The sequence below is a fragment of the Streptomyces sp. OZ13 genome (assembly GCF_052068155.1).
Classification (GTDB): domain Bacteria; phylum Actinomycetota; class Actinomycetes; order Streptomycetales; family Streptomycetaceae; genus Streptomyces.
In genome coordinates this window covers 739269-825853 of the sequence record NZ_JBQHCZ010000001.1, presented here as the reverse complement: position 1 = coordinate 825853, position 86585 = coordinate 739269, and the positions used below count along the sequence as shown (strand labels likewise).

The 86585-nt window shown below is 70.5% G+C and carries 78 protein-coding genes and 2 pseudogenes (1 of these 80 only partly in view); 39 read left to right on the top strand and 41 right to left on the bottom strand.

Annotated features, from left to right (window positions below; genetic code table 11):
* Positions 1–95: 95 nt before the first annotated feature.
* Both ACTMTU_RS03685 and ACTMTU_RS03680 read right to left on the bottom strand, forming a co-directional pair.
* Complete coding sequence (locus ACTMTU_RS03685) at positions 96–629, bottom strand: TrmH family RNA methyltransferase (RefSeq protein ID WP_307709584.1); 534 nt, start codon at positions 627–629, stop codon at positions 96–98.
* A 117-nt stretch (positions 630–746) separates the two neighbouring features.
* The gene (locus tag ACTMTU_RS03680; protein WP_441261948.1) at positions 747–1772 is read right to left on the bottom strand and encodes an oxidoreductase; all 1026 of its coding nucleotides are present in this window, start codon (positions 1770–1772) and stop codon (positions 747–749) included.
* 63 nt (positions 1773–1835) lie between these two features.
* Between ACTMTU_RS03680 and ACTMTU_RS03675 the strand changes: the two genes are divergently transcribed.
* Positions 1836–2795, top strand: coding sequence for an FAD-dependent oxidoreductase (locus tag ACTMTU_RS03675; RefSeq protein ID WP_441261947.1), 960 nt, complete (start codon positions 1836–1838; stop codon positions 2793–2795).
* Positions 2796–3419: 624 nt separating this feature from the next.
* Here ACTMTU_RS03675 and ACTMTU_RS03670 read toward each other — a convergent pair.
* The 6 genes from ACTMTU_RS03670 to ACTMTU_RS03645 are packed head-to-tail and all read right to left on the bottom strand — an operon-like array spanning position 3420 to position 9993.
* Entirely contained in the window at positions 3420–4271 is an 852-nt protein-coding gene (locus tag ACTMTU_RS03670) for an ABC transporter ATP-binding protein (RefSeq protein ID WP_441261946.1), read from the bottom strand.
* On the bottom strand, positions 4268–5323 hold the full coding sequence (locus ACTMTU_RS03665) for an ABC transporter ATP-binding protein (protein WP_441261945.1): 1056 nt from the start codon (positions 5321–5323) through the stop codon (positions 4268–4270). The genes ACTMTU_RS03670 and ACTMTU_RS03665 overlap by 4 nt, the downstream gene beginning before the upstream one ends.
* Positions 5324–5330: 7 nt before the next feature.
* Entirely contained in the window at positions 5331–6182 is an 852-nt protein-coding gene (locus ACTMTU_RS03660; protein ID WP_441261944.1) for an ABC transporter permease, read from the bottom strand.
* Positions 6179–7132 (bottom strand): ABC transporter permease, encoded by a 954-nt coding sequence (locus ACTMTU_RS03655; RefSeq protein WP_441261943.1) that lies wholly within the window; start codon positions 7130–7132, stop codon positions 6179–6181. The genes ACTMTU_RS03660 and ACTMTU_RS03655 overlap by 4 nt, the downstream gene beginning before the upstream one ends.
* 11 nt (positions 7133–7143) lie before the next feature.
* On the bottom strand, positions 7144–8784 hold the full coding sequence (locus ACTMTU_RS03650; RefSeq protein WP_441261942.1) for an ABC transporter substrate-binding protein: 1641 nt from the start codon (positions 8782–8784) through the stop codon (positions 7144–7146).
* A 42-nt stretch (positions 8785–8826) separates the two neighbouring features.
* Positions 8827–9993 (bottom strand): C45 family autoproteolytic acyltransferase/hydolase, encoded by a 1167-nt coding sequence (locus tag ACTMTU_RS03645; RefSeq protein ID WP_441261941.1) that lies wholly within the window; start codon positions 9991–9993, stop codon positions 8827–8829.
* A gap of 113 nt (positions 9994–10106) precedes the next feature.
* Between ACTMTU_RS03645 and ACTMTU_RS03640 the strand changes: the two genes are divergently transcribed.
* Positions 10107–11021 (top strand): MurR/RpiR family transcriptional regulator, encoded by a 915-nt coding sequence (locus tag ACTMTU_RS03640; RefSeq protein ID WP_364590954.1) that lies wholly within the window; start codon positions 10107–10109, stop codon positions 11019–11021.
* Between the two features lie 172 nt (positions 11022–11193).
* Here ACTMTU_RS03640 and ACTMTU_RS03635 read toward each other — a convergent pair whose 3' ends face one another.
* Together ACTMTU_RS03635 and ACTMTU_RS03630 are read right to left on the bottom strand one after the other, a co-directional pair.
* Positions 11194–12960: a BCCT family transporter gene (locus ACTMTU_RS03635; RefSeq protein ID WP_441261982.1), complete on the bottom strand. Its 1767-nt coding sequence runs from the start codon at positions 12958–12960 to the stop codon at positions 11194–11196.
* A gap of 112 nt (positions 12961–13072) precedes the next feature.
* Complete coding sequence (locus tag ACTMTU_RS03630) at positions 13073–14359, bottom strand: M14 family zinc carboxypeptidase (protein ID WP_441261940.1); 1287 nt, start codon at positions 14357–14359, stop codon at positions 13073–13075.
* A gap of 360 nt (positions 14360–14719) precedes the next feature.
* On the opposite strand from ACTMTU_RS03630, the gene ACTMTU_RS03625 reads away from it, so the two are divergent.
* Positions 14720–15745, top strand: a complete 1026-nt coding sequence (locus tag ACTMTU_RS03625) for a LacI family DNA-binding transcriptional regulator (RefSeq protein ID WP_441261939.1) — start codon at positions 14720–14722, stop codon at positions 15743–15745.
* Positions 15746–15782: 37 nt separating this feature from the next.
* On the opposite strand, the gene ACTMTU_RS03620 is transcribed toward ACTMTU_RS03625, so the two are convergent.
* A complete protein-coding gene (locus tag ACTMTU_RS03620; RefSeq protein ID WP_441261938.1) occupies positions 15783–18560 on the bottom strand; it encodes a glycosyl hydrolase in 2778 nt (925 codons plus the stop codon).
* A 241-nt stretch (positions 18561–18801) separates the two neighbouring features.
* Here ACTMTU_RS03620 and ACTMTU_RS03615 point away from each other — a divergent pair, with 241 nt between their 5' ends.
* The 4 genes from ACTMTU_RS03615 (at position 18802) to ACTMTU_RS03600 (ending at position 23517) form a co-directional block, all read left to right on the top strand.
* Positions 18802–20106: an ABC transporter substrate-binding protein gene (locus tag ACTMTU_RS03615; protein WP_441261937.1), complete on the top strand. Its 1305-nt coding sequence runs from the start codon at positions 18802–18804 to the stop codon at positions 20104–20106.
* Between the two features lie 108 nt (positions 20107–20214).
* Entirely contained in the window at positions 20215–21162 is a 948-nt protein-coding gene (locus ACTMTU_RS03610; protein ID WP_441261936.1) for a carbohydrate ABC transporter permease, read from the top strand.
* On the top strand, positions 21159–22067 hold the full coding sequence (locus ACTMTU_RS03605) for a carbohydrate ABC transporter permease (protein ID WP_441261935.1): 909 nt from the start codon (positions 21159–21161) through the stop codon (positions 22065–22067). The genes ACTMTU_RS03610 and ACTMTU_RS03605 overlap by 4 nt, the downstream gene beginning before the upstream one ends.
* A gap of 49 nt (positions 22068–22116) precedes the next feature.
* The gene (locus ACTMTU_RS03600) at positions 22117–23517 is read left to right on the top strand and encodes a GH1 family beta-glucosidase (RefSeq protein WP_441261934.1); all 1401 of its coding nucleotides are present in this window, start codon (positions 22117–22119) and stop codon (positions 23515–23517) included.
* Here the strand turns inward: ACTMTU_RS03600 and ACTMTU_RS03595 are convergent.
* The 3 genes from ACTMTU_RS03595 to ACTMTU_RS03585 form a co-directional block, all read right to left on the bottom strand.
* Positions 23492–24367 carry an oxygenase MpaB family protein gene (locus tag ACTMTU_RS03595; RefSeq protein ID WP_441261933.1) on the bottom strand — a complete coding sequence of 292 codons (876 nt, stop codon included), beginning with the start codon at positions 24365–24367 and terminating at the stop codon, positions 23492–23494. The two genes, ACTMTU_RS03600 and ACTMTU_RS03595, sit on opposite strands and share 26 nt — an antisense overlap.
* Before the next feature lie 91 nt (positions 24368–24458).
* Entirely contained in the window at positions 24459–24665 is a 207-nt protein-coding gene (locus ACTMTU_RS03590; protein WP_441261932.1) for a DUF397 domain-containing protein, read from the bottom strand.
* Positions 24662–25471 carry a helix-turn-helix domain-containing protein gene (locus ACTMTU_RS03585; protein ID WP_441261931.1) on the bottom strand — a complete coding sequence of 270 codons (810 nt, stop codon included), beginning with the start codon at positions 25469–25471 and terminating at the stop codon, positions 24662–24664. The genes ACTMTU_RS03590 and ACTMTU_RS03585 overlap by 4 nt, the downstream gene beginning before the upstream one ends.
* Positions 25472–25724: 253 nt before the next feature.
* Here ACTMTU_RS03585 and ACTMTU_RS03580 point away from each other — a divergent pair, with 253 nt between their 5' ends.
* The 3 genes from ACTMTU_RS03580 (at position 25725) to ACTMTU_RS03570 (ending at position 28513) form a co-directional block, all read left to right on the top strand.
* On the top strand, positions 25725–26183 hold the full coding sequence (locus tag ACTMTU_RS03580; RefSeq protein ID WP_441261930.1) for an N-acetyltransferase family protein: 459 nt from the start codon (positions 25725–25727) through the stop codon (positions 26181–26183).
* A 120-nt stretch (positions 26184–26303) separates the two neighbouring features.
* On the top strand, positions 26304–27305 hold the full coding sequence (sph, locus tag ACTMTU_RS03575) for a sphingomyelin phosphodiesterase (protein WP_441261929.1): 1002 nt from the start codon (positions 26304–26306) through the stop codon (positions 27303–27305).
* A gap of 131 nt (positions 27306–27436) precedes the next feature.
* Positions 27437–28513, top strand: a complete 1077-nt coding sequence (locus ACTMTU_RS03570) for a S1 family peptidase (protein ID WP_441261928.1) — start codon at positions 27437–27439, stop codon at positions 28511–28513.
* Positions 28514–28660: 147 nt separating this feature from the next.
* On the opposite strand, the gene ACTMTU_RS03565 is transcribed toward ACTMTU_RS03570, so the two are convergent.
* Complete coding sequence (locus ACTMTU_RS03565; RefSeq protein ID WP_441261927.1) at positions 28661–29140, bottom strand: macro domain-containing protein; 480 nt, start codon at positions 29138–29140, stop codon at positions 28661–28663.
* Between the two features lie 240 nt (positions 29141–29380).
* On the opposite strand from ACTMTU_RS03565, the gene ACTMTU_RS03560 reads away from it, so the two are divergent.
* Entirely contained in the window at positions 29381–30289 is a 909-nt protein-coding gene (locus tag ACTMTU_RS03560; RefSeq protein ID WP_441261926.1) for an aminoglycoside phosphotransferase family protein, read from the top strand.
* Between the two features lie 80 nt (positions 30290–30369).
* Here the strand turns inward: ACTMTU_RS03560 and ACTMTU_RS03555 are convergent, their stop codons facing one another.
* A complete protein-coding gene (locus tag ACTMTU_RS03555; RefSeq protein WP_441261925.1) occupies positions 30370–30999 on the bottom strand; it encodes a class I SAM-dependent methyltransferase in 630 nt (209 codons plus the stop codon).
* A 343-nt stretch (positions 31000–31342) separates the two neighbouring features.
* Here ACTMTU_RS03555 and ACTMTU_RS03550 point away from each other — a divergent pair, with 343 nt between their 5' ends.
* The 6 genes from ACTMTU_RS03550 (at position 31343) to ACTMTU_RS03525 (ending at position 38824) form a co-directional block, all read left to right on the top strand.
* Positions 31343–32020, top strand: a complete 678-nt coding sequence (locus tag ACTMTU_RS03550; protein WP_441261924.1) for a TnsA-like heteromeric transposase endonuclease subunit — start codon at positions 31343–31345, stop codon at positions 32018–32020.
* Positions 32020–34320: a transposase gene (locus ACTMTU_RS03545; RefSeq protein ID WP_441261923.1), complete on the top strand. Its 2301-nt coding sequence runs from the start codon at positions 32020–32022 to the stop codon at positions 34318–34320. The genes ACTMTU_RS03550 and ACTMTU_RS03545 overlap by 1 nt, the downstream gene beginning before the upstream one ends.
* Positions 34317–35621 (top strand): TniB family NTP-binding protein, encoded by a 1305-nt coding sequence (locus ACTMTU_RS03540; RefSeq protein WP_441261922.1) that lies wholly within the window; start codon positions 34317–34319, stop codon positions 35619–35621. Before ACTMTU_RS03545 ends, ACTMTU_RS03540 begins: the two co-directional genes overlap by 4 nt.
* Positions 35621–37540, top strand: coding sequence for a TniQ family protein (locus ACTMTU_RS03535; protein ID WP_441261921.1), 1920 nt, complete (start codon positions 35621–35623; stop codon positions 37538–37540). The genes ACTMTU_RS03540 and ACTMTU_RS03535 overlap by 1 nt, the downstream gene beginning before the upstream one ends.
* A gap of 212 nt (positions 37541–37752) precedes the next feature.
* Positions 37753–38484, top strand: a complete 732-nt coding sequence (locus ACTMTU_RS03530) for a MerR family transcriptional regulator (RefSeq protein ID WP_441261920.1) — start codon at positions 37753–37755, stop codon at positions 38482–38484.
* 64 nt (positions 38485–38548) lie between these two features.
* Positions 38549–38824 (top strand): DUF2087 domain-containing protein, encoded by a 276-nt coding sequence (locus ACTMTU_RS03525; protein WP_441261919.1) that lies wholly within the window; start codon positions 38549–38551, stop codon positions 38822–38824.
* A gap of 18 nt (positions 38825–38842) precedes the next feature.
* On the opposite strand, the gene ACTMTU_RS03520 is transcribed toward ACTMTU_RS03525, so the two are convergent.
* The 4 genes from ACTMTU_RS03520 to ACTMTU_RS03505 are packed head-to-tail and all read right to left on the bottom strand — an operon-like array spanning position 38843 to position 44561.
* Positions 38843–41017, bottom strand: coding sequence for a 3-hydroxyacyl-CoA dehydrogenase NAD-binding domain-containing protein (locus ACTMTU_RS03520; protein ID WP_441261918.1), 2175 nt, complete (start codon positions 41015–41017; stop codon positions 38843–38845).
* 36 nt (positions 41018–41053) lie between these two features.
* Positions 41054–42268, bottom strand: coding sequence for an acetyl-CoA C-acetyltransferase (locus ACTMTU_RS03515; RefSeq protein WP_441261917.1), 1215 nt, complete (start codon positions 42266–42268; stop codon positions 41054–41056).
* 20 nt (positions 42269–42288) lie between these two features.
* Positions 42289–43431, bottom strand: coding sequence for an acyl-CoA dehydrogenase family protein (locus tag ACTMTU_RS03510; protein ID WP_441261916.1), 1143 nt, complete (start codon positions 43429–43431; stop codon positions 42289–42291).
* A complete protein-coding gene (locus ACTMTU_RS03505; RefSeq protein ID WP_441261915.1) occupies positions 43428–44561 on the bottom strand; it encodes a CaiB/BaiF CoA transferase family protein in 1134 nt (377 codons plus the stop codon). Before ACTMTU_RS03505 ends, ACTMTU_RS03510 begins: the two co-directional genes overlap by 4 nt.
* 246 nt (positions 44562–44807) lie before the next feature.
* Here ACTMTU_RS03505 and ACTMTU_RS03500 point away from each other — a divergent pair, with 246 nt between their 5' ends.
* From ACTMTU_RS03500 to ACTMTU_RS03485, 4 genes are all read left to right on the top strand, one after another.
* Positions 44808–46007, top strand: a complete 1200-nt coding sequence (locus ACTMTU_RS03500) for a saccharopine dehydrogenase family protein (RefSeq protein WP_441261914.1) — start codon at positions 44808–44810, stop codon at positions 46005–46007.
* A gap of 148 nt (positions 46008–46155) precedes the next feature.
* Positions 46156–46812 carry a hypothetical protein gene (locus ACTMTU_RS03495; protein ID WP_441261913.1) on the top strand — a complete coding sequence of 219 codons (657 nt, stop codon included), beginning with the start codon at positions 46156–46158 and terminating at the stop codon, positions 46810–46812.
* 237 nt (positions 46813–47049) lie between these two features.
* Positions 47050–48285: an epoxide hydrolase family protein gene (locus tag ACTMTU_RS03490; protein ID WP_441261912.1), complete on the top strand. Its 1236-nt coding sequence runs from the start codon at positions 47050–47052 to the stop codon at positions 48283–48285.
* Between the two features lie 204 nt (positions 48286–48489).
* Entirely contained in the window at positions 48490–48975 is a 486-nt protein-coding gene (locus ACTMTU_RS03485; RefSeq protein WP_441261911.1) for a phospholipase, read from the top strand.
* A gap of 62 nt (positions 48976–49037) precedes the next feature.
* Here ACTMTU_RS03485 and ACTMTU_RS03480 read toward each other — a convergent pair whose 3' ends face one another.
* Positions 49038–49733 (bottom strand): endonuclease V, encoded by a 696-nt coding sequence (locus ACTMTU_RS03480; protein ID WP_441261910.1) that lies wholly within the window; start codon positions 49731–49733, stop codon positions 49038–49040.
* Between the two features lie 71 nt (positions 49734–49804).
* Between ACTMTU_RS03480 and ACTMTU_RS03475 the strand changes: the two genes are divergently transcribed.
* Positions 49805–50104, top strand: a complete 300-nt coding sequence (locus ACTMTU_RS03475) for a YciI family protein (protein ID WP_441261909.1) — start codon at positions 49805–49807, stop codon at positions 50102–50104.
* An 18-nt stretch (positions 50105–50122) separates the two neighbouring features.
* On the opposite strand, the gene ACTMTU_RS03470 is transcribed toward ACTMTU_RS03475, so the two are convergent.
* Positions 50123–51226 (bottom strand): WD40/YVTN/BNR-like repeat-containing protein, encoded by a 1104-nt coding sequence (locus ACTMTU_RS03470; RefSeq protein ID WP_441261908.1) that lies wholly within the window; start codon positions 51224–51226, stop codon positions 50123–50125.
* Positions 51227–51437: 211 nt separating this feature from the next.
* On the opposite strand from ACTMTU_RS03470, the gene ACTMTU_RS03465 reads away from it, so the two are divergent.
* The 4 genes from ACTMTU_RS03465 (at position 51438) to ACTMTU_RS03450 (ending at position 56319) form a co-directional block, all read left to right on the top strand.
* Positions 51438–51854: an SsgA family sporulation/cell division regulator gene (locus tag ACTMTU_RS03465; RefSeq protein WP_441261907.1), complete on the top strand. Its 417-nt coding sequence runs from the start codon at positions 51438–51440 to the stop codon at positions 51852–51854.
* 365 nt (positions 51855–52219) lie between these two features.
* Complete coding sequence (locus ACTMTU_RS03460) at positions 52220–53863, top strand: ABC-F family ATP-binding cassette domain-containing protein (protein WP_441261906.1); 1644 nt, start codon at positions 52220–52222, stop codon at positions 53861–53863.
* Positions 53864–54240: 377 nt separating this feature from the next.
* Positions 54241–55215, top strand: a complete 975-nt coding sequence (locus ACTMTU_RS03455; RefSeq protein ID WP_441261905.1) for an acyl-ACP desaturase — start codon at positions 54241–54243, stop codon at positions 55213–55215.
* A 192-nt stretch (positions 55216–55407) separates the two neighbouring features.
* Positions 55408–56319, top strand: coding sequence for a chitosanase (locus ACTMTU_RS03450; RefSeq protein ID WP_441261981.1), 912 nt, complete (start codon positions 55408–55410; stop codon positions 56317–56319).
* A 119-nt stretch (positions 56320–56438) separates the two neighbouring features.
* On the opposite strand, the gene ACTMTU_RS03445 is transcribed toward ACTMTU_RS03450, so the two are convergent.
* The 5 genes from ACTMTU_RS03445 to ACTMTU_RS03425 all read right to left on the bottom strand — a co-directional run bounded on the left by ACTMTU_RS03445 (position 56439) and on the right by ACTMTU_RS03425 (position 61351).
* On the bottom strand, positions 56439–56690 hold the full coding sequence (locus tag ACTMTU_RS03445; RefSeq protein ID WP_005309080.1) for a WhiB family transcriptional regulator: 252 nt from the start codon (positions 56688–56690) through the stop codon (positions 56439–56441).
* A gap of 78 nt (positions 56691–56768) precedes the next feature.
* Positions 56769–57566 (bottom strand): VOC family protein, encoded by a 798-nt coding sequence (locus ACTMTU_RS03440; protein WP_441261904.1) that lies wholly within the window; start codon positions 57564–57566, stop codon positions 56769–56771.
* A gap of 225 nt (positions 57567–57791) precedes the next feature.
* A complete protein-coding gene (locus ACTMTU_RS03435; RefSeq protein ID WP_441261903.1) occupies positions 57792–58601 on the bottom strand; it encodes an alpha/beta fold hydrolase in 810 nt (269 codons plus the stop codon).
* 180 nt (positions 58602–58781) lie between these two features.
* Positions 58782–59828, bottom strand: a complete 1047-nt coding sequence (locus ACTMTU_RS03430; protein WP_441261902.1) for a class I SAM-dependent methyltransferase — start codon at positions 59826–59828, stop codon at positions 58782–58784.
* A gap of 530 nt (positions 59829–60358) precedes the next feature.
* A complete protein-coding gene (locus ACTMTU_RS03425; RefSeq protein WP_441261901.1) occupies positions 60359–61351 on the bottom strand; it encodes a multicopper oxidase domain-containing protein in 993 nt (330 codons plus the stop codon).
* Positions 61352–61626: 275 nt separating this feature from the next.
* Here ACTMTU_RS03425 and ACTMTU_RS03420 point away from each other — a divergent pair, with 275 nt between their 5' ends.
* The 8 genes from ACTMTU_RS03420 to ACTMTU_RS03385 all read left to right on the top strand — a co-directional run bounded on the left by ACTMTU_RS03420 (position 61627) and on the right by ACTMTU_RS03385 (position 72604).
* Positions 61627–64038 carry a ThuA domain-containing protein gene (locus ACTMTU_RS03420; protein ID WP_441261900.1) on the top strand — a complete coding sequence of 804 codons (2412 nt, stop codon included), beginning with the start codon at positions 61627–61629 and terminating at the stop codon, positions 64036–64038.
* A 53-nt stretch (positions 64039–64091) separates the two neighbouring features.
* Positions 64092–66254 carry an OmpL47-type beta-barrel domain-containing protein gene (locus tag ACTMTU_RS03415; RefSeq protein ID WP_441261980.1) on the top strand — a complete coding sequence of 721 codons (2163 nt, stop codon included), beginning with the start codon at positions 64092–64094 and terminating at the stop codon, positions 66252–66254.
* A 197-nt stretch (positions 66255–66451) separates the two neighbouring features.
* Positions 66452–67138: a hypothetical protein gene (locus tag ACTMTU_RS03410; RefSeq protein WP_441261899.1), complete on the top strand. Its 687-nt coding sequence runs from the start codon at positions 66452–66454 to the stop codon at positions 67136–67138.
* A 149-nt stretch (positions 67139–67287) separates the two neighbouring features.
* On the top strand, positions 67288–68310 hold the full coding sequence (locus ACTMTU_RS03405) for a 3-oxoacyl-ACP synthase III family protein (protein ID WP_441261898.1): 1023 nt from the start codon (positions 67288–67290) through the stop codon (positions 68308–68310).
* Positions 68307–69053 carry a glycosyltransferase gene (locus ACTMTU_RS03400; protein ID WP_441261897.1) on the top strand — a complete coding sequence of 249 codons (747 nt, stop codon included), beginning with the start codon at positions 68307–68309 and terminating at the stop codon, positions 69051–69053. Before ACTMTU_RS03405 ends, ACTMTU_RS03400 begins: the two co-directional genes overlap by 4 nt.
* Before the next feature lie 55 nt (positions 69054–69108).
* Positions 69109–70584 (top strand): class I adenylate-forming enzyme family protein, encoded by a 1476-nt coding sequence (locus ACTMTU_RS03395; protein ID WP_441261896.1) that lies wholly within the window; start codon positions 69109–69111, stop codon positions 70582–70584.
* Positions 70581–71702, top strand: coding sequence for a cytochrome P450 (locus tag ACTMTU_RS03390; RefSeq protein WP_441261895.1), 1122 nt, complete (start codon positions 70581–70583; stop codon positions 71700–71702). The genes ACTMTU_RS03395 and ACTMTU_RS03390 overlap by 4 nt, the downstream gene beginning before the upstream one ends.
* Positions 71699–72604, top strand: coding sequence for an NAD-dependent epimerase/dehydratase family protein (locus tag ACTMTU_RS03385; protein ID WP_441261894.1), 906 nt, complete (start codon positions 71699–71701; stop codon positions 72602–72604). The genes ACTMTU_RS03390 and ACTMTU_RS03385 overlap by 4 nt, the downstream gene beginning before the upstream one ends.
* Positions 72605–72753: 149 nt before the next feature.
* Here the strand turns inward: ACTMTU_RS03385 and ACTMTU_RS03380 are convergent, their stop codons facing one another.
* From ACTMTU_RS03380 to ACTMTU_RS03350, 7 genes are all read right to left on the bottom strand, one after another.
* Positions 72754–72951 (bottom strand): DUF5958 family protein, encoded by a 198-nt coding sequence (locus tag ACTMTU_RS03380; RefSeq protein ID WP_441261893.1) that lies wholly within the window; start codon positions 72949–72951, stop codon positions 72754–72756.
* Positions 72952–73162: 211 nt separating this feature from the next.
* Positions 73163–73693 carry a YhjD/YihY/BrkB family envelope integrity protein gene (locus ACTMTU_RS03375; protein WP_441261892.1) on the bottom strand — a complete coding sequence of 177 codons (531 nt, stop codon included), beginning with the start codon at positions 73691–73693 and terminating at the stop codon, positions 73163–73165.
* A 385-nt stretch (positions 73694–74078) separates the two neighbouring features.
* Positions 74079–74828, bottom strand: coding sequence for a GAF domain-containing protein (locus tag ACTMTU_RS03370; protein WP_441261891.1), 750 nt, complete (start codon positions 74826–74828; stop codon positions 74079–74081).
* Between the two features lie 5 nt (positions 74829–74833).
* On the bottom strand, positions 74834–75565 hold the full coding sequence (locus ACTMTU_RS03365) for an ANTAR domain-containing protein (protein ID WP_441261890.1): 732 nt from the start codon (positions 75563–75565) through the stop codon (positions 74834–74836).
* Between the two features lie 64 nt (positions 75566–75629).
* Entirely contained in the window at positions 75630–76022 is a 393-nt protein-coding gene (locus ACTMTU_RS03360; protein WP_441261889.1) for an STAS domain-containing protein, read from the bottom strand.
* 403 nt (positions 76023–76425) lie between these two features.
* Positions 76426–76776, bottom strand: a complete 351-nt coding sequence (locus ACTMTU_RS03355; RefSeq protein WP_441261888.1) for an ANTAR domain-containing protein — start codon at positions 76774–76776, stop codon at positions 76426–76428.
* A gap of 872 nt (positions 76777–77648) precedes the next feature.
* Positions 77649–78005: a PRC-barrel domain-containing protein gene (locus ACTMTU_RS03350; protein WP_441261887.1), complete on the bottom strand. Its 357-nt coding sequence runs from the start codon at positions 78003–78005 to the stop codon at positions 77649–77651.
* 155 nt (positions 78006–78160) lie between these two features.
* On the opposite strand from ACTMTU_RS03350, the gene ACTMTU_RS03345 reads away from it, so the two are divergent.
* On the top strand, positions 78161–78982 hold the full coding sequence (locus tag ACTMTU_RS03345; RefSeq protein ID WP_441261886.1) for a ribonuclease BN: 822 nt from the start codon (positions 78161–78163) through the stop codon (positions 78980–78982).
* A gap of 235 nt (positions 78983–79217) precedes the next feature.
* Here ACTMTU_RS03345 and ACTMTU_RS03340 read toward each other — a convergent pair.
* A pseudogene (locus ACTMTU_RS03340) lies at positions 79218–79555 on the bottom strand (DUF5994 family protein); the annotation flags it as partial.
* Between ACTMTU_RS03340 and ACTMTU_RS03335 the strand changes: the two are divergent.
* From ACTMTU_RS03335 to ACTMTU_RS03325, 3 genes and pseudogenes are all read left to right on the top strand, one after another.
* Positions 79554–79712: pseudogene (locus ACTMTU_RS03335) on the top strand (DUF5994 family protein); the annotation flags it as partial. The pseudogenes ACTMTU_RS03340 and ACTMTU_RS03335 overlap by 2 nt on opposite strands.
* 237 nt (positions 79713–79949) lie before the next feature.
* Positions 79950–80492: a TetR/AcrR family transcriptional regulator gene (locus ACTMTU_RS03330; RefSeq protein ID WP_441261885.1), complete on the top strand. Its 543-nt coding sequence runs from the start codon at positions 79950–79952 to the stop codon at positions 80490–80492.
* The gene (locus ACTMTU_RS03325) at positions 80489–81076 is read left to right on the top strand and encodes a DUF2867 domain-containing protein (RefSeq protein ID WP_441261884.1); all 588 of its coding nucleotides are present in this window, start codon (positions 80489–80491) and stop codon (positions 81074–81076) included. The genes ACTMTU_RS03330 and ACTMTU_RS03325 overlap by 4 nt, the downstream gene beginning before the upstream one ends.
* 56 nt (positions 81077–81132) lie before the next feature.
* Here ACTMTU_RS03325 and ligD read toward each other — a convergent pair whose 3' ends face one another.
* A complete protein-coding gene (ligD, locus tag ACTMTU_RS03320) occupies positions 81133–82146 on the bottom strand; it encodes a non-homologous end-joining DNA ligase (RefSeq protein ID WP_441261883.1) in 1014 nt (337 codons plus the stop codon).
* 54 nt (positions 82147–82200) lie between these two features.
* On the opposite strand from ligD, the gene ACTMTU_RS03315 reads away from it, so the two are divergent.
* Entirely contained in the window at positions 82201–83271 is a 1071-nt protein-coding gene (locus tag ACTMTU_RS03315) for an ATP-dependent DNA ligase (RefSeq protein ID WP_441261882.1), read from the top strand.
* Here the strand turns inward: ACTMTU_RS03315 and ACTMTU_RS03310 are convergent.
* The 5 genes from ACTMTU_RS03310 to ACTMTU_RS03290 all read right to left on the bottom strand — a co-directional run.
* Positions 83260–84492: a lytic transglycosylase domain-containing protein gene (locus ACTMTU_RS03310; protein ID WP_441261881.1), complete on the bottom strand. Its 1233-nt coding sequence runs from the start codon at positions 84490–84492 to the stop codon at positions 83260–83262. The genes ACTMTU_RS03315 and ACTMTU_RS03310 overlap by 12 nt on opposite strands.
* Entirely contained in the window at positions 84489–85244 is a 756-nt protein-coding gene (locus ACTMTU_RS03305; protein WP_441261880.1) for a hypothetical protein, read from the bottom strand. The genes ACTMTU_RS03310 and ACTMTU_RS03305 overlap by 4 nt, the downstream gene beginning before the upstream one ends.
* A gap of 20 nt (positions 85245–85264) precedes the next feature.
* Positions 85265–85792, bottom strand: coding sequence for a hypothetical protein (locus ACTMTU_RS03300; protein WP_441261879.1), 528 nt, complete (start codon positions 85790–85792; stop codon positions 85265–85267).
* 65 nt (positions 85793–85857) lie between these two features.
* Positions 85858–86490 (bottom strand): hypothetical protein, encoded by a 633-nt coding sequence (locus ACTMTU_RS03295; RefSeq protein WP_441261878.1) that lies wholly within the window; start codon positions 86488–86490, stop codon positions 85858–85860.
* A 1-nt stretch (position 86491) separates the two neighbouring features.
* Positions 86492–86585: the 3' end of a hypothetical protein gene (locus ACTMTU_RS03290; RefSeq protein ID WP_441261877.1), read on the bottom strand. The gene runs 398 nt beyond the window's last position; only the last 94 of its 492 coding nucleotides appear in the window; its start codon lies beyond the right edge, outside the window — the gene reads right to left on this strand; the stop codon is at positions 86492–86494.

Genomic DNA, 86585 nt, shown 5'->3' with positions numbered 1-86585 from the left:
CAACCACCACCGCGGACACACCGCACTGAAAGGCCACCCACCCGCCAGCCGCGTCCCCAACCTCACGGGTCAATACACCTAGGGCTTCTTGCGGGTCAGAGGAGTCCGGCGAGTTTGTACAGGGCGAGGGAGCCGGCGACGGCCACGTTCAGGCTCGAGCCGGTGCCGATCATCGGGATCTCCACGCACTCGTCGAGCAGGTCGAGCGCCTCCGGCGGAATCCCGTGCTGCTCATGGCCGAGGACCATGACGGTCGGGCGCCTCGCCGGCGCGAGGTCGGCGAGGCGTACGGCCTCGTCGGCCAGCTCGACGCCGACGATGCGCGCTCCCCGCTCCCGCTGCCGGGCCAGCCATCCCAGCGGGTCGCCGGTCCGGTGGGTGCACACCGGTTTGCGCAGGGTGTTGCCGCGGGCCAGCGCCTCGGGCACCCACGGGAAACGCGGGACGGTGATGCATGCGCCGACCGCGTCGCAGGTGCGGGCGAGGGTGCCGAGGTTCGCGCCGTGCAGCGGCCACAGGGGCGCCGCGTAGAGATGGTCCCAGCAGGAATGGGCTCGCGGGCGCCGGCTTCGGCGGAGCTCGTCGGGGGCACGGGTGCGGAAGGCGGGTCCGCTGCTCCTCGCGCTCATGGGCGCGGGGAGGCGGACCTCCGGTTCAGGGGCGCACACGTGCGAGGCGTGTGATGTACGTGACGTGAGTGATGCATGCGGCGGCGATTCAGCGGCTCGCCCGGGCCTCTTGTGTGATCATCGCGCCACCGGCGTGACGAGCACGCCCCCCATGGTGCGCGCCACGACGAAGGATCGTCCCTTGACCGCCCTGGCGTCCAGCGGAATTCGGTGCGTCCCGGGCTGCAGCGTCCCCTCGAACAGTTCCCGGGCGTGGGTCCGGTGGAGAGCGTCGAGACGGTAGGCCACCAGCCGGACGCGACATTCGGAGGCCACCTCGACCACCGCCTCCCCGCCCTTCGCCGCGAGTCCCCGCAGGCGCCGCTGCCCGACCGGACTCCGGTCCAGGGCCAGCTCGATCTGCGCCACCAGCAGCGGGACGACCGGCGCGAGCCCGTCCACGTACTCCACCTGCGCGCCGGCGAGGGCGAACGCCTCCCGCACCGCGACCCGGTCCGCCTCCGTGACCGCCCGGCCGAAGGCGACGGCCCGGTACGCGCCGAGTTCCTCGGCCGGGACTCCCGCCGCGTCGTGGGCGATGTCTGCGCCGATGCCGATGGACCGCAGGGCGGCGGCGAGCTTGGCGAGGACCGCGACCCGCGCGCCGATCAGCAGGACCCGGCGGCGGGCTGCGGCCTCCTCCGGGCCGGGCAGCAGCTGCTCCAGCGCCGCCCGGTACTCCTCGCCGCGGAAACGGAACGGACCGATGCCGTGGTAGCCGTTGAGTTCCAGATCGGCCGTCCCGTCGGTCTGCCAGGCGAAGTCCCGCCAGACGACGTCGTCGCCGTCGCGCTCGATCACGGCCGTGACGGCCCCGCACTCGAGCCCCTCGCATTCGGGGCAGCCGTAGATCACAAACCGGCCGTCGCTCAGCGGCGCCTCCGCGTCGAGGAGCAGACGGCGGAGATGGTCGGTGAAGACGGCGGGCGGGATGTCGGAGGCCAGCGGCGAGACGGCGTCGAGGTCACTGAGCCGGTGGAGCAGCGGCCGGCCGTCGACGATGAAGTCGGTGAAGTCCCGGTGCACTTGGTAGGCACCATCGGCGAGGACTCCCCCGGTCCGCATCGCCGGCGCCAGCCCGAAGGTCGCGTACTCGGCAGACATGTCGTGAGTCTGCCCAACCGCGCGGTCTTCTGAGCATGGAACGCCATGGGTTACGGTCCCGGCATGAGCGGCGACGTACTGGTGCTGGGCGGCGGGGCGGCGGGGCTGACCACCGCCGTCGTGCTGGCGGAGAGCGGCAAGCGGGTGCGGGTGTGGTCCCGGGATCCCGCCGGCACGACCACATCGGCGGTGGCGGGCGGGCTGTGGTGGCCGTATCGAATCGAGCCGGAGAAGCTGGTCGGCGAGTGGTCCCTGGAGTCACTGCGGGTGTACGCGGCGCTGGCGGACCGGCCGGAGGAGACAGGTGTACGGCTGGTGCCCGGCGTCCATGCGGAGACCCGGCTCGTCGACCTCGGTCCCTGGGCAGCGAGGGTGGAAGGACTGCGGGAGGCGGGCCGCGACGAGCTGCCGCCGGGATTCACCGCCGGTCTGCGGGCCCGGATCCCGCTGGTCGACATGCCGGTCCATCTCGGCTGGCTGCGGCGGCGGCTGGAGGCGGCGGGCGGCACCGTGGAGGCGCGCGAGGCCGGTTCCCTCACCCGGGCGCAGTCGGAGAGCGGGGCCTCCGTGGTGGTCAACTGCACCGGTCTCGGCGCACGCGAGCTGGCGCCCGATCCGTCCGTACGGCCGGTGCGCGGGCAGTTGGTGGTGGTGGAGAACCCGGGCGTCGAGGAGTGGTTCACCGCGGTCGACCACGCGTCGAGCGCGACGACGTACCTCCTTCCGCAGCCGGGGCGGCTGCTGTTGGGCGGCACCGCCGAGGAGGACTCCTGGGACCTGGTGCCCCAAGAGGCCACCGCGGCGGCCATCGTCGAGCGGTGCGCCCGTATCCACCCGGAGGTCGGCCGGGCCAGGGTGCTCGGGCACCGGGTGGGTCTGCGGCCCGCACGGGACACCGGCGTGCGGATCGAGTCGGAGCGCCTGCCGGGCGGGGCTCTGCTGGTCCACAACTACGGCCACGGCGGCGCCGGTATCACCGTGGCCTGGGGTTGCGCACAGGCGGCGGCAGCGCTCGTCGGGTAGGCCGAGTCCCGGACATCCGGGGCGGCAAGCAGCGCGCCGAGGACCGGTGGGGACGATCAGGTGCGGAGCCGGATGACGCGGCCTCGCCGAGCGCGGGCACCCGCCCGGCAAAGAGCCCTGATTTTTTCCCTTTCACCCCTTTTTACGGCATCCGCGGAGCGTTACTCTGGAAGTGGCCTACGAGGCGAGCGAGGGAGTTCGACCGGAGTAGCCGACTTTGGCGGAGATAGCCGCCGGGGCCGACGTCGACGGTCGGGCTGAGAGGTCCGAAGGTCCAAGGACCGGAGGACGACCCCCATCACCTGATCCGGACAATGCCGGCGCAGGGAGCCCGTCTCGTAGGTTCTTGCGCGTCGCGGTCCGAGTGGCGGGCAGCCGTCCATGGTCCTTGGACCGGCTTCGGCCCGGCAGCCGCGGCAGGGAGCCGCTTCGTCATTCCGAGCGAGAGCGCCGCCCGGGTAACGGCGTAGGCCGCGCGACGCTGTGGGGAGTGGTCCCGGACGCAGGCCGCCCCGGGCAAACCGCGCACCGCGGCGGCCCGGCGCGCCCCGGGACCGGCCGTCGCTCAAGCCGCCTCCGCCTCCGCCGCCCGGGCACGGACCACGTCCGAGGGGTCCCAGGCGCTCAAGCCGCCTCCGCCGCCCGGCCCCGGGCACGGACCACGTCCGAGGGGTCCCAGTCCTGGTGCGGGACGGAGGTGAGCAACAGCCGTGTGTACGCGTGCCGCGGTGTGCGCAGCACCTGGTCCGTCGGCCCCTGTTCGACCACGGTGCCCCTGCGCATGACGACGGTCTCGTCCGTGATGTGCTGCACCACGGCCAGGTCGTGGCTGACGAAGACCAGGGCCACACCGGTGTCCTCGCGGATCTCGGCGAGGAGTTGGAGGATCTGGGCCTGGATGGACACGTCGAGCGCCGCGACCGCCTCGTCGAGCACCAGGATGCGCGGGTCGACGGCGAGGGCGCGCGCGATGGCGAGACGCTGGCGTTGTCCGCCGGAGAGTTCGTGCGGCCTGGCCTCGGCCTCGCGGGCGCCCAGGCCGACCCGGTCGAGCAGTGACCGGATGCGGTCCTCCACCGCGGGGTGCCCGTGCAGCCGCAGGGCGGTGCGCAGGCATTGGCCCGCGGTGAGCCGCGGGTCGAGGGAGACGTAGGGATCCTGGAAGACCATCTGGATCTCGCGTGCCCGGGCCAGCCGGTCGCGCCGGGAGCGGCCGCCGCGGCGCGCGGAGCGCCGGTCCCGGCCGTTCACGGTGACGGTGCCCGCGTCGGGTCTCTCGAGACCGGCCAGCATGCGGGCCACGGTGCTCTTGCCGGAGCCCGACTCGCCGACGATGCCGACGGAACCGCCCTCCGGCAGGGTGAACGAGACCTGGTCGGCCGCGGTGAGAGTGCCGCCGCCCGGCAGCCGAAAGGTCTTGCGGAGCCCTTCGACCACGAGCAGGGACGCGCCGTCCTGGGGGCTGTTGCCGTTCATGGTGTGCTCCTGACGGCCGGTGCGGCCGGTTGTACGGGGTCCTCGGCGGTGCCTGCCTCCGGCTTGCCGGACGGACCGCCCGGGGACAGGTCGCCGATCCGGCGGCAGGCGGCCGTGCCGGCGCCGGCGCCGGCGAGGGGCAGCGGCTCCGGGGTCCAGGTTTCGCACGCGGGCTCGCTGTGGGGGCAGCGTGCCGTGAAGGGGCAGCCGGGGAAGGCGTCGGCGAGTGACGGGGGCCGGCCGGGGATCGGACGGATCGCCCGTCGTGTCCCGCCCAGTTCCGGCGAGCAGTCCAGCAGGCCCCTGGTGTACGGGTGCCGGGCGTCACCGAAGAGGCGTCGCGCCTGCTGTTCCTCGACGACACGGCCCGCGTACATCACGTACACCCGGTCACAGTAGGCGGCGGCGAGATGCAGGTCGTGGGTGATGAACAGCACGCCCAGCTCCCGTTGTCCGCGCAGCTTGCGCAACAGGGCGAGGATCTCCGCCTGGGTGGTGACGTCCAGGGCGCTGGTCGCCTCGTCGGCGAGCAGCAGACGAGGCTCGGCGGCGAGCGCACCGGCGATGACGACGCGCTGCAGCATGCCTCCGGACATCTCGTGCGGCCGCTGTCTGACGCGCCGTTCGGGGTCGGGCAGGCCGACCGCGTCGAGGAGTTCGACCGCGGTGCCCAGCGCTCTGCGCCTCTCCTTCCGGGAGCCCTCACCGGGGCGGACCAGCCTTTCGGCGAGGAAGTCGCCGATCCGGCGCACGGGGTTGAGGGCGGAGCGCGGGTCCTGGTGGACCATGGCCACCGTGCGGGCACGGTGTTCGCGCAGGCGTATCCCGGTCATCGGCAGCACGTCCGCTCCGTCGACCAGCACCCTCCCTTCCGTCCGCGCGCCGTCGGGGAGGATGCTCAGCGCGGCCTTCGCGGTGGTGGACTTGCCCGAGCCGGATTCACCGACGAGGCCGACGACCTCGCCGGTGCGGACCTGGAGGGACACCTCCGCCAGCAACGGACGGGCGGCGCCCGGCAGATGGACGGTCAGGTTCTCGATGTCGAGCAGCATGGCGCGGCTACCTCCTGGATCCGAGCCGGTCGGCGGCGCGGACCCCGACGACGTTGAAGGCCACCACGACGGCAGCGATGGCGGTGCCCGGCACCAGCGCGGGCAGCAGGGCGCCCTGCACGATGGCCGACTGGCCCTCCTGCACCATCAGGCCCCAGTCGGAGCTGGGCGGCTGGGCGCCGAAGCCCAGATAGCTGAGCGTCGCGAGGCTCATGAGGGCCTCGCCGAACAGGACGACGAGGTAGCCGGCGATCGACCGTGCGAGATTCGGGACCAGGTGGCGCACACATATCCGCGCGCCTCCCATGCCCTGCACCCGGTAGGCGTCGATGTACGGCTTCGCCCGCTCGGAAAGGGCGACGCTGCGCGTGTACTTGGCGATCGTGGGGGCGAAGGCGAGCCCGAGCCCCAGCACGGACGTGGTCATACCGGCGCCGAACACGGCGATGATCAGGACGACGAACAGCAGGCCGGGGAAGGCGTACATCACATCCGTGGCACGCGACACCAGTGTGTCCACCCATCCGCCGCGCCAGGCGGCCAGGGTGCCCAGCGCGACACCGAGGACGGACGCGAACGCGAGCAGCAGGACCGGTGCTATCAGGCTCGTCCGGGCGCCGTACAGCACGCGGGAGAGCAGGTCCTGGCCGGACGCGTCGGTGCCGAGCGGATGTTCCGGGCCGGTGCCGACGAGGGAGGAAGAGAGGTCGACGGCGTCCGGCGGGTACGGGGCGAGCAGCGGGGCGAACACGGCGGCGAGGACCACCAGTCCGAGGAAGCCGGCCGCCACCGCCGCTCCGGCGGAGCGGCGGGTGCGCTTGCCGACGGGCAGCAGCCCGCCGGCGGGGACGGCGGTCATGCGGGACTCCTCACGGCCTTGAGACGGGGGTCGAGCAGCGGATGCACCAGGTCGACGACGGTGGTGACCACGACATAGCCGGTGACCATCAGCAGCAGGACCGCCTGGGCTACCGGGAAGTCATGGCTGTTGATCGCGCCGACGAGCAGCGAGCCGATGCCGCTCAGCCCGAAGACGGTCTCGATGGCGACGGTGCCGGCGAGCATTCCGGCGGTGACCAGGCCGCACATCGTGATGATCGGGCCCAGCGCGTTGCGCAGGACGTGCCGGCGGACGATGTCGCGCTCCGGGATCCCGGAGGCGCGGGCGACGGCGACATGGTCGGCCGCGCCCGCGTCCACCATGGCCTGGCGGGTGACCCGGCTGATGACGGCGAGCGCTCCGAGCGCCATGGCGACGGCGGGCAGGGTGAGGTGGTGGACCGTGCCGGCGAAGCCTTCGCCGCTGCCGGTCACCGGGAACCAGCCGAGTTGGACCCCGAACAGCGCGACGAGGGCAATGCCGCCGACGAAAGAGGGGACGGACGCGGCGAGGGTGGTGCCGCCGACGACCGCGGAGTCCACCCAGCCGCCGCGGCGGACGGCGGCGAGGATCCCCGCGCCGACGCCCAGGACCACGAAGAGGACGGTGGCATAGGCGACGAGGGCGAGGGTGGTGGGGAACCGTGCCGCCAGCAGATCGGCGACCTGGTCCCCGTACTGGAACGAGCGGCCGAGGTCGAGGTGGAGGCAGTCCCAGAGCCAGCGGCCGTACTGGACGACCAGCGGCTCGTCGAGGTGGTACTGCTCCCGGACGGCGGCCAGCCGCTCGGGGGTGAGCTTGTCGCGGCCCCCGGCCAGGAAGACGGCGGGGTCGCCGGGGGCGGCGTACACGGCGGCGAAGATCACGAAGGAGGCGGCCAGCAGTGTGGCGAACAGCCCTCCGAGCCGTCGCCCGATTGCGGCGATCATGGTCGTTCAGCTCACTTCGTACCGAGCGCCGCGGCCCAGGGGTAGTAGAGGTACGCCATGGACGCCGGCGGGCCGGTCAGCTTGTCGTCGATGACGAGGGCCGTGGGCATCTGCGCGACGGGGATCCACACCGCGGCTTCGCTGAACCGGCGCTGTACGTCGATCACGAGCGCGGCGCGCTGTTTGTCGTCCAGCGTCCGCATCGCTTCCTTGACCTTGCTGTCGTACTCCGGGCTGCGGAATCCGACCCAGTTGCTGGAGCTGTCGGAGAGGCCGTTGTCGTAGAAGCCGATGGGGTCGCTCTTGGAGATGTACCAGTCGGCGACGAGCACGTCGATGTCGGCGCGGGCCTGCTTGTCGCCGTAGAACTCGCCGTACTCGGCGGGCGGGACGGTCTTGATCTGGCCCTTCAGGCCGATTTGCTGGAGCGCGGCGCGGACGGCGTTGGCGATCACCAGGCGGCCCTGGCTGCTGTCCGTGCCGATGACGATCGGCTTGTCGGGAGCCGCCTTGGCGTTCTCCACGAGCTTCTTCGCCGCGGCGATGTCGTCGGCCGTGGGGCGGGCCGGGGCGCCCGCGAGCTGCTTCTGGGCGTCGGCGAAGGCTTCCTTCTCGTAGCCCCAGGCGCCTGATCCGACGGGGGTGGCCCACGGCTCGACGAGTCCGCCGTAGCCGGAGCGGGCGATGCCCGCGCGGTCCAGGGCGAGAGCGAGGGCCCTGCGGATGTCCGGGTCGGCGAGCCCGCCGCGTTCCGTGGGGATCAGGGCGAGGGCAGCGGTGCTCGGTCCGTAGTGCTGGTCGAGTCCCTTGGTGCCCCGTAGTGCGGCGGCCGTGCTGATGGAGTCCGCGTACGTGCCGTCGGCGGCGCCCGTCTTCAGCGCGTTCACCATGGCGCTGTCGTCGGCCCAGCGGAAGACGACCTGCTGGGTGAGGGGCTTCTCGCCCCAGTAGGTGTCGCTGCGGTTGATGACGATCGAGTCGCCGGACTTCCAGTCGGCGAGCCGGTAGGGGCCCGAGCAGGCGTCGGGCTGTCCGGGGGTGCCGAAGTCCTTGCCGGACTTCTCGACCTGCTCGCGGTTGTAGACCAGTCCGGCGTCACCGGCCAGCGCCTTGGTGAACAGCGCGTCAGGCTGCTTGAACGTGATGGTGATCTCGAGGTCGCCGCTCCTGGTCATCTCCGCGACGTTGTCGAACTCGTCGGACTGCTCCATGTCCGGCCGGGCGTGGCGCTGGAGGCTGAACAGGACGTCGTCCGCCGTCATCGCGGATCCGTCGTGGAAGAGGACGTCGTCGCGCAGGGCGAGAACGAGGGTCTTGGCGTCCGGTCGGGTGGTCTGCCGGACCAGGGAGGGCTGCACGGACATGTCGGGCCGGAGTTGGTACAGCCGCTCGCACACGTTGCTGAGGACGGTGCGGCCGGCGCTGCCGCCCTGGGTGTCCAGGTCGAGGGAGTCCGGTTCGTCCTCCAGCAGCCAGTTGACGGTGGGGACTTCGCCCTTGGCCTTCGCGGTGGTGGGTGTGAGTGTGAGCCGGGCGGCGTCGGCGGTGGCGCCGGCTCCCGCCGGGCGGGTGGTGTCCGCGCCGCTGCACGCGGTGGTGAGGGCCATCGCCCCGGCGAGGCCGGCGGCGGCGACGGTGGTTCTGAGCTTCATGCTGGGCTCCTGAGCGGGGAAGGGCGAAGAGCGGAAACAGCGTCAGTTCGGGGCGTGGGGGCCGTCGTAGAGATTCCAGGGCAGGTGTTGGTACTCGCGGTCGCAGGGCGTGCCCGCCGTGACGTGGTAGTCGCCGGTGGTGAGGTCGACGCACGAGGAGACGAGCGTCTGCCACTGCTTGACCTGTGGTCTTCGGGGGTCGATGTGGGTGCACAGCGACTCGGGGTGGCCCAGGTGGTCCGACATCGCCTGTTTGATGAGCTTCCGCGACTCGTCCGCGCCGGTGGACCCTCGTAGCAGGCGCAGGCCCTCCTCCGCGCGGGGCACCCGCACGAGGGAGTCGGCGGCCATCGGGCGGTAGCCCGCGGCGAGGGCGGCGGGGACGCCGGCCTGGTAGTGGTTGCCGTGCACCAGCAGGCCGTCGGTCGGGTACATCCAGCCGTGGCCGGCCGGCGTGGTCTCGAGGTCGATGGCGAATCCCTCGCGGCATGTCAGCAGGGCGTTGCTGGCGATGTGCGCGCGGGTGCGGCAGAGCTCGTCGAGGGCGTCGGTGATCGTGGAGCGGTCGAGGACGCTGCGCCGGATCACGGTCTGCGGGATGCCGACCGTGTCGTCGAAGCGGCCGCCGAGCCCGTTGGCGTTGAGGGCGATGCCGGCGGAGTTGGCGCCCTGGCGGCCGATCTGTCCGGCCTCCACCTGCATGACGACGGTCGGTTTCGGCGGCTGGACCACGCGGATCATGACGACGGTGTCCGCGACCCCGGCGCGCCAGTCCCAGTTCTGCCCCGCCCAGACGTGGCCGTCGCCGCTGGCGGGGCCGTACGCGGCGAACGAGGTGCAGCCGTCCGGCGGCTCCTCCTCCGGGACCCGCGCGCCAGGGCCGTCGTGCTCCCGCATCCGTGCGAACGAGTCGTCGTAGATGACCTCGCCGCGTGCGTTGAGCGCGAGGACGTCGAGCAGGCCGACGCCGGCGCCGTCGGCGATGCCCTGCATCTCCTCCAGGAGGTGGGGTGCGTAGTCACGGACGGGCTCGAGCCAGCGGGCCGCCCGGGAGGTGACCTGGTGCCAGGTGAGGCCGGAGGACGCTCCGAACGCCTCGGCGTAGTAAGCGAGAGCGGTCCCGATCTGCGGGGCGACCGCTGCTCCGTACTGGCGGCCGCGCTCGACGGGGGTCCCCGACACTTCGATGACGGGAAGGGCGTGTTTCATCGCGGGGACTCCTCGGGACACATGCGTGCTGTAATGTTCGTTCCGAGAAAATGAGATCCTGGAACGGAATACACACGAGCGTAACGGCCGTAACGTAGGAGTCAATACCTGTAATGAAGAATCCAGAATCCGGCAGCGCCGCGCCCGGCGGTCTGACCCGCCTTCGCGCCACCGTGCGCGACCAGTGGGACGAGCTGTCGGCCGCCGAGCGCACCGTCGCGCAGTACCTGGTCAGCGCGCCCGCAGAGCAGGTGATGTTCGCCAGCGCACAGGAGCTGGGGACGGCCAGCGGCACCAGCAACGCCACGGTCGTCCGCGCCCTCCAGCGCCTGGGCTACGCGGGACTTCCCGCGCTGAAGCGGGAACTGGCGGCGGACTTCACCTCGGCACTGGCTCCCGAGGTCCGGCTGAAACAGCGCATCGCGCACGTCGGCCAGGACCTGCAGACCATCTGGAACGACGTGTTCGACGAGACGCAGGACCGCATCGACCAGTGCCGGCGCCTCACCGGGACCGACGCCCTCCAGCAGGCCGTGGCCGCGCTCGCCGACGCCCGTGAGGTGTTCTGTTACGGCGTCGCCGCGTGCGAGCTCGCGGCGCGTCATCTCGCTCTGGCCCTGGGCCGCATCGGCCGCCGCGCGCGGTTCGTGGGCGCCACGGGGTTCGCGCTCGCCGACCCGCTGCTGTCACTGGCGCAGGGCGACACCGTGGTCATCTTCCAGCCCGGCCGGCCGCTGTCGGAGCTCACGGTGCTGGTGGAGCGTGCCCGGTCGGTGGGGGCGAAGGTCGTCTTCGTGACGGACGAACTGGGCGAGGCGTTCGAGGACCGGGTCGACGCGATCCTCACCGCGCCCCACACACCGACCGGCATCACCAACGAGGCCCTGACGGGACTGGTCGTCGCCGACGCGCTGCTGCTGGCCCTCACGACCCTGGACGAGACCCGCGCGGTCGAGCACTCGCACCAGCTCACGGCGCTGAGGGAACAACTGCTTCCGCCCCGCGAGCAGCGCTCCAGAAAAGCCTGACAGCGGCCAGGACGGCGCGGCGAACAGGGTGCCCGGCGGGGAGTTCGTCGGCGGCGAGGCCTTGGGGCGGGCAACCGGAAGCGCCGCGGGCCACGGGGGCGTGACCCACACCCGTGACCCACGGTCTTCCTCGTCGCCCGCGGTCACTGCCGCCCGCGCCGGTGCCTCCCGGTCAGGCCGGATTCGTCAGCCCTGGTCCGGGCGCCTTGCGTCGTTCCGGGTCCTCGTCCGATTCCGGCGGGGTCTCCTCCTCGACGGGGATCTGGCCCGCCTCCGGGCCGGTTCCCGGGCCGATGCGGATCTCGAACTCGCCCGCGTACTTCTCGTGTCCCGCGATCACCGCGGTCTCCACCGCCTCCTCGGCGATCTCGCCCCGGACGATCAGCGGGTCCTGGCGCAGGTCGCGCATGAGGGCCACGCACATACCGATCATCACCAGCACGAACGGCGCCGCGACAAGGATCGTCAAGTGCTGAAGGCCGGCGAGCGCGTCCCCCTTGCCCTCGCCGACGAGCAGCATCACGGCGGCCACCGCGCCGGTCACCACGCCCCAGAAGATGACGACGACCCGCGCCGGTTCGAAGGTGCCCTTCTGGGACAGCGTGCCCATCACGATCGACGCGGCGTCTGCGCCCGACACGAAGAAGATGCCGACGAGGATCATCACCAGGAGGCTCATCACCGAGGCGATCGGGAACTCCTGGAGCACGCCGAAGAGCTGACCCTCCGGTGTCGTCTCGTCGCCCAGCCTGCGCTGTTCCTGAAGCTTCATCGCGGTGCCGCCGAAGACGGCGAACCAGACCAGGCTGACCGTGCTCGGCACCAGGATGACGCCGCCGACGAACTGACGGATGGTGCGGCCGCGGCTGATGCGCGCGATGAACATGCCGACGAACGGCGTCCACGAGATCCACCAGGCCCAGTAGAAGACCGTCCAGCTGCTCAGCCAGTCCGCGACGTCACCGCCGCCGGTCGCCGCCTCCGTCCGGCCCGCGAGCTGCGGCAGTTCTTCGAAGTAGGAGGCGAGCGAGGTGGGAATCAGATCCAGTACGAGGATGGTGGGTCCGGCGACGAAGACGAAGAGGGCGAGCACGATCGCCAGCACCATGTTGGTGTTGGACAGCCACTGGATGCCCCGCTCCACACCCGACACGGCCGAGACCACGAAGCACACGGTCAGCACCGCGATGATGGAGATGAGCAGTCCCGTACCGGCCTTCTCCATCCAGCCGAGTTCCTGGAACCCGCTGCCGATCTGCAGGGCGCCGAGGCCCAGCGACGTCGCGGAGCCGAAGAGCGTGGCGAAGATCGCCAGGACGTCGATCACCCGGCCCGGAGCTCCCTCTGCCCGCTTCTTGCCCATCAGCGGCTCGAAGACGGCGCTGATGTTCTGCCGCCTGCGGCGCCGGAAAGTGCTGTAGGCGATGGCGAGGCCGACCACCGCGTAGATCGCCCACGGGTGCAGGGTCCAGTGGAAGAGTGTGGTCGCGAGGGCCGTCTCCATCGCGTCCGCCGAGTCGATCGGGTCGGTGCCCGGCGGCGGCGTCGTGTAGTGCGCGAGCGGTTCGCTGACTCCGTAGAACATCAGGCCGATGCCCATGCCCGCGCTGAACATCATCGCGACCCAGGAGACGGTGCGGAACTCCGGTCCCTCGTGCTCCTGTCCGAGCGGGATCCGGCCGTAGCGGCTGATGGCGAGCCAGAGGGCGAAGACCACGAAGCCCGAGGCGGCCAGGACGAACGCCCAGCCGCCGTTGTGCATCAGGCCGTTCAGCAAGGTGTCGGAGGCGCTCTCCAGCGTCTCCGTGAACACCGAGCCCCAGAACACGAAGGCGAGTGTGAGCACCGCCGTCACGCCGAACACCACCCGGTCCGTGACGGGTGCTCTGTCTTCGTGCGGATGGCGGCCCGGTAGCGCCGCCTTGACGGGATACCACAGCCGTTTGCCCGGCTTTTCTACGTCGCGCGACACGGGGCACCTTTCATGATTCCGCGGAGCCTGATTTCACTCCCCGCTACCCCCTACCACACGAGTCACACTCCTCCCGGTATCAACAGGCTTCCACCGGTTCTCCCGTGATGATGCGATAGGCCGCACGAGTGTCGAGCAGCAGCGGGACCAGGTTCCGCAGGGGCTGTCGCAGCGGTACGAGGGCGCCGTCGGCGACGGGCCTGGCGAAGACGCCGTGGAGAGCGAGTTCGTCCTTGACCTCTGCGTACCGGCCGGCGTCGAGACGGTAGGCGCACGGCGGGTCCGCGATCGTCTCGTCCGGTCCCGCCGGGTCGTTGTCGGCGCCGCCCAGGTACACCGGCCCGCGGTCCGCGAAGCCCGCGCGACGGGCCGCTGCGGTGGCGGCCTCGATCCGGCCGAGCCGCTCGGCACTGAAGGCGAACAGGCCGCTCAGAGCGGAGAGCTGGCTGCTCACCCGGCGACGGTGATTGAGCGCCGGGTCGGCCTTCTCCTGCGGGGTCAGTGCGTCGACGCGGCTCTCGATCAGCAGTCCCACCGCGTGCTTGAGACCGCCGGCGTTGCGCAGGATGCGCTCCTGTCCGTCGCCCGCGGTCTGCCGGAGGGGCTCGCCGGTGACGGGGTCCGTCCAGATGCCGTAGGTGCCGGTGGAGTGGCCCGCACGGTTCGCAGCGGGCCGGACGTAGGTCCCGGACAGGGTCCGCGCCTCATGGTGCACGGCGGCGTCGGTGTTCAGGTTCCGGGGCCACAGGTCGAAGAGGTCCTTGTCGTAGTAGGGCGGTGTGGCGCCGTACTCGTGCAGGTCGTAGAGGATGTCCGGCTGCCGGTCGCGGATGACGGCCGCGACGGCCCGCCCTTCCGCGGTCTTCAGCGCGATGTGGTCGCGGTTGACGTCGACGCCGTCCGCGTTGCCCCGGGTGCCGGCGGCACGGCCGTCGGGATTGGCGGTGGGCAGGACGAGCAGGCGTGTGCGCGACAGCAGCCGGCGGGTCGCCTCGTCGCGGGCGAACGCGAGGTCGCGGACGGTGGTCAGGCAGGCTTCGCGGCCTGCCGGCTCGTCGCCGTGCTGACTGCAGATCAGCAGCACCGTGTGCGGGGACGTCTCGTTACCGAGGTGGACGAGCCGCAGCGGACGGCCCTGTGCGGTCGTGCCGATCTGCTCGACGGACATCCGTTCAGCGGCGCGGTCGACGGCGGCGAGGAAGGCCCGTTCCTCCTCCTCACCGGTCCAGCGCGAGCCGCCGCTGTTCTCGAAGCCGGTACGGGGTGTGGTGTACGCCGCTTCGGCGGGGCCGGTGACCAGGGGCACCGCGAGCGCTGCGGCGGCTGCCGTCAGGGCGAGCGTGCGGACACGGATTCGGGTCGTCATTCGGATACTGCCTCCGGGGATCCGGTCCGGTACACGTATCGGCATGGCCCCGGAAACGTACTCCGGCCGGCTGCGCCGCGACAGGGGGCGGTCAACGACGGCTGCCCGTGGTGTGCTTGGGGCCGGCCCGTCCGTCCGGCTCACGGCAGATGTCCCGTCCGGACACAGTCTGCATGTCTTGGCACGGTGTGGCCGGCATCCACGCTCCGCCGTGCCGCCGGGCACGGCCCGGGCCGTGGACCAGGGGGTGCCGCACTGGGAGCGCTCTCAGACTGTCGGCCGGGGCGGATATCCTGTCGGCATCGGATCATGCCACCGACCGGCGTGCCGGAGCACCGGAGCAGACGAGGAGCACCCGCCTTGACCGAGCAGACCACGGGGTCCCGCCCCACCCTGGAAGCCGTCGCGGCGCGCGCTGGCGTCTCCCGTGCCACGGCCTCCCGGGTCGTCAACGGGGGTGCGGGCGTGCGCGCACCCCTGGTCGACAAGGTGCGCAGGGCGGTCGAGGAGCTCGGCTACGTACCGAACCACGCGGCGCGCACCCTGGTCACCCGGCGCAACGGCGCGGTGGCGGTGATCATCGCGGAGCCGGAGTTCCGGATCTTCTCCGACCCCTTCTTCGAGCAACAGGTCCGGGGAATCAGCCGTGAGCTCACGGCGCACGACTCCCAGCTGGTGCTGCTGTGGGTGGAGGGCCCCGGAGACCATGACCGGATCGCCCGCTACCTCGGCGGCGGGCACGTCGACGGCGCGCTCGCCTTCTCCCTCCACAACGACGACCGACTGCCCGCGCTCATCAGCAGGACGAAGATCCCCACGGTCTTCGGCGGGCGTCCTGCCGCCGGTTCCGACCTGGCCGTGCCCTACGTGGACGCCGACAACCGCGGCGGCGCCCGGGAGGCGGTGCGTCATCTGGTCTCGCTGGGCCGCAGGAACATCGCGCACATCGCCGGCCCCCGCGACCAGACCTCCGCGCTGGACCGCATAGACGGCTACCACGACGTCCTGGTGGACGCCGACCCCGGCCTCTTCTGCCAGGGCGACTTCACCGAGGAGAGCGGCGCCCGGGCGATGGCCGAGCTGCTCGACCGCCGCCCGGACGTGGACGGCGTCTTCGTCTCCAACGACCTGATGGCGTCGGGCGCGCTGCGCACCCTGCGTGAGCGCGGCGTCCGGGTACCGGAGGACGTGGCCCTGGTCGGGTTCGACGACATGGCCTCGGTCGTCGGGACGACGGAGCCGCCCATGACCACGGTGCGCCAGGACGTCGAGGGCATGGGCAGGCTGATGGTCCGGCTGCTGATGAGGCTGCTGAACGAGGCGGGCGGCGACGCCCCCGCGTCCGTCATTACCCCGACGACACTGGTGCGGCGGGCATCGGCCTGACCTCCGACGCCCGCCGCGTTCCTGTGGGGGGAGCGGTTCAGCTGTAGGGGATCACCAGCACCGACTTGTCGGTCCCGGTCTGGAGCTTGGCGGTGCCGTTGCCGATGGCGCTCCACACCTCGAGGCGCACGGTGCCGCCGTTGAGGTTGCCGAGCGTCCCGGTGGAGGCCTTGAGGCCGCGGGAGTGTGCGTACTCCTCCCAGCCGGTGACCGGGTCGGTCGCGAAGTAGTGGTACGTCTCCGTCCGTTCGAAGGTGCCGTCGCCGGTGAGGTCGTAGCTGATGCGCGCCTGCTGGCCGAGTCCGACCGTGCTGCCCGCGTCGACCTGGAGGCGGAAGGCGGTGGACGCGCCCGGGGTGACGGTGCCGTTGACGCCCCGGATCTCGTAGACGAGCGGCTGGTGCGGGGTGCCGTCGTGGTTGGCGCCGCCGGCGGAGGCGATGGTGTCGCTGCCCGCCGTGCCACCGGTGGCCGTGGTCAGCGTGCCTCCGCTGCGCAGCTGGAACGTGTTGCCGGTCGGCGGATCCGGGTCGGGGTCGGGCTCGCCGCCGCCGGTCCCGGTGCCGGTCGCGGTGGAACGGGCGGGCACGGAGAGGGTCTTGCCGTCGGAGAAGGTCACCGTGCGGGCCGTGGCGCCGTGGTTGTGCGCGGCGTAGATCCGTGTGGTGCCCTTCGTGAAGACAGCGGACGTCGGGATGTTGCCGGTCACCGTGGTGTCGGGCGCGCCCAGCCGGTCGAGGGTGGAGATCCAGTGGTACGTGTGGGCCTTGGACTCGCCCTGCTCAGGGGTGTAGCCGGCGTGGCCCGCGTCCCACTTGGCCTTGGCCGCGGCGGGATCGGCCAGCGACTGGAACTCCCAGAGGATGTCGCGCCACTCGACGGCCGGGCCGCCGTTCTCGCGCTCCATCTCTGCGATGTTGCGCCGGATCGCGGCCTTCTCCCCACCGAGGTGGAGCGAACCTCCGGTCACGGGGAGGACGTTGATGCCGTGGATCTCCTCCGGGTTGGCGGTCCACCAGGTGGCGTAGGCGGCGCCGCTGCCCCAGACCATGCCGGCCGTGTCGTGGCCGAAGGAGGACGGGAAGACCTGCTCGTCGGCGTCGAACCAGTACTGGGCGATCGACTCCGCCTCCGTGGTCAGCAGATACGTGCCGAGGTCGCGCAGCGCGGTGTCACCGGTGGCCGAACCCCACAGGACCAGGGCGGCGCTGAGGTTGGTGGACTCGGAGGAGGACTCCTGGTTGTTGCCGGCGGCGAAGCCCTGGTGGCCGGAGGCCCAGCTGTGCCCGGCGTAGATGTCGAAGCCGCGCAGGAAGGGGAAGGCCGTGTCGGTGCGGCTCGCGTTGGCGGCGTCCCGCACCAGGGTCTTGACCATCCCGCCCCAGGCGGAGTCGGCGGCCCAGGCCTGGTCGTACTGGGCGACGATCGCCGCGGCGTACACGTAGTAGCTGTAGTGGAAGTGGTGGTCGTTGAGCTCGGTGTCGCTGCCGTAGGAGGCCGGGTAGCCGGTGAGGGTCTTCCACTCCCTGTCGTAGCTGAACTCGTTCGCGCCGCCCGCGGTGAACCAGTCCTGGAGCCTGCCCTTGATCAGGCCGAGGAGCTTGTCGCGGGCACCGGTCTCACCGATCTGCTCGGCCACGGGCACGAGCTGGGCGAGACGGCCGAGCGCCTTGCCGGTCCAGTACGTGTCGGTGGCGCCTGAGAACGGGTCGGAGGCGCTCGCGACCTCGTTCAGATAGCCGCGCAACCGGGCCGTGTCGACGGCGTCCGACTTCGGCAGGGCCGGCAGCACCGGGGAGGCCTTCTGGCTGGTGGTGAAGGATGCGGACTCCCGCACCTTCATGGTGCCGCGCGGCGAGACGTAGGTGTGGGTCGTCAGCGGGTCCGTGGTGTTCAGCCACTGGTGGCGGTAGAGGGCCTGGAGTGTGCCGCGCTCGGTTCCCTCCTTGGCCTCCGTGGTGAGCGTGTACGTGGCCTTGACCGTGCCGCCGGTGTAGCTCCACGCGGCCTGGGAGCCGGTGACGAAGCTGTAGGCGTACTTCTTGTACGTCGCGAGCGCCCCCGTGGAGGGCAGGACGGCCACGGAGAAGTAGTCCTTGGAGCCGAGGCCCGCGGTGAGCGTGGATCCGGAGATGTTCCAGTCGCTGCCGGTCGGGGCGAAGAGGGCGTAGTGGTGTCCGGCGACGGTGATGCCGAGGACGTTGCCCTGGTCGGCGAAGACGGCGGGCGCGGCGGCGGTGGTGATCTGCGCGTTCCCGCCGGAGCCCTTGGCGTATACGAACGGCATGCCGTGGCCGATGGTGGTCCGCAGGGTGCGGGTGCCGTCGGACCAGTAGGGGGTGACGGTCCAGTCGGACCAGTCGTCGGCCTTGGTGTCCGGCGAGTTGAGGCCGGTCAGGCCGATGGTGAGGTCGCGCTTGTGGGCGAACTCGTACTGCCGGCCGTCGCCGACGATCGCGGGGGTGGTGGGGTAGCCCACGTCGAGCCCGCCGGCGGTGGCCTGGTAGGTGAGGGGGTGCCCGTACATGGGGGTCGAGTACGGGTTGTCGCCGTAGCGCTGGAAGGCGAGGGAGGACCACCAGTCGTTGGTGGGCACCGGCCGGCTCTTGGCCGCGGCGGTGACCTTGGGGGTGACCGGGGCTCCGGTGTTGGTGGTCGGTCCGGACGTGCCGGCGGGGCGGGTGTCGGAGTAGCTGCCGGAGCCTACGGGGACGGTGGCGGCGGCCGCGGGTGCGGCGGCCGGGCCCAGGCCGACAGCGGCCAGGGCTGAGGCCAGGACCAGCGCGGCGGCCGGCCTGGTGCGGGAGGCTGGCATGAACGGCACCTCAAGTCATCACGGGTAGGGGTGGCTGAGAGCGCTCTCAGATGGCCGAAACGTAAAACCCCCGAAACACAAGTGTCAATAGACCGAACACAGCTGGCAGTTGATACCCGAGTCCAGACCGTTATGTCTTCGAGTCTTGACGCGAAGAGTCACCTGAGGGCACGCTCCAAGCGCATATTTGAGAGCGCTCTCAAGCGTTCTCGTCCCACCCCGAAGCCAAGGGAGGCTTCCCATGCCCATAGCCAGAGCCGCCAGAAGGGCCGCCGTCCGCCTGGGTGCGGTCACGCTCGCCGGGGCCCTGCTCGCCGCCTGCGGGTCCGGCTCCTCGGACACGGCCTCCGACGGCGAGGGCGGGAAGGTCACGCTCACCGTCGACCTCTTCGGTTCCTTCGGCTACAAGGAGGCCGGCCTCTACGCGGAGTACCAGAAGCTGCACCCGAACATCACGATCAAGCAGACCGACACCGAGGACGAGGCCGACTACTGGAAGTCGTTGCAGACCCGGCTGGCCGGCGGCGGCGGTCTCGCGGACGTCCAGGGCATCGAGGTCGGCCGGATCGCGTCGGTCACCCAGCAGCAGGCCGACAAGTTCGAGGACCTGAAGAAGTACGGCGCGGACAAGCTGAAGAGCCAGTTCGCGGACGCCAAGTGGGCCGCCGCCACGACGAAGGACGGCGCCGTCCTCGGTCTCGGCACGGACGTGGGCCCCGAGGCCATGTGCTACCGCACCGACCTGTTCAAGCAGGCCGGGCTGCCCACCGACCGCGAGGAACTCGCGAAGAAGTGGTCGACCTGGGACGGCTACCTCGAGCTGGGCAAGCAGTACAAGGCCAAGGCACCCGCCAAGAGCGCCTGGCTGGACAGCGTCGGCAGCCTCTTCTCCATCATGATCGGCCAGGAGGAGGAGCGTTACTACGATGCCTCCGGAAAGCTGATCTGGGAGACCAACCCGGCCCTGAAGACCGCATGGGACACGTCCGTCAAGGCGGCCGAGAGCGACCTGAGCGCCAAGCTCGACCAGTGGTCTCCGCAGTGGAACCAGGCCTTCGCCGCCGGTTCCTTCGCCACCATCCCCTGCCCCGCCTGGATGCTCGGCTACATCAAGGGCCAGGCCGGTGACTCGGGCAAGGGCAAGTGGGACATCGCGAAGCTGCCCGGCGGCGCGGGCAACTGGGGCGGCTCCTACCTCTCCGTGCCGCGCGCGGCCAAGCACAAGAAGGAGGCGTACGAGCTGATCCAGTGGCTCACCGCCCCCGAGCAGCAGGCCAAGCTCTTCCAGAAGCAGGGCAACTTCCCCTCCTCCACCGGCGCGATCGAGAAGGTCGCCGGCGCCACCGACCCCTACTTCTCCGGCGCGCCGATCGGGCAGATCTTCGGTGACGCGGCCAAGGCGGCCCCGGTCCAGGTCCTCGGTGTGCACGACCAGAACGTCAACCAGCAGATCACCAACGCGCTGAGCGAGGTCGAACGCAAGGGCATCTCGTCCGAGAAGGCGTGGGGGAACGCGAAGAAGGGCGTCGAGAACACCATCGGCTGACGCCCGCCGAGCAGCTCCTTCGGGCCGGTCCGCATCCCGACCACTCCCCGCACCGGCCCGGCCCGAAGGCCCCCGCCCCGTACCGACTCATCCTCGAAGGGCCGCACCGTGACCCTCACCGCTTCCGCGAAGCCGGTCTCGCCGCCCCGGCCGCCGGCCGTGCGGCGCGCCTGGCGCAAGGTCTCGCCGTACGCCTACATAGCCCCGTTCTTCACGCTGTTCGCCGCCTTCGGGCTCTTCCCGCTGATCTACACGGCGTTCGTCTCGCTCTACCGGGTGGAGCTCCAGACGCCGGGCGACATGGAGTGGCGCGGGCTCGGCAACTACACCGCGCTTTTCGGCGACGAGTTCTTCTGGACCGCGCTGCGCAACACGTTCACCATCGGCGTCCTCTCCACCGTGCCGCAGCTGGTGATGGCACTGGGCCTGGCCCACCTGCTCAACTACCGGCTGCGTGGCCGTACCTTCCTGCGGACCGCGATGCTGCTGCCGTACGCCACCTCCGTGGCCGCCGCCACGCTCGTCTTCGCCCAGTTGTTCGGCCGCGACTTCGGACTCATCAACTATGTGCTGGGACTGGTCGGTTTCGGCCCGGTCGACTGGCAGACCGGCACCGTCGCCTCGCAGATCGCCGTCTCCACCATCGTCATCTGGCGCTGGACCGGTTACAACGCGCTGATCTATCTGGCGGGCATGCAGTCCATCCCGAGCGAGCTGTACGAGGCGGCGGAGGTCGACGGCGCCTCACGGTGGCGGCAGTTCTTCCACGTCACGCTCCCGGGACTGCGCCCCACGATCCTGTTCACCGTGGTCGTCTCCACGATCGGCGCGACCCAGCTCTTCGGTGAGCCGCTGCTGTTCGAGGGCTCCATCTCCGGCGGCATCTCGCACCAGTACCAGACGCTCGGTCTGTACATGTACGAGCAGGGCTGGGGCTTCTTCCACCTGGGCCGTGCCGCCGCCATCGCCTGGGTGATGTTCCTGCTGATCCTGGTGCTCGTCGGGGCCAACGCCCTGATCGCGCGCCGTCGTTCCCGCAAGGAGGCCGGCCGATGACCGCGCTCGCCGAACCGCCGACGAAGCAGCCGGCCACCGAGAAGGCGCAGGTGCCGGGGCGCCGCGGGCGGAAGTCGGGCGCGGGCCGCACGATGAAGGGCGGCAAGCTCGCCTACGCCATCCTGATCGCCGCCGTGCTGGTCTCCGCCTTCCCGTTCTACTGGACGATCGTCGCCGCCAGCCGCTCCAATGCCGACCTGGCGAAGGTCCCGCCGACGCTGCTGCCCGGCTCCAACCTGATCCGCAGCTTCGAGGCGGTGATGGAGGAGGCGGACATCGGCAAGGCGCTGATCAACTCCTTCATCGTCTCCGGCTCCATCACCGTCGGCACCGTTCTGTGCTGCACGCTCGCCGGTTTCGCCTTCGCCAAACTGCGCTTCCGCGGCCGTGGCGCACTGCTCGCGATCACGGTCGGCACCATGATGATCCCGCCGCAGCTGGGCGTCATCCCGCTGTTCATGCTGATCGCCGAACTCCAGTGGGTGAACCAGCTCCAGGCGGTGATCCTGCCCGGGCTGGTGTCCGCCTTCGGTGTCTTCTTCATGCGTCAGTACCTCGTGCAGTCGCTGCCGGACGAACTGATCGAAGCGGCCCGCGTGGACGGCGCCTCCACCGCCAGGATCTTCTGGTCGATCGTGGTGCCGATCGCGCGGCCCGGCATGGCCGTGCTCGGCATGCTGACCTTCATGGCCGCCTGGAACGACTTCTTCTGGCCGATCGTCGCGCTCTCCTCGCAGGAACCGACCGTCCAGGTGGCGCTGCGCCAGCTCGGCGGCGGCTACGTCCACGACCAGTCCGTGATCATGGCGGGCACCCTGCTGGGCACGCTCCCGGTGCTGCTGGTCTTCGGCCTGCTCGGCCGCCAGATCGTCGGCGGCATCATGCAGGGCGCGGTCAAGGGCTGACCGATCCACGCCTCCGCACCGACGTCTCACTCCTTGGGAGTTCCACCTCATGACCGCGCTCGACGCACGCCCCGACGCCACGACGACACTCCGGTTCCCCGCCGGGTTCCGCTGGGGCACCGCCACCGCCGCCTACCAGATCGAGGGCGCGGCCGCCGAGGACGGCCGCACGCCCTCCATCTGGGACACGTTCAGCCGTACCCCGGGAAAGGTCCGCAACGGCGACACCGGCGACATCGCCGCCGACCACTACCACCGGATGCACGAGGACGTCGCCCTCATGCGTCGCCTCGGTGTCACCGACTACCGGTTCTCGATCGCGTGGCCGCGGGTGCAGCCCACCGGCCGCGGTCCCGCCGTGCAGAAGGGCCTCGACTTCTACCGCCGGCTCGTCGACGAGCTGCGCGGCGCCGGCATCCGCCCGGTCGCCACGCTCTACCACTGGGACCTGCCGCAGGAGCTGGAGGACGCGGGCGGCTGGCCGCAGCGGGAGACCGCGCAGCGCTTCGGCGAGTACGCGGGGATCATGGCCGAGGCGCTCGGCGACCGGGTCGCGACCTGGACGACGCTCAACGAGCCGTGGTGCGCCGCCTTCCTCGGCTACGGCAGCGGGGAGCACGCACCCGGCCGCACCTCTCCCCTGGCGTCGCTGCGCGCGGCGCACCATCTGAACCTGGCGCACGGCTGGGCCGCGCAGGTGCTGCGCGCCGAGCTGCCGCCGTCCGCCGAGGTGTCGCTGACACTCAACCTCCATGCCGTGCGGGCGCATTCCGACTCGGCCGCAGACTTGGACGCGGCCCGCCGTATCGACGCGGTGGGCAACCGCATCTTCCTCGACCCCGTCTTCCGCGGCCGGCTGCCCGAGGACCTCGTCAGGGACACCGCGCCGGTCACCGACTGGTCGTTCGTCCTCGACGGGGACCTGGACGTGACCTCCACGCCGATCGACTCGCTGGGCATCAACTACTACTCCCCCACCGTCGTCGCCGCGGGTTCCGGCGCCGCGGCCCCCTCCCCGTGGGCGGGCGCCGAGCAGCACGTCCGTTTCCTGCCCGCGCCCGGTCCGCGCACCGCGATGGACTGGCCGGTGGACGCCGACGGGCTGCACGAGCTGCTGATCCGGCTGCGCGACGACCTGCCGGGTGTACCCCTGGTGATCACCGAGAACGGCGCCGCGTACGACGACTACGCCGACCCGTCCGGCGAGGTGAAGGACCCCGAGCGGGTGGCCTACCTGCACGCACATCTGTCGGCGGTGCACCGGGCGATCGCGGACGGCGCCGACGTGCGCGGCTACTTCCTCTGGTCGCTGCTCGACAACTTCGAGTGGGCGTACGGCTACAGCAAGCGGTTCGGCATCGTGCACGTCGACTTCGCCACCCAGCGCCGCACGTTCAAGGACAGTGCGCGCTGGTACGCGTCCGTCATCGAGCGTGGGGGCCTGGTCTGAGCCGCTCCGCCCGGCGCGCCTCGCGGGCCAGGGGCAGGTAGCGCAGCCGCTCGGGGAGTACGGGAACCACGGCCCGTACGACCCGGGCGAAGCGCCGCAGCCGGCGCTCCTGCATGTCGGTCCAGGGCAGGCCGATGGCCTCTCGGGCGTCCGGCGGCATCAGTCCGATGGTCATGAACCGGCGGAACCGGGCCAGCGGCGGGCGCAGCAGTGGCCACAGTGCGCGCAGCGCCGCTCGGACTGCCCGCGGTCCCCGGTCGGGCGGCGGGACGGGCTGGTCCACGTCCACCAGTTCCCGTACGACGACGGTGGCCTCGAGTTCGTCCGCCAGGATCTTGCGGTAGTAGGGCCAGAACTCCTCGATCGTCTGCGGCATGTCCCGGTCGTGGATGCCGAGTATCCGGCCGACCTGGAGCCATTCCGCGTACAGCTGCCGCTCCTCGGCCTCGGTGAGTTCACGCACCAGGTACCGGGCGGCGTGCCGGTACACGGGGAAGCCGGTGGCGTGGACCCAGGAGTAGTAGGCCGGACTCAGCGCGTGGTAGCGGCGGCCGTGCGCGTCGGTGCCCTGGATGGTGCGGTGCAGTTCGCGGAGCCTGCGGCCCTCCGCGGCGGCCGCCTCGCCGCCGTAGATCCACAGCTGGAGCGAGCGCAGGGACCTTTCGCCGCGGCCCCAGGGGTCGGTGCGGAAGACGGAGTGCTCGTCGACACCCGCGCCGACGGCGGGATGGGCGACCTGCATGGTGAGCGCCGCGGGCAGCATCAGCAGGGCCCGGACGTCACCGGCGAGGCCCCAGAGCACGCCTCCGGGCGGAGGCGGCAGGGGTTCGTCGCTGGTGGCGCGGCTCATCGGCTCTCCTGGGTGTGCCCGGTCGGTCACCTCCCAGTATGCGACCCGCACCGCAGGCACCCGGCCGGCGTCGGGGGTACCGCGAGGGCGCCTACGCCGCGGCGAGTGACACGAAAGCGGCCCACTTGTCCCGACCGACCCGCAGCACGGGCCCGTCATTCGTCACCTTGGAGTCCCGTACGTACACGTCGCCCGGGCGGACGGCCACCTCCACGCAGTCGCCGCCGTCGGATCCGCTGTAGCTGCTCTTGAACCAGGGGAGCCCGTCCATGCTGTCGGCCACCTGCTCCACGCTCATGTCTCTCCAACCATCCGCTCGATGAGCCGCGCAGACTCCTCCACGTTCAGGGCCTGCGACCGCAGCTTGCCATAGCGCAGACCGAAGGCGCTGACCTCGGCAGCATCTTGCACCAGGCACCCGACTCCTTGTGACTCGAAGTATCCGAAGTGCCGGTGCTCCTTCGACTCCACGACAACGAACGGGCCGTTCTTGCCCGGATGGAATCCACGGCGCGCAGGCATGACCTGTACCTCGACGTTCCTCAATGCGCCGACCTCCTGAAGCCGCTGCCACTGCCCACGCATGACTTCCGCATCGCCCACCGGATCGCGCAGCGCTTCCTCGCCGATGACGAACGACAGCTCCGCCAGCGGCACCCGTGTCAGCAGCTTCTGCCGGCTCAGCCTGGCCTCCGTGTGCTGGTCGATGATCTCCTCGCTCAGTGGCGGGCAGTGCCCCGCGAACACCGCCCGCGCGTAACCTTCCGTCTGCAGCAGGCCCGGTACCAGCAGCGGGTCGTACGAGAAGCGGCTCACCACCTCCGCCTCGATCAGCGCGAAGTTGCGGAAGAACTGCGGAAGCTTCGCCCGGTCCACCTCGTCCTGGAGCACTTCCAGCACGCCCCGCGCCTCCAGCACCCGGTCCGCCGCCGCCGTGAAGGTCACCTTCGCCGGCCGACGCCCCTGCTCGACCGAGGCCACGTGCTCCAGCGAGTAACCGATGGCCTCCCCGAGCGCCTGCTGGTTCAACCCGGCCCGCTTCCGCAAGTGCTGGAGCAGCCGCCCGTACGCCGACCACGCCCCCGGCAGGTCGCTGCTCCCCATGTTCTCCGCTGTGCGACCGTTCCGCGTGTCCCGCACCGTCCTCACGCCCTTCCGTCCCCGAGTTCACCCCGCTCGCACCCAGCGCACGCCAACCCCATTGCACTCGGCCAGGGTTCAACGGGGTCCGCGATACCCGGGACACGCCCGCCGACCCGTACAACTCCCGTACAGACCTGCCCTGCCCGCCCGGGCTCCCGCGGTGCGGCCAGGGCCGCGCCGGGTGGCGCACAGCGCCCCGGATAGCCTGCGCCACATGACGGAAATCGTGATCAGGTCCGCCGTCGCGGACGACATCCCGGCCATCGTGGCCATGCTCGCCGACGACCCGTTGGGGGCGACCCGGGAGTCCCCCGACGACATGGAGCCCTATCGGACGGCGTACGAGCGGCTCCGGAACGATCCGAACCAGTTCCTGATGGTGGCCGAGCGCGACGGGACCGTCGTCGGCACCGTCCAGCTGACCGTCGTTCCCGGCCTGTCGCGGCGCGGCAGTACCCGCTCGATCATCGAGGGCGTACGCGTCCACGGCTCGGAGCGCGGCCAGGGTCTCGGTCGGCTGCTGATGGAGTGGGCGATCGAGGAATCCCGCAAGCAGGGCTGCCGACTCGTCCAGCTGACCTCGGACGCGGCCCGCCCCGACGCCCACCGCTTCTACGAGCAACTCGGCTTCACCGGCTCGCATGTGGGCTTCAAGCTCCCGCTCGGCCCCTGACCGCCGTCCGGGAGACAGAAAGCGGGCACCTACCCATTACCAGAAGGTAACTACGGCTGCTTTGATGTGCGGCGCCGGTCCGTCGACCGGTGGAACCCCCCACCATGAACGGGAGATTCTGTGCCGCACATCGAGCTCCGCCGTGTCCCCGGCGCCGCCGTGTCCGCCGCCCTGTCCGCCGTGCTCGCCGCCACCGCACTCGCCGGCGCGGCACCCACGGCCTCGGCCGCGCCCGCCGGGGCGACACCGGGCCTGAAGGTCCTCACGTACAACGCGTTCCTGTTCAGCAAGTCCCTCTACCCGAACTGGGGCCAGGACCACCGGGCCGCTGCCATACCGGCGGCCTCCTTCTTCCGGGGCAACGACGTCGTCGTGCTCCAGGAGGCGTTCGACAACTCCTCGTCCGACGCGCTGCTGCGCAACGCCGCCGCCCAGTACCCGCACCGTACGCCGGTGATGGGCCGGAGCAAGGACGGCTGGGACGCGACCGGCGGCTCGTACTCCTCGACCACCCCGGAGGACGGTGGGGTCGCGGTCCTCAGCAAATGGCCGATCGTCCGCAAGGAGCAGTACGTCTACAAGGACGCGTGCGGCGCCGACTGGTGGTCGAACAAGGGCTTCGTCTACACGGTCCTCGATGTGAACGGCACCAGGGTGCACGTGGTGGGGACGCACGCGCAGTCCACCGACCCCGGCTGCGACGCGGGCGAGGCGGCCGAGATGCGCAGCCGTCAGTTCCGGGCGATGGACGCCTTCCTCGACGCCAAGAACATCCCGGCGTCCGAACAGGTCGTCGTGGCGGGCGACTTCAATGTGGACTCCCACTCGGCCGAGTACACCTCGATGCTTGCCGACGCCGGCCTGGCCGGGGCGGACGCGCGGACCGGACACCCGTACTCCTTCGACACCGAGGAGAACTCGATCGCGGCGGAGCGCTACCCCGACGACCCGCGGGAGGACCTCGACCATGTTCTGCACCGTGCGGGGCACGCCAGGCCCTCCGGCTGGACCAATGAGGTGATCAAGGAGGTCAGTGTGCCGTGGTCCGTCTCCAGCTGGGGCACCACGTACACGTACACGAATCTCAGCGACCACTATCCGGTGATTGCCTCCGGCCAGTAGGCGCAAGCCGCCGACGGCGGTCTTGTGTCTGTGTCAGGGCCATGCCACATTGAGTCCGCACTCCGGACTGGTCCAGTCCACTTTGCCGTCAGGCACCCCCCCCCACGGACTCGAATGAAGGAGAGGCCCCCATGAGACGCACGCTTCGCGCGCGCATCTGCCTTCCCGCCCTGCTGGTCCTGACCGCCGTCGGCCTCGGCTCCGGTACGGCCGGCGCCGCCGAGGCCGACGCCGCCGGTAACCCGAGCCCCGGCGTCGCCGCCTCACCCGCCCAGTACACCCTGCACACCTCCCTCGAACGCGACCTCGGCGACCGCACCGCCGGTTCGTACCTCGACGCCGCCAGCGGCGAACTCGTGGTGACCGTCATCGACGCCGAGGCCGCGGAGGAGGTGCGGTTCACCGGGGCCCGCGCCGAGCTCGTCACCCGGAGCATGGCTCAGCTGCGGGCCGCCATGAACACCCTGGAGTCCAAGGCGAAGATCACCGGGACCTCGTGGGGAATCGACCCGTCGACCAACAAGGTCGCGGTCGAGGCCGACAGCACCGTGTCCGCGGCCTCCATGGCGAAGCTGCGGGGGGTCGCCGCCCAGCTCGGGGACGCCGTGAGCATCAAGCGCGTCCCCGGCGTGTTCAAGAAGGAGGTGGCGGGCGGCGACGCGCTCTACGGCGGCGGCTACCGCTGCTCCGCCGCCTTCAACGTGTCGAAGTCGACGACCCGTTACTTCCTGACCGCCGGGCACTGCACCAACTCGGCGAGCAGCTGGTCCGCCACCTCCGGCGGGCCGTCGATCGGCACCCGGGAGGGCACCAGCTTCCCGACCAACGACTACGGCCTCGTCCGCTACACCGACGGCTCCCTGCCGGCGGGCAACGTCAACCTGTACAACGGCAGCCACCAGGACATCACCTCCGCGGCGGACGCGATCGTCGGCCAGTCCATCCGCAAGAGCGGCTCCACCACCCGGCTCACCAGCGGCACGGTGACCGCTGTGAACGTCACCGTGAACTACGGCGACGGGCCGGTGTACAACCTCGTGCGCACCACCGCCTGCTCCGCGGGCGGCGACAGCGGCGGCGCCCACTTCGCCGGCTCCACGGCGCTGGGCATCCACTCCGGCAGCGCGGGCTGCACCGGAACGAGCGGCTCCGCGCTGCACCAGCCGGTCAAGGAAGCGCTCAGCGCGTACGGCGTCGCCGTCTACTGACCTTCGGAGCCACGCACCAGGGCGTGCCCCGCACCGGCGGGGCACGCCCTCGCAACGTCCGGCGTGCCCGCCGACGGCCGACGGGAGGTCGCCGGACCGGCCGTCCGTGAGTCGGCGGCCGGGTCCCACCGGCGGCGGAGCGCGGCGTCAGTCGCCGTGGTCGTACACCGTGACCGCGACACCCCGGGCCGTCAGGCGCTCGGTTATCAGCGGTTCGACGCGGGACCACTTGCCGCCCGCCAGCCCGCAGCCGATCCGCGGCATATGGACGGACGCGCCGAGCTCCAGGGCCTTGTCGGCCACCTGGGCGAGTGCCCTGTCGATCGCCTCGTAGCGCACGGGGACGCCTTGACTGCCGGTGCGCATCCCCCGCTGGCCCACCATGTTGCCCACCCACACATGCGGGTCGACCTGGACGAACTGCACTGCGCCCAGCGCGAAGTCGTTGCCCGCGCGCTCCCGGTGCCAGCGGCGGTACGCCGCCTCCGGCTCAGGCCAGCGACGGGAGAGGGCCAGGACGAATCCCTTGCCCCATCCGCCCAGGTCGTTGCACACGTGCACGATCAGTTTGACGCCTTTCGCCTGCGGCGCGGTGGCGTCCCCCCGGACATATCTGATGCCTGACATGGCTCAACCGTACGGTCCGCTGTGACCGTTCGCGATAGTTGGCGGATGGTCGTGATAGTTGGCGAGCCGACGTCAGAGAGCGATCAACCTACGCAGAGTTACTGTCCGGTCGAGCTGAAGCTGTCAGAGTCTCACTCGGTCTCACCTGGCCTGGCAGATCCTCAAAGGATCGAGGTACGTACAGCGGCCGCCTTGGGAAAATGACTGGCGGCGGCGAAGCCCGGGCAGAAGGCTCTCACCGTGACACTTCATGAGAACGAGATCCGTGTGAATGAGACGGTCGTCCGGTCACTGTTGCGGGAACAGCGACCGGAGTGGGCCGACCTCCCCATCTCGCCGGCCGGTGCGGGCACGGACAACACGATGTACCGGCTCGGCGACCAACTGCTCCTGCGGTTTCCGCGCACCCCGGACAACGCGAAGGCCGTACGGAAAGAGCAGACCTGGCTGCCACGGCTGGCGCCAGATCTTCCCTGTCGCATCCCGGAGCCGGTGCACAACGGCACGCCGAGTTCCGCATTCCCGCTCGCCTGGTCGGTGTACCGCTGGATCGATGGCGAGGAAGCCGGTCCGGGATCGGTCAGAGACTGGGCCGCCTTCGGAGGTGACCTGGCGACGATCGTGCAGAGCCTGCATTCCATCCCCCTCATGGGAGCCACTCGCCAGGGCGAGCTCAGCTGGTACCGCGGAGGTGGCATGCACGCTTGTGACCGGTGGATCAGCGGGTGCTTCGACAACTGCCGAACGATCCAGGGCCTCGACCTCGACATCGCGCATCTGCAACACTTGTGGCAGAGCGCGCTCACCCTGCCCGAGCCTTCTGCCCGCCATGTGTGGCTCCACGGAGACCTCAAACCCACCAACCTTCTGGTCCAGCAGGGGAAGCTGCACGCCGTCATCGACTTCGGAGGCCTCTCAGTCGGCTTTCCCGACGCCGAGCACTCGCCTCTGTGGGATTTTCCACCTGGGGCTCGACAGGCGTACTGGGACGCCACAAGCCTCGACGACGTGACATGGCTGCGTGCCCGGGCGTGGGCCATCGCTGTCGGAGTCAGCGGGGTGTCGTACTACTGGGGCACCTATCCCCTTTTCGTCAGCGAATGCTTGTCGCGTCTCCGCGCGATCCTGGAGGCTATCGGCGAGCAGTGAACCAGTCCCGCACGTGGCGCTTCAGACGAACTTCATCCACGCGGATCTACACCACTCCGTCCCAGGCCACGGGGCACGCTCTAGGGGCGGCGGGCCAACAAATGAGCGTCGAGGAAGCCCCGCTCGGAGGCCGGGTCGTGGAGCAACCGAGCAACCGTGACGAGCCCGGCCCCGGCCAGCAACTCGGCAAACCGCTCGGCCGGCCAGCTATAGGCGGGCGTCACTTTGTGATCGAAGCGGACCGGCTCCGGTCCTTCGGTCCCGAAGAACGACACCAGGAGCAGGCCCCCTGGTGCCAGGACACGCACCTGCTCGGCGAGCAGTGCGGGCAGTTCCCCAGGCGGGGTATGGATCATCGAGTAGTGGGCCAGCACTCCGCCGAGCGCGCCGTCCTCGACCGGCAGGGCCTCCATTCGCGCTTCGTCGAACCGCAGCGCCGGATGGGCCCGCCGGGCGTGGTTGACCATGGCCGGGGAGAGGTCGAGCCCGAAGGCGTCCAGCCCCAAGTCGAGCAGCATGGCCGTCAGATGTCCGGGCCCGCACCCGACGTCGGCTGTCCGCAGGTTCCCCGTCCCACGCACGAGCTCGGCGAAGGTGCCGATCATGTTTCGCGCGAACGGCTGTGTCTCCAACCGATTAGCGAACATCGACGCATACAGCTCGACAACCCCGTCGTAGGCCGTCCTGGTCTCGCCCTGGTGTTCCAACACGGGAAGGAAACTAACACCCGTGCCGTTCGCAGCCGTTGCTCGGCCCCATACCTACCCTTCCCCTCGGGACTGATCGTTCCGTCACCTGATCAAGGGGCACCCTCAGTAGTTCGGAGAAGGGACAGTTACGAACAGCTGCGGTGATCGGTGCCGGCTGCAGGGAAGGTCGTGCTGCCCTGGATGGGTGCTCCGTACGACGTCTGTCTTGATCCGTTCCGATTCATGCGTACTTAGTGATCTGCTCACTCCGTACGTCGGCCTTGCCGAGTTCGAGACGAGGCTGGTTACTGACGACGGGTGGCCGCGTCGGTGGACAGTGACGTGGCGGGTCGGGGAGGGCAAGGTGACCTGGCCTGTTCGTGACATGGCCTCGGTGCCGGTGCTGTCGTCCAAGATGATCCGGGGGTTCACGTGGCGAGCTGACCAGGGGCACCGGCCAGGTCTGCAGTTCATGGTGTCGACGGGTCGGCTTCACGGGTTCGAGTCGCTGGAAGAGCAACAGCTTCTGCTGGCGCTGGACTACTTCGGGGTCGCTGAAGTCCTGCCGCAGCCGTTTCGCCTCGACTTTGACAGCAGCGAAGGCAAGAGGTGGCACGTCCCGGACTTTCTTGCGGTGATGCCCGACGGAGGGCTGTGGCTGTTCGATGTCCGCCCCAAGGGCCTGATCGAGGACGGCGACGCGATGAAGTTCGCGGCAACGGCACAGTCAGCGTCTGCCTGCGGCTGGCGATACTCGGTCGTGGCTGGCTGGCGGCCGCACGTCCACAGCGTGCTCGACCACCTGTCGTCGCAGCGTCGGCCGTTGGTCGATCAGCTGGGCCTCCAGCGAGAGCTTGAGGACGCTGTTGCACGCGGGGTGGACAGGTTCGGCGACCTGGTGGAGGGGACACGCCTTCCGGCCGTCGCCCGTGCTCACGCTACTCACCTGCTGTGGTGGCGGAGGCTCGGTGTTGATCTGGGCAGTCCGCTGGGGGATGGCTCGTTGATCTGGCGGGGCCGCGCGTCGGCCGGAGGGTCGTGATGGCTGCGGGACACGGCCTGCTGGACATGGAGATCGGCAGCGTGCTGCAGTTGAACGGCGTCGAGTGGACGGTGGCAGCAACGGAGCCTCAGTTCAGCCGGTTCGTCCTGACGGACGGCGAGGGCCGGGAGGAGACGAGGTCGATCCGCTGGCTGATCCACCACCCGGATGCGAGGGTCGCGGCGAACCGGCCGACGACGTTCGTCCCCGTCGGTCGGCAGGCCAGGTCGCTGGCCGACCTGACCGAAGAGCAGCTCAAACGGGCCCGGATCAGGGCCGAGCACGTGCTGGAGGCGGAGACCGGCTTCCGGGACGGCCGGGCCGACCGGGCCCGGCCCGGTGAACCACGGCCTGCCTACGATCCCGAGCGGACGTCGCTGAGCGAGCGCCGGCGAGCGAAGGCGGCCGAGCTGAAGGCCCTGCCGCGCCAGGAGGCCGAGATGCTGGGGCTCCGGTTCATGAGCGAGCGAACGCTCGAGCGTCTGTCCGCGAGACCCGGGGACAGTCTGCTGCTGGCCTGCGCAGACGGCCGCTGGACCCGCCGCAGCGGGGGCCATCCCAGTGTCACTGAGGAAGTCCGCAAAGCGATCTTCGCGGTGAAGAGGGAATGCAGAAACCGGTCCTCGATCACCATGGCCGCCCGGCATCGACTTATGCACCAGTACATCCGGGAAACCTTCCCGTCCTTCCCCGTCAAGGACATCCCGTCGCGGATCACCTTGATGCGCGTCTGGCGGGAATGGTTCGGAAGCGGCGGGGCTCGAGCCCGTTACGCCCGTTCGGCTGAGGACGCCGAGGACGCGGACGTCGGACGGCGACTGATCGTCCACCGCCCGGGGCAGGTGATCGCTCTGGACTCCACGCCGCTGCCGGTCAAGTTGCGGGAGAGCGTGTTCGGCGAGGCGGTGTCGGCGACCCTGACGCTGGGGCTCGATCTCTACACACACTCTGCCCCGGCTTTCAGACTGACGTTGGAGTCCGATACGTCGGTCGATGTCGCGATGCTGCTCAGAGACGTGATGCTGCCCCTGCCGATGCGCGAGGGCTGGGGCCAGGACATGGAATGGCCCTATCCAGGGGTGCCGTCCGAGGTGATCACGGAGTTCGCCGGACACGACGTCGCCGCCCTTCCCTTCTTCGCACCCGAGATGGTGACCACCGACCACGGAAGCGTCTACAAGAACCACGACCTGGTGGAGGCGGAACGGAGCCTGGGCTGCAACATCCTTCCGGCCCGAGCCTTCCGGGCCAGCGACAAGTTCGCCGTCGAGCGGGCCTTCTCCGCGTTCAAGACCATGCTGTTCGAGCATCTGCTGGGCTTCACCGGCACGGACGTCGCTGACCGCGGCGCCGACCCGGAGGCCGACGCGGTGATGACCCGCTCGCAGATGGAACACCTCATCGCGACCTGGATCGTGAAGGTCTGGCAGAACCACCGGCTCGGTGAATACGCGCCGTCCTGGGGGCCGGAAGAGGACCACAGCCCCAACTCACTGTTCGCCGCGGCCATGCACCAGGGCGGCTGGTCGATGCAGATTCCCGGCCCTGAGCTCTACTACAAGGTCCTGCCCAAGCACCACGTCCAAGTTCACCCCCGCCGCGGTGTGAAGATCCTCGGGCTCTGGTATTACGCAGACCTTCTGCAGGAGTCCCGATTCCTGCGGCCCTCGGGCCGGGGCGGCAGACACGCTGACAAGTGGGTCGTCAGCAGTGACCGCCGGGACCGGCGCCGGGTCTTCCTCCAGGACCCGGACGATCACGAATCCTGGCATGTGCTGCGATGGACCGGGCTTCCCCCGGAAGGCGAAGTCCCGGCCTTCTCCGACAAGACCGCGGCCGAAGTGCTGGCCACCGCACGCCAGCGCCGACTCGCTCCTCGCTCGGACGCCGACCTTCTGTCGCTGCTGCTGGAGATCCTCGGCGAGGCGGCACCCGTCGATCAGTGGCCGACCCAGCGAGACGAAAAGCAGGAGAAGGGGAAAACGGCGAGAAAGAAGTCGCAGAAGCGCGCCCGAATCGCCCGCTCGCGCGAGATCTCCCGCGCCGAGACGGCCGCCGCCGACCGGATCGCGGGCCGGCCTGCCGAGCCGGAGGACTGGCAGGAACAGGCCCGCACGGTCGGCCAGGCCGTGACCGCCGACCGGCGCCGCCGCCGGGAGGCTGCCGTTACCGCCGACACGTCCGTGCCCCGGCTCCTGAACGAATCTCTCAAAAGCCGCCATCTGTTCCTGATGCCGTCTGTTCTGGCGGGCGACGAAGACGTGGATGAGGACACGGCCGACACCGAGGAGAATGTGTGAGGCTCGACGACCTCTCGGCAGGACAGCTGGACGGCCTGCCCTCCCGCCGCCAGATCGCCGCCATGATCCTTGGCCCCGAGTCGCACCGGCACTCCTTCACCGGCTGGCAGCATTACCGCACCACCCGCGACCAGTTCATCCCGCCGCCTCGGCTCACCATCAGGCAGTACCAGATGCTGCCGACCGACAGACGCTCGGACTACGACATCTACCGGCGTCTGACCAACGTAAACCTGCCGGTCCAGGAAACGCCGATGCTCGAAGGCGTGACGCGGCTGATCGACCGGCGCCTGCAGGGCAACACGCTGCGACGCAACAGCCCCACGATGCCGGGCGTGATGGTCAGCGGCTGGGGCAATCACGGCAAGACCGCCACGGTCTGCTCGGTTGCCGCGGCATTCGAGGATCAGTGGCTGGATTTCCACCACCACCTCAACCCGGAATCCGTCCCGGGCACGGCAGACCTGCACGCACCGGTCGTTTATGTCCAAACGCCTGTCACCGCCACGCCGAAGAGTCTTTGCGAGTCCATCCTGAACTTCTTCGGTCCCGAACGCTGGAAATTCACGCTGCCTCAACTGATCCAACTGGTGGCCGACTGCGTGCGGGACCACGGGGTCAAGGTTCTGATCATCGACGACATCAACCGACTGCGGATGCACCGCGCCGACGATCAGGACGTTCTCGACCTCATCCGGGCTCTGATGAGCTTTAACGTCACGCTTGTCCTCACCGGGGTCAACATCCCTGGCACCGGCCTGCTGCGGGAGGCCCACTTCAGTCGCCGCGACCGCCAATGGGTGCTGCCACCGCTGGAGACCACACGCGTCCACGGCCTCGAAGTCACCCAGATCGAGCGGCGCTTCGAGCTCGTGGAACTCGACCACTTCTCCTACTCGACACCCTCCCAGATTCAGGCGTTCGTGAAGCACCTGCGAGGAGCCGAGGCCCACCTGCGGCTCTTGAAGGCGAAGAAGGGCATGCTCACGAACGGCTCGATGCCCGAATACCTGATGAACCGCACCGGAGGGGTCATCGGTCTACTCGGCCGGCTTCTTGAGGAGGGCGCTCAGGAAGCCATGGCCACCGGCCAAGAGAACATCACCGAGAACCTGCTCGACGAGATCATCATCGGCCGGGATATCCCCGCTGAGGAGGCCGGGCCGGCACCAGCAGCTGTCCCTGCCGAGCCGGACGACGGCAAGAAGGTCACCAGGAAGACACGCAGGGCACGCAATACCGTCTTCGACGACCGCGGGCCACGAGTTGACCCCGAAGCTCCTGCCGAAGCAGCGAGTTGATGCAGCGACCGCCCGCCGAACCCATGGCCCGCAGCCTGATCCCGCTGCCGGGAGAGAGCATGGCCGGGTTCATCCTGCGGCTGTCGCATCGACTGCACGTCGCGCCCAGCAACGTCACGTGGCGCACGGGCTTGACCCCCTACCGCGTCACGGGCGGAATGTCGCCCGTCCGCCACCTGCTCATGATGGAGCCCCCTGAGGCGTCCGCGTTCGCGCACGCGACCCGCATGCCTGCCGCGACCGCCGAACAGCTCACGCTCCTGCCCTATCTCGACCGCTATCCCCCCGTCACCGAAGCCCTCACACGACAACGGAACGACCCGCCCCGCGCCCGGAACGTCTTCCCTTCCTGGCTCCTCGTCGGTTCCACTCGCTACTGCCCGGCCTGCCTCAAGGGCGACGGATCAGTGATCCAGGAACGACACGGAGGTGCCTGGCGATTGCTCTGGCACTTGCCCGTCGTCTTCGCATGCCTGGAACACCAGGTCCTGCTCCAAGACACCTGTCCTGCCTGCCAGCATGCTGCCCAGAGCCGGCACCCCGAGGGCCGTCTCAAACTCGTTCCGTCACCGTCGTCAACGGGCCTTCACCCACTTCAATGCCGCAACAGCAGCATCAGCACAAGTGGCGGGAGAGCATTCTGCGGTCACCGGCTCGACGACGGCAGCGGTCTCAACCAGATCCGCCTCAGCCCTGAACTGGCCGGCTTGCAGCGCACGATCCTCGACTGGCTCAGCCCGTCCGCGACTCCCCAGGCCGCCTTCCACAGGTTCGCGGACCTGCAGGTCATGGCCTCGATCGTCAACGCGACTTGGCCACACACTGCAGACGCGACCCACCTTCCCCACGTGCTGACGGCAGCCCTTGACGAGCACCATGCCACCCAGCAGCAGGCAGCCGAATCCGTTGGCGGCAAACCACCCCACCGAGGGAGCCGCCACCCCAGCCTCTGGAGCACCGAACCGAGATCCTCAGCGGCCACGGCCGCATTGCTCACCATCGCTCACACCCACCTCCGGCAACCCGTCCACCAACTGCGAGAGACCCTGACCTCCCTGCTCGAGCACGCACCGGAGACCCCCGATCGCCGCTGGGGCGCAACTTGGGTCACCCTGCAACGCGACGCTTCCCCCTTGATTCGGCACGAGATCGACAACGCCTTCAGACGGCGCTTCCCCGCGCAGCATCCTCCCGGCTCGTCCGATCAACCCGATCGGACCGCTTGTGTCATCCCCGTCCGCGCACGCGGCTACCAGGCCGAGAACATCCCTCAGCACCTCCCTGACGAGTGGTTCACCCTCCTCAGCCAGGCATCCCGTCCGAAGTTCTTGCCACGATCACCGCAGGCCAATGGGCTGCGAAGAGCAGTCGCGGTTCAACTCGTCCAAGCTGTCACCGGCATGCGCATGGACGAAGCCGCCCGGTTTCTCGGCATCCCCACCAACTGGCTCGGCCCGTTCCCCGCCCCGCTACATCCCCTCCGTTTGATCTTCCAGAGGAAGCCCTACGACCTGGCCGGCGCCCTTGAACAGCTCGCCGAACACATCGCCGCTCTGCCTCAGCAGGTCGACTACAGGCAGCGCCGCGAGTCCTTCCAGCCCTGGAACCTCTCCACCGCTACCTGGAACAAGATCTGCCGCACCGTCCCCACCAAGAGGATCGTTCGGTCAGACGACCAGTTCCGCGAGTGCTCCTCCGCGTTCGTCTGGTCACTCCTCACGGGCAGTGAATGGAAACTCGCCCCATGCTTCCTGCCGGGCCGGACGTTCACACAACAGGACTCCAAGATCATCCAACGCCTCTCCTGCCCACCCGATCGCACCTGGAAGACGGTGGTTGACCTCCTACGGCAGGCCGCCGACAGAAACCTCACCTCGTGGGAGAGACGGCACCAGCAGCGACGCTCCGTGAGCAGCTAAGTCCGGGAATCGCCAACTATCGGGAACAGGCTTCGCCAACTACGTTGAACAGCCGGCGAGCGACCAGCGTCAATGCCTCCACGCATCCGCCAACTATCGCGAACGGTCACATCCGCCGCCGACAACGGATCTTCGGCCCGTCCCACCGCTTTCACAACACCGGTGAGACAGCAATACTGTTGCACCGGTGTGGTTCAGCAGAAGGAGGCCTCATGGCGACCGGGACCGAGGAGCCGACGCTCACCGTCGACGAACTGGCCGCGCGCGCCGGGGTCACCGTGCGCACCATCCGCTTCTACAGCACGCGCGGGCTGCTGCCCCCGCCCGTGATCGGCCCCCGCCGGGTCGGGCACTACGGCACGGACCATCTCTCCCGGCTGGCCCTCATCGAGGAGTTGCAGCACCAGGGCATGACCCTCGCCGCGATCGAGCGCTACCTGGAGCAGTTGCCGCCGGACCTGAGCGCGCAGGACCTGGCGATCCACCGTGCGCTGGTCGCGTCCTGGGCCCCGGAGTCGGCGGAGGAGGTCACCCGCGAGGAGCTGGAGCGCAGGGCGGGCAGGGCGCTGTCCGACCAGGACGTCGGCCGGCTGGCCGCGATGGCGGTGCTGGACCGGTCCACGCCGGACACCTACCGGCTGGACGGCGGCCTGCTGCGGCTCGGCGTGGAGCTGCTCGACGTGCCGATCGCGCACGAGACGATCCTCGCGTCGCGCACCGTGCTGCTGGAGCACGCACGGGCCGCCGCGCAGGACCTGAGCCGGCTGTTCCGTGACGAGGTCTGGGGCCCTTACCGCGAACGCGAGTCGGACCCGGACCATGTGGCGGCGATGAAGTCGCTGTCCGCCCATATGCAGCCGATGGTGATCCAGGCACTGGTGACGGCGTTCCAGCGATCCCTGCGGGAGGAGCTGCGGGCGGCGTTCGACACGGGGGCGGAATGAGCGAGTGCCCGGGGCCGGCGTAAACAAGTTGCCCGGGGCCGGTCGGTGCAGGAGGCTTCCGGCCATGTCCGATCAAGGCACCAGTACCGCTCACAGCGTGCACGCGCTCTTCTCCCACGGCCGGCTGACCGCGATCCCCCGCAAGCCGGCCCGCCGCGAACAGCTGCTCGCACACCTCGCGGAGACGCTGTTCGAGCGGAGTTGCGACTACACCGAACGCGAGGTCAACGACGCGCTGCGCACCGTGCACGACGACTGCGCCGCCCTGCGCCGCTATCTGGTCGTGGCGGGTCTGCTGACCCGCACGAAGGACGGCGGCAGCTACCGGCGGGGCCGGTGACTGCCGCCGTCGTGACGGTCACGCGTCGGTGAAGACCTCGCCGCGCTCCGCCTTCTCGACCAGCAGCGCCGGCGGCTGGAACCGGTCGCCGTAGCGCTCGGCCAGCTCGCGGGCGCGGGCCACGAAGCCCGTCGGGCCGCCCTCGTAGCCGTTGATGTACTGCAGGGCGCCGCCCGTCCAGGCCGGGAAGCCGATGCCCATGATGGAGCCGATGTTGGCGTCGGCGACGGTGAGCAGGACGTTCTCCTCGAGGCAGCGGACCGTGTCCAGGGCCTCGGAGAAGAGCATCCGCTCCTTCATGTCGTCGAACGGGATCTCGGTGCCCGGCTTGGTGAAGTGCTCACGCAGCCCCGGCCACAGACCGGCGCGCTTGCCGTCCTCGTCGTAGTCGTAGAAGCCCGCGCCGCCGCTGCGGCCGGTGCGGCCGAACTCGTCGACCATCCGGTCGATCACGGTGTCCGACGGGTGGCCGGCCCAGGTGCCGCCCGCCTCCTCGACGGCGCGCTTCGTCTCGTTGCGGATCTTGCGCGGCAGGGTCAGGGTCAGCTCGTCCATCAGGGAGAGCACCTTCGCCGGGTAGCCGGCCTGCGCGGCCGCCTGCTCGACGGAGACGGGGTCGACACCCTCGCCGACCATCGCCACGCCCTCGTTGATGAACTGGCCGATGACGCGGGAGGTGAAGAAGCCGCGGGAGTCGTTGACGACGATGGGCGTCTTGTTGATCTGCCGGACCAGGTCGAAGGCGCGGGCCAGCGCCTCGTCACCGGTGCGCTCGCCCTTGATGATCTCCACCAGCGGCATCTTGTCGACGGGCGAGAAGAAGTGCAGGCCGATGAAGTCGTCGGGCCGCGAGACGCCTTCGGCGAGCACGGTGATCGGCAGGGTGGAGGTGTTGGAGCAGAGCAGGGCGTCCGCGTCGACGACGTCCTGGATCTCCTGGAAGACCTTGTGCTTGAGCGCGGTGTCCTCGAAGACCGCCTCGATCACCGCGTCGCAGCCCGCGAGGTCCGCGGCGTCGGCGGTCGGGGTGATCCGGGCGAGCAGCGCGTCGGCCTTCTCCTGGGTGGTGCGGCCGCGTGACACGGCCTTGGCGCACAGCTTCTCCGAGTAGCCCTTGCCCTTGGCGGCGGCCTCGGCGCTGACGTCCTTGAGGACGACCTCCATGCCGGCCCGCGCGCAGGAGTACGCGATGCCGGCGCCCATCATGCCCGCGCCGAGGACGGCCACCTTGCGGACGGGCCGCGGCTCGATTCCCTTCGGCCTGCTGGCGCCGGAGTTGACGGCCTGCAGGTCGAAGAAGAAGGCCTGCATCATGTTCTTGGCGATCCGGCCGGTGACCAGCTCGGTGAAGTAGCGCGCCTCGATGACCTGGGCCGTCTCGAAGTCGACCTGAGACCCCTCGACGGCGGCCGCGAGGATGTTCCGCGGCGCCGGGTAGGGGGCGCCCGCGGTCTGCTTCCGCAGGTTCGCGGGGAAGGCGGGCAGGTTGGCGGCGAACTTCGGGTTGGACGGGGTGCCGCCGGGGATCTTGTAGCCCTTGACGTCCCAGGGCTGCTGCGAGGACGGGTTCGCGTCGATGAAGGCGCGGGCCTTGGCCAGCATCTCGTCCTCGGTGGCGGCCACTTCGTGGACCAGGCCGTTCTCCAGGGCGCGCTGCGGACTGTACTGGGTGCCCTGGAGCAGCACCTTCAGCAGCGCGTCCGCGATGCCCATGAGGCGTACGGTGCGGGTGACGCCGCCGCCGGCCGGCAGCAGGCCGAGGGTGACCTCGGGCAGGCCGATCTTGGAGCCCGGCGCGTCGAGGGCGATGCGGTGGTGGCAGGCGAGGGCGATCTCGTAACCGCCGCCGAGCGCCGCGCCGTTGATGGCGGCGACGACGGGCTTGCCGATGGTCTCGATGCGGCGCAGGGCGCGCTTGATGCCCATGCCCGCCTCGAAGACGAACTGTGCGTCGTCCGGACCGGCCTTGATCATCTCCTTGAGGTCGCCGCCCGCGAAGAAGGTCTTCTTCGCGGAGGTGAAGACGATGCCGCGGATGGACTCCTGCTCGGCCTCCACCCGGTCGGCGATCGCGGCGATCGAGGCCTTGAAGGCCTGGTTCATGGTGTTGGCGGACTGGTTCGGGTCGTCGAGGACGAGCGTGACGATGCCGGTCTCGTCCTGTTCCCAGCGGATGGTGGTGGACTCGCTCATGGTCTGGCTGCTCCGTATGGCGGGTGAGGACGGGGGTCAGAGACGCTCGACGACGGTGGCGATGCCCATGCCGCCGCCCACGCAGAGGGTGGCGAGGCCGTACCGCTTGTCCTGGCGTTCCAGTTCGTCGATGAGGGTGCCGAGGATCATCGCCCCGGTCGCGCCCAGCGGGTGGCCCATGGCGATGGCGCCGCCGTTGACGTTCACCTTGTCGAGGCCCAGGCCCATGTCCTGGGCGAAGCGCAGGACGACGCCGGCGAAGGCCTCGTTGATCTCGACGAGGTCGATGTCGCCGATGGTCAGCCCGGCCTTGGCGAGTGCCTTGCGGGTCGCGGGCGCCGGACCGGTGAGCATGATCGTCGGCTCGGAGCCGGAGACCGCGGCGGAGACGATCCGGGCGCGCGGGGTGAGCCCGTAACGCTCGCCCACCTCCTTGCTGCCGATGGCGACGAGGGCGGCGCCGTCGACGATGCCGGAGGAGTTTCCGGCGTGGTGCACATGGTCGATCTTCTCGACCCAGTGGTACTTCTGCAGAGCGACGGCGTCGAAGCCGCCGAGGTCCCCGATGCCCGCGAAGGACGGCTTGAGGGACGCGAGGGAGTCCGCGGTGGTGCCGGGGCGCATGTGCTCGTCGTGGTCGAGGACGACGAGGCCGTTGCGGTCGCGGACGGGGACCACCGAGCGGTCGAAGCGTCCGTCCTTCCACGCGGCGGCGGCCCGCTCCTGCGACATCGCCGCGTACTCGTCGACGTCGCGGCGCGACCAGCCGCCGAGGGTGGCGATCAGGTCGGCGCCGATGCCCTGCGGGACGAAGTTGGTCTCGAAATTGGTCATCGGGTCGGCGAACCAGGCGCCGCCGTCGGAGGCCATGGGCACACGCGACATCGACTCGACGCCGCCGGCGAGGACCAGGTCCTCCCAGCCGGAGCGGACCTTCATCGCGGCCATGTTGACGGCCTCGAGGCCCGAGGCACAGAAGCGGTTCTCCTGCACGCCGGCGACCGTGTCGGGGAGCCCGGCGGCGATGGCCGCGATCCGGGCGATGTCGGACCCCTGGTCGCCGACCGGTCCGACGACGCCGAGCACGATGTCGTCGACGGCGGCGGGGTCCAGGCCGGGGAACCGGGCCCGGATCTCGTGGATCAGTCCGACGACGAGATCGATCGGCTTGGTGCCGTGCAGGGCCCCGTTGGCCTTGCCGCGACCGCGCGGGGTGCGGATCGCGTCGTACACGTACGCTTCGGTGCTCACTGGTCAGCCTTTCAAGAGGGTTAGCCGAGCAGGGAACGACCGATGATCTCCTTCATGATCTCGGTCGTGCCGCCGTAGATGGTCTGGATGCGTCCGTCCGTGAATGCCCTGGCGACGCGGTACTCGTTCATGTAGCCGTACCCGCCGTGGAGCTGGAGGCAGCGGTCGGCGGCGCGCTTCTGGAGTTCGGTCGCCCACCACTTGGCCATCGAGGCGTGGACGGCGTCCAGCTCCCCGTTGGCGTGGTCGGTGATGCAGCGGTCGAGGAAGGCACGGGTGACCGCGCATTCCGTCGCCAGCTCCGCGATCTCGAAGCGGATGTGCTGGAGCTTGGCGAGCGGCCGGCCGAAGGCCTCGCGCTCCTTGACGTACTCGGTGGTGATCTCCAGCAGATGCTCGGCCGCGGCGATGCCGGCGACGGCGATCGCCATCCGCTCCTGCGCGAGGTTGGTCATCAGATGGATGAAGGCGCCGTCGAGCTCTCCGAGCAGGTTCTCCTTGGGGACGCGGACGTCGTTGAAGAACAGTTCGGCGGTGTCCTGCGACTTCTGGCCGATCTTGTCGAGGTTGCGGCCGCGCTCGAATCCCTCCGCGCCCCGCTCGACGACCAGCAGCGACAGTCCGTGCGCGCCGCCTTCGGGAGTGGTCTTGGCGACGACGATCACCAGGTCGGCGAGGATGCCGTTGGAGATGAATGTCTTGGAGCCGTTCAGCAGCCAGTGGTCGCCGCGGTCCTCCGCCGTGGTGCGGATGCCCTGGAGGTCGGAGCCGGCGCCCGGCTCGGTCATCGCGATCGCGGTGATGATCTCACCGCTGCAGAAGCCCGGCAGCCAGCGGCGCTTCTGCTCGTCGGTGGCGAGGGAGGTGAGGTAGGGGCCGATGATGTCGTTGTGCAGGCCGATGGCCAGGCCGGGCGCGCCCGCGCGGGTGAACTCCTCGTGGAGCACCGCGGCGTACCGGAAGTCGTCGTTTCCGCCGCCGCCGTACTCCTCGGGCACGGCGAGTCCCAGCAGCCCCTGGCGGCCGGCGGCCAGCCACGCGTCGCGGCTGACGATCCCGTCCTTCTCCCACTGCTCGTAGTGCGGCTCCACCTCCTTGGTGAGGAAGGTGCGCACGGACTGACGGAACGCCTCGTGCTCGGGGGTGAAGATCTGGCGCTTCAACGGTCCTCCTGGGGCCGGATGGCGGGCACGTCCCAGTCCCTGGCGACGTCCGCGGTGTCCGCGCCGGGCTGGGCGGGTCCCCGGCCCACGGCCGTGGGGGTGGCGGAGAAGCGGGGCGCGGGAGCGGGCTGGGTGATGCCGCCGTGTTCGACGTACGTCCCACGGGCGGCGAGGTGCGGGTGGCCGGGGGCCTCGCGGAGCGAGAGCACCGGGGCGACGCAGGCGTCGGTGCCTTCGAACACGGCGGTCCACTCGGCGCGGGTACGGGACCTGAACCGGTCGGCGACGGCCTGGCGCAGCTCCCCCCAGCGGTCGAAGTCCTTGCGGGCCGGGATGTCGTCCTTGATGCCGAGCAGTTCGACGAACTGGTCGTAGAACTGCTGCTCCAGCGCGCCGACCGCCATGTACTGGCCGTCCGCGGTCTCGTAGGTGCCGTAGAAGGGGCAGCCGCCGTCGAGGAGGTTCGCGCCGCGGCGGTCCTGCCAGCCGCCGGCGGCCATCATCCCGTGGATCATCGTGGCGAGGTGCGTGGCGCCGTCGACGATGGCCGCGTCGACGACCTGTCCGCTGCCGCCGTCGGCGCGCGCGTGCTGGAGGGCCGCGAGCACGCCGATGACCAGGTAGAGGGAGCCGCCGGCGTAGTCGCCGACGAGGTTGGCGGGCACTGTGGGCGGCTCGCCGGCACTGCCGATCATGGAAAGCGTGCCGGTCAGGGCGATGTAGGCGATGTCGTGGCCGGCGCGCTGGGCGAGCGGGCCCTGCTGGCCCCAGCCGGTCATCCGTCCGTAGACCAGACGTGGGTTGCGGCCGAGACACTCGTCGGGGCCGACGCCGAGACGCTCGGCGACGCCGGGCCGGAAGCCCTCGATGAGGATGTCGGCGCGCTCGACGAGATCGAGGACGCGGGCGGGGCCGTCGGCCGCCTTGAGGTCGATGAGTACGGAGCGCTTGTTGCGGTTGGTGAGGTCGTACGCCGGGTCGATGGCCAGCCCGGCACCGCCGGGGCGGTCGACGCGCACGACATCGGCCCCGAGGTCGCCGAGGAGCATCGCGGCGAACGGGCCGGGCCCGATGCCTGCCAGCTCCACCACTCGCACCCCGGCCAGCGGGCCGTTACCTGACGCTGTCATTCAGCCCCCAGCTATGTGACACAAATGATGTAACACCAGTGATGGTAAGAACGCGTTCCAGTTATGACAAGGGTTTGGGCCGAGCGAGCGCTTAGAGTCTCGAACCCACTTGATCACCGGTGGGTCACCAAGGGAAACCGGATCTTCTGCGCGGCCGCCGCGCGCGCTAGCCTCAGCCACCGACAACGGCGTGGGGCAGGGTCTGCCGCCCCGATCCGCCGGTACAGCCTGACGGCGGAGGAGCCAGTGAACAGCCAGAACGGGACGGACCGCGCACAGCGCCCGTACGACATCGTGCTCTTCGGGGCCACCGGATTCGTCGGGCGGCTGACCGCCGAGTATCTGGCGCGGCACGCGCCCGAGGACTGCCGCTGGGCCGTGGCGGGACGCAGCCGCGGCAAGCTCGAGCACCTGAGGGAGCAGCTGGCCGTCATCAACCCGTCGTGCGCGGCCCTGGCGCTGATCGAGGCCGATGCCGCCGACGCCGGTTCGATGCGGGAGCTCGCCGACTCCGCCAGGGTCGTCGCCACGACGGTCGGCCCGTACGTCTGGTACGGCGAAGGCCTGGTCGCGGCGTGCGCCGACGCCGGGACGGACTACCTGGACCTCACCGGGGAGCCCGAGTTCGTCGACCTGATGTACGTGCGGCACGACGCGCGGGCCCGCGAGACCGGCGCACGCCTTCTCCACGCGTGCGGCTTCGACTCCGTCCCGCACGACCTCGGCGTGTACTTCACCGTGCAGCGGCTGCCCGAAGGCGTTCCGCTCACCGTCGACGGCTTCGTGCGCTCCAACGCGATGTTCTCCGGCGGCACACTGGCGTCGGCGCTCAACGCCATGGGCCGCGGCCGTGAAACGCTGCGCGCCGCACGCGAACGCCGGCTCCACGAACCGCGGCTGGTCGGCCGCCGGGCGCAGGCCCCGCTCGGTGGGCCGCGCTTCAGCCGGGAGACCGGGGCGTGGGCGCTGCCCCTGCCGACGATCGACCCGCAGATCGTGGTCCGCTCGGCACGCGCGCTGGAACGCTACGGCCCCGACTTCCGCTACCGCCACTACGCGGCGGTGAAGACCCTGCCGATGGCCCTCGGCGGCCCGGCCGCCGTCGGCGCGGGCCTCGCCCTCGCGCAGATCCCCGCGGCCCGGCGGTGGCTGACGGACCGTTACGCCCCGGGCGACGGCCCCAGCGCCAAGCGCCGGGCGGAGAGCTGGTTCTCGGTGCGCTTCGTCGGCGAGGGCGGCGGGCGCCGGGTCCTCACCGAGGTGAAGGGCGGGGACCCGGGCTACCACGAGACGGCGAAGATCCTGGCGGAAGCGGCGATGTGCATGGCGGGCGACACGCTGCCGAGGACCTCCGGTCAGGTGACGCCGGCGGTGGCGATGGGCGACGCGCTGCTGACGCGGCTTCAGCGGGCAGGCATCCACTTCCGGGTGGCGCACACCCGCTAGTCAGTTCACCCTCGCCGACTCGAACCAGGGCATCCGCTGGGGCGGACGACCACGTGCCACCGCAGCGTGAGGTCGCAACCGGTGATCGGTTCCGGTCACAGCACTGGCTGGAAGGGGTTGCCCTCTACCCTCGCGATACGGTGCTGCCATGTCTCGATCAGTCGAAACCGGATCAGTCTTGTCTCCCGTCACCGCGGACGACGTCGACCTTGCCGTGCGGCTCGCCGTGGACATCCTTCGGGACGCACCCCGCGAGAGGTGGGGCGGTAAGGCCGGTTCGCTGGAGTGGGACTGCTGGGAGACCGTCGAGCACCTCGCCAACGACCTGTTCTACTACGCCGTGCAGCTGGGGCCGCAGAACCCGCCGCTGGACACCCATGTGCCTTTCGCGTTGAGCCAGAAGAGGCCGGACGGACCCGCGGTCTTCCTCTTCGCGGACCGTGATGCGGGTCCGGCCGGCCTGGTGCAGGTGCTGGAGGCGAGCGGCGCGCTGCTGGTCGCCATGGTGCGTACGACGCCGCCCCGGGTCCGCGCCCACCACGCCGCCGGGGTGTCGGACCCCGAAGGCTTCGCGGCGATGGGGGTGGTGGAGACGCTGGTACACATGCACGATGTGGCGGAAGGCTTCGGGCTTGCCTGGACCCCGTCCTCCGCTCTCTGCTCGCGTGTGCTCGACCGTCTGTTTCCGGAGGCTCCGGGCGGCGCGGATCCCTGGCTCACCCTGTTGTGGGCCACCGGCCGCGCCGAACTGCCGGGGCACCCTCGTCCCACCACGTGGCGCTGGGCCAGCACACCGCGGTCATAGGAGCGGATCGGCTTCAGCCGCGGCCAGGCTGATGATCGTGCCCCTACCGCACCGGGCCACCCGTCCCAACCGGCAACCGGCGAACGTATGCGGTCACGGCACCAGCGGACGCGGACGCGACCGTCGCATCCCCGCTGTACGCGCGCGGGGGGCGGGGTACATTCCTGCCCCGGCCCCGCTGCCCCGGACCCGCCCTGGCATGGAACGACACCGCCCCTCCCCCGAAGGGACCACGCCATGACCACCCCGCGCGCCTTCCCCCTGGAGCCGACCCCGATCCATGTGTCCGACGAGGTCCTCGAGGACCTGCGCGCCCGTCTCGCACTGACCCGTCCGCCGCTGGACGAGGGGAACGGGGACTGGTCCTACGGCGTCCCGGACGGCTATCTCCGTGAGCTGGTCGCCCACTGGCGGGACGGCTACGACTGGCGCGAGGCCGAGGCCGCCATCAACGTCTACGAGCACTACCGGGCGAGCGTCGCCGGCGTCCCGGTGCACTTCATGCGCAAGCCGGGCCGCGGCCCCCGCCCGGTCCCGTTGATCCTCACCCACGGCTGGCCGTGGACGTTCTGGCACTGGTCGAAGGTGATCGACCCGCTCGCCGACCCGGCCGCCTTCGGCGGTGACCCCGCCGACGCGTTCGACGTCATCGTGCCGTCACTGCCCGGCTTCGGTTTCCCCGGCCCTCTCACCGGCTTTCCGGACGTCAACTTCTGGAAGGTCGCCGACCTCTGGCACACCCTGATGACCGAGACCCTGGGATACGAGAAGTACGCCGCCGGGGGCTGCGACATCGGCGGGATCGTCGCCGGCCAGCTCGGCCACAAGTACGCCGACGAGCTGTACGGCATCCACATCGGCTCCGGGCTTCCGCTCGACTTCTTCACCGGCCCCCGCGCATGGGACTTCGCCCGGAACCGGCCCCTCACCGACGACCAGCCCGCCGACGTCCGCGCCCGCATCATCGAGCTGGACCACCGCTGGGCGTCCCACCTCGCCGTGCACATGCTCGACGGCGCCACCCTCGCCCACGGGCTGAGCGATTCACCCGCCGGACTGCTCGCCTGGCTGCTGGAGCGTTGGAACGCCTGGAGCGACAACGGCGGCGACGTCGAGTCCGTCTTCACCAGGGACGACCTGCTCACCCACGCCACGATCTACTGGGTGAACAACTCCGTCGCCACGTCGATGCGTTACTACGCCAACGCCAACCGCTACCCCTGGGCCCCCTCCCACGACCGCACCCCGGTCGTGCAGGCCCCGGTCGGCCTCACCTTCGTCACGTACGAGAACCCGCCCGGCATCCGCACCGCCGACGAGCGCGTCCGGGCTTTCAAGACCGGACCCCAGGCCGATTGGTTCAACCACGTCAACGTCAACGCCCACGACCACGGCGGCCACTTCATCCCCTGGGAGAACCCCGACGCCTGGGTGAGCGACCTGCGCCGCACCTTCCACGGCCGCCGGCCCTGAACCACCCCTGCGGGGCGGATCCGTCGTCAACGCCCTTGCCTGCGGCCGGTGTCCGGCCCAGGCCCCCGGGTCCGACACGAAGATTTCATCCGTTGCATGTGACGCAAAGGCTGTGCAGGACGCGCGTATAGCAGGACTCTGGACCTGCCCGTGGACAGGCCACGTGGCGCGCACCGACCCCCGTCCATACGTGGAGGTTTCTGCATGCGTCGCCGTTTCGCCCTGCCGCTCGTGTCGGCCGCTCTGGCATTGCCCGCCGCTCTGATCCCCGCCGGGTCGGCCTCCGCCGCCCCCGCCGACAAGCTCCAGGTGCTCAGCTCCTGGACCCAGACCAGCGCCACCAGCTACAACGCCTGGGCGGCCGCCCGGGCCAACCAGGGCGCCTGGAGCGCCTACGGCTTCAACTGGTCCACGGACTACTGCTCCACGTCGCCGGACAACCCGTTCGGCTTCCCTTTCAAGATGTCATGCGCACGCCATGACTTCGGCTATCGGAACTACAAGGCCGTCGGTAGCTTCGACGCCAACAAGTCCAGACTGGACTCGGCGTTCTACGAGGACCTGAAGCGGGTGTGCAACCGGTACTCCGGCGCCACCCGCACCGCGTGCAACTCGACGGCGTGGACGTACTACCAGGCCGTGTCCGCCTTCGGGTACTCGGCTGCGGTCGACGGCGGCAAGGCCGCCTGAACCACGGGTGAGGCCCCGTCACAGGCGTGACGGGGCCTCACCCGACGCGGGCGCCGCAGCCGTCACACGCCTGTCGCCTCGAGAAGCGCCCTCCGGCACAGGGCGTCCGCGCGCCGGGTCGTCTCCGGGACCCGGAACTCAGGTGCCAGCCGCAGCGTGTGGGCACATGCCGCGTCGAGCGTCACCCGGTGACCCGCGGAGACGAAGACCGGCTTCACACCCCGCTGGGTGCGCAGGGCCCTGCCGACCTCCTCGCCGTCGTCGGCGAGAAGGGGCGCGAAGTCGCCCCGCCCGTCCCCGAGTTCGCCGTAGGTGAAGACGAACGGGTTCTTCGCGACGCCGATCGAGGGCAGCCCCGTCAGCACCCCGAGGTGGCTCGCCAGCCCGAACCGCCGGGGGTGCGCGCGACCGTAGCCGTCGCAGACGACCAGGCCGGGCCCGGCCGTGAGCGACTCGAGGGCGGCCAGCACCGTCGGGATCTCGCGGAAGGCGAGCAGTCCGGGCACGTAGGGGAACGTGATCCGGCCGATGGCCGTGGCCTCTTCCACCACGGCCAGCGTCGCCGCGTCCAGCACGACCGCCGCCGCGGCGACGACATCGCGGTCGTCGTCGTACGCCACGTCGACGCCTGTCACCAACCCGGTGCCGACCGGTGGGCCCGGCTCGTCCAGGACGACACGCGTGCGCAGTTCGTCCTGGACGGCCAGGGCCTCTTCCTCGTTCACGGGCCAGCCGGAGGGCGCTTCGACGATCTTCATGATGCCGCCCACTGTATGGCTTGCCCCCGAGCGACCGCCCGCCCGGTGACAGGCCCGGTAGCGTGACGGTCATGTTTGTGATGGAACTGACCTACACCGCGCCGGTCGAGCGCGTCGAACCGCTGATGGAAGCCCATGTGGCATGGCTGGACGACCTGTACGAGGAGGGCGTCTTCATCGCCTCGGGCAGGAAGAAGCCGCGCGACGGCGGGATCATCCTCGCCGTCGGGGACGACCGCGCCGGCATCGAGAAGATCGCGGCGACCGACCCCTTCGTCGTCGGCGCCGTGTGCGCCTACCGGATCACCGAGTTCATCGCGACGAAGACAGCGCCGGAGCTGGCTCCCTACCGCCAGCAGCCGGCTTCCTGACGACCCGACCGCCCGGTCTCAGAACTCCAGACGCGCGACCCGGCCCTTCTCTCCGGAGGCCCAGCAGCCGAAGTCGGGGGTGCAGTCGACGGTGTCGAACGAGCCGGTGTCGACCGTGTGCCAGGTCCGGCCGCCGTCCGTCGTGAGGTCCGTGCCCGTGGGCCCGACGGCGAGGGCGGCGGACCTGCTGTGCGGAAGCCAGGTCACACCGGAGCGGTACGCGGGCGGCGGGGTCTGCGCCTGCCGCCAGCTGCGGCCACCGTCGCCCGTGACGGCCGCGGCCCGGGGCGAGGCCTGGTCGGCACGGTAGTCGCCGCCGACCGCGAGGCCGTGCGTCCGGTCGCGGAACGCGAGCGCGAAGACGCCGCGTGCGGGGTCGCCGGCCGGGATCGTCGACTCCGCGACGGTCCAGTTCAGCCCGCGGTCCGCGGAGTGCAGCACCCGCGCCGTGGCACCGCCGCCGGTGGCCAGCCAGACGTCCTTCGGGCCGGAGCTGACGAGGCACTGGCCGCTCGCGGCGAAGCCGGCCTCGCCCGGCAGGGCGGGCGGCATGCCGGCGTCGGGGAGGACCTTCCAGGACCGCCCGCCGTCGCCCGTGGACAGGATGCGGTACTTCCCGTCCACGGGGTCGCTCATGGCCAGGCCGTGCCGGCTGTCGAAGAAGGTGATGCAGTCGTAGAACGCCTTGGCGTCGGTATTGCGGAACGACTCGGTCCAGCTCGCCCCGCCGTCCTCGGTCCGCAGCACCCGGGACGCCTCGCCCTCGCCGATGGCCAGGACCACCGCGCGCCGGCCGTCGAACGCCTCGACGTCACGGAACTCGAGCGCGCCGGCCCCGGGCGGTGAGACGTCCAGCCAGCTCCGGCCGCCGTCGGTGGTGCGCAGCACGGTGCCCTTGGAGCCGGCCACCCATGCGGTCTTCCGGCTGACGGGCGCGAGGCCCCGGAACCGCACATCGGTTCCGGTGTCCTTCAGGCTCCAGCCGGGGGTACCGGCCGCCGCCGGCCGGTCCGCTGCCGGGGGCGCCTGTTCGGCCCGCGCCGGTACGGCGGTCGCTGCCGCCACCGCGAGGGCGCACAGCCCCATGGACAGCGTTCGTCTCGTCTTCCCCATGGACCTCATGGCGCTGGAAGCTAGCCCACGCGCCGGGACCCGTCCAGGGTGCGTGGCGCCGGCTCCGTCGTGTGGTGATCCGAGTGTGCGCCGGACGGCGGGCGGTGACACATGTCACTCTCTTCTCCGGTGCACGGAATCGGTCCTTCCGACGTCTTCTGAGATATCAGGGAGACCTGCGCCATCAGGACCCAGCGAGCCGCACACGAAGGAGCGGGGCTTGTCCACCGTCATCGAGCAGACCGTCCAGGCCCGACTCGTCGCGTCCGCACCACAGATGGAGTCCGTTCCCGCGACACTGCACTACGACCGCCGTGATCCTTTCGCCGTCCGTATCGACTTCCCCGGACCGGCCACTCTGGAGGGCACCGATGTGTCCTGGGCGTTCTCACGGGAATTGCTCGCGGAGGGGGTCCATGAACCGGCCGGCCTCGGTGACGTGCGGTTGCGGCCGTACGGCTACGACCGGACGGTGCTGGAGTTCCACGCCCCCGAGGGCATGGCCATGGTGCACATCCGCACCGGGGATCTGCGGCGCTTCCTCGAGCGCGCGCACGAGGCGGTCCCGGCCGGGCGCGAACACCTGTACCTGGGGCTCGACCAGGACCTGACGGAGTTGTTGCGCGACGCCGCCTGACGCCCTCCGCCGCTTCCCGCCACCGCACGACCCCCGCCGCCGGCCGAGCCCTGCGGCACCGTTCCCCGGGCCGGAGGAATCCCGTTGACACGGTCCCGGGCGCTCTTTACGGTGTATGACGGTTCTGTTGTCGTCGATCGGAGTAGGACGTTGCACGTCTGAGGTCTTGAGACACCGCGCAGCACGGCTCACGCCTGTGCGCTTGCGTGCGACCTCGACGATTCATGCCGTCCGCTCTCCCCGACCGGGACCTTTCTTCCTTCCCGGCGTCTCCGGGATCTCTCACGGCCCCTTTTCGGCATCCGTCACGTCGCACAGGTGTCTCCAACGTTGCTCCCAGCCCGTAACCAGCAACCGGAGGCCACGTGTCTACTTCCCCCACCTTTCTCACCTGCTCCCAACTCTGCTTCGCATGGCCGGACGGCACCGTCGTCTTCGAGGACCTCCACCTCGCGGTCGCGCCCGGCCGCACCGGACTGATCGGCCTCAACGGCTCAGGAAAGTCGACCCTGTTGCGCCTGCTCGCCGGCGAGCTCGTACCGTCCGCCGGAGCGGTCCGCGCCGTGGGAGAGATCGGCTACCTGCCGCAGAACGTCGTGCTCGACACCGGCATGCGGGTGGACGAGGTCCTCGGCATCGCCCGGACCCGCGCCGCGCTGCACGCCATCGAGGCGGGCGATCCGAGCGAGGAGAACTTCACCACGGTCGGCGACGACTGGGACGTCGAGGAGCGCGCGCACGCCACCCTGGACGAGCTGGGCCTCGGCCACATCGGTCTCGACCGCACCATCGGCGAGCTCTCCGGCGGCGAGGCGGTCCTGCTGCGGCTGGCGGCGCTGCTGCTGGCCCGTCCCGATGTGCTGCTGCTCGACGAACCCACCAACAATCTGGACCTGTTCGCCCGCCGGCGCCTCTACGACGCGGTGACACGGTGGTCCGGCGTGCTGTTGGTCGTCAGCCACGACCGTCAACTGCTGGAGCTGGTGGACCAGATCGCCGATCTGCGCGACGGCGAGGTCGCCTGGTACGGCGGCAACTACTCCGCGTACGAGGAGGCGCTCGCCGTCGAACAGCAGGCGGCAGAAAGGACGGTGCGTGCGGCGGAGGCCGACGTACAGCGCCAGAAGCGCGAACTCGCCGACGCCCACGTCAAGCTGGCCCGTCGTCGGCGGTACGGCCAGAAGATGTACGACACCAAACGGGAGCCGAGGATCGTCATGCGGTCCCGCATGCGCTCGGCCCAGGAGTCGGCGGGCAAGCACCGCATCCTCCACACCGAGAGACTCGCGGAGGCGAAGGAGCGCCTCGACGAGGCCGTGGAGGCGGTACGCGACGACGACGAGATCCGAATCGAGCTGCCCAGCACCCAGGTCCACCCCGGTCGCGAGGTGCTGCGGCTCCGGAACCTGCAGCTCCGGTACGGGGCAGAGGTGAAGGGAGAGTTCGAGGTACGCGGACCAGAACGGATCGCGCTCGTGGGGCGCAACGGCGCGGGCAAGACGACCCTGCTGCGCACGATCGCCGGAGAACTGGAGCCGGTGGCGGGCGAGGCGGTGCCCGAAGTCCCGCTCCGCTTCCTGCCCCAGCGCCTCGACCTCCTCGACGACGGGCTGAGCGTCGTCGAGAACGTGGCCCGGTTCGCCCCTGGCGCCACTGACAACCAGATCAGGGCACGGCTGGCGCGGTTCCTCTTCCGGGGCGCCCTGGCCGACCAGCCGGCCGGGACACTGTCGGGCGGCGAGCGGTTCCGTGCGGCACTCGCGGCGCTGCTGCTCGCCGAGCCCGCGCCGCAGTTGCTCATGCTGGACGAGCCGACGAACAACCTCGACATGTCGAGCGTGCGCAGCCTCACGGCGGCGCTGGAGTCCTACCGGGGAGCCCTGATCGTGGCCAGCCACGACGCGTCGTTCCTTGATGCGATCGGCGTCACGCGGCGGCTGCTGCTCGACGGCGGGCTGCGGGACGTCTCGGCGGAGGAACTGCGGGAGGGGGCGTTCCCGACGGGATGAGCGTGCGGGTCCCGACGGGTGAGGTTGCGGCGCGTCGGGCCTGAGCGTGCGGCGCGGCCGGCGGTGAGGCACCGGGAGACCGGTCCGACCCGCCCGGCCGCGCCGCGCCGCACGGTGCGAACGACCGGGCGCCCCGGGGACACGGCGACGCGCCGTGCGCCTGCACCGACCCGTCGGGCGGACACGAATGATCCGGCCGTTCCGGCAGCAGCGGAAGACCGTGACAGAGCTCTCCGTACACCGCTGGAGCTGCCCTTATAACGGTACGTAATCGGGCATCGCGGATCCGGGCTTGGACGGGGCCTTATGACGCGCTTAACCTACGGTTTCGTAACCTACGAGTACGTAGGTAACTCTCCCGTCCCCCAGGAGCCCCCGTGACGATCACCTCTCCCCACCTCGGCAGTTCGGAAGCGTGGACCGACGCGCGACTTCTGTACGCGCTGGAAGAGGTCGTGGAGAAGGAGCTCAACCGCCATCTGAAGGTCGCCAAGGACTGGATGCCGCACGAGTACGTCCCCTTCTCCGACGGCCGCAACTTCCCCGGCTTCTTCGAGGACGGAGAGGCCTGGGAGCCCGCCCAGTCCAAGGTCACGGACATCGGCAAGATCGCGCTGGTGGTGAACCTCCTCACCGAGGACAACCTCCCCAGCTACCACCACGAGATCGCGACGCTCTTCGGCCGCGACGGCGCCTGGGGCACCTGGGTGCACCGCTGGACCGCGGAGGAGGGCCGGCACGGGATCGTGATGCGGGACTACCTGCTCACCTCGCGCGCCGTGGACCCGGACAAGCTCGAGCAGTTCCGGATGGCCCACATGGCGGAGGGCTTCGAGTCCGACAACCGCCACTCGATGCTGCACTCCGTGGCGTACGTCGCCTTCCAGGAGCTCGCGACGCGCGTGTCGCACCGCAACACCGGCCACCAGTCGGGCGACCCGGTCTGCGACCGGATGCTGGCGCGTATCGCCACCGACGAGAACCTCCACATGGTCTTCTACCGCAACCTGCTGGGCGCGGCCTTCGAGATCGCCCCCGACCTGACCATGCAGGCCGTGCGGGACGTGGTCGTGAACTTCCGGATGCCGGGGCACGGTATGCCCGGTTTCGAGCGGGCCGCCGCGCAGATGGCCATCGGCGAGATCTACAACATGCGTATCCACCACGACGACGTGCTCCAGCCGGTGCTGCGCCACCTCAAGGTCCTGGAGATCGACGGCCTGGGCCCGGAGGGCCTCAAGGCGCAGGAGGAACTCGGCCTGTACATGAACGGGCTGGACGCGGAGGCGCTCAAGTTCGACGAGAAGCTCGCCGCCCGCAAGGCCCGGATGGCGGCGCGCGCCGCCGGCTAGGACGTCCACGCCGGGCAACCCCGGCGCCGGTGGCCTCCGCTCCCGAGGAGGGCGGTGCGACGTGAGTGGCCCTCGCTCCCGGACGAGGGCCTGCGGCGACGGTGGCCGGGCCCGGCCGCGACCGTACGGGCGGGCCGAACCCGGGACTACTGGGGCGCGGGGCGGCACCGTACGCTGTCCCGCGTGAAACCCCTGACGCGCGTCGTCCTCTTCGGCGCCCCTGTAGCTGTTGCCGCCTCCGTCTACTTCGGCGGAGGCGGCGAGTCGCTACGCCCCAAGGACGACCCGAGCCTGCGCGTCAGCCCGACCGCCTTCGCCCCCGACCCGCTCAAGGCGGGCAGCCCGGCCCAGCAGCGCGAGCGGGACGACCGCATCGACGCGCTGCCGCCGGGCCTCGCGGACCCCGCGAAGAAGGAGATCGCCGCCCAGTTGGTGGCGAGCGCGGAGAACTCGACGCTGGACTGGAAGAGCCAGTACGGCGCCATCGAGGACATCGGCGACGGCAACGGCTACACGGCCGGGATCATCGGCTTCTGCTCGGGTACGAACGACATGCTCCAGCTCGTCGAGTACTTCACGGCCGAGCACCCGGACAACCCGCTCGCCGCGTACCTCCCCGCGCTCCGCGAGGTCGACGGCAGCGACTCGCACGAGGGACTGGGCGCGCCCTTCGAGGCGGCGTGGGTGAAGGCGGCGGAGGACCCCGAGTTCCGCAAGGCGCAGGACGTGATGCGCGACCGGATCTACTTCGACCCGGCCGTGCGGCTGGCCAAGATGGACGGCCTGTCCACGCTCGGCCAGTTCATCTACTACGACGCGATGGTGCTCCACGGACCGGGGCTCGGCCCGGACGGCTTCTACGGCATCCGCGAGGCCGCGATGAAGGCCGCCGACACCGCGGCGGAGGGCGGCGACGAGAAGGCCTACCTGAATGCCTTCCTCGACGCCGGCCGGACCGTGATCGGCCGCCAGAAGACCGAGCAGACCAGGGACTCCTCGCGGATCGACACCGCTCAGCGGGTGTTCCTGCGCGAGGGGAACATGGGCCTGGACACGCCGCTCACCTGGCGGGTCTACGGAGAGACCTTCCGCATCGGCTCATGAGCCGATGCGCCGCCCGGTGACCGCCGCGCCGCCCGGCGGCGCGCCCGGCCTCGTGAGCCGCGCTTCCACCTCGTGGGCGTGCCGCGCCGCCTGCGGAGCGGCGGCGGCCGCCGCCCGGGTCAGCGGGCCGTGCGCTTGAGGCGGTGGCGTTCCTTCTCCGACAGGCCGCCCCAGACGCCGAACCTCTCGTCGTGTGTCAGCGCGTACTCGAGGCAGGCCACCCGGCCCTCGCACGCTCCGCAGAGCTGCTTGGCCTCGCGGGTCGAGGAGCCGGGGGCCGGGAAGAAGAACTCGGGACCCGCCTGGGCGCACAACGCGCTCTCCTGCCAGGAGAGTTCGTGCTCGGTGGTGATTGTGGTGTTGATCGGCATGCGGAACACGCTGCCCGTCGCAGATAAACATCCCGTCAACGAACGATCAACGGCGTCCCCCGCAGGGGGCCTTTCAGGTCAGTCCCCCAGCAGGAATCCCCGCACGACGGCGAACCGCGCGCCCGCCGGATCGGCCAGTTTCGCGAAACGGCCGACGCCCTCCACATCGACGGGCGCCAGCCTGATCTCCGCGCCCAGCTCCTGCGCCCTGGCCACCGAGGCGTCGCAGTCCTCGACGGCGAAATACGGCAGCCAGTAGGGCCCGCCGGCGGCCTCGAGCGGATCGGCGTTCAGCCGGAGGACGCCGGCGAACGTGGTGTCCTGCGCCGCACCGCCCGGGCGGACCATGGTGTAGGTCCCGCTGCCGTCGGGCATGGGCATCTCGGAGACTTCCCAGCCGAAGACGTCGCCGTAGTACGCCAGGGCGGAGTCGGGCTCCGGTGTGAACAGCTCGAGCCAGGACAGGGTCCCCAGCTCGCTGACCGCGTCGAGTCCCTTGTTCCGGCCCGGTTCCCAGCCCGCGAAGGCCGCACCCGCCGGGTCGAGGCAGATCGCCATGCGCCCTTGGTCGAGGACGTCCATGGGCCGGACGACGACGCTCCCGCCGCGCTGTTCGACGGCTTTCACCAGGGCGTCGGCGTCAGGCGTCTGGAAGTAGACGTTCCAGTTCGGCGGCCCCTGCTCCGGCGGGACGGTCATCACGGCGGCGACCGTCCTCCCGCCGAGCTGGAACATGCCGTAACCGCCGGCATCCGGCCCCGCCGACACGAACGTCCAGCCGAACACGCCGCCGTAGAAGGTCTTGGCGGCTTCGACGTCGGCCGTGCCGAGGTCGATCCAGTTCGGGGAGCCGGTGACGTAGGGAACGCTGAGCAAAGGTCCTCCTTCGGATGCGGCCGCCGTCGCTCCCCGAGTCTCCTACCGATCCCGCCCGAAACCTTCACGGCGCGCCCGGCGAAATCGCCGTACGGCGCTGCGACGCCGGGTGGATTCACGGCGCCCGCATCGCGGGCCCGGGCCGTCAAGTCGGGTGGACCGCACGGTGAAACGAGACAGGCGTCCGACAATCCCGGTTGTCGCCGGTAGGGCGGCGTTGATGGTTCAGCCGCGTGTCCCGACGTCGCGCCAGAAGGCGTCGACGCGGGAATTCCATTCGTCCGGCACTTCCTGGAAGGGCTGGTGGGCCTCCTCCTCCATGACCTCGAACCGGGCGCCCGGGATCCGCTCGGCCACGGCGCGGCCGAGCTCCGGACGCGCGGTCGGGTCGAGGCCACCGGCGAGGACAAGCGTCGGCACTCCGATCCGCGGCAGGCGGTCGGTGGTGTCGTGGTCGATGAAGGCATCGAGAAACCGCTGACCGTCCTCGGCCGACTGCTTGTGCGGGAAGGCGAGGACCTCCTCGATGGTCCGGTCGACGCTTCCGTCGTTGTGCGCCCGCGCCGTGTAAATGTCGAGATAGAAGCCCTCGAGGAACGCGCGCTCGCTCGGAGCGACCGCCACCAGCCACCGGATGAACCGTGCCCAGGAGCGCAGGTACGGGTCCATCACCGGCCATGTGCTCTGCAGGACGAGACTGCGCACCAGCTCCGGGTGGCGGAGGGCCAGTTCCTGGGCGATGATGCTGCCGCCGGAGAAGCCGGCCACGTGGGCAGAGGAAACGTGGACGGCCCGCAGAAGCGCGGCGGCGTCGTCGGCCATCATCTCCACGGAGACGGGACCGTCGGGCATCGCGGTTCGGCCGGCCCCCCGATTGTCGAAGGCGGTCAGGCGGTAACGGTCCAGGAGCCGGTCGAGCTGGAACTGCCACGATTCGACGGTGTCGCCCAAGCCGCCGATGAGCAGGACGTCCGGTCCTTGACCGACCTGTTCCGTCCAGATGTCCAGGTCACCGGCGACGATGTGCTCGCCCATGGCCAGCCGCCTTCCCCTCACCCGGCTATTTCCCCACAACTCCATCCTCGCCCAGTGGCCGACGGTTGCAACCTGCAGAGTGAGCCCCGGGGGACGCCCGGAAGCAAGGGGGGCGCCAGGCTCGACCAGGTGTTGTCCGACACCTGACGGACACCTGTCGATCGCCGACCCGGGGCGGCGCTACGGCCTGATTTCGTACACCAGATTGAAGGGTGTCTGCGCCGCTCTGCGGAACCGGGTGAAGCCGGCTTCCCTGATCACCTCGCGGATCGCGGCCTCCCCGGCTTGCGCGCCCAGGGAGTAGCCCCCGGGCTGGGACATGCTGTTCGGCACGCACAGGAACGTGGAGCCGCTGTAGTACAGCCGGCCGACCGGATTGAAGTTCTCCTCGGCCTTGTCGGAGGCGTACGGCTCCACCAGCATCCATGTGCCGTCCGCGTCCAGCGCCTCCCGCACCTGCTTGGCCGCTCCGGGCGGATCGCCCATGTCGTGCAGGCAGTCGAACATCATGACCAGGTCGTAGTCACCGCCGGTGAACGTCTGCGCGGACGCCACCTCGAAGGTCACCCGGTCGGTCAGCCCGGCAGCCTCCGCCTTCTTCCGCGCCAACTCGATCGACTCGGCGTGGTAGTCCGAGCCGACGACGGTGGCGCGCGGGTAGGCCTCGGCCACGAGGAGCGACGAGGAGCCGAGTCCGCAGCCGAGGTCGGCCACCCGCGCTCCGGCGGCCAGCTTCTCGTCGACCCCGTCCAGCGCCGGGATCCAGTTCGGTACGAGTTCCGCCACGTATCCGGGGCGGTAGAACGCGTCGCATCCGACGAAAACGTCCTCGTCGTGCTCATGCCAGGCCACGCCGTCACTGTTGCGGAACGCCTCGGTGATCCGCGGCTCGGCACGCAGATACCCCAGCACGATGAGGAAGGCCGCCGGAACGTTGGGACCGTCCGGGTCGGCCAGGCAGAACGCCTGCTCCTCGGTCAGCCGGAACTCTCCGGTCTGCGTGTCGTAGCTGACGTACCCTCCTGCGGCCTGGCCGAGCAACCATTCGGTCAGGTAGCGGGGATGGCATCCGGTCCGCTCGGCGAAGCGCTCCGGCGTCGCCGGGCCTTCCGCCAGCGCCCGGTACAGGCCGAGTCGGTGACCGATCACCACCGAACCGGCGGCACCGGCGGCACCCAGGTCCGTCACGAACCGTCCCAGAAACTCGGTGACCTTGTTCTGATCCATTCCCGGTCTCCTTGCTGCGCGACCGGCTCCGCCGTCACCACGGAAAGCACCCCGTCCGCGGCCCGGCATCGGGCGGCACCCGGGACAGACGTCCAGGGCTCGGCGCCGCGTGGCCGTCGAGGGCCGGACCGTGCCGTTGGAAAAGGCCCTGGACACCCACTGGCCGCCGAGGTGCCCTGCTCGAGCCGTCAGATCTACGGAACCACATGTTCCGGAGACGCGCGCACCGCGGCCCGGCAGCGGACGGCCGGAGAGGTGCCACGGCGGCTACCGCTTGTCAACGGGCGCACCGAACCGACCGCCACCACACGGGCTCCTGCCACGGCTCGACCGGAACCCGGCCAGGCGCGAGCCCCCGTTGCCGGGCCGGCCCTGGCGCCGGGTCTGCCGGCTGGAGGGCCGACAGCCCGGGCGGGCACGCGCACGGCTTTCCGGCCCGGCCCGCGCAGCTATGCGCACGCGCGCCGTACACCACGTGGGAGGTATGGGACCTGAGCGCCTCGTCCTAGGCCCTGTCCGGGCGCCGGGATCTAGTGGGCGTGGCCCTCTTCCGAGGCGGGATGGTGCGGTTCGTGGCCGGGGATCGTGCCGTCCTCCTTGGCGACGAGGAACAGCCCGGCCATGCCCATGTCCGAGTGGCTCTGGACGTGGCAGTGGTACATCCACGCGCCCGGGCCCACGTGTTCGCCGGCGATCACCTGGAAGCCGAAGGAGTCGGCCGGGCCGGTGATCTTGTTGTCGATCACCCGGCTGACGTCCTCCGGGCCGGACAGCAGGCCCGTCCGGTTGTCCGCCCAGCGGTGACCGTGCATATGGAACGTGTGGTAGTACTCGCCGTGCGTGATCATGATGATCTCGACCCGGTCCCCCACCGTGGCAAGGAAGTTGGGCGGGTCGGCCGCCGGCCGGTTGTTGATGGTCATGTCGTTGAAGACGATCGTGAACTGCTTGTCCGGAAGGATGTCGTCCTTCCTGCGCACCACCATCGGGCCGTAGAGGCCCTTGCGGATGCCGCCGGTGCCGTGATCGGTGCCGACGACGTGGTCGTGGTAGTGCCAGTAGCCCGCGCTGCCCGGCCGCCAGGTGCCGTCGGCACGGCGGCCGGGTGCGTGGGTGCGCCAGGTGTAGGTGCGGGTGGCACCCGGCTCCACATGGCTCCGGCTCATCCTGGTGCCGTCGTTGGAGATGTCGTAGTCGACGCCGTGCGGATGCAGGCTGACCGGCACGTCCATCAGGTTCTCGAACTCGATGTGCAGCGTGTCGCCTTCGACGAGTTCGATCAGTGGCCCGGGGACGGTCGCCTTGCCCTTCTCGAGGCCGTAGCCCATCGATCCGTCGGCCCGTTTCTCGGCGTACATCTTGAGGTGCCGTACCTGGCCGCCGGCCGGAGCGAGGCGGGGCGCGTCCTTCACCGGCGCCGGCGCCGCGTTGGAGGCGGAAGTGATCGACAACGATGTCACGCCTGTGGCCGCCGCGGCCGCGCCGCCCGCGAGCAGACGCCGGTTGAAGCTCCGTCTGTCCATGTCGAACTCTCCAGTCGTCGGCAGAGATTGACGGGGCGAATGACCCCGGGGACGGCCACACGGTAACCGGGCGGGGCTCGTTTATCCACGGTCAGGACAAAGTTCGTCGTATTGCAGTCATACCTATTGGCGAACCGCGAAAAGAGGTCTAGCTTCAACGGCTGTTGTTGTGACCACAGAGGGGTGGGTGACCCATGCAGCGCGCACCACATCACAGGTCCGAAAGAGCGAGATCCCGAAAGCACCTCCTGGCAGCGGCACTTGGCGTCGGCGCCATGACCGCGTCGCTGTTCGGCGGCGGCAGTCCCGCCAGCGCCGAACCGTATCCGAGGCCACCGGCGACAACGTTGTCCCTGCCGTCGCCGCCCGGCGGCGCGAACGTGAAGGTGCTCGTCTTCCACGGCTCCGCCACGGCGGAGTCACCGGCCGTCGAGGCCGGTATCGCCGCGATCGAGACGATCGGACTGACCGGCCCCGCCGCGAGCCGCTTCAGGACCGAAGCCACCGACGATCCCGCGGTGTTCACCAACGCCAAGCAGCTCGGCCGTTTCAACGCGGTCGTGTTCCTGACCGGCGGCGGCGATGTGCTCGATCCCGATCAGGAGGCGGGCCTCGAGTCCTATCTGGAGGCGGGCGGCGGATTCGTCGGCATCCACGAAGCCGCGCGCACCGAGCCGTACTCCGACTGGTTCACCGGTCTGATCGGCGCGCGTCCGACGGGCGCGCCCAGCAGCACCCAGCGCGCCGTCGTCGAGGTGGGCGACCGCGTGCATCCGGCCACCAAGTCGCTGCCCCTGCAGTGGAAGCGGCCAGACAAGTGGTTCAACTGGGCGGAGAACCCGTCGGGCAAGGTGCACACGGTGGCCCGGGTGAAGGAGAACTCCTACACGCCGGCCGCGAAGGGCAACGGCTGGGACCATCCGATCTCCTGGTGCCGTGACTACGACGGCGGCCGCTCCTTCTACACCGGCATGGGCGGCACGGCCGACAGCTTCGCGGAGACCGACTTCCGCGACCATCTGCGCGGCGCGCTCGCCTGGACGACCCGCATCTCCCAGGCCGACTGCAAGGCGACGATCGACGCCAACTACACGGCCGAACGGGTCACCCAGGCCAACCAGCCGGGGCAGAACGACCAGATCGGCGAACCGCACGGGCTGGTCGTCGCACCCGACGGCCGTGTGCTGTACATCGGGCGCGGCGGCGCCGACTCCTCCCGGCCGGTCGTCACCGACTGGAACAACCCGGAGATCGGCAAGGGCCAGGGCGAGGTCCACGTCTACGACCCGAAGACCAAGAAGGTCTCCAAGGCCGGTGCGCTGACGGTCTTCGGCAACAAGGGCGGCGGCGACGAGCTGGTCAAGAACGAGGAGGGGCTGCTCGGTATCGAGCTGGACCCGGACTTCATGACCAACGGCTGGGTGTATCTGCACTACACACCCCACTCGGAGATCGACCGCGAGACCCACATGGCCGAGCGTCGCGTCTCCCGCTTCACGCTCGACCTGGCCACCAACCGGCTGGACCTGGCGAGCGAGAAGGTGCTGCTCGACTGGCCGGTGCAGATCCACAGCTGCTGCCACGCCGGCGGCGGCATGGCCTGGGACTCCAAGGGCAACCTCTACATCGCCACCGGCGACAACAACTCGTCCGGCTTCAGCGGCGGATACTCGGGCAACAACCCGCAGCCGAACTTCAAGGGCGTGTCCTTCGCCGACGCGCGCCGCACCGCGGGCAACACCAACAACCTCAACGGCAAGATCCTGCGGATCCACCCCGAGGACGACGGCACGTACACCCTCCCCGAGGGCAACCTCTTCACGGGCGAGGAGACGGCCGAGGGCGGCGGCAAGACCCGCGGCGAGATCTACGTGATGGGCGTGCGCAACCCGGCACGCATCTTCGTCGACAAGAGCACCGACATCCTCTACGCGGGATGGGTCGGTCCGGACGCAGGCGCCCCCTCGACGACCTGGGGTCCGGCCAAGTACGACACGTTCGCCGCCATCACGCAGGCCGGCAACCACGGCTGGCCCTACTGCATGGGCAACAACCAGCCCTATCGGGACCGCAATCTGCCCGACCCGGCCCAGCCGCTCGGCTGGTACGACTGCGACGCGCCGAAGAACGAGTCGCCGAACAACGACGGTCTGGTCAACCTGCCGCCCGTCACGCCGAACACCATCTGGTACTCGCCGCAGGGCGGCGGCGTGGACTACCCGCGTGACGCCAACGGCGTGCCCAGCTACAAGCAGGAGGAGCAGAAGCTGCTGCTGCCGTGGCTCAAGGGCGGCGGCCAGGCCACCATGAACGGCCCCGTCTACCGCTTCGACGCCGCGAGCGACTCGGCGGTCAAGTGGCCCGCGTACTGGGACGGCAAGTGGTTCGTCGGTGACTTCTACGACGGCGACCAGCCCAGGCACGCGGTGCTGACCGATCCGAGGACGGTCGGCAAGGGCGGGCTCCCGGTGCACGCCGAGTCGCTCAAGAAGATCATCCCGACCGGCACCGGCGGTATCCGCAACCTCATGGACTGGAAGTTCGCGCCCGACGGGTCGCTGTACGTCCTGGACTACGGGCGCGGCTTCTTCACCTCCGACTCCAACTCCGCGCTGTGGCGCGTGACCTACAAGGGCGGCGGGGCGACCCCGGCCGCGGACCAGCTGGCGAGGAAGGCGGCGCAGTGACCGTGAGACACAGAACCGCGAGCGTGTGGACGGCCTTGCTGGCCGCCGTGGCGATGGTGGTCGGGCTGATGTCCGCCGCCGCGTACGGCAAGACCGACGACGGCCGGACGGCCCCGCAGGCCGCCGCGGAACAGGTCCTGACCTGGACCGCGGGTGACCCCATCGACCGCTACCTGTCGTTCCCGACCACCGCGGTGGCCGGTCCGGCGACGATCGTCTTCGAGAACAGCGCGGCCACCGGGAACACCACCGGGATGCCGCACACCCTGACGTTCTCGGTCTCCGACGTCGAGTTCAACAACGACGTCCAGCTGAACCTGCTGGCCAACCCGAACGACGACATGGGAGGCAAGCACACCGCCCAGGTCAACCTGACCGAGGGCCGCTACTTCTACCACTGCACGATCCCCGGTCACGGCTCGATGCAGGGCATCCTGACCGTCACCGCGGGCAGCGGCGAGGACACCACCGCGCCCGTGACGACGGCGAAGGTGGAAGGTGACCGGAACGCCGACGGCGCCTACATCGGCCAGGCCGCGGTCACTCTGGCGGCGACCGACGAGGGCGCCGGCGTCGACAAGATCGAGTACGCGCTCGGCGCCGACGGTCCCTGGCAGCCGTACACGACGCCCGTCGTCGTCGACGAGGTCGGGGCCCACACCCTCCGCTACCGGGCGTACGACAAGGCGGGCAACGTCGAGGCGGAGAAGTCCGTCGACTTCACCGTCGCCGCGCCGCCCACGGACGACACCACCGCCCCGGAGACCTCGGCCACGGTGAGCGGGGAGAAGGACGACCAGGGCCGTTACCTGGGGATGGCCACGGTCACCGTGACCGCCTCCGACACGGGCTCCGGCGTCAACACCGTCGAGTACGCGGTCGGTACCGGCGCCTGGCAGCCTTACACCGCCCCGGTGATGGTCCACGAGACGGGCGCGCACACCGTCAGGTACCGGGCCACCGACAAGGCCGGCAACGCCGCGGCCGAGAAGTCCGTGGACTTCACGATCGTCGCACCGCCGGCCGAGGACAAGGAGCCGCCGCAGACCACGGCGGGGATCTCCGGCGAGCAGAACTCCGACGGCGCCTACATCGGCCGGGCCACCGTGACGGTCGTCGCGGTCGACTCCGGCGGCTCCGGCGTCGACAAGGTCGAGTACTCCCTCGACGGCGGCCCCTACCTCGCCTACACGGCTCCGGTGGTCGTCGACCGGGTCGGCTACCACACGGTCCTCTACCGGGCGACCGACAAGGCCGGCAACACCTCGCAGGCCAAGAGCCTGGCGTTCTCGGTCGCGGAGGGCGGCGGCGTCCCCGCGCCCGTGTGCCCCGAGTACGACGAGCGTGCGACGGTCATCGTCGGCACGGTCGACACCGGCATCCCGAACCGCATGACGGGCAGCCGCTGCACCATCAACGAGCTGATCGAGGACGAGAAGGACTGGTCCTCGCACGCGCTGTTCCTCAAGCACGTGGGCGAGGTGCTCGACCGGCTCCTCGACGATGGCGTCATCGACAGCCGTGAGCACCGGCAGATCACCCGCGCGGCCAGGGAGTCGGGCATCGGCAAGCCCGGGCAGACCAACGGCTACCGCGACATCTTCGACGGCACCGAGGAGACCTTCGCCAAGTGGCAGCACGTCGGCGGCGGCAAGTTCTCGCTCAGCGAGGACGGGGCCATGACCAGCAGCACCACGGTGCCGGGCATGGGCATGCTGTGGTTCCCGCAGCGGCAGTACGGCGACTTCTCCCTGAAGCTCCAGTGGCGGGACGACGCCCCCGGCGCCGGCAACGCCAACGGCGGTGTCTTCGTACGCTTCCCGTACGTCCACGACAACCCGGAGGAGTCCCGCCCGGAGTGGGTCGCCATCAAGTACGGCCATGAGGTGCAGATCCTGGACCGTCCCGACGGCGACATGTACAAGACCGGCTCGATCTACGGCTTCGACCGCGTCGGCCTCGGCGGCGCGGGTGTGACGCCGAAGGGCACCTGGAACGACTACGAGATCCGGGTGGAGGGCCAGCACTACTCGGTCTACCGCAACGGCAAGCTGATCAACGAGTTCGACAACACCGGCGGTCAGGTCTTCCAGCCGCCCCGGTCGGACGACCCCGGCACGGACGGCCGCCGCTACGCCACCGGCTACGTCGGCCTCCAGGTCCACGGCACCACGGACGTGATCTCCTACCGCAACATCAGGATCAAGGAGTTCTGATCCCCACCGGGTGAGCCGCTGCGGCTTCCCGGAACCGGCTGCCCCACCGTCCAAAGGCGGTGGGGCAGTCGGCCGTTCCGCCCGCGCCGCTAATGTGTCCGAGCGCCGGGTGATCCGGCGCGGGTTCGGAGCCGGGCCCGGCAGGACAGGTGGCGCGGTCTCCGCGCCGAGGGGACGGACGATGAAGGAGCATGCACGTGACGGCTGTTGTGACCATGAGGACCCCGCCGGTGCGGCTCAGGGACAGGGAAGGCGGCGGCATCCCCGCGTCCGTCCGTGACGTGGTCGACTTCACCGACGGCTCCGGACCGCCCCGGCCGGTCGCCTATGTGGAGCGCGAGCTCCCGCCCGGCGGCATACCCGCCTACCTCGCGGCGCGCGGCAGCGGCGCCCGCTCGTTCGTCCTGTGGGGCGACGAGAACCGTGGAAGCCGGGTCGCCACCGTGGTGACCGAGTCGGCGCGCAACGGAGTTGCGACATATCAGGTGCTCGGCCCTTACGGTGAGGTCATCGGCACCATCGTCCGCGAAAAGGCGCTCAGCGGCCGGGGCCTGCGGACCCGCTGGACGGTGCGACAGCCGGGCCTCCCTGACGCTGTGGGCTACAAGGGCCGGATCTTCTGGTGGCTCGTGTGCTGGCTGCTTTTCCCCGTGGCGCCGTTCGCCCTTGTGATCGCCGCCTTCGAGAACGGCGACTTTCCCCGCGGCCCCCGGCGCATCATCTGGCGTGCGAACGGGCAAGTCCCGCTGGAATTCAAGGCGTTCGGGGACAAGCTGCGCCTCTGCACGCCGGAGCTGGACCGGCGGCTGGGGTTCGCTCTGATCGCCCTGCTGCGTTCCTTCGACGGCTGGCTCGGCAATTCGTGGGACGACCGCAAGAAGTGAGCTCTGCCCGCCCCCGGGGTACCGGCGCCGGGCGGGCCGGCCCGCGTACGGGGACGGACCGGGCCGGGTCCTGGCTACTCAGCCACGCTTCCCGGCAATTGAGCATGTGTACTCAGGCGACGCCGATCACGGCCTGAAACCATCGCCGCATGCTCAAACAAACGAGCGATCCGCGTCCGCGGGTCGGTATCACCGGCGTCGGCAGCGCTCTTCCCGACGCGGTGCTGACATCGCACAGCCTGCAGCGCGAGGCGACCCGGCACATCGCCAAGTCCCTGCCCGGCACGCTGCTCGCCCAGGCCACCGGCATCGAGAGCCGGCACGTCGCGGCCGACGACGAGTACGCCTCGACGCTCGCCCTGCGCGCGGCGCGCCGGGCGTTGGCCGACGCGTCGCTCGGTCCGCACGACATCGACCTCCTGCTGTTCGCCTCCGCGTCACGGGACATGGTGGAACCCGCGACGGCGCACATCGTGCAGGCCGAGCTCGGCTCGAAGGCCCACGCCCTCGATGTCACCAACGCCTGCAACAGCTTCGTCAACGGCATCGACGTCGCCCGCAGCACGATCCTGGCCGGCCGCGCGCGGCGCGCCCTCGTCGTCACGGGCGAGACCCCGACCCGCGCGATACGCCGCTCACCGGCCGACTTCGCCGAGTTCCGGGACGGCTTCGCCGGCTACACCTTCGGCGACGCCGGCGCGGCCGTGGTGCTGGAAGCGGTGGAGCACGGCGGCATCCTCGACGTGGACACCGAGACGCACTCCGAGCACTGGGAGGTCGGCGGCATCCCCGGCGGCGGTTCCCGGCACCCGCGCGGCGACGAGCACACCTACTTCCGCGGCGACGGCCACGAACTGCGCGGTGTCTTCGAGAAGGTGGGCGCCTCGGTCGTGGAGCGCACACTGCACCGCGCCGGCCTCGACTGGGACGGCTTCGCAAGGGTCCTGGTGCACCAGGTGACCGTGCCGTACCTCGAGCGGTTCGCCGAGCTGACCGGCGCCCCCGCGGACAAGCTCGTGGTCACCGTCCCCGAGCTGGGCAACATCGCCAGCGCGAGCATCGGTGTGCAACTGGAGCGGGTGTATGGGGAGCTGGCGACCGGCGACCGGGTGCTGTTCGTCGGTCTCGGCGGCGGCATCAGCATCATGACGATGATCTGGGAGAAGTCATGAGCGACCTCTGGGTGATCGTGCCCGCGCACCAGGAGGAAGAACGGATCTCCGGCACGCTGCGGGCGCTCGCGGCGCAGCGGGACCGCGACTTCACGCTGCTCGTGGTCGACAACGCCTCTTCGGACCGTACCGGCGCCATCGCCCGGGGCTTCGCCGCGGACGCGCCGTTCCCCGTGGAGGTCGTCGACGAGCCGGAGAAGGGTGTGGGCTGCGCCGTGGACTCGGGTTTCCGCCATGCCATCGCACGGGGTGCGACCCTGCTCGCCCGAACCGACGCCGACTGCCTGCCCCGGCCCGGCTGGACGGCCGCCGCCCGCGCCGCGATGACGGACCGGCCGGGACCGGTGCTGGTGTGCGGGCGGATCGTCGCCCGCCGCGACGAGCACGGACCGCTCGGGCGGGCCGGATTCTCGGCCCTTGTCCGCCTGGCCGCCCTGTTCGGCAGGCTCCGGCCCGCGCACGCCCGCAGGAACGGCTACCTCGCCCCGTACCGCATGCACGCCGGGAACAACATGGCCGTCACCGCCGACCTGTATCTGGCCTGCGGCGGCATGCCCCGCCGGCCGTCGCCGACGGACCGGCTGTTCCTGAACCGGGTCCGGCGGCAGACGGACCGGATCGTGCGCTGCGGGGACATGGTCGTGGAGAACTCCACCCGCAGGCTCCGGGCGTACGGCATCCGGGGCACGGCCCGCTGGTACCTGGACCAGGGCAGCGGCGGACGCGGGGACGACCCCCGCTGACGCGGCGCCCACCCGCGCATCCCGACGTACTGTCACCTACCGCTGGACGGCTCTGATGCTCGACCTCCTCGACCATGCCCTGCGTGCCTCTCCCGAGAAGCCCGCCGTGCTCGGCGCCACGCGCACCGGGCGTCCCCGGGTCCGTGCCACCCGCGGCGAACTCGCCGGCCTGGCCGACGCGTACGCCTCCTCGCTCCACGCGCGCGGACTGCGCCCGGGCGACACCGTCGGTGTCGCGGTGCGTCCCGGTCCCCGGGCGCTCGCCGTCCTCCTCGCCCTGTGGCGGCTCGGGCTGCGGGGCGCGGTGCTCGATCCGGGCGCGGGTCCCGATGTGCTGCGCGCCCGTCTCGCGTCGGCCCGGCCCTCGCTCGTGCTGGCCGACGCCGCGGCGCAGGCGGTCGCCGGGTGGGCCCGGCCACTGGCGGCGCGGGCACGGCTCGCCCTGCCCGTCCTCGACGAGTTCGGCACGGTGGCGACGGTCGGCCGCAGGCTCCCCGGCTGTGCGCCCGCGCTCGGCCGGGCCGATGTCCGTGTCCCCGCGCGTGACCACGCCGACGGTGACGCGGTCATCGTCTTCACCTCCGGCACGACCTCCCGGCCGAGGGCCGTCGTGCACACCCGCTCCGGGCTCGCCGCCGGGATGGAGACGGTCTCGGCGCTGATCGGCGCCCGGCCGGGCCGACCGGTCGTCGGGGGGACCTTCTTCGTCCTCGTACCGTCGCTCGCCCAGGGTGCGCCGGTGGCGCTTCCCGCGCGTTCGCCCAAGGTCCTCGCGCGGCAGCTGCGGCGGCTGTGCCCCCAGGACACCTACCTGACACCGCCGCAACTGCGGGACGCCCTCCGCGCGGGGGCGAGGTTCACGGGCAGGGTGTGGACGGGGTCGGCGCCGGCAAGTGCCGAACTGCTGGGCCGGGTCCGTGACGCGGGCGCCGCGGAGGCCTGGGGGGTGTACGCGCTCACCGAACTGTTCCCCGCCGCTGCCGTCGAGTCGCGCGACAAGGCGGCCTTCGACGGGGCGGGCGATCTCGTCGGTCCTCCCCTTCCGGGCGTCGAGGTGCGGACGGAGGGCGGCGAGCTGCTGCTGACCGGTCCCGCGGCCAGGCACCGCTACCTGGGGGAGGCTCCCGACCCCTGGGTGCGAACCGGCGACCGGGCACATCTGGACACCACAGGCCGGATCGTGCTGGAGGGCCGCTGCAAGGACATGGTGCTGCGGCGCGCGGAGAACATCTACCCGGGTCTGTACGAGCCCGCCCTCCAGGTGCCGGGGGTCGAGCTCGCGGTACTCGTCGGCGTTCCGCTGGGCGACGGCGACGAGCGGCTGGTCGCCGTCGTCCAGCCCCGGTCCGGCCACGGGGAGGCACAGTTGCGTTCCGCTCTCGCCGGACCGCTGCACAGGATGGGCTCCGCCCGCCCTGACGCGCTGGTGTTCGCGGACGTCCCGCTGTCCGGCCGGTCCCGCAAGCCGGACCGGGCGGCCACGGCGCTCCTCGCGGCGGAACGTCTCGCGGCGAAGGAGGCTTCCCGATGACTGCCCGCACGGGGCTCGCGCGGGCGCGGCGGCGCGACCGCCGGGTCTATCTGCGCTCCCACCCGTTCCTCTTCGCCCTTCTCGCCGCCACCCGTGGCCGTGCCGTCCGCCGGATCGGACGCACGGTGCTCGTCCACGACACCGACGCCTACCGCCAGGTACTGACCCGCCTGCCCCTCGACCGTACGGCCGCCGGGACGACGGGAGGGGCGGCGCGATCGGCCCTGCGCGCGGCGGGCCACGACGACGCCGGAGTGCTGTTCGACCAGGAGGGCGCGGGACATCGCGCCGGGCGACGGGCCCTGGCTCGTGGACTCGGCGCGGCCGGCGTCGAGGAACTGCGCGGCGTGTGGCGGCCGTTGCTCGCCCGACGTCTGGAACCGCTGGCCGAGGGCGGCGAGGTGGACCTCGTGGCACTCGCCGGCGAACTGTCGGGCACGGTCGTCTGCGCGCTGCTCGGTTCCGAGGCGTCCCCGGCCGCGGTGGCCGCAGCCGCTGCCGATCTGGCCGCCGCCTCCGTCCGCAGTGAGCTCCCCGGCCCCCGCCGGCCGGGAGCACACGCCGCGTCGGCCCGTGCGACACAGCGACTGCGGCGACTGCTCGGCGAGGGGGACGACGCGCTGTCCGCGATGGTGGCGGTCGCCGCCGTCAACACGACGCTCGCCGCGCTGCCCCGGGCGGTGGCATGGTGCGCGGACGCCGGACTGTGGGACCAGGCGGCGGACGAACGACTGTGTCTGCCCTTGGTGGACGAACTGCTGAGGGTCACAGCGGCCTCACCGCTGCTGCCGCGGGTCGCCGCGGCGGACGGGGTGGTGGCGGGCTGCCCCGTGCGGTCGGGCGACCGTCTGCTGCTGGTCGCCCGTCATGCGGTGGACGCGCACGGCAGCGGCCCCGACGCCGAGAGGCCCGCCGCCCCGGAAGTGGCCCGTCTTGTCTTCGGCGCCGGCCCGCACACCTGTCCCGGGGCCCGACTCGCCCGGCTTCAACTGGCCGACGTGCTGGCGGCGTTGTCGACCCATCGCCCCGTCGTCGTCAGGGCCGTCGTGGACCGCGGGGCAGCCCTCCCCAGCTGGCGGAAGCTGGTCGTTCGTTCCTCCGCGGAGGTGGCCCGATGACCCGCATCGCCGTGACGGGTGCCTCGGGCTTCTGCGGCGGTCACGTCGCACGGGCCGCCGCGGCGCAGGGCGCCGACGTGGTGTGCCTGGGCCGCCGCCCGGGACCGGTCGGTGAGTTCCGGTTCTGGGACGCCGCGTCGGGCCGGCCCGACCTGTCCGGCGTCGACCGGGTGGTGCATTGCGCGGCCGCGGTGGGCGACCCACTGCCCGGTTCCGGCGCGGAGGCGCGGATGCACGCGGTCAACGTGGAGGGCACCGCACGGCTGCTGGCAGCGGCCGGCGACCGTCCCGTGGTGTGTGTGAGCAGCGCCAGCGTCTACGACCCCCGCCTCGACCGTCGCCTGATCCGCGAGGACCATCCACGGACCGGGCACCTCAACGCGTACGGGCGCACCAAGGCCGCCGGCGAGGAACTCGCCCTCCGAGCGGGCGCCGTGGTGCTGCGACCCCGTGCCGTGTACGGCCCGGGTGACACCCAGCTCCTGCCGCGTCTGCTGTCCCGGGTCAGGGCGGGCACACTGCTGCTCCCGGGCCCGGACGTACGGCTGAGCCTCACGGCGGTCGAGAACCTGGCCGACGCGTGTCTCGCGGCCCCCGGCTGGCCTCCCGGCGCGTACAACATCGCCGACCCCCGGCCGTACGCCAGGGACGCCGCCCTGCACCAGGTCCTGCGCGCCCATGGGGTGACGGCCCGGCTCCGGCATCTGCCGCTGGGTCTCGCCGACTTCGCGGCCCGCACGGCGGAGGCCGCCGCACGCCGCGCCGGCACCGAGCCGGCACTCAGCCGCTACGCGGTGGACCAGCTCGCCCACACGGTCGTCCTCGACGTGTCCCGCGCCCGCATGCAGGGCTGGACGCCCCGCCGCTCCTTGCGCGACTACCTGGCGAGCCGCACCGGCTGACATGGCCCCCGGGCCCCACGACGCTCGACGTGGTGCACGGTTCGACCTTGGAGGCTGGGGCCGGTCTGCTGCACGGCCTTGGGCAATCCCCATGGGGGAGCAAGGTGTACGGCTCAGCCACCGATGACCGATCCGGCCAGAGCTACGGATCAGAAGCACGCTGCGGAGCCCAGGTCGCGATACCGGCTCTGCCGTCTGCTGGTTGCAGCCCGAGCGTCAGCAACCAGGGCCAGCAGGGTCTTGCGCTGGTCATCCTCCGGCAGGCTCTCGAACCACTCGATACCCTCAGTCGTCGATCGACGCCCTTGGGCGAGTTCGTTCAGGATCACCTCGTGTGCGTACAGCACAGCTCCCACCCTCATGCGATCAAGCCGACGGTACGCCTACGACTGCCCGCGCGCAGCACAACTTTGCGTGTTCAACGTGCTCTTCCGTGCCCGACAGGTTGGTAAGCCACGGTCATCAGGGGTTGCCAGGGCGAGCCTCATGGGTGGCCCGGGCGCGCATTGCCGCTGGTCGGCCGACCATTGAGGCTCAGAAGCGCGCTGATTCCCAAGCTCAGAGCGCGGCCCATTCGGCGGCCCCGCCAACCGCGCTGTTCGCGAACACCGAACTGCCGAGCGCAACCAGCCCGACCACGCCGAGACCGACCAGCACCCCGGTGTCCTTGATCCTTAGCAGGATCGGATTTCCAGGGTCCTGCTCCTTCTCCCACACCGCACGCAGGCACCCACGCAGGGCGCCGACCCAGTTGATGCCGATCACGAGCAGCAGCGCGCCGGCGATGAGCCCGACGGCCCCGGCGTGCGCGACGAGGCTGTCCAGGTCCAGCAGGTCGGAAGACCCCGGCGCCTGGTAGGCGATCTTGTCCTGGAGTTTCCCGAGCTGCTCCTCGCTCAGCAGCTTGGCGCTGATCGCCGCACCCACGGTGATCAGCGGAAAGAGTGCGACGAAACCGGTGAAGGTGACGGCGGCGGCGAGCCGGGCCCAGGGGACCGTGGCCAGCCGCTCGTTCGCGCGCCACGCGTGTGTGCGCATCAGCCGCGCGATCATGGGCCCGATCCCGGGCAATCTGGTCAGCCATTCCATGGTGGACACCCACCCGCAAGGGTAGGCGCCGAGACGAATGAGCTCACCAGGGCAGGGAAGGCGAGACGCGCCCAGGCCGACAGATGCGATGCCCCGCGAGGAGGGGCACCTTCTGTGGACAGGGTGAAGCACGGGGGGCGGCGCCCGACAGCGGGGACGACGCAGTGTCGCCCCCGCCCACGGTGGTCAGGCCGCCCCGCGCGAGCCGTTGCTCGGTCGCCTTCTGGCGGGCGGCCCGTACCCTCGTGTCGGTTCCCTCGGCGACCTCCTGCTGCCACTCGTCGTCGGAATACGGCAGGCGGCTCCGCGGATGATCAACCACAAGCTCGTCGTACGAGTGCTCGCATCGTCATGCCGTTGCAACGAAGCGCGCACATGACGCCGCTCAGCGCCGCGGGGATGTGGTGGCCGGGTGGGGGATCAGGGTGGTGTCGAAGTCGCCGTCGGCGATCTCGCGGGCGAGCTGTGCGAGCTGACGTTGGTGGGCGCGGGCGTAGGAGCGGAAGGCGGTGAACGCGTCGTCCAGCGAGATCTGCCAGCGTTCCGCGAGGATGCCCTTGACCTGTTCCAGGACGATGCGGCTGGTGAGGGCGTACTGGAGTTGGGCACGCTCGATGTGGCTGTGGTCCAGGGTGCGCTGCTGCAGGATGGCGATGGTCGCGATGTCGGCCAGTGCCTGAGCGAGGGTGATGTCCTGATCACTGAGGGGTTCGGGGTCGGTCTGGAACAGGGCGAGTGCGCCGATGACGCGGCCGCGCAGCCTCAGCGGGAGTGCGTTGGTGGCCACGAATCCGGTCTCGTGAGCACGGGCGGCGAACTGCGGCCAGTTCTCCGTGGTCTTCGGATCGGTGAGGTTGATGTTGGTGCGGGCCTGGCCGCTCTTGTAGCAGTCCACGCAGGGGCCTTGGTCGTGCTGCAGGGCGAAGAGTTCCAGCAGCCGGGTGTGTTCGTCGGAGGCGGCGATGGTCTGCAGGGTGTCGTGCTGGTCGGCCAGCAGGATGCCGACCGCAGCCACGTCCAGCAGTTCCATGCAGCGCACGGAGAGCTGCTGGAGGAAGTCGATGAGGTCGAAGTCGTCGGTCAGGGAGTCTGCGACTTCCACGAAGACCTCGGTGAGCCGTTGTTCGCGGGGCATGTCGATCAGTCCTTGTCTACGACGGTCGGGGGCGTGCCGTTGCCGTTGTGGTCCAGGCGGAGCCGCCGGTCCACCACGTCCTGGGAGATCTCGGTGATGGAACGCCCACTGCTGTAAGCATGCGCGCGCAGCCGGAGCAGGGCTTGAGGCAGGGGCAGGGAGAGCTGAACGCTGACCATGCCCGTCGCCTGATGGATCACGGCGTGCTGCAGAGTGTGCGGGGAGCCGCCGGGGGACGGCCCGTCCTCGCGAGGCTCGCCACTGCCCAGGCACCGGGCGGTGAGCGCGACGGCCAGCATCAGCGCGTCGTCCGCCTGCTGTGCGGTCAGCGGGCCCGGGGTGCGGCGTACGGCGGTCAGGACACCGGTGCGGATCGCGCCGATCCCCATCGGGAAGCAGAAGACCGCCCGGGCCGGCAGGCCGGGGGCCTCCATGGCCAGCGCGGGCCAGCGCGCAAGGCGAACGTCGGCCAGGTCGGGCACCCACACCATCGCGCCGGTACGGGCCGCCTCGAGCCCGGGGCCCTCTCCGAGGATGAGCTGAAGGTCCTCGAAGCGGCGCGTCGCGGCGTCCGAGCACCACAGAAGCTCGGTGAGGTCGCCCTCGGTGACCAGGGAGACCGCGAGGCCGTCCACGCCCAACGCGGCGGCGCCGACCGGGGTGACATCGGCGACCTGGCCGGTGCCGTCGTCGGACTGCAGCAGACGCAGAACCCCGACCATGCGGTCACTGATCACCCACCACCACCTTGCCCCGGGCCGCCGGCGCCGAGCGGGCTCTTGGTCATGCTTCCTGGCCCGGTCACGATGCCGGCGATGTGGGACGCCCGGCGGCCAGGTCGTCCGCGATGGCGGCACGCGACGCGGATACCAAGGGCCGGTCATCGAGTAGGAAGCCGGTGGCGGTCAGATCCAGGAGGCGGGTCAGCATCGGACTCGGGTGCCGCAGACACAGCGTCCCGCCGACCGTGGTGATGAGCCGAGATGCGACCAGGAAGGCATTGAGGCCGCTGACATCGCAGAAGGTGAGGAGGGTCAAATCGATGTCGACCGTACGGACTCCATCCCCCAGGGAGTCTTCGATCACCTCGCGCACGGAGTGTGCCGTCTCCAGGTCGAGTTCACCCGCCAGGGTGATGGTCGCGTGGCTTCCTCGGTCGTGCCGGTGGATTTTCAAGCCTGACAGAACAGGCATAGTGCCTCAGTTCTTATGACCACCTGGTGCAGCGCTGGGCGGGCCTGAAACCTCGGCCACACCTGCCACGTACTCCGCGTGGTCGGACGCCTTTACAGGTCAGGCAAAAGGGACGGATGGCAACCCCGTTGCAGGGCCGTGAACCCGACCGACTTCGCCTCGAAGGTGGGCCTGTGGTGATCCAGACGTCCTGTCCACTCCCCGCAGGCACCAGCACGACAACAGCATTGGGCCACGCCGGGGTCTGGGACGTCCATCGCAGCATAGCCCTCGCGTCCACCCCCCGGCAGCCGTCCCTCGGCCACAGCCTTCCACCGACCTTGCGGCACCCTCTCCGGCGTACGGCCCCACGGGCTCACACGTTGACCGGTGCCACCCGTGGACGCGCGAGCAGTCACCGCCACTACGCCGCACGAAGGCGCCGCAACGCACGACGCCACTCGTGTTGCATCTCCTGCGGGAGCTTCTTGCCCTCCGTGGTGGCGACCAGGGCCGCAGCCACGTCCCTGAGTTTGACGTTGCAGTGCTGCGATACGTCCACCAGGAGATTCCAGGCCCCCTCACTGGAACAGGGCACCAGGGCCATCACCATCCCGCGCGCCTGGTCGATCACCGCGTGGCTGACCAGCGCCTGCCCCAACTGCTTGTTCTGGGCACGCAGTGCAAGAATTTCCGCGACCAGAGCGGCGTCTGCCACCACGCCCACAGTCGTCACAGCCCACTGCCCTTCAGGAATCGTGATCGTCTGACGCATGGTGCGTACCTCGCAGCACAGTCGGCGCGTCCGGCCTGGGCGAAAGCCGTTGGCACTCCTGGATACCTGTCCGCCCCATCGGTCACCTGTGATATTCGCTGTCCCGGCGATTCCGGCCGCCTCGGCGCTGCCGCCTGTACCGGCGATCCCAGCGGTCCTGACGGTCCCTGTAATCCCGATAATCCCGGTAACCGGAACCACCGCCACGGGCCCCGCTCCTGGCGCCACCGCGGCCGTAGTGCACGAGACCGAAGATGGGAACAGCTGCGGCCACCCACCAGACGGGGCTGAGGAATCCGAGTCCTAGCAGGACCACGATGAGGATGAGAAGCAAGACGAACACGGCGACCTTCCCGGAGCGCAACAAGACATCGCTGCCGGGGACCGGGGCCTCACTCAACAGCATAGTCCTGACCGAAGTTTGCGGATAGTACTGCAGGCCGACCCGACCACCTTGTCTGGATGAGGACTTGATGTCTCTTCAGGAACTGCGGCGACGACTGCCGTGCGCGGTGCAGCCCCCGGGCGCCGCCCCAGCCGCAGCACACGGCCCCACTGCCGAGCGCGAAGCCGGCCTCCACAAGGACTCACCGGCGTGACCAATTTCTGTGGCACGCGCGACCAGTCTGCGCGGACATGCGAATTCGCTGCTACAAAGCGGCGGTTGCCCGTGTCAACCAGGTACGTCCGGGTGGTGGCGCAGGAGTGGGCCGGGGAACAAAAGCATGACCGCCTGGTGCCATCGGGTGTCACCGGAGGGGTCGGCGTCCCGTCCGTCGGGACCAGCGCACAGCGATGATGGCCACGAGGACCGCGATGCCGATGATCAGCAGGTAACCCAGCCCTTCAGCTCAGGTCCGTGTGCCGGGCGGTCAGCGGCGCGCGAGCTGGCGTTCGCCGGCGGCGCCCGGCTGGTAGGTCATGCCGTAGTGCTGGAAGACCGCTTCCTCCGCCTCGGCGGGCAGGATGTCGTCCATGCCAACCGATGGCGCCTTCTTGACCAGTGCCTTCACATAGGAGACCTTGACGTAGTCCGGCCCGAGGATCGCGTCGTCGAGAGGGACGAAAACCAGGTGGTGACGGGTGGGAAGCCCGGCCCGGACCGTGGCCATGGCCGGTTCGTCGGTGGTGGTGTCCACATAGATCGCTTCCAAAACGCCGATCTTGCGGCCCTTCGGATCGACGACATCGCGGTTACGCCACTCACGGATGTCGGCTGCCTGGATCATGGCCTGCCTTCCTGAGCATTCACCCGGCCGGTGCGCGCCGCCTCATGGCAGCGCCGCGCGCCGAGACCTATAGCCCCTTACCCTTCCAGGTTATCCGCGAACTTCTGCGTGGCGCCCTCGCGCGGTGACGTTATCGGCCGTGGTAGTCGACAGGCATGCCGACGAACCCTTCCCGCGTACCGGACCGTCCGACCCGATTCAGGCGGCTACGCAGCATACTCAGCGCCGGACGGCGATGGCGCCGGAGCCGCGATCTCGAACTGGGGCAGCGTTCCCTGGGCTTCGCGGCGCTCGGGCTTCTCACGCTGGTGCCGCTCCTGATCATCGTGTCCTCGGCCGATCCGGAGCGTGGGCGGGGGTTCGCGCAGTGGCTGGCGGAGGGGCTCGGCGTCTCGACGGCATCCCGAGGAGAAGTGGAGCGGCTGTTCACTCCGCCCAGTCAGGCCCTGCGGACCACGACGGCATTCGGCATCGCCGCCCTCGCTGTCTTCGGCCTGACCTTCGCAGCGGTGGTTCAGGCCGGCTACGAGAAGGTCTGGGACCTGCCCCAGGCCCGCTGGTGGGCCAGGTGGCGGCACGTCGTGTGGCTCGGCGCGCTCACCAGCTACCTCTTCTTCTCCGCGACCACCACCCTGCGCCGGGAGGCCCCGGTCGGCGTCTTCACCACAGCGCTGAGCGCCGTCGCGTTCTTCTGGTGGTCGCAGCGCATGCTGCTTGGGGGGAGGGTCGCTTGGCGGGCCTTGCTGCCAGGCGCGGTGTCCACCGTGGTCGGGCTGCTCGGCCTCAGGGTCTTCTCCCGGCTCGTCTTCTCCCCGCTGATCGCCTCCAATACAGTCACCTACGGCCCCATCGGAACCGTTCTGGTGCTTCAGTCCTGGCTGGTCGGCGTGGGCGTCGTCATCTTCGGCGCTGCCCTGGTCGGCCGTCTGATCCACGAGGAACTCCCGCGAGTGGCCCATGCGCTGAAACGGCGATGATGAGAGTGCGCCCGGAAACTCACTGAGGGGCGGGGACGACGCTGTCGTCCCCGCCCCTGGGGTCACGCTTGTCGCGCGAGCCCTTGCTGAGCCGCCTTGTGGCGGACGGTGCGCTCGCCGGCGGCCGATTCCGTATCGCCCTCGACACGGCGCCCGGTGGTCAACTCGGGCTCCGCCTCGCGGATCTTGACCGCGAGGCGGTCGACAGACGAAAGGAGCGGACCGACCCCGCCCGCAGGGGGAAGTGGTCTCGATCGCCTCGCGTGATGAGGACGGTGTCGCCACCGACCGGGAAGGAGTCGATGTGCACGACGCGGTCGTCGATGATCAGTTTCGTGTCGGTAGTTCTTCCCATGCGCCGGAGTCCAGGCCGACGCGGTCGACGCGTCCGAGGTGCTCGGTCAGCGCGGTGATGAGGCTCGGCAGCTCGGCGCCGAGGTCTCGGGAACGCGGCCACCATGCGCCGTCGAGGACTCCCTCGCGGGCATGTGTCGTCTCCAGCCGCAGCAGGGCTGTTCCAGGCTTCACAGCCTCGTGGATCGCGTCCGGCAGGAGCTTCGGTTCACGTAGCAAGGTGCCCGTCGCGGGACACACGGTGCACGTCGGCTGGTTCGCCGATGAGCAGGACCCGCACAAGCTGATTCTCCTCTCCTACACCACGGGGCGCTGGGACCTGCTGGTGATCCCGCCGGAGTCCGACGCGGCTGCCGCCGCCCGGCTGATGGCCGCCGTACCTCCACGTCCTGAAGTGCAAGAACGGCTCCGCCACGGGGGCGCGGGCGGACGGCTGTCGTGGCTGCGGTAAGATACGTACATGCATGTATGTGAGGACGAACCAAGACGATCAGATGGAGGGGGTTCCCCGAGCCCACGTCGTTCCACACAGGCCGAACGCCGGGCACGCACGCGCAATGCGCTCCTGGAGTCGGCCGCACGGGGGCTGTCCCGCTACGGATACAGCAACCTCGTGCTCGAGCAGGTGGCCAGAGAGGCCGGGTACACGCGCGGCGCGCTCTACCACCAGTTCAAGGACAAGCAGGACCTGGCGCTGGCCGCACTCCAATGGGTTCTGGAAACGTGGGAGCAGGAGGTCGGCCGCCAGGTCGAGCAGGAGTCGGATCCGGTCGCGGCGCTGCTCACGCTCGCGCGCGCCCACACCGTCTTCTGCCGTCGCGACATCGCCCGGGTGGCGATGGCGTTGCGCCTGGAGTTTTCCGGGCAGGACCATCCGATCGCGCACGAGGTGGAGAAGGGCTACCAGGCGCTCACCAACACCTGCGTCGGCTTCATCGAGGCCGGACGCGAGGCGGGGTCGATTCCCGACGGACCGCCGGCCAGGGACGTCGCACTCGCCTACGTCGGCGCGATCGAGGGCACGTCCATCGCATTGGCCGGCCACGTCACGCAGGACGCGGCACTCGTGGCCGCTGCCGCCGCCGGCGCCCTCGGGCTCGATCCCCGCACCACGCGCTCCTCGTACGCCGCCGCACCGAAGGAGACACACTCGTGAAGCTCCCCGACACCGCGCACACGTCCCGCCCCTGGCGAATACACGAGATCGCGCACGACTTCCGCCTCTACGACGTCTGGGCGCTGCCGACGCCCGGGGGCTCCGGCGACTTCCCGCGACTGGTGCGGAACATGTCCGTGGGAGACACATCGGACAATCCCTCGCGGGTTGCCCGCACACTCTTCGCGCTCCGCTGGAAGCTCGGGAAACTGCTCGGCTGGGACAATCCGAGGTCGGGGGTGGGCTCCCGGGTTCCGACCTTGCGCGACCGGCTGCCACAGGATCTGCGCGACGGCCCGACCGGGCCGGAGTTCGACCTCCTGCCCTTCACCTCGGTCTTCCTGACGGACGACGAGTGGGCGGCGGAAATGGCCAACCGGACCATGCACGGGGTGATGCACCTGAGCTGGGTCCCGGACGGGTCCGGTGGCTACCGCGGCCAGATGGCCGTGCTGGTGAAGCCCAACGGACTGTTCGGCAAGGTGTACATGGCGGCGATCGCACCCTTCCGGCACCTGCTCGTCTATCCGCCGCTGATGCGCGGTATCGGGCGCGAATGGCGCGAGTCGGCGTCGCGGCCGTGACACCCCACCGCCGGGCAAGGGGCAAAACGGCGGCCGGGCCCGGCGCGTGCGCCCGCTCAGCCCGCCGGTTTCTTCGCCCGGCTCGGCTGCACCCGCTTCGGTTCCCCCGGCATCTTCGGATAGTCCGGCGGGTACGGCAGGTCGCTCAGCCCGTGGTCGCGCTCGTCCTTCCGCGACAGTTCCAGCAGGCTGTCCAGCGAGAACGCGTGGTCGTCCATGTCGGCGTGCACGTCCCCCAGTTCCGCGTACCGCCCCGGCATCGTGGCCAGGTCGAAGTCCGAGGGGGACACGTCTTCGAGTTCGTCCCAGCGCAGCGGGGCGGACACGAGCGCGTTCGGGTTCGGGCGGACGGAGTACGCGGAGGCGATCGTGCGGTCGCGGGCGGTCTGGTTGTAGTCGACGAAGATCCGCTCGCCGCGCTCCTCCTTCCACCAGGCCGTGGTGACCCGCCCCGGCATCCGCCGCTCGAGCTCTCTGGCCGCGGCGATGGCGGCGCGGCGTACGCCGGTGAACTCCCAGCGGGGTTCGATCGGCACGAAGACGTGGACGCCGCGGCCTCCGGAGGTCTTGGGCCAGCCGCGCAGGCCGTGCTCCTCCAGCAGGGGGCGCAGTTCGAGGGCGGCCTTGACGGCGTCCTTGAAGTCGGTGCCGGGCTGCGGGTCGAGGTCGATGCGCAGCTCGTCGGGGTGGTCGACGGCGTCCCTGCGTACGGGCCAGGGGTGGAAGGGCAGCGTGCCGAGGTTGGCGGCCCAGATCACGGCGGCGACCTCGGTGGGGCACATCTCGTCCGCGGTGCGTCCGCTGGGGAAGGAGATGTGGGCGGTCGGGATCCAGTCGGGGAGGTACTTGGGGGCGCGCTTCTGGAAGAAGGACTCGCCTTCGACGCCTTCCGGGTAGCGTTCGAGGGTGGTGGGCCGGTCGCGCAGCGCGCGCAGGATGCCGGGCCCGACGGACAGGTAGTACTGGGCCACGTCCAGCTTGGTGAATCCCCGCGCGGGAAAGTAGATCTTGTCCGGATTGGACAGCCGTACGCTCCGCCCGCCTGCTTCCAGTTCCACCGCTGCACCCATGTGGGCCACGGTAGGCCGAGCACGGTTATGCCGCATATCGGGCAGAATCGACCCATGGATCTGCCCGTGATGCCGCCCGTGAAGCCGATGCTCGCCAAGGCCGTGAAGAAGATTCCGCCGGGAATGCACTACGAGGCGAAATGGGACGGCTTCCGGGCGATCGTGCACCGTGACGCGGACGAGCTGGTCATCGGTTCCCGCACCGGCAAGCCTCTCACCAGGTATTTCCCTGAGCTGGTGGCCTCGCTCTCGGAGAATGTGCCCGCGCGCTGCGTCATCGACGGGGAGATCGTCATCGCGCACGAAGGCAGGCTGGACTTCGACCGGCTCACGGAGCGTATCCATCCGGCGGACTCCCGGGTGCGGATGCTCGCCGAGCGGACGCCGGCCAGCTTCGTCGCCTTCGACGTGCTCGCGCTGGACGACGAGTCGCTCATGGACGCCCCGTTCAGGGCGCGCCGGGAGCGGCTCGAGGAGGCCCTCGCGGACGCCCGGCCGCCGGTGCATCTCACGCCGACGACCACCGACGTCGAGGTGGCGCAGCAGTGGTTCGACCAGTACGAGGGGGCGGGGCTGGACGGCGTCGTCGCCAAGCCGCTGGATCTGCCCTACCGGCCGGACACCCGGCTGATGTACAAGGTCAAGCACGAGCGCACCGCCGACGTCGTCGTCGCCGGCTACCGCTTCCACAAGAGCGGCCCGGTCGTCGGTTCGCTGCTGCTCGGGCTGTTCGACGACTCGGGGGCGCTCCAGCACGTCGGCGTCTGCGCGGCGTTCTCGATGAAGCGGCGCGAGGAGCTGGTGGCGGAGCTGGAGCCACTGCTCATGGATCCGGTGGACGGTCACCCGTGGGCCGCCTGGGCGGAGGAGAGCGCACATGCGAGCGCGCGGCTGCCGGGAGCGCCGAGCCGCTGGTCCGGGAAGAAGGACCTCTCGTGGGTGGCATTGCGGCCCGAGCGGGTGGTGGAGGTGGCCTACGACCACATGGAGGGTGACCGTTTCCGGCACACCGCGCAGTTCCGGCGGTGGCGCCCGGACCGGGACCCCTCCAGTTGCACGTACGCGCAGCTGGAGGAGCCGGTGAGCTACGACCTGGCCCAGGTGCTGCCGCCGTCAGGCGGGTGAGCAGGGGTCGTCGCCGGGATCCGGGCCGTCGTCCGGGCCGGGCGGCGGTATGGCGGGCGGAGCCGGTGACTCGCCCGGCGGCTCGGACGGGGACGGTGTGGGGCAGTCCGGCCCGGAAGGATCGGGGGACGGGTCCGGTGAAGGATCCGGCGAGGGGTCGGGGGACGGGGCGGGCGACGGATCCGGTGAGGGGTCCGGGGAAGGATCCGGCGACGGGGCGGGCGACGGATCCGGATCGGGCACGCTCGGCCGTGGCCGGGGACTCGTGTCGCGGGTCGGCGAGGGCACCGGCGCCGGGGCGCCGCCCGGCGGTCCGATGATGATGTCGCCGCCGGCCCCTCCCTCACCGTCGCCGCCGTCGCCGACCGGCCGCTCGGCCGGTGTGCCGCCGCCGGCGCCCGGGCTGCCGGGGACCACGCCCCGGCCGTCGGCCACCGGATGGACGCCCTTGCGGTAGAAGTCGAGCCAGGCGAGCACCGTGCGCAGGTATTCCTGCGAGTGGTTGTAGCTGAGGATCGCCCGGTCCAGGTGGGCCTTGACCGCGAGGCTCCGATCGCCCGCGCAGAGATACCGGCCGGCGGCGAGCGCGGCGTCGTGGATGTTGTTGGGGTCCCTGCGGCCGTCGCCGTTCGCGTCCTGCCCCCAGTTCGCCCAGGTGGACGGTATGAACTGCATCGGTCCCACAGCACGGTCGTACCGGGTGTCGCCGTCCCAGGCTCCGCTGTCGGTGTCGGCGATGTGCGCGAAGCCGTTGCCGTCGAGGACCGGGCCCAGGATCGGCGAGAGGGTGGTGCCGGCGGCGTCGACGCGGCCGCCGGAGGCCTGCCCCGACTCCACCTTGCCGATGGCGGCGAGCAGTTGCCACGGCAGTCGGCAGCCGGGGTCGCTGCGCCCGATCCGTGCCTCGGCGCCGCGGTAGGCGGCGAGGACGGTGGCCGGGATGCCGGACTCGGCGCGGACCGGGTCCACCTGCACGGCCGGTCCCGAGCCGGGTACCGGCGCGGGCGGGACGGGTACGGCCAGCGGCGGCAGTTCGACGTGGTACGAGTCGTCGTTGGGTGTGACCGGCCAAGTACCGGCGTCCGACGCGCTGTTGCCGTCGGCGGCGGGAGGCGGCGGTACGAGTCCGGGCGCCTGCGAGGCGGTGAGCGCCGTCATGGCGGCGACGGCCGCCGCGGTCCCGGCCAGTCCGCGGCGCAGCCGCCTGCCGCCGGGCGTCATGAGCCGGATCCGAAGGTGTCGATGCCGGCGATGCGCCAGGTGCCGTCCTTGTGGACGGCGTCCACGGCGAGCATGGCGGCGGCGTACGTCGTCTCTTCCTTGGTCGCGGTGCGCGTGTTGCTCTGGTCGGCGTAGACGAGGACACGGGCCCGGTCCTCGTCGATCTGTTCCACGCCGCTCCCGGTGACGGTGGTGGTCAGCACCAGCTTCTGCTGGGGGCCCTCCTTGACGACGGCCGCGAGCATCTCGCCGTGCTGCTGGACCGCCCGGCCGGTCAGGTGCGTCTTCGCGGCCCGGTCCAGCGCGCCGGCGTCGGCGAAGTTGTAGGAGAAGACGGCTTCCACGGCCGTGGTGACCTGCCCCTTGACCTCGCTGGTGCGGGCGATGTCGGTGAGGGCCGTGTTGCGCGCGGCGGGCCGGTCGCGCAGGTCGTCGGCGCGGCCGGCGGCGAAGGCGGCGAAGCCGCCGAGGAGGACGGTCAGTACGGCGAGGACGGCCAGCGGCACGTTGCGTCGGGCCCGCGCCCTGCTCGGGGAGGCTTCGCCGTCCGGTTCCGCGCGGCCGGGTTTCCCTTTCCCCGCATGGGGCGCCCCGTCCTCGGCCCGTTCGCCGCGTTCCCGTCCTGGGGGCCGCTCCCGGCCCTGGGTCGTCGTCGCCGCGCCGCCGGACGGCGGCGCGGCCGTGGTGCCTGCGGCGCGCGCGGCGCCGGCGAGCCGGCGCTGTCTGTTGATGAGGTGCCGGGTCGTCGACATGTCGGGAGTCCTCTCGGTGGTTACTCGGCCGCGCTGTTGCCGACGGGCGCCTGACCGAGGGCGCTGAGCTTCCATCCCTGCGGTGTGCGGGTCAGCTCGGCGAGCATCCGGCTCTCCTTGCGGGCCGGTTCGCCCTTGGGGGCGTTCACGGTGATCCGCAGGGCCACCATCAGGCTCGCCCGGCCGGCCCTGTCGTCGAGTTCCGTCAGCGCCGCCGACAGCACCTCGGCGCTGGTGACCGTCCTCGCCTCCTGGATCTGCCGCTCGAACTCGCCGCGGCCGTCCACGAGTTGCCGGTGCAGGTCGCCGGTGGCGGAGTCCTCCCAGGTGTCGAGGCCGCCCTTGAGGTCCCGGTGGTCGAGGGTGTTCATGTTCTGTACGGCCTGACGGCCGGCGGCCAGGGCCTCGTCGCGTTTCTGCGCGAAGGCCAGGGAGTCGTCGTGCGCCGCCCCGTACCAGGACCAGCCTCCCCAGCCGGCGAACGCGGCCGCCACGACGGTCAGCGCGAGAGCCGCCGCGACCACCGGGTTTCTCGTCGTCCGTGCCATGTGCCCCTCTTCCTTCTGTCGGTGGACCGAGGTCGGGGCCACCGCTGTCGTGCCGCTCCCGGGTGTCACCGGGACGTGATGTCGACGATCCGCCAGTGCCCGTCGCCGAGTTCGGCCGTGACGGACAGCTGGGCGGGGGCGGTCGTGGGTGCTCCGCCCTGCCGCTGGGAGACCTGGTCGAGGAAGACCAGGAGCTGTGCGCTGCCGCCGTGCAGCCGGGTCACCCCGGCACGTACGACATGGGTGGTGAGCGTCAGCTTCTGTTCGGCGGCGCGCCTCTCGACCTGGCCGAACAGCTCCGCGTACTGCCGGGCCGCCTTGCCGGCGAGCAGTTGGCGCGCCGCCTCGCGGGTGGCTCCGGTGTCACCGGGGGTGTAGGAGAAGACCGACGTCAGCGCGTTGCTGACGTCGCCGGTGACGCGCGCGGTGGCTTCGGTGTCGGTGAGCGCCCGATTGTCCGCGGAGGAGGCTCCGGTCAGCTGCCCCGCTCTCAGCAGGAACAGGGATCCGCCGGTCAGCAGCGCCAGCACCAGGGCGGTGACCACCGGGGCCCGCCATCGGCGGCGTCCGGCAGGGCGGGCGTCGGACGGCCCGGCCGGGGGTTCACCGGTCCGCGCGGGCCGGTGGCTCGGCCCGGGCACCGCCGTGGTGACGTCCTCGCCGGTGCTCATGACCGCTCCCGCCTCGTCGCCTCGCATGTCACACCCCTCCGACCGGGACCGCTGCCAGGGACCGGACCTTCCAGCCGTCGGCGGTACGGGCGAGGGTGGCTTCCAGCCGCTTGCGTTCGGTG

Excerpts from the sequence above, each read along its gene's own strand:
- ACTMTU_RS03355 (WP_441261888.1), bottom strand. The coding sequence starts at position 76,776 with ATGCGTCAGACGATCACGATTCCTGAAGGGCAGTGGGCTGTGACGACT.
- ACTMTU_RS03570 (WP_441261928.1), top strand. The coding sequence starts at position 27,437 with ATGAGACGCACGCTTCGCGCGCGCATCTGCCTTCCCGCCCTGCTGGTC.
- ACTMTU_RS03345 (WP_441261886.1), top strand. The coding sequence starts at position 78,161 with ATGCCGACGAACCCTTCCCGCGTACCGGACCGTCCGACCCGATTCAGG.
- ACTMTU_RS03385 (WP_441261894.1), top strand. The coding sequence starts at position 71,699 with ATGACCCGCATCGCCGTGACGGGTGCCTCGGGCTTCTGCGGCGGTCAC.
- ACTMTU_RS03620 (WP_441261938.1), bottom strand. The coding sequence starts at position 18,560 with ATGCCAGCCTCCCGCACCAGGCCGGCCGCCGCGCTGGTCCTGGCCTCA.
- ACTMTU_RS03310 (WP_441261881.1), bottom strand. The coding sequence starts at position 84,492 with ATGACGCCCGGCGGCAGGCGGCTGCGCCGCGGACTGGCCGGGACCGCG.
- ACTMTU_RS03420 (WP_441261900.1), top strand. The coding sequence starts at position 61,627 with ATGACCGCGTCGCTGTTCGGCGGCGGCAGTCCCGCCAGCGCCGAACCG.
- ACTMTU_RS03415 (WP_441261980.1), top strand. The coding sequence starts at position 64,092 with ATGGTGGTCGGGCTGATGTCCGCCGCCGCGTACGGCAAGACCGACGAC.
- ACTMTU_RS03430 (WP_441261902.1), bottom strand. The coding sequence starts at position 59,828 with ATGGATCAGAACAAGGTCACCGAGTTTCTGGGACGGTTCGTGACGGAC.
- ACTMTU_RS03445 (WP_005309080.1), bottom strand. The coding sequence starts at position 56,690 with ATGCCGATCAACACCACAATCACCACCGAGCACGAACTCTCCTGGCAG.
- ACTMTU_RS03495 (WP_441261913.1), top strand. The coding sequence starts at position 46,156 with ATGTCTCGATCAGTCGAAACCGGATCAGTCTTGTCTCCCGTCACCGCG.
- ACTMTU_RS03485 (WP_441261911.1), top strand. The coding sequence starts at position 48,490 with ATGCGTCGCCGTTTCGCCCTGCCGCTCGTGTCGGCCGCTCTGGCATTG.
- ACTMTU_RS03585 (WP_441261931.1), bottom strand. The coding sequence starts at position 25,471 with ATGGGGAGCAGCGACCTGCCGGGGGCGTGGTCGGCGTACGGGCGGCTG.
- ACTMTU_RS03650 (WP_441261942.1), bottom strand. The coding sequence starts at position 8,784 with ATGAAGCTCAGAACCACCGTCGCCGCCGCCGGCCTCGCCGGGGCGATG.
- ACTMTU_RS03530 (WP_441261920.1), top strand. The coding sequence starts at position 37,753 with ATGGCGACCGGGACCGAGGAGCCGACGCTCACCGTCGACGAACTGGCC.
- ACTMTU_RS03395 (WP_441261896.1), top strand. The coding sequence starts at position 69,109 with ATGCTCGACCTCCTCGACCATGCCCTGCGTGCCTCTCCCGAGAAGCCC.
- ACTMTU_RS03545 (WP_441261923.1), top strand. The coding sequence starts at position 32,020 with ATGGCTGCGGGACACGGCCTGCTGGACATGGAGATCGGCAGCGTGCTG.
- ACTMTU_RS03315 (WP_441261882.1), top strand. The coding sequence starts at position 82,201 with ATGGATCTGCCCGTGATGCCGCCCGTGAAGCCGATGCTCGCCAAGGCC.
- ACTMTU_RS03660 (WP_441261944.1), bottom strand. The coding sequence starts at position 6,182 with ATGACCGCCGTCCCCGCCGGCGGGCTGCTGCCCGTCGGCAAGCGCACC.
- ACTMTU_RS03595 (WP_441261933.1), bottom strand. The coding sequence starts at position 24,367 with ATGAGCCGCGCCACCAGCGACGAACCCCTGCCGCCTCCGCCCGGAGGC.
- ACTMTU_RS03300 (WP_441261879.1), bottom strand. The coding sequence starts at position 85,792 with ATGGCACGGACGACGAGAAACCCGGTGGTCGCGGCGGCTCTCGCGCTG.
- ACTMTU_RS03630 (WP_441261940.1), bottom strand. The coding sequence starts at position 14,359 with ATGACGACCCGAATCCGTGTCCGCACGCTCGCCCTGACGGCAGCCGCC.
- ACTMTU_RS03520 (WP_441261918.1), bottom strand. The coding sequence starts at position 41,017 with ATGAGCGAGTCCACCACCATCCGCTGGGAACAGGACGAGACCGGCATC.
- ACTMTU_RS03375 (WP_441261892.1), bottom strand. The coding sequence starts at position 73,693 with ATGGAATGGCTGACCAGATTGCCCGGGATCGGGCCCATGATCGCGCGG.
- ACTMTU_RS03490 (WP_441261912.1), top strand. The coding sequence starts at position 47,050 with ATGACCACCCCGCGCGCCTTCCCCCTGGAGCCGACCCCGATCCATGTG.
- ACTMTU_RS03480 (WP_441261910.1), bottom strand. The coding sequence starts at position 49,733 with ATGAAGATCGTCGAAGCGCCCTCCGGCTGGCCCGTGAACGAGGAAGAG.
- ACTMTU_RS03470 (WP_441261908.1), bottom strand. The coding sequence starts at position 51,226 with ATGAGGTCCATGGGGAAGACGAGACGAACGCTGTCCATGGGGCTGTGC.
- ligD (WP_441261883.1), bottom strand. The coding sequence starts at position 82,146 with ATGGGTGCAGCGGTGGAACTGGAAGCAGGCGGGCGGAGCGTACGGCTG.
- ACTMTU_RS03615 (WP_441261937.1), top strand. The coding sequence starts at position 18,802 with ATGCCCATAGCCAGAGCCGCCAGAAGGGCCGCCGTCCGCCTGGGTGCG.
- ACTMTU_RS03400 (WP_441261897.1), top strand. The coding sequence starts at position 68,307 with ATGAGCGACCTCTGGGTGATCGTGCCCGCGCACCAGGAGGAAGAACGG.
- ACTMTU_RS03525 (WP_441261919.1), top strand. The coding sequence starts at position 38,549 with ATGTCCGATCAAGGCACCAGTACCGCTCACAGCGTGCACGCGCTCTTC.
- ACTMTU_RS03645 (WP_441261941.1), bottom strand. The coding sequence starts at position 9,993 with ATGAAACACGCCCTTCCCGTCATCGAAGTGTCGGGGACCCCCGTCGAG.
- ACTMTU_RS03580 (WP_441261930.1), top strand. The coding sequence starts at position 25,725 with ATGACGGAAATCGTGATCAGGTCCGCCGTCGCGGACGACATCCCGGCC.
- ACTMTU_RS03675 (WP_441261947.1), top strand. The coding sequence starts at position 1,836 with ATGAGCGGCGACGTACTGGTGCTGGGCGGCGGGGCGGCGGGGCTGACC.
- ACTMTU_RS03360 (WP_441261889.1), bottom strand. The coding sequence starts at position 76,022 with ATGCCTGTTCTGTCAGGCTTGAAAATCCACCGGCACGACCGAGGAAGC.
- ACTMTU_RS03670 (WP_441261946.1), bottom strand. The coding sequence starts at position 4,271 with ATGAACGGCAACAGCCCCCAGGACGGCGCGTCCCTGCTCGTGGTCGAA.
- ACTMTU_RS03640 (WP_364590954.1), top strand. The coding sequence starts at position 10,107 with ATGAAGAATCCAGAATCCGGCAGCGCCGCGCCCGGCGGTCTGACCCGC.
- ACTMTU_RS03475 (WP_441261909.1), top strand. The coding sequence starts at position 49,805 with ATGTTTGTGATGGAACTGACCTACACCGCGCCGGTCGAGCGCGTCGAA.
- ACTMTU_RS03390 (WP_441261895.1), top strand. The coding sequence starts at position 70,581 with ATGACTGCCCGCACGGGGCTCGCGCGGGCGCGGCGGCGCGACCGCCGG.
- ACTMTU_RS03590 (WP_441261932.1), bottom strand. The coding sequence starts at position 24,665 with ATGAGCGTGGAGCAGGTGGCCGACAGCATGGACGGGCTCCCCTGGTTC.
- ACTMTU_RS03565 (WP_441261927.1), bottom strand. The coding sequence starts at position 29,140 with ATGTCAGGCATCAGATATGTCCGGGGGGACGCCACCGCGCCGCAGGCG.
- ACTMTU_RS03305 (WP_441261880.1), bottom strand. The coding sequence starts at position 85,244 with ATGTCGACGACCCGGCACCTCATCAACAGACAGCGCCGGCTCGCCGGC.
- ACTMTU_RS03350 (WP_441261887.1), bottom strand. The coding sequence starts at position 78,005 with ATGATCCAGGCAGCCGACATCCGTGAGTGGCGTAACCGCGATGTCGTC.
- ACTMTU_RS03435 (WP_441261903.1), bottom strand. The coding sequence starts at position 58,601 with ATGGGCGAGCACATCGTCGCCGGTGACCTGGACATCTGGACGGAACAG.
- ACTMTU_RS03685 (WP_307709584.1), bottom strand. The coding sequence starts at position 629 with ATGAGCGCGAGGAGCAGCGGACCCGCCTTCCGCACCCGTGCCCCCGAC.
- ACTMTU_RS03535 (WP_441261921.1), top strand. The coding sequence starts at position 35,621 with ATGCAGCGACCGCCCGCCGAACCCATGGCCCGCAGCCTGATCCCGCTG.
- ACTMTU_RS03405 (WP_441261898.1), top strand. The coding sequence starts at position 67,288 with ATGCTCAAACAAACGAGCGATCCGCGTCCGCGGGTCGGTATCACCGGC.
- ACTMTU_RS03425 (WP_441261901.1), bottom strand. The coding sequence starts at position 61,351 with ATGGACAGACGGAGCTTCAACCGGCGTCTGCTCGCGGGCGGCGCGGCC.
- ACTMTU_RS03605 (WP_441261935.1), top strand. The coding sequence starts at position 21,159 with ATGACCGCGCTCGCCGAACCGCCGACGAAGCAGCCGGCCACCGAGAAG.
- ACTMTU_RS03295 (WP_441261878.1), bottom strand. The coding sequence starts at position 86,490 with ATGCGAGGCGACGAGGCGGGAGCGGTCATGAGCACCGGCGAGGACGTC.
- ACTMTU_RS03600 (WP_441261934.1), top strand. The coding sequence starts at position 22,117 with ATGACCGCGCTCGACGCACGCCCCGACGCCACGACGACACTCCGGTTC.
- ACTMTU_RS03370 (WP_441261891.1), bottom strand. The coding sequence starts at position 74,828 with ATGCCCCGCGAACAACGGCTCACCGAGGTCTTCGTGGAAGTCGCAGAC.
- ACTMTU_RS03655 (WP_441261943.1), bottom strand. The coding sequence starts at position 7,132 with ATGATCGCCGCAATCGGGCGACGGCTCGGAGGGCTGTTCGCCACACTG.
- ACTMTU_RS03505 (WP_441261915.1), bottom strand. The coding sequence starts at position 44,561 with ATGACAGCGTCAGGTAACGGCCCGCTGGCCGGGGTGCGAGTGGTGGAG.
- ACTMTU_RS03665 (WP_441261945.1), bottom strand. The coding sequence starts at position 5,323 with ATGCTGCTCGACATCGAGAACCTGACCGTCCATCTGCCGGGCGCCGCC.
- ACTMTU_RS03680 (WP_441261948.1), bottom strand. The coding sequence starts at position 1,772 with ATGTCTGCCGAGTACGCGACCTTCGGGCTGGCGCCGGCGATGCGGACC.